The 85,348-nt window shown below is 66.4% G+C and carries 74 protein-coding genes, 3 tRNA genes, 3 other RNA genes, 2 pseudogenes and 1 riboswitch; of the genes and pseudogenes, 28 read left to right on the forward strand and 54 right to left on the reverse strand.

Annotation, left to right across the window (positions count from 1 at the left end; all coding sequences use genetic code 11):
* The 11 genes and pseudogenes from C936_RS14360 to bluB form a co-directional block, all read right to left on the reverse strand.
* A pseudogene (locus C936_RS14360) lies at positions 1-346 on the reverse strand (flagellin); the annotation flags it as partial.
* A gap of 138 nt (positions 347-484) precedes the next feature.
* Positions 485-2,029: a sulfotransferase gene (locus C936_RS0113120; protein ID WP_231362960.1), complete on the reverse strand. Its 1,545-nt coding sequence runs from the start codon at positions 2,027-2,029 to the stop codon at positions 485-487.
* A gap of 80 nt (positions 2,030-2,109) precedes the next feature.
* Positions 2,110-2,739: a YIP1 family protein gene (locus C936_RS0113125; RefSeq protein ID WP_018648908.1), complete on the reverse strand. Its 630-nt coding sequence runs from the start codon at positions 2,737-2,739 to the stop codon at positions 2,110-2,112.
* Between the two features lie 74 nt (positions 2,740-2,813).
* A complete protein-coding gene (gene cobS, locus C936_RS0113130) occupies positions 2,814-3,584 on the reverse strand; it encodes an adenosylcobinamide-GDP ribazoletransferase (protein ID WP_018173938.1) in 771 nt (256 codons plus the stop codon).
* 109 nt (positions 3,585-3,693) lie between these two features.
* On the reverse strand, positions 3,694-4,266 hold the full coding sequence (locus tag C936_RS0113135) for a histidine phosphatase family protein (protein WP_018173939.1): 573 nt from the start codon (positions 4,264-4,266) through the stop codon (positions 3,694-3,696).
* Positions 4,263-5,324, reverse strand: a complete 1,062-nt coding sequence (gene cobT, locus C936_RS0113140) for a nicotinate-nucleotide--dimethylbenzimidazole phosphoribosyltransferase (RefSeq protein ID WP_018173940.1) — start codon at positions 5,322-5,324, stop codon at positions 4,263-4,265. The genes C936_RS0113135 and cobT overlap by 4 nt, the downstream gene beginning before the upstream one ends.
* Before the next feature lie 156 nt (positions 5,325-5,480).
* Positions 5,481-6,005, reverse strand: coding sequence for a bifunctional adenosylcobinamide kinase/adenosylcobinamide-phosphate guanylyltransferase (cobU, locus tag C936_RS0113145; RefSeq protein ID WP_018173941.1), 525 nt, complete (start codon positions 6,003-6,005; stop codon positions 5,481-5,483).
* Complete coding sequence (locus tag C936_RS0113150) at positions 6,002-7,489, reverse strand: cobyric acid synthase (RefSeq protein ID WP_018173942.1); 1,488 nt, start codon at positions 7,487-7,489, stop codon at positions 6,002-6,004. The genes cobU and C936_RS0113150 overlap by 4 nt, the downstream gene beginning before the upstream one ends.
* A complete protein-coding gene (gene cobD, locus C936_RS0113155) occupies positions 7,486-8,448 on the reverse strand; it encodes a threonine-phosphate decarboxylase CobD (protein WP_018139653.1) in 963 nt (320 codons plus the stop codon). Before cobD ends, C936_RS0113150 begins: the two co-directional genes overlap by 4 nt.
* 88 nt (positions 8,449-8,536) lie before the next feature.
* A complete protein-coding gene (gene cbiB, locus C936_RS0113160) occupies positions 8,537-9,439 on the reverse strand; it encodes an adenosylcobinamide-phosphate synthase CbiB (protein ID WP_018173943.1) in 903 nt (300 codons plus the stop codon).
* 4 nt (positions 9,440-9,443) lie between these two features.
* On the reverse strand, positions 9,444-10,154 hold the full coding sequence (bluB, locus tag C936_RS0113165; protein ID WP_018173944.1) for a 5,6-dimethylbenzimidazole synthase: 711 nt from the start codon (positions 10,152-10,154) through the stop codon (positions 9,444-9,446).
* Positions 10,155-10,248: 94 nt separating this feature from the next.
* Positions 10,249-10,451: riboswitch (cobalamin riboswitch) on the reverse strand.
* A 146-nt stretch (positions 10,452-10,597) separates the two neighbouring features.
* Between bluB and C936_RS0113170 the strand changes: the two genes are divergently transcribed.
* From C936_RS0113170 to C936_RS0113190, 5 genes are all read left to right on the forward strand, one after another.
* Positions 10,598-11,500, forward strand: coding sequence for a cobalamin-binding protein (locus tag C936_RS0113170; protein ID WP_018648909.1), 903 nt, complete (start codon positions 10,598-10,600; stop codon positions 11,498-11,500).
* Positions 11,501-11,506: 6 nt separating this feature from the next.
* Positions 11,507-12,478, forward strand: coding sequence for an iron ABC transporter permease (locus tag C936_RS0113175; protein ID WP_018648910.1), 972 nt, complete (start codon positions 11,507-11,509; stop codon positions 12,476-12,478).
* Positions 12,478-13,332, forward strand: coding sequence for an ABC transporter ATP-binding protein (locus tag C936_RS0113180; protein WP_018648911.1), 855 nt, complete (start codon positions 12,478-12,480; stop codon positions 13,330-13,332). The genes C936_RS0113175 and C936_RS0113180 overlap by 1 nt, the downstream gene beginning before the upstream one ends.
* Positions 13,333-13,344: 12 nt before the next feature.
* A complete protein-coding gene (locus C936_RS0113185; RefSeq protein WP_018648912.1) occupies positions 13,345-13,734 on the forward strand; it encodes a hypothetical protein in 390 nt (129 codons plus the stop codon).
* A 343-nt stretch (positions 13,735-14,077) separates the two neighbouring features.
* Positions 14,078-14,926, forward strand: a complete 849-nt coding sequence (locus C936_RS0113190) for a pirin family protein (RefSeq protein WP_018139646.1) — start codon at positions 14,078-14,080, stop codon at positions 14,924-14,926.
* Between the two features lie 168 nt (positions 14,927-15,094).
* Here C936_RS0113190 and glpK read toward each other — a convergent pair whose 3' ends face one another.
* The 17 genes from glpK to rnhB form a co-directional block, all read right to left on the reverse strand.
* Positions 15,095-16,612 (reverse strand): glycerol kinase GlpK, encoded by a 1,518-nt coding sequence (gene glpK / locus C936_RS0113195; protein WP_018648913.1) that lies wholly within the window; start codon positions 16,610-16,612, stop codon positions 15,095-15,097.
* 49 nt (positions 16,613-16,661) lie between these two features.
* On the reverse strand, positions 16,662-17,048 hold the full coding sequence (locus C936_RS0113200) for a VOC family protein (RefSeq protein ID WP_026278845.1): 387 nt from the start codon (positions 17,046-17,048) through the stop codon (positions 16,662-16,664).
* Positions 17,045-17,545, reverse strand: coding sequence for a 2-C-methyl-D-erythritol 2,4-cyclodiphosphate synthase (gene ispF, locus C936_RS0113205; RefSeq protein WP_018862913.1), 501 nt, complete (start codon positions 17,543-17,545; stop codon positions 17,045-17,047). The genes C936_RS0113200 and ispF overlap by 4 nt, the downstream gene beginning before the upstream one ends.
* Positions 17,542-18,291 (reverse strand): 2-C-methyl-D-erythritol 4-phosphate cytidylyltransferase, encoded by a 750-nt coding sequence (gene ispD, locus C936_RS0113210; RefSeq protein ID WP_018648916.1) that lies wholly within the window; start codon positions 18,289-18,291, stop codon positions 17,542-17,544. Before ispD ends, ispF begins: the two co-directional genes overlap by 4 nt.
* On the reverse strand, positions 18,284-18,691 hold the full coding sequence (gene ftsB, locus C936_RS0113215; protein ID WP_018139641.1) for a cell division protein FtsB: 408 nt from the start codon (positions 18,689-18,691) through the stop codon (positions 18,284-18,286). Before ftsB ends, ispD begins: the two co-directional genes overlap by 8 nt.
* A 149-nt stretch (positions 18,692-18,840) precedes the next feature.
* Positions 18,841-20,118, reverse strand: coding sequence for a phosphopyruvate hydratase (eno, locus tag C936_RS0113220; RefSeq protein WP_018139640.1), 1,278 nt, complete (start codon positions 20,116-20,118; stop codon positions 18,841-18,843).
* 83 nt (positions 20,119-20,201) lie between these two features.
* A complete protein-coding gene (gene kdsA / locus C936_RS0113225; RefSeq protein WP_018139639.1) occupies positions 20,202-21,044 on the reverse strand; it encodes a 3-deoxy-8-phosphooctulonate synthase in 843 nt (280 codons plus the stop codon).
* 75 nt (positions 21,045-21,119) lie between these two features.
* The gene (locus C936_RS0113230; protein WP_018648917.1) at positions 21,120-22,787 is read right to left on the reverse strand and encodes a CTP synthase; all 1,668 of its coding nucleotides are present in this window, start codon (positions 22,785-22,787) and stop codon (positions 21,120-21,122) included.
* A gap of 95 nt (positions 22,788-22,882) precedes the next feature.
* Complete coding sequence (locus C936_RS0113235; RefSeq protein ID WP_018648918.1) at positions 22,883-24,559, reverse strand: PP2C family protein-serine/threonine phosphatase; 1,677 nt, start codon at positions 24,557-24,559, stop codon at positions 22,883-22,885.
* Entirely contained in the window at positions 24,556-25,428 is an 873-nt protein-coding gene (locus C936_RS0113240; RefSeq protein ID WP_051068182.1) for a GGDEF domain-containing protein, read from the reverse strand. Before C936_RS0113240 ends, C936_RS0113235 begins: the two co-directional genes overlap by 4 nt.
* Complete coding sequence (locus C936_RS0113245; protein ID WP_018648919.1) at positions 25,425-25,817, reverse strand: DUF1987 domain-containing protein; 393 nt, start codon at positions 25,815-25,817, stop codon at positions 25,425-25,427. The genes C936_RS0113240 and C936_RS0113245 overlap by 4 nt, the downstream gene beginning before the upstream one ends.
* Positions 25,817-26,410 (reverse strand): SiaB family protein kinase, encoded by a 594-nt coding sequence (locus C936_RS0113250; protein ID WP_018139634.1) that lies wholly within the window; start codon positions 26,408-26,410, stop codon positions 25,817-25,819. Before C936_RS0113250 ends, C936_RS0113245 begins: the two co-directional genes overlap by 1 nt.
* On the reverse strand, positions 26,403-27,098 hold the full coding sequence (locus C936_RS0113255; RefSeq protein WP_018862960.1) for an ABC transporter substrate-binding protein: 696 nt from the start codon (positions 27,096-27,098) through the stop codon (positions 26,403-26,405). The genes C936_RS0113250 and C936_RS0113255 overlap by 8 nt, the downstream gene beginning before the upstream one ends.
* A 184-nt stretch (positions 27,099-27,282) precedes the next feature.
* Entirely contained in the window at positions 27,283-28,539 is a 1,257-nt protein-coding gene (gene tilS / locus C936_RS0113260; RefSeq protein ID WP_018648921.1) for a tRNA lysidine(34) synthetase TilS, read from the reverse strand.
* Between the two features lie 13 nt (positions 28,540-28,552).
* Positions 28,553-29,518 (reverse strand): acetyl-CoA carboxylase carboxyltransferase subunit alpha, encoded by a 966-nt coding sequence (locus C936_RS0113265; protein ID WP_018139631.1) that lies wholly within the window; start codon positions 29,516-29,518, stop codon positions 28,553-28,555.
* A gap of 160 nt (positions 29,519-29,678) precedes the next feature.
* The gene (gene dnaE, locus C936_RS0113270; protein WP_018648922.1) at positions 29,679-33,158 is read right to left on the reverse strand and encodes a DNA polymerase III subunit alpha; all 3,480 of its coding nucleotides are present in this window, start codon (positions 33,156-33,158) and stop codon (positions 29,679-29,681) included.
* Positions 33,155-33,760, reverse strand: coding sequence for a ribonuclease HII (gene rnhB, locus C936_RS0113275; protein ID WP_018648923.1), 606 nt, complete (start codon positions 33,758-33,760; stop codon positions 33,155-33,157). Before rnhB ends, dnaE begins: the two co-directional genes overlap by 4 nt.
* A gap of 155 nt (positions 33,761-33,915) precedes the next feature.
* Between rnhB and C936_RS0113280 the strand changes: the two genes are divergently transcribed.
* From C936_RS0113280 to lpxB, 3 genes are read left to right on the forward strand one after another with little or no spacing between them, the layout of a single operon-like run.
* Positions 33,916-34,929 carry a Gfo/Idh/MocA family protein gene (locus C936_RS0113280; RefSeq protein ID WP_018139628.1) on the forward strand — a complete coding sequence of 338 codons (1,014 nt, stop codon included), beginning with the start codon at positions 33,916-33,918 and terminating at the stop codon, positions 34,927-34,929.
* Positions 34,926-36,023, forward strand: coding sequence for a DegT/DnrJ/EryC1/StrS aminotransferase family protein (locus C936_RS0113285; protein WP_018173959.1), 1,098 nt, complete (start codon positions 34,926-34,928; stop codon positions 36,021-36,023). Before C936_RS0113280 ends, C936_RS0113285 begins: the two co-directional genes overlap by 4 nt.
* A 22-nt stretch (positions 36,024-36,045) precedes the next feature.
* Positions 36,046-37,200 (forward strand): lipid-A-disaccharide synthase, encoded by a 1,155-nt coding sequence (gene lpxB, locus C936_RS0113290; RefSeq protein WP_018648924.1) that lies wholly within the window; start codon positions 36,046-36,048, stop codon positions 37,198-37,200.
* A gap of 58 nt (positions 37,201-37,258) precedes the next feature.
* On the opposite strand, the gene lpxA is transcribed toward lpxB, so the two are convergent.
* From lpxA to rpsB, 13 genes are all read right to left on the reverse strand, one after another.
* Entirely contained in the window at positions 37,259-38,041 is a 783-nt protein-coding gene (gene lpxA / locus C936_RS0113295) for an acyl-ACP--UDP-N-acetylglucosamine O-acyltransferase (RefSeq protein ID WP_017926286.1), read from the reverse strand.
* Positions 38,038-38,496, reverse strand: coding sequence for a 3-hydroxyacyl-ACP dehydratase FabZ (fabZ, locus tag C936_RS0113300; RefSeq protein WP_018139625.1), 459 nt, complete (start codon positions 38,494-38,496; stop codon positions 38,038-38,040). The genes lpxA and fabZ overlap by 4 nt, the downstream gene beginning before the upstream one ends.
* Positions 38,497-38,562: 66 nt before the next feature.
* The gene (gene lpxD, locus C936_RS0113305; RefSeq protein ID WP_018862915.1) at positions 38,563-39,564 is read right to left on the reverse strand and encodes a UDP-3-O-(3-hydroxymyristoyl)glucosamine N-acyltransferase; all 1,002 of its coding nucleotides are present in this window, start codon (positions 39,562-39,564) and stop codon (positions 38,563-38,565) included.
* A gap of 4 nt (positions 39,565-39,568) precedes the next feature.
* Positions 39,569-40,108 carry an OmpH family outer membrane protein gene (locus C936_RS0113310; protein WP_018648926.1) on the reverse strand — a complete coding sequence of 180 codons (540 nt, stop codon included), beginning with the start codon at positions 40,106-40,108 and terminating at the stop codon, positions 39,569-39,571.
* Between the two features lie 17 nt (positions 40,109-40,125).
* A complete protein-coding gene (gene bamA / locus C936_RS0113315) occupies positions 40,126-42,468 on the reverse strand; it encodes an outer membrane protein assembly factor BamA (protein WP_018139622.1) in 2,343 nt (780 codons plus the stop codon).
* A gap of 33 nt (positions 42,469-42,501) precedes the next feature.
* Positions 42,502-43,863, reverse strand: coding sequence for an RIP metalloprotease RseP (gene rseP, locus C936_RS0113320; protein WP_018648927.1), 1,362 nt, complete (start codon positions 43,861-43,863; stop codon positions 42,502-42,504).
* Positions 43,860-45,065: a 1-deoxy-D-xylulose-5-phosphate reductoisomerase gene (ispC, locus tag C936_RS0113325; RefSeq protein WP_018648928.1), complete on the reverse strand. Its 1,206-nt coding sequence runs from the start codon at positions 45,063-45,065 to the stop codon at positions 43,860-43,862. The genes rseP and ispC overlap by 4 nt, the downstream gene beginning before the upstream one ends.
* A 20-nt stretch (positions 45,066-45,085) precedes the next feature.
* Positions 45,086-45,895: a phosphatidate cytidylyltransferase gene (locus C936_RS0113330; RefSeq protein ID WP_018648929.1), complete on the reverse strand. Its 810-nt coding sequence runs from the start codon at positions 45,893-45,895 to the stop codon at positions 45,086-45,088.
* A 10-nt stretch (positions 45,896-45,905) separates the two neighbouring features.
* Positions 45,906-46,658 (reverse strand): polyprenyl diphosphate synthase, encoded by a 753-nt coding sequence (gene uppS, locus C936_RS0113335; RefSeq protein WP_018173965.1) that lies wholly within the window; start codon positions 46,656-46,658, stop codon positions 45,906-45,908.
* 14 nt (positions 46,659-46,672) lie between these two features.
* Positions 46,673-47,230 carry a ribosome recycling factor gene (gene frr, locus C936_RS0113340; RefSeq protein WP_012982883.1) on the reverse strand — a complete coding sequence of 186 codons (558 nt, stop codon included), beginning with the start codon at positions 47,228-47,230 and terminating at the stop codon, positions 46,673-46,675.
* Complete coding sequence (gene pyrH, locus C936_RS0113345) at positions 47,223-47,960, reverse strand: UMP kinase (protein ID WP_018139617.1); 738 nt, start codon at positions 47,958-47,960, stop codon at positions 47,223-47,225. Before pyrH ends, frr begins: the two co-directional genes overlap by 8 nt.
* A 122-nt stretch (positions 47,961-48,082) precedes the next feature.
* The gene (gene tsf, locus C936_RS0113350; protein WP_018139616.1) at positions 48,083-48,952 is read right to left on the reverse strand and encodes a translation elongation factor Ts; all 870 of its coding nucleotides are present in this window, start codon (positions 48,950-48,952) and stop codon (positions 48,083-48,085) included.
* A gap of 113 nt (positions 48,953-49,065) precedes the next feature.
* Positions 49,066-49,848, reverse strand: coding sequence for a 30S ribosomal protein S2 (rpsB, locus tag C936_RS0113355; RefSeq protein ID WP_018139615.1), 783 nt, complete (start codon positions 49,846-49,848; stop codon positions 49,066-49,068).
* A gap of 292 nt (positions 49,849-50,140) precedes the next feature.
* On the opposite strand from rpsB, the gene map reads away from it, so the two are divergent.
* The gene (map, locus tag C936_RS0113360) at positions 50,141-50,926 is read left to right on the forward strand and encodes a type I methionyl aminopeptidase (RefSeq protein WP_018648930.1); all 786 of its coding nucleotides are present in this window, start codon (positions 50,141-50,143) and stop codon (positions 50,924-50,926) included.
* A gap of 10 nt (positions 50,927-50,936) precedes the next feature.
* Entirely contained in the window at positions 50,937-53,618 is a 2,682-nt protein-coding gene (glnD, locus tag C936_RS0113365) for a [protein-PII] uridylyltransferase (protein ID WP_018139613.1), read from the forward strand.
* A 64-nt stretch (positions 53,619-53,682) separates the two neighbouring features.
* Here the strand turns inward: glnD and C936_RS0113370 are convergent, their stop codons facing one another.
* Together C936_RS0113370 and C936_RS0113375 are read right to left on the reverse strand one after the other, a co-directional pair.
* Complete coding sequence (locus tag C936_RS0113370; RefSeq protein ID WP_018139612.1) at positions 53,683-54,444, reverse strand: OmpA family protein; 762 nt, start codon at positions 54,442-54,444, stop codon at positions 53,683-53,685.
* Positions 54,441-55,544, reverse strand: a complete 1,104-nt coding sequence (locus C936_RS0113375; protein ID WP_018173968.1) for a hypothetical protein — start codon at positions 55,542-55,544, stop codon at positions 54,441-54,443. Before C936_RS0113375 ends, C936_RS0113370 begins: the two co-directional genes overlap by 4 nt.
* Before the next feature lie 235 nt (positions 55,545-55,779).
* On the opposite strand from C936_RS0113375, the gene C936_RS0113380 reads away from it, so the two are divergent.
* The 9 genes from C936_RS0113380 to hpnC all read left to right on the forward strand — a co-directional run bounded on the left by C936_RS0113380 (position 55,780) and on the right by hpnC (position 65,945).
* Positions 55,780-56,637: a phosphate/phosphite/phosphonate ABC transporter substrate-binding protein gene (locus C936_RS0113380; protein ID WP_018173969.1), complete on the forward strand. Its 858-nt coding sequence runs from the start codon at positions 55,780-55,782 to the stop codon at positions 56,635-56,637.
* Between the two features lie 75 nt (positions 56,638-56,712).
* The gene (locus tag C936_RS0113385; RefSeq protein WP_018173970.1) at positions 56,713-57,105 is read left to right on the forward strand and encodes a DoxX family protein; all 393 of its coding nucleotides are present in this window, start codon (positions 56,713-56,715) and stop codon (positions 57,103-57,105) included.
* Positions 57,106-57,360: 255 nt separating this feature from the next.
* Positions 57,361-60,159 carry an EAL domain-containing protein gene (locus C936_RS0113390; protein WP_018173971.1) on the forward strand — a complete coding sequence of 933 codons (2,799 nt, stop codon included), beginning with the start codon at positions 57,361-57,363 and terminating at the stop codon, positions 60,157-60,159.
* Positions 60,160-60,258: 99 nt separating this feature from the next.
* The gene (gene wrbA, locus C936_RS0113395; protein ID WP_018173972.1) at positions 60,259-60,879 is read left to right on the forward strand and encodes an NAD(P)H:quinone oxidoreductase; all 621 of its coding nucleotides are present in this window, start codon (positions 60,259-60,261) and stop codon (positions 60,877-60,879) included.
* Positions 60,880-60,963: 84 nt separating this feature from the next.
* Positions 60,964-62,301 carry a TRZ/ATZ family hydrolase gene (locus C936_RS0113400; protein WP_018139606.1) on the forward strand — a complete coding sequence of 446 codons (1,338 nt, stop codon included), beginning with the start codon at positions 60,964-60,966 and terminating at the stop codon, positions 62,299-62,301.
* An 11-nt stretch (positions 62,302-62,312) separates the two neighbouring features.
* The gene (ubiG, locus tag C936_RS0113405; RefSeq protein WP_018173973.1) at positions 62,313-63,056 is read left to right on the forward strand and encodes a bifunctional 2-polyprenyl-6-hydroxyphenol methylase/3-demethylubiquinol 3-O-methyltransferase UbiG; all 744 of its coding nucleotides are present in this window, start codon (positions 62,313-62,315) and stop codon (positions 63,054-63,056) included.
* Positions 63,053-63,739: a phosphoglycolate phosphatase gene (gph, locus tag C936_RS0113410; RefSeq protein ID WP_018139604.1), complete on the forward strand. Its 687-nt coding sequence runs from the start codon at positions 63,053-63,055 to the stop codon at positions 63,737-63,739. Before ubiG ends, gph begins: the two co-directional genes overlap by 4 nt.
* Entirely contained in the window at positions 63,724-65,061 is a 1,338-nt protein-coding gene (gene rmuC / locus C936_RS0113415) for a DNA recombination protein RmuC (protein WP_018173975.1), read from the forward strand. The genes gph and rmuC overlap by 16 nt, the downstream gene beginning before the upstream one ends.
* A 5-nt stretch (positions 65,062-65,066) precedes the next feature.
* Entirely contained in the window at positions 65,067-65,945 is an 879-nt protein-coding gene (gene hpnC / locus C936_RS0113420; RefSeq protein WP_018173976.1) for a squalene synthase HpnC, read from the forward strand.
* On the opposite strand, the gene hemN is transcribed toward hpnC, so the two are convergent.
* Entirely contained in the window at positions 65,942-67,330 is a 1,389-nt protein-coding gene (gene hemN, locus C936_RS0113425) for an oxygen-independent coproporphyrinogen III oxidase (RefSeq protein WP_018173977.1), read from the reverse strand. The genes hpnC and hemN overlap by 4 nt on opposite strands.
* A gap of 181 nt (positions 67,331-67,511) precedes the next feature.
* Here hemN and hpnD point away from each other — a divergent pair, with 181 nt between their 5' ends.
* Genes hpnD through C936_RS0113440 form a run of 3 tightly spaced genes read left to right on the forward strand, consistent with a single transcriptional unit; the run spans position 67,512 to position 70,523 of the window.
* Complete coding sequence (gene hpnD / locus C936_RS0113430) at positions 67,512-68,369, forward strand: presqualene diphosphate synthase HpnD (protein ID WP_018139600.1); 858 nt, start codon at positions 67,512-67,514, stop codon at positions 68,367-68,369.
* 13 nt (positions 68,370-68,382) lie between these two features.
* A complete protein-coding gene (hpnE, locus tag C936_RS0113435; protein WP_018173978.1) occupies positions 68,383-69,717 on the forward strand; it encodes a hydroxysqualene dehydroxylase HpnE in 1,335 nt (444 codons plus the stop codon).
* A complete protein-coding gene (locus C936_RS0113440; protein ID WP_018173979.1) occupies positions 69,714-70,523 on the forward strand; it encodes an SDR family NAD(P)-dependent oxidoreductase in 810 nt (269 codons plus the stop codon). Before hpnE ends, C936_RS0113440 begins: the two co-directional genes overlap by 4 nt.
* 366 nt (positions 70,524-70,889) lie before the next feature.
* Here the strand turns inward: C936_RS0113440 and C936_RS0113445 are convergent, their stop codons facing one another.
* The 4 genes from C936_RS0113445 to C936_RS0113460 form a co-directional block, all read right to left on the reverse strand.
* A complete protein-coding gene (locus C936_RS0113445) occupies positions 70,890-73,166 on the reverse strand; it encodes a YgiQ family radical SAM protein (RefSeq protein WP_018173980.1) in 2,277 nt (758 codons plus the stop codon).
* 121 nt (positions 73,167-73,287) lie between these two features.
* A complete protein-coding gene (locus C936_RS0113450) occupies positions 73,288-73,686 on the reverse strand; it encodes a globin (protein ID WP_018173981.1) in 399 nt (132 codons plus the stop codon).
* A gap of 66 nt (positions 73,687-73,752) precedes the next feature.
* The gene (locus tag C936_RS0113455) at positions 73,753-74,181 is read right to left on the reverse strand and encodes a hypothetical protein (RefSeq protein WP_018173982.1); all 429 of its coding nucleotides are present in this window, start codon (positions 74,179-74,181) and stop codon (positions 73,753-73,755) included.
* A gap of 100 nt (positions 74,182-74,281) precedes the next feature.
* Complete coding sequence (locus C936_RS0113460) at positions 74,282-75,838, reverse strand: glutamate synthase-related protein (RefSeq protein WP_018173983.1); 1,557 nt, start codon at positions 75,836-75,838, stop codon at positions 74,282-74,284.
* Between the two features lie 129 nt (positions 75,839-75,967).
* On the opposite strand from C936_RS0113460, the gene pdxH reads away from it, so the two are divergent.
* The 4 genes from pdxH (at position 75,968) to C936_RS14835 (ending at position 77,332) form a co-directional block, all read left to right on the forward strand.
* Positions 75,968-76,612, forward strand: coding sequence for a pyridoxamine 5'-phosphate oxidase (pdxH, locus tag C936_RS0113465; RefSeq protein ID WP_018173984.1), 645 nt, complete (start codon positions 75,968-75,970; stop codon positions 76,610-76,612).
* Positions 76,613-76,690: 78 nt separating this feature from the next.
* Positions 76,691-76,780: transfer RNA gene (locus C936_RS0113470), tRNA-Ser, on the forward strand.
* Between the two features lie 53 nt (positions 76,781-76,833).
* A non-coding RNA gene (locus C936_RS14830) (RtT sRNA) lies at positions 76,834-76,964 on the forward strand.
* Between the two features lie 237 nt (positions 76,965-77,201).
* A non-coding RNA gene (locus tag C936_RS14835) (RtT sRNA) lies at positions 77,202-77,332 on the forward strand.
* A 183-nt stretch (positions 77,333-77,515) separates the two neighbouring features.
* On the opposite strand, the gene C936_RS0113475 is transcribed toward C936_RS14835, so the two are convergent.
* The 6 genes from C936_RS0113475 to glgC form a co-directional block, all read right to left on the reverse strand.
* Positions 77,516-77,590: transfer RNA gene (locus C936_RS0113475), tRNA-Val, on the reverse strand.
* Between the two features lie 223 nt (positions 77,591-77,813).
* A non-coding RNA gene (locus C936_RS14840) (RtT sRNA) lies at positions 77,814-77,955 on the reverse strand.
* 31 nt (positions 77,956-77,986) lie between these two features.
* A tRNA-Ser gene (locus tag C936_RS0113480) sits at positions 77,987-78,076 on the reverse strand.
* A gap of 56 nt (positions 78,077-78,132) precedes the next feature.
* Positions 78,133-79,602 carry a 4-alpha-glucanotransferase gene (gene malQ, locus C936_RS0113485; protein ID WP_018173985.1) on the reverse strand — a complete coding sequence of 490 codons (1,470 nt, stop codon included), beginning with the start codon at positions 79,600-79,602 and terminating at the stop codon, positions 78,133-78,135.
* Positions 79,602-81,281, reverse strand: a complete 1,680-nt coding sequence (locus tag C936_RS0113490) for a glycoside hydrolase family 57 protein (protein WP_018648931.1) — start codon at positions 81,279-81,281, stop codon at positions 79,602-79,604. The genes malQ and C936_RS0113490 overlap by 1 nt, the downstream gene beginning before the upstream one ends.
* Positions 81,282-81,333: 52 nt before the next feature.
* Complete coding sequence (glgC, locus tag C936_RS0113495) at positions 81,334-82,599, reverse strand: glucose-1-phosphate adenylyltransferase (protein ID WP_018139590.1); 1,266 nt, start codon at positions 82,597-82,599, stop codon at positions 81,334-81,336.
* A 68-nt stretch (positions 82,600-82,667) separates the two neighbouring features.
* Between glgC and glgB the strand changes: the two genes are divergently transcribed.
* Positions 82,668-84,878 (forward strand): 1,4-alpha-glucan branching protein GlgB, encoded by a 2,211-nt coding sequence (glgB, locus tag C936_RS0113500; protein ID WP_018862958.1) that lies wholly within the window; start codon positions 82,668-82,670, stop codon positions 84,876-84,878.
* A gap of 278 nt (positions 84,879-85,156) precedes the next feature.
* Positions 85,157-85,348: pseudogene (locus C936_RS0113505) on the forward strand (IS110 family transposase); the annotation flags it as partial.

Consider the following 85,348-nt stretch of genomic DNA (forward strand, 5'->3'; position numbering starts at 1 on the left):
CCTCGTCGTTCAGCGCCTGACGGTCCGAGGCCGAGTTGGAATCGTTCGCCGCCTGCACCGCCAGCTCGCGCGCACGCTGCAGCGCATCACCCACGGTGCCCAGAGCGCCCTCGGCCGTCTGCGCGAACGAAATCCCGTCATTGGAGTTACGCACCGCCTGGTTCAGACCGCGAATCTGGGTGCTGAAACGCTCGGAAATGGCCAGACCGGCCGCATCGTCCTTGGCGCTGTTGATCCGCAGGCCCGAGGACAGACGCTCCAGACTCTGGGCCAGGGCCCCCTGGGAGTTCCCGAGGTTGCGTTGCGCGTTCAGCGAAAGAACGTTGGTGTTAATCACTTGAGACATGGTCGCTCTCCTGTAGAGTCGTACTCGCCGCCTCGGGCGATTCAGTCGACGGTCCTAGCCCGCCTTCAGCACCGTTAACGACACCTGACCACCATTCTTTAGCCCCAGATCGAAAAAATTTCCGATACCCCTTATTGGTCAGTCGCTGCCAGGAAAGACCTTTGCCCGCGCGGAGGCCACCGCCTCCTCGAACGCAGGCCTATAGGCCGCATACTGCTCACCGATACTCGCGAACGCCGGGTTCACGCGGCTGCGTCTGCCGAGGCTGCCGGTTAGCCCAAGCAGGGCCGGGTCGGCGATCTCCCCATGCGCGTCCGCGCATACCGCCTCCCATTCCAAGTCGTGCGCGGCCAGCACCCGGGCCACATGGGCATCGGGGTCTTCCAGCATCTCTTCGTACTGCACCCGTTGCACGCGATCGGGAAATAAACTCTCCCAGTGACCCGCCATCCGGCGATATAGCATCACGAACTCGGCGATGGTGTCGATCGCCCACGCGTACGGCAGGCGCTGCGCAAACCAGCGCATGTAAATGGCCATCGCGTTGTCCACCGGGTCCCGCTCGCAGAAGACTACGCGGGTACCCGGGTATAGGCTCATGAACGTCCCGACATGGAAGACGTTTCCAGGATTGGTGACCAGGTGGGTTCGGACCGATTCGTCCTTCGCCTCGCCCCACATGGAGTCGACCCGCGCCCGCAACTGCGCAATGCCTTCCGGTTCCAGCTCCCGCATGATCAGTGGATAGCGCTTGCGCACCTCCTTCGGGAGCTGGGAAAGGACCTCCTGGAGAACCGCCAGCTCGCCGTAATGGCGGATTCGCGAGTGTCCGGACAGCTGACCCTCCAGCAGCGACTTCCCGGAACGGGGCGGGCCTAGCACCAGCGTCAGCGGCCTTGGAGACTGGCTCGGGTCATCAAGCCCCCTCGCCCAATCCGCGCAGAAGATCTTTTCGGTGGCGGCGACATTCTTGCGTATGGCCCCCTGCCGCACCTGCTCGACCTGGCGCTGGATCGCCTCCGCCTGGCGCGCGTTCCCGAGCTCGAAGGCCGAGAACGCCTGGTCAAGATCGCCCGCATCCTGGTGCAGCTTCGCCAGCGCGAAATACAAACGGCCCTGGTCGCGAAGGTCGAACTTCCCCTTGCGGATGATCTTTTCCAGTTCCTTTCTGGGCGAGCCGTCCGCGGGAAAATGGCGCGAATGCGCAAACGAGAACCAGAGCTTGGCACTGTTGCGATCAGACTCCACCAGGGATGCCAGAATCTCGGTCGCCTCGTCCCAACGCCCCTCGGCCTGGAGAACGCGCGCGTAGTTGTCGAGTGCCAGGCGCATATTGGGGTCCAGTCGCAACGCCTCGCGCAACGCGGCCCCGGCAGCTTCGAAGCGGTCGCGCAGGATCAGCACACCGGCCAGCGCGTTGTAGCTGGCCGCATCCTCTGGACACATCTGGACCAGTTTCGAGGCATACAGGGTCGCTGTGCTGTATTGATGCCGGTCAAAAGCACCCTGAATCAGAAGCCTGAGGGCATCTGTACTATTGGGCTCAATACCAAGAACTTGCCCACACAAGGCCTCAAGCTCTTCGAAGGCGCCATCATCCAGCGCCTTCTTTGCCTTCTTGAGCAACCCCGCGACTTTCGAGGGCTTCGCTTTTCTCTTGCCACCTGCCTTCCCTGCCGCCATACCAGTCCCGGTTGTTCGTTCGTTTCCGCGCCAGTATACCGACCCAATAACCAGTACACGCCAACAACGAATGGGCCACGCTAGATCAGCCAGGTGGTGCCGATGCGGGTCTCGGGGGTGGCGCCGGGGATCAGGTCCATCAGCAGCCAGCCGAAGATGAGGGTGATGAAGGCGCCGCAGAAGACGGTGGCCACGAACAGGCCGATGCGGTTCCCGCGGCGCAGGCCGAGGATGCCGCGCAGCGACCAGTACAGCAGCCACAGGCTGTAGAGGATCAGTAGCAGGCCGACCGTGTTGCCCCAGGGCCAGGGAAAGGCGGCGGCGACCTTGCCCGCCCAGGCGGGCAGCAGGCCGATGGTCACCGCCAGCATCGCCCGATCCGGGTGGGAGTAGCCCTGGAACAGTTCGGTCAGATAGTGCGCGGACCAGGCCAGACCCAGTACGCCGATGCTCATCGCCAGCACGCTGTAGACGCCGAAGCCCCAGGCCCCCGGCATCGCCTCCGGCGGCAGCCCGGTCGGGATGACCTGGTACAGCCACTGGCTGGCGATCACGCTGACCAGCAGCACGGGGAACGCCAGGCGCAGAAAGGTCTGCCACCAGGGCGGGGCCGTCTCCAGTTCGGCCACCTCGAGTACCGCCCGCAGGGGGCTCGTCAGCGTGCGCAGGACCAGAAGTCCCGGATTCAGACGGGAGGGAAATGAGCTCATCCGGTCAGTATGTGGCAATCCCGTGACGCTTTCGTGACAACGTCTGCCTTGAAACGAGCCTGATCGACCCGGCTTTAGCCCGCGAGTGCCAGCACCAGAATCACGAGTGTCAGGGTCTCCACCAGCTCCAGCGTCGCACCGGCCGTGTCGCCAGTGAAGCCTCCCAGCCAGTGTCTCAGTACGCGCGTTGCCACCCACAGCGTCAGCCCGGCGGCGAGCAACGCCGGTATCACCCCCCAAAGGCCGGAGAGCAGGCCGAGCACCAGCACCACGGCAGCCGAGACTGCCACAACGCCGATGGCGGCGCTGCGTGGAAGGTGCCTGGCCATGTCCGCGCCCAATCCGACGGGGTTCACGTAGGGCGTGGTCAGAAACAGCACCGGCGGCACCACGCGCCCCAGCAGCACCGCCAGCAGCAGCGCGACCCAGGCGCCGGTCTCGACCACCGCCACTAGCGCCGTACCTTTCAGCAACAGGATCAGGATCAGCGCCGCGACCGCCATCGGGCCACAGGCCGGGTCCTTCATGATGGCCTGGGCCCGCTCCGGGTGCCGCTGGCCGCCCACCCAGGCGTCCACCGTGTCCGCCAGCCCATCCAGGTGCAGCGCGCCGGTCAGCGCGACCCAGAATGTCAGCACCAGCGCCGCGACCAGCAACACCGGCGCCCCGGGGATCGCGGACAGACCGATCCCCACCAGCACCAGAACCAGACCCAGGATCAGCCCCACCAGCGGATAGGCCAGGACCGAACGGCCGAGGTCCTCGGGCCGTGGCTCCTGTGCCGGCGTCGGCACGCGGGTCAGGAACTGCAGGGCCAGCCAGAAGGGGGCAAATACGGAGTTCATTGCGCCCCCTCTTCCATTCCTGCTGTAGGAGGCCAGCCCCCTGGCCGATGGGGCGTTGGCATATTCCCGATCGGCCAGAGGGCTGGCCTCCTACATTTGTTTTGCTTGATCACGAGGGCATCTCCTCGCGCTGGCCCGGCTCGACAACGTGCAAAGAGGCCAACGGCACTTCGATCGACAATAGCTTCTCCAACGGCCAGCCCTCCAGTTGTGCGCGCAGCAGGCGAATCACCCCGCCGTGGGTAACGACGAGGACACGACCGCCCGGCGCCACTACGCTCTGTTCCCAGCCGGCCAGCACCCGGTCGCGGAAGCTGCCGAGGTCTTCGCCGTTGGGTGGAGGGTAGCCGAACGGGTCTTCCCAGAACCGACCCAGCGCCTCGGCGTCCGTCTGCATCAGGGCCTCGGCCGTTTGCCCCTCCCAGTCCCCAAAATGTAGCTCCTGCAGGCGGGGATCACACTGGACGGGGAGCCCGGCCGCGCGGGCGAAGCCCTCGGCCGGAAGCCGGCAGCGCTGCAGTGGCGAGCACACGACGCGATCCCACTCGCCGGAGGACTCGAACGCCGCGCGCATCGCCCGCTCGCCATCCGGGGTCAGCGGATCATCGCAGCCGCGCCCGCGAAAGCCGGCACCCGTCGTCTCGCCGTGGCGCAGCAGACCGATACGGACCGATGTGTTCATGGGGTATCGCCCGACACGCCAGCCTCGGCGAAGGTCGCCATGCCGGCGTGCAGCTCGCAGGCCAGGCGCAGCAGGGGCACGGCGGTGGCCGCCCCACTGCCCTCGCCCAGGCGCATGCCGAGATCCAGCAGCGGCTCGGCCGCCAGCGATTCCAGCAGTCGCCGGTGCCCCGGCTCCGCCGAGCTGTGGGCGTAGAAGAACCAGTCTGCCGTGCCCGGGCACAGCCGTTCGGCCACCAACGCCGCCGAGGTGCTGATGAAACCATCCACCAGCACCGGCAGCCCGATCTGCGCCGCGGCGATGTAAGCGCCGGCCAGCCCCGCAATCTCGAAGCCCCCCAGACAACGCAGGCTACCCAGTGCCTCGCCGCGCACCGCGGCGTGGGTGCGCAGGGCCTGCTCGATCACCTCGGCCTTGTGGCGCACGCCATTCGCATCCAGACCCGTGCCAGGCCCGGCCAGGTCCACCGGCGGCAGACCCAGCAGCGAACAGGCGACTGCGGCGGCAGCCGTCGTGTTGCCGATGCCCATCTCGCCACCGATGAACAGTTGTGTGCCGCCCCGCCGCGCGCGCTCGGCACACTGGCGGCCGGCGTTCAGCGCGCGTTCCAGCTGCGCCGGCGTCATCGCGGGTTCGCGGGCCAGGTTTGCGGTGCCGGGGCCCAGGTTCAGCTGCTGCACACCGGCGACGGCCGGAGGCTGGGCCACGATACCGAGGTTGATCACCTCGATGGACGCGCCCAGGTGCCGCGCCAGCACCGAGATCGCCGCACCGCCGTTCGCGAAGTTCGCGACCATCTGCGCGGTCACGGCCTGCGGGAAACGCGAAATGCCTTCCGCCACCACACCGTGATCGCCGGCGAACACCGCGACATGAACCCGCTCCAGCGTGGGCTGGCCCACGCCCTGCATGGCGGCCAGGCGCTCGGCGATCGCCTCCAGCCGCCCGAGCGAACCCGGCGGCTTGGTCAGCTGGGCCTGCCGTTCGGCCGCCGCCTGGCGCGCCTCGGCGCTCAGGGGCGCCGGCGGCACCTGCAGCCAGTCACAGTCTTCGGTCACGTGTTCCTCCGATGTTGAAACCAACACCCTTCATCAATGACGCCCGTCATTGCGAGCAGCCGAAGGCGACGTGGCAATCCGTCAGTTCACCCCGGGCCGATTGCTTCGACGCTGCGCGCCTCGCAATGACGGTGCCTGTTTCGCGCGTTGGTCTATTCATTCCAGCGGCTCACCCTTGAGCACATGCGGAAGGCCGGCGACGGTCAGTACAACGCGGTCCATCGTGGGGGCCAGGCGCTGGTGCAGCCAGCCCGCCTCGTCGGCGAAGCGGCGGGACAGCGCGTCCATCGGGGTGATTCCCATGCCGGTCTCGTTGGAAACGAACACCAGTGTGCCCGGCAGCCGCGGCACGGTGGCGATCAGGGCCTCACGTTCGCGTTCGATCAGGGCCTCGTTCTCGGTGCACAGGAGCTGGGTCAGCCACAGCGTCAGGCAATCCACCAGTAGGCATTCATCCGGTTTCGCGGCTTCTTCAAGTGCGGCGGCCAGGCCGGTATCGGCCTCAACCAGGCCCCAGTCACCGGGCCGGTCTGCGCGGTGGCGCTCGATACGCCGTGCCATTTCGGCGTCGTCGGCACGCGCGGTAGCGACATAGGTCACGTGCAGGCCGCTGGCATCGGCCAGCTGCTCCGCCAGCCGACTCTTGCCGGAACGCACGCCGCCGAGCACCAGCGTCTTCATGTCACAGGCTCCGTCTTCCCTGTCCGCAGCAGGGCAAGGATGCGCCCCAGGTCCAGATGCGCCTCCAGGGTATCGGCCAGGCGTTCCAGGCCGCGCTCGCGTGCGGTCGCCAGGTCTTCGCCGTGCTCCTTCCCATTGCGCATGCCAGCCCAGTGCAGCAAAGCCTCGGCGGCAGCGGAGGTATCGAATACCCCGTGGACATAGGTCCCCGCCACCGCATCGTCCTCGCTGCGCGCGCCGTCCGAGCCATGCTGCAGCTCCAGCAGCGGGTGATCCAGTCCGGGGCCGGTCGTCACTCCTGCATGGATCTCGTAGCCCTCCACGCGGGCCTCCCGACCCAGCACACGGTCCCCGTGAACACGTTCCAGGCGCTTTTCCGGTGCTAGACGCGTCTCGATGTCCAGCCAGCCGAGCCCCGGCGTGGAGCCCGGCCGGCCCTCGACGCCGTCAGGATCGTGCACGGCACGACCCAGCATCTGGAAGCCGCCACAGATCCCGAGCACCTTGCCGCCATAACGCACATGGCGCTGCAGCTCGTCTTCCCAGCCCTGCTCGCGCAGCCAGGCGAGGTCGTCGCGCACGGACTTGGACCCCGGAAGGATGACCAGGTCCGCCGGCTGCAGCGACTCGCCCGGGCCGGCGAAGCGAAGGTCCACACCCGGGTGCAGGCGCAGCGGATCGAAATCGGTATGGTTGGAGATGCGCGGCAGGGCCGGCACGACGACCTTCAGGGCATCCACCGCCTTTTCCGGCACCGCCTCGCGCGGCAGGGCGTCCTCGGCATCCAGGTACAGCCCGTGGAGATACGGGATCACGCCCAGCACCGGCTTGCCGGTCTCCTGCTCCAGCCAGTCCAGTCCAGGCTGCAGGAGCGAGATATCGCCGCGAAAGCGGTTGATCACGAAGCCCTGCACCCGCGCGCGCTCCGTCGCGCTCAGCAACGCCAGCGTACCGACCAGATGCGCGAACACGCCGCCGCGGTCGATATCCGCGACCAGGATCACCGGACAGTCCACCGCCTCGGCAAACCCCATGTTGGCGATATCGCCTGCGCGCAGGTTGATCTCTGCCGGCGAGCCCGCCCCTTCCACCAGCACGTGCGCATACTGCGCGGTCAGCCGTCGATGCGAGGCCAGCACGGCCTCGCGGGCGACGGGCTTGTAGTCATGGTAGGCACGAGCATCCAGCTCGGCCGCAGGACGGCCGTGGATGATCACCTGCGCCCCCTGATCGGAACTGGGCTTGAGCAGCACCGGATTCATGTCGGTATGCGGCTCCAGGCCACAGGCGGCGGCCTGCAGGGCCTGGGCACGCCCGATCTCGCCGCCGTCCAGGGTCACTGCACTGTTCAGCGCCATGTTCTGCGGCTTGAACGGCACCACCGACAGCCCACGGCGATGCAGCACCCGCGCCAGACCGGCCACCAGCACGCTCTTGCCGGCATCCGAGGTGGTCCCCTGCACCATCAGCGTGGTCGCGCTCACAACGCCTCCAGTCCCTGTTCCAGGCGGTGCCATTGGGCCTCGTCGCCCGGCAGCCCGAAACGCAGGCTGGCGGGGTCGTCGAAACGCCGCACCAGGATCGCCTGTCGCGCCAGCGCATCCTGAACCGCGACCGCATCATCGCGGCGCCCCCAGCGAAACAGTGCGGTGCCACCTTCGGTAGCGATTCCGTACCGCCGCAGCAGCTCTTCCAACCGCGCACCCGCCGCGGTCAGGTTCGCGCGCGTCTGCTCCTGCCAGGCGCGATCCTCCAGCGCTCGGGTGGCCGCCCAGCGCGCCGGGCCAGACAGCGCCCACGGACCCAGCCGCTCCGCCAGCGCCGCCCGCAGCGCCGGCTCCGCCGCCAGGAATCCGACCCGCGCCCCGGCCAGACCGAAGAACTTGCCCAGCGACCGCAGCACCAGCAGCCCCGGGCCCAGGTCCGTGCCCGGGTCGGCCGCCAACAGGCTGTGCCGGGGGCTGGTATCCATGAAGGCCTCGTCCACCACCAGCCACCCGCCGCGTGCCGCAAGCCCCTTATGCCAGCGCAGCAGCGTCTCCACGGTCACGCGCAGTCCAGTCGGGTTGTTCGGGTTGACCAGTACCAGCACATCCAGCTGCGGCAGGCGTGCCTCGATCGCGGCCGGCGCCGCGTCGCCAAGCGCAGGAAGCGCCTCGACCCGATGCCCGGCCATGCGCCAGGCCCGCGCGTGTTCGTTGTAACTGGGCGCGAGGAGGCCAACCCGAGCAGCCGCGGGGCGAAGCTGTGGCAGCAGCTGGATGGCCGCCTGCGAGCCCGCCAGGGGCAACAGCCCTTTGCAGCCGTAGTACCGCGCCGCGGCCGCTTCCAGACCGTCGTCGGGCTCCGGCAGGCGCGCCCAGACGTCCGCCGGGGGCATGGGCAGCGGATAGCCGTGCGGGTTGATGCCGGTAGACAGGTCCAGCCATTGCTCCGGCGCCACCCCGTAATGCCTGGCAGCTGCGCGCAGTCCGCCACCATGCACCTGGGTTAGCACGGCCCCGGTCGGTGCCGGCCGCGCTCTGTTCAGCTCAGAAGATCGCAAGGCTCACCCCGATGACAAGCACGCCCATCCACAGCGCCAGCGCCCGATCCACCAGCCCCATCGCCGCACGGATGCCGGCGGCATCCGGTGCCGCGCCCATCCCCAGGCGCGGACGCCACTGACGCTCGCCGTGATACTGGCTGGCACCGCCCAGCACCAGCCCCAGTGCGCCCGCCCCAGCGGCCATTACCGGCCCAGCGTTCGGGCTCTTCCAGGCCGCGGCCTGCTCGCCCCAGCACTGCAGGGCATCGCGAGTGCGCCCGGCCAAGGCATAGGACAGCGCGGTCATGCGCGCCGGGACCCAGTTCAGCAGGTCATCCAGCCGCGCCGCGGTCCAGCCAAAGCGCGTGTAACGCGCATTGCGGTAGCCCCACATCGCATCCAGCGTGTTCACCAGGCGATACAGCACCACCCCCGGCGCACCGGCCACCAGGAACCAGAAAATGGTGCCGAACAGGGCATCGTTGCCGTTCTCCAGTACCGACTCCACCGCCGCGCCGCTGACCCCTGCCACATCCAGGGCCTCGCTGTCGCGGCTGACCAGCATCTGCACCTGCTGCCGCGCCTGGCCCAGATCGCCGGCCTCCAGCGCCCGGGCCACGCGCTCGGCGTGCTCGTCGAGGCTGCGCCAGCCCAGCGCCAACGCCAGTACCAGCAGCCCTACCAGCCAGACCGGCAGGAGCTGCTGCAACCAGACCGTCAGCAGCACAAAGGGCACCACCAGGACGGCCAGCAGCAGCGCGCCGCGGGCCCGACCATCGCGGTAGAACCGGGCCTCCAGGCGCTGCACCAGCAGCCCGAACCCGGCCAGCGGGTGCCAGCGGCGCGGATCGCCGATCAGGCGATCCAGCACCAGCGCACCAAGCAGCGTGAGGAACGCGATCAGCATCGGGTCATCCACTCGCTGAGGAACCGCCGGGTGCGTCGGTACGGCTGCCCCAGCGATTCTCGAACACCAGTTCGTCCAGCGACCGTCGCTGATCCCAGCCCTCGGTTTCCAGCATCGGCCGCTCGTAGAACGCATCCACATGACCCAGACAAAGGATCGCGATCGGCCACGCCCCTTCCGGCATCCCCAGCTCGCCGGCCAGCCAGTCCGGGTCGAACAGCGACACCCAGCCCATGCCCAGGCCCTCGGCCCGGGCCGCGAGCCACAGGTTCTGGATCGCACACGCGGCGGAGCACAGGTCCATCTCCGGGATGGTGCGCCGACCCAGCACGTAGCGCTCGCGCCCATCGGTCAACGCGACCACCAGCAGCTCGCCCGCATCGCGGATACCTTCGAGCTTCAGCCGGTGCACCTCGGCGGCACGCTCGCCGCAGGCCTCGGCCGTGCGTGTCTGCTCCGCCGCCACATGCCCGTGCAACGCATCGCGCAGCCGCGCGTCGGTCACCCGCAGAAAGCGCCAGGGCTGCATGTAGCCCACGCTGGGCGCCTGGTGCGCGGCCTCCAGCAGGCGCCGCAGGGTATCGGCGTCCACCGGGTCCGGGCGGAAATGCCGCATGTCCCGGCGCTCGCCGATCACGCGATAGACCGCTGCGCGCTCCGCCGAGGCGAACGCGTTCGGATTCTCTTCTGACTGGTTGGGAGCTGGGGCCGTCATGAGGTTCCGTCGAGGCGACGGCGCGGCGAAGACACGAAGGAACAGGCTTTTAGGAACGCACCTGCGCCCTCGACCGTTGCCCGCCGCACGGTCGCAGGATGAATCACCGCCAGGCCGGTCTCCGGGCTTGCGAGCGTCGGACGATGCCGACCGGCAGACGCCTTCCCGGGCACAGGACCCAGTGGCCAGTCTGCCGAGCGATTTACCGCTCGCTTACCGTTGCGGGGGCAGCGCCGGACTTGCACCAGCTTCCCGTTTCACCTGCCAACTGCAGGCACCTGACGAAAGCGGATTATGATACGCGCTCAGGGTGCCCCCGACCAATTTGGGCACCAAACCATCTTGCCCTTGCTGCTATGATGAGGCGCTTTCGCTGCCCGTGCGGCGCCCCGAAAACACGGTATTGTTTACGTTACGAACAATCCACAACAGTCGGATTTTTAATGACTTTCACTTCCCTCAAACGCCAGTTAACGGCCCTTGCCGCGCTATTCCTGTGCGCGGGGCCGACACTGGCCGAACCGGTCACGGTGACCGACGATGACGATCGCGAGGTCACGCTCGACCGGCCCGCCGAACGTATCGTCACCCTGGCCCCGCACATCACGGAAGTCCTGTTCGCCGTCGGCGCCGGAGAGCAGCTGGTCGGCGTCACGCAGCACAGCGACTTCCCGCCGGAGGCGGAGATGATCCCGCGAGTCGGTGGCTACAGCCGCATCGACCTGGAACGTGTGGTCGAGATGGACCCGGACCTGGTGGTCGCCTGGCGCAGTGGCAACTCCAGCTCGCAGATCGAGCGCCTGCGCGATCTGGGGCTGAACGTCTATGTCTCGGAGCCGCGCAGTTTCGAGGGCGTGGCCTCCAGCATGCGTCGCATGGCGCAGCTGGCCGGTACCGAGGAACGCGGCGAAGCGGCGGTGCAGGCCTTTCTCGACGAGATCGAGACGTTGCGGCTGGACTATTCCGACCGTGACCCGGTCCCGCTGTTCTACCAGGTCTGGGAACAGCCCCTGATGACGGTCAACGACGATCACCTGATCGGCGAGGCCATCCGCCTGTGCGGGGGCAAGAACGTGTTCGGCCACCTGGACCGCCTGGTGCCGCGCATGGACCGCGAGGCCGTGATCGAGGCCGATCCGGAGGTGATCATCGGCGGCGGCATGGGCGAAGACCGGCCGGACTGGGTAATTGCCTGGGAACAATGGGAGGACATGACCGCGGTGCAGCGCGACAACCTGTTCTTTATCCCGCCGTCGCTGCTCCAGCGTCACACCCCGCGGATTGCCGAAGGGACCCGGCTGATGTGCGAAGAGCTGGAACGGGCCCGTTCACGCCGGGACGACTGACCAGCCGTGACGCGCTCCTTCCTCCTCGCCACGGGGGTCCTGCTCCCGGCGTCGCTGCTTGCGATCCTGATCGCGCTGGCCTATGGCAGCGTCGCCATTGCTCCCGGCGACCTGCTCGCGGTGATTCAGGGCGAAGGGAGCCGCCTGCACAACACGCTGGTACTGGAACTGCGCCTGCCACGCGCCCTGGCCGCATTCGCCGCCGGCGGGCTGCTGGGCGTCGCCGGTGCCCTGATGCAGGTGTTGCTGCGCAATCCGCTGGCCGATCCCTATGTGCTGGGCCTCTCCGGCGGGGCTTCGGTGGGTGCCCTGCTGGCCATGCTCGCGGGGCTGTCGATGTTCTCGGTCTCGGTCGCCGCATTCGCAGGCGCGCTGCTGTCCACGGTGATCGTGTTCGGCCTGGCGCACGGCACCGGCAGCTGGACGCCGACCCGATTGCTGCTGACCGGCGTGGTCGTGGCGGCCGGCTGGGGCGCCGTGATCAGCTTCCTGCTCGCCGTGAGCCCGACCGCGGAGCTGCCCGGGATGCTGTACTGGCTGATGGGCGATGTCTCCCACGCCCGCAACCCCTACCCCGCCTGGGGTGTGCTGGTGCTGGTCGTGTTGCTGGCCCTGCCCCTGGGACGGACGCTCAACGTGCTGGCGCGCGGCCCGATGCAGGCGGCCGCACTGGGCGTGGCCGTGCGGCCGGTGGAATGGACGATCTACGTCGTCGCGGCACTGATCACTGCTACGGCCGTGATGCAGGTCGGCGCGGTCGGATTTGTCGGATTGATCGTGCCGCACATGCTCCGGCTGATCTTCGGCAACGACCAGCGCGTGATCCTGCCGGCCTCGGCACTCGGCGGCGGCATCCTGCTGACGCTGGCCGACACCCTCGCCCGTACGATGATTGCCCCGGAGCAGTTGCCCGTCGGCGTGATCACCGCGATGCTGGGCGTCCCCGTGTTCCTGTTCCTGCTGTACCGGAGCCGCTGATGCCTCCGCACACCGCCGATCCCCAACTCCACGGCGATCCACACGCGTCCGGCACCGAGAGCGTGCACGAGGTGCCAGGGCCGGACACCCTGCTGGCCACCCACGATCTGGTCATCGACATCCCGGAACGCGCCAGCGGTTCGCCCCTGGACCTGACCATCAACCCGGGACAGTGCTGGGGCATCCTCGGCCCGAACGGCGCGGGCAAGAGCACCCTGCTGCATACCCTGGCCGGGCTGCGCCCCGCCCGCGCAGGCGAGATCCATGTGCGCGGCCGTCCGCTCCCCGACTACTCGCGTGCGCACCTGGCGCGCGAACTGGGTCTGGTATTCCAGAAACACCACGACGGCTTCCCCGCAACGGTACTGGAGACGGCCCTGATCGGGCGCCACCCCTACCTGCGGCCCTGGGATATCGAGACCGCTGAAGACTATACCCAGGCCCGCGCCGCCCTGGCCCGTATGGATCTGGCCGCACTGGAGCACCGCCTGGTGGACACCCTGTCCGGCGGCGAGCGCCAGCGCCTGGCGATTGCCACCGTACTCACCCAGAACCCGCGGCTCCTGCTGCTGGACGAGCCCACCAGCCAGCTCGACCTGCACCACCAGGTCGCGGTGCTGGACCATATACGCGGCATCGCCCGGAATGACCGCGCCGCGATCCTGGTGCTGCACGACGTGAACCTGGCGGTACGTTACTGCGATCACCTGCTGCTGATGTTCCCCGACGGCAAGGCCTGCTGGGGCCCCACCCGAACCATGCTGGTGCCCTCCGCGCTGGAACGGCTGTACAACCAGCCACTGAGCACCGGCGAGATCGACGGCCAGCCGGTCTTCATGCCGACCATCCCGTAACGAGGAATCCCGGTGGAATTCTTTCGCACCCTGCCCCTGCAAGCTGTCGCCGATTCCCTGCAGGCCGAGCTGACCGTACCGGCCCTGCCCCGGCTTTGCCCCGCCATTGACGCCCTTGTTGAAGAGACCGGGCCCGATGCCGGCGTCGTCTACTGCCTGTGGGGCGAGTTTCGTGTCCGGCGCGAGTGCATCAATGGCGGGGTACGCTTCAGCCTGCCGGGCTGCCCGAACGCACTCGCCTGGACCCTGACGACCGGGCATCCGCCGAAGCCGGAGGCGGTCATGCTGCACCTGACCATCAACCGCCAGGAACACGACCCGGATTTCGTCGAGAGCCTTGAATTCTTTGCCGATAGCTGGCTGGGGCTGACATCGCTGCAACCGCCCCATGACGGGCGCTGAGTGCAATTTTCTTTTGTTTTCATGGTCGGTATGGTTGCAGCGTTCATTAAGGGAAACACTGATGAATGTACACACTCGCGTTGGCACCCCAGGTTCTCCGAGACAAGGCGCGGTGCGCAGCCGGTAGTGGTTCTACCGGCAAGGGCCGCAACGCAGGATCGGGGAACCTGGGGTGCCAACCCCACAAGCCATTGAATGCAAGGGCTCGGCCGCTTTTGCGCGCGCACGGCGTTGCGGCTCCCTTGTGCAGAATGACTGCACGGCGGTCACCGCGCCTTGTTCGCACGCAAAAGCGACTCGAGCGCGAGCGTGTACATTCATCAGTGTTTCCCTAGGAGAAGTCATGACCCCCACACCGCCGGACAGCGTACGCACAGCCCACCCGACCCAGGACGGCGCGGGTGTGAAGATTCGCCGCATCCATGACTTTCGCGGCGGCCTGGATCCCTTCCTGATGCTGGACGAATTGAAGGCCAGTGCGAAGGAGGACTACATCGGTGGTTTCCCCTCCCACCCGCATCGCGGGTTCGAGACGCTGACCTACCTCGTCCATGGCGGCCTGACCCACGAAGATTCGATGGGTAACCAGGGTCGTGTGGAGGCCGGCGAGGCGCAGTGGATGAGCGCCGGGCGCGGGGTCATCCACTCCGAGATGCCCCTGCTGGACTCGGACGGGCTGCACGGCTTCCAGCTATGGGTAAACCTGCCGGCACGGCGCAAGATGGACCCGCCGCGTTACCGCGACGTGCGCGCCGACGCGATGCGCCACCTGCCGGAAGACGACGGCCCACTGCACTTCAAGGCGATCGCCGGCTCCTGGCAGACCAGCGCCGGGGATACCGAAGGCCCGCTGGAACAGATCGGAGAAGGTGCGGCGATGGCGGATCTGAGCCTGCCGGCAGGCTACCGCCTGTCACTGGCCGTCCAGCTGGACGACCGGGTGCTCGCCTATGTCTATGACGGCGAGCTGACCGGGCTGAAGACGGGCGAACTGGGCACCTGGAGCGGACAGACGCAGATCCACCTGATCGCCCAGCAGGATGCGCGGGTGCTGCTGTTCAAGGGCCGCCCGCTGGGCGAACCGATCGCCCACTACGGCCCGTTTGTGATGAACACCTCCGACGAGATCGAGCAGGCGATCAGCGACTATCAATCCGGCCAGCTCGCGGCCGAACCGGCCAGCATCGACTGACCCGGCAGGGTCTGACTCTGGCAGGGGCTTTCGCGGGCAAGCCCGCTCCCACAGACTTCAGGGTAGCGCCGGGTAAACGTCATCGTTCTACCCACTGCCCCCTGTGGGAGCCGCCTTGGCGGCGAAGCCCCTGCCCACGCCAGCCAGCTCCCCCGGACCACCCGCCCACTAGTTGGGCGCCTCGTGATCTTCCTCGCGCGCCCACCCCATCGTGCGTTTTACGGCCTTCTTCCAGCCCCGGTAGTAGCGATCGCGGGTGGCCGCATCCATCTGCGGCTCGAATACCCGGTCCAGCTGGTTCTTCTGCGCCAGTTCGTCGCGCGACCAGAAACCCACGGCCAGCCCGGCCAGATAGGCAGCCCCCAGGGCAGTCGATTCCGTGACCACCGGCCGCTCGACATTCACCCCGAGCATGTCGGCCTGGAACTGCATCATCACGTTGTTGGCAACCGCACCGCCGTCGACCCGCAGACCCTTCAGCGCGATGCCGGAGTCCTGCTCCATCGCGTCGATCACGTCCTTGGTCTGGTAGGCCAGCGAGTCCAGCGTGGCGCGGGTGATGTGTTCCTTGCGCGTACCGCGCGTCAGCCCGAAGATGGCCCCGCGGGCATACATGTCCCAGTGCGGCGCCCCGAGCCCCGCGAATGCGGGGACGACATACACGCCGTCGGAGTCCTCCACCTTGCTCGCGTAGTACTCCGAGTCCTCGGCCGAGTCGATCAGCTTGAGCTCGTCGCGCAGCCACTGAATCGCGGCACCGGCGATGAAAATGGAGCCCTCCAGCGCATACTCGACCTGGCCATCGACGCTCCAGGCAACGGTCGTGAGCAGGCCCGAGTGCGAAGTGACCGGCTCGGTGCCGGTGTTCATCAGCAGAAAGCAGCCGGTGCCATAGGTGTTCTTGGCCATGCCGCGCTCGAAGCAGGTCTGCCCGAAGAGCGCCGCATGCTGGTCGCCGGCAACGCCCGCGATGGGGATCTCGTTGGCACCGAACATCTCGGTTCCCGTATGGCCCAGCACTTCGCTGGAGGCACGGACCTCGGGCAGCATGGCCCGCGGGATTCCCAGCTCATCCAACAGCGTGTCATCCCAGTCCAGTTCGTGGATGTTGAACAACTGCGTGCGCGAGGCGTTGGAGACATCCGTTACATGCCGCTCGCCGCGGGTGAGATTCCAGATCAGCCAGGTATCCATGGTGCCGAACAGCAACTCGCCGCGCTCCGCGCGCTCACGCGCACCGTCTACATGGTCGAGCAGCCAGCGCAGCTTGGTTCCGGAGAAGTAGGCATCGACCACCAGCCCGGTGCGGCTGCGGACCGTCTCCTCCAGCCCGCGCGCCTTCATCTCGTCGCAGAAACCGGCGGTGCGCCGGTCCTGCCAGACGATTGCCGGGTGGATCGGCTTGCCCGTCTCGCGGTCCCAGACCACGGTGGTCTCGCGCTGGTTGGTGATGCCGATGGCCGCGAGCTGGGCCGGCTTGATACCGCGGGTCTCCAGCACCTCGCGCGCCGCCCCGATCTGGGTGCCCCAGATCTCCATCGCGTCGTGCTCGACCCAGCCGGGCTGCGGGTAGTGCTGGGTAAACTCGCGCTGGGCTACGCCGATGATCGACGCATCACGATCGAACAGGATCGCCCGGCAGCTGGTCGTGCCCTGGTCCAGGGCCAGGATGTACTCGCCGTCCATGCTCCCTCCTCGTGCAGCGGGGGTCCCGGCGCGGCGCACCCGCGCGGTGTCAGCCCGCCTCGATCAGTTCGACGGTATTGCCGTCCGGGTCGCGGACGAACGCAGCGGGTCGCCCCGACTGGCTGCGCTCGGCCGAATGCCCGGCGTTCTCCAGGCGTTGCAGCAAAGCTTCCAGACCACACACGCGCAGCGCCAGGTGGCGATCGCGACCGCCGCGCACGCGGCGTTCGGCGGCGTCCGGGTTGGGCACACCCAGCAGGTGCAGGGTCTGCCCGCCACCCAGGTCATACCAAAGCCCCGGAAAACCGAGATCCGGACGCTCCACGGGGCGCAGCCCCAGGATCTCGCCATAGAACCGCGCGGACGCCTCCAGATCGGCGATCACGACACTGACGTGATCCAGACCCAGCACACTGGGGGATCGAGCCGCCGTCATACCTGCATCAGCCCCGAAGAAGGCTCTAGCAGCACCACCGCCTGCGCCGCAACCCCTTCTCCGCGCCCGGTGAAGCCCAGGCGCTCGGTGGTCGTCGCCTTCACATTCACGCAATCGGCCGCAAGCCCCAAGTCCGCAGCGATGTGGTCCTCCATCGCCGCGACATGCGGGGCCATTTTGGGCGCCTGTGCGATCACGGTCGCATCCACGTTCACCGGACGCCACCCGGCCTCCTGGATCCGACGCAGGGTCTCGCGCAGCAGGTCGCGGCTGTTCGCCCCGCGAAAGCGCTCGTCGGTATCAGGAAAGTGGCGGCCGATATCCCCCAGGCCCGCGGCCCCGAACAGGGCATCGCAAATCGCGTGCAGCAGGACATCGCCATCGGAATGCGCGACAAAGCCGTGATCGAAAGGGATGCGCACACCGCCCAGGATCAGATGATCGCCCGGCCCGAAGGCGTGCACGTCGAAGCCCTGCCCCACGCGCATGCGGCTCATGGCCGGAACCCCCCGTCCAGTCGCCCCTGCTGCATCAGGTACAGCTGGGCCAGCTCCAGATCCTCAGCCCGGGTGATCTTGATGTTCATCATCGAGCCCTCGATCAGACGCGGACGGGCGCCATGCCATTCGATGGCGCTGGCCTCGTCGGTCACCGGGTGACCGGCCTCGCGCGCGGCGCGATTCGCCTCCCGCAGCATGCCCAGGCGGAACATCTGTGGAGTCAGCGCGCGCCAGACGCGCGCGCGTTCCAGCGTGCGCTCGACGCGCCCATCCTGGTCACTCCACTTGACCGTATCCGTGCTGGGCGTGGCCAGCAGACCGCCCACCGGATCGTCCCGCAGCGCGTTCAGAAGGTGGTCCAGATCCGCGCGTGGCAGACAGGGGCGCGCGGCATCGTGCACCAGCACCCAGTCATCGGGGGCCGCGCGTTCCTGCAGGAAGTCGAGTCCGTTCTGGACCGAATCCGCCCGCTCGGCCCCGCCGGCCACGCGAAACAGGCGCCCGCCCGCCGTTGGAAGATCCAGCGCGTCCGGGTCCACATCCGGCCCCAGCACCAGGACCACACCGCGAATGCGCGGGTGCTCCAGAAAGATCGACAGGGTATGCGACAGGATGGTGCGTGACCCCAGCGTCAGGAACTGCTTGGGTCGATCGGAGCCCATACGTCGGCCCACGCCGGCCGCCGGGATCAGGGCCCAGTAGGCGGGTTCCGCGGAGGGGTTGTTGGTGTCGGGATCAGCCATCAAACGGATCCTCGGGTGGCAGCGTATCGGTTGCCGGCTCGCGTTCGCGGTCCGGGATCTCGGCGGGCCCCGGGGACACATCCCGCGCCGGGTCTGGCAACGGCTCCGGCACTGGACGCCGGTCGTCGTCCTCGCCGACCACAAAGAAGAAGATCTCGTCTTCGCGGATCATGCCCAGGTCGCGGCGGGCGCGTTCTTCCACCGCATCGGTACCGGTACGCAGGTCGTGTACCTCGGCCTCCAGCGCCTGATTGCGTTGCTCCAGCTCGGCGTTGGCCGCACGCTGCTCCTCTACCTGCTCGCGCAGGTCGCGTACATCGCGCCAGCTGCCCTCTCCCAGCCACAGCGGCCACTGCAACAGCAGTAGCAGCACCGCCAGACCGATCAGCAACCAGCGCATCAGCGATTCCCGCGGCCGGTCGCCACGGCCAGCCGCCAGGGAGAGAGTCGAGCTTCCATGCCCGGCATTCTACGGCCCCTTGGCCGCCGGGCACAGGAGACGCTCTGCAGGCTGAGAACCCAACCCGCGACAAACGCAACAATCGCGGATTATCGCCGGATATTGAAGGCATCCATGCCGGGATAACGCGCCCGGGATCCCAGATGCTCCTCGATCCGGATCAGCTGGTTGTACTTGGCCACGCGATCCGAGCGCGAGAGCGAACCGGTCTTGATCTGGCCAACCCCGGTGGCTACCGCCAGATCGGCGATGGTCACGTCCTCGGTCTCGCCGGAGCGATGCGAGATCACCGCCGTGTACTTCGCCTGGCGCGCCAGCTCGATGGCCTCCAGGGTCTCGGTTACGGTGCCGATCTGGTTCAGCTTGATCAGGATCGAGTTGGCCACGCCCTTGTCGATCCCTTCCTGCAGGATCTGCGTATTGGTCACGAACAGGTCGTCGCCGACCAGCTGCACGCGGTCACCGAGACGCTCGGTGAGGACCTTCCAGCCATCCCAGTCGTCCTCGCCCATGCCGTCCTCGATGGTCAGGATCGGGTACTGGTCGACCCAGTGGGCAAGGTACTCGCAGAACTCGTCGGCGGAGAAGGCCTTGCCCTCGGAGTCGAGGTGGTAGCGGCCGTCGCGATAGAACTCGGAACTGGCACAGTCCAGGCCCAGCCAGATGTCCTGCCCGGCCTTGAAGCCCGCCTTGTGGATGGCCTCGAGGATCACCTCGATCGCAGCCGAGTTGGACGGCAGATCCGGGGCAAAGCCGCCCTCGTCCCCCACGCCCGTCCCCAGGTTGCGCTGACCCAGCACCTTCTTCAGGGCATGGAACACCTCGGCGCCGTAGCGCACGGCCTCACGCACGGAGTCCGCGCCCACCGGCAGGATCATGAACTCCTGCATGTCGACGCTGTTGTCGGCGTGGGCGCCGCCGTTGATGATGTTCATCATCGGCACGGGCAGCAGGGTCGCCTGCTCGCCGCCCATGGACTCGAACAGCGGCTGCTCGCGATCCGCCGCCTGTGCATGCGCGGCCGCCATCGAGACTGCCAGCAGCGCGTTCGCGCCCAGGCGCGACTTGTTCTCGGTGCCGTCCAGCTCGAGCATGCGGCGGTCCACCGCCGTCTGGTCCAGCTCCATCCCACGCAGGGCGTCGCGGATCTCGCCATTCACATGGCCCACGGCCTTCTGCACGCCCTTGCCGCCATAGCGCGGCTCGTCATCGCGCAGCTCCAGTGCCTCGCGGGCCCCCGTGGAGGCCCCCGACGGCACCGCGGCACGACCCATCGCGCCGGAATCCAGGACAACGTCGGCCTCGACCGTCGGGTTGCCCCGCGAGTCGATGATCTCGCGGGCATGAATCTCCGCAATCTGGGACATGCTTTCTCCTTGAAAAATAAACTCATCCGCCCCAAAGGTTGGAGGCGGAATTTAAATGAAACTCTTAAATAATCCTGCGCGAATCAACCCAGCCCGTACTCGGCCTCGGCAAACGGCTGCGCCTTGGCGGCCGTATCCAGCGCCTTGAGCGTGGTCAGCAGCTCCGCCATGCGCGGCAGCGGCCAGGCGTTGGGCCCATCCGAGAGGGCGCGCTCGGGATCCGGATGGGTCTCCATGAACAGACCCGACACCCCGGAGGCGACGGCCGCCCGCGCCAGCACGGGGACATACTCGCGCTGCCCACCAGAGGTCGCGCCCTGCCCGCCCGGCTGCTGGACCGAGTGCGTGGCGTCGAACACCACCGGGCAACCGGTCTGGCGCATCTGGGCCAGACCCCGCATGTCCGAGATCAGCGTGTTGTAGCCGAAGGAGACGCCGCGTTCACAGACCATGATCTGGTCGTTGCCGGCCTCGCGCGCCTTGTCCACGACATTGCCCATATCCCAGGGCGCCAGGAACTGGCCCTTCTTGATGTTCACCGGGCGCCCCTGGCGCGCGACATTCTGGATGAAGTTCGTCTGCCGGCACAGGAACGCGGGCGTTTGCAGCACGTCCACCACGGCCGCGACCTCGTCCAGCGGGGTGTCCTCGTGGACATCGGTCAGCACCGGGACTCCCAACTGCTGCTTCACCTGTTCCAGGATGCGCAGGCCCTCTTCGATGCCCGGACCACGGAAACTCTTCGTCGACGAGCGATTGGCCTTGTCGAACGAGGACTTGTAGATAAACGGGATGCCCAGTTCGTCGGTGATCGTCTTGAGCGCACCCGCGGTCTCCAGGGCCATCGCCTCGGATTCGATCACGCAGGGGCCGGCAATCAGAAAAAATGGCCGGTCGAGGCCGACTTCAAAACCGCAAAGCTGCATGCAATGTCCTGTCTGGCGGACGCCACCCTCCGGGCACGGCCGCAAAGCGCCGTCATACGGCGCGTTAGGCAAACACTAATCCGTCAACGCCGTCGTGGTCTCCGGCTCGCGCTCGTCCTGATAGGTCCGCGCGGCGCGGATGAAACCGGTAAACAGCGGATGCCCGTCGCGCGGGGTCGAGGTGAACTCCGGATGGAACTGGCAACCGATGAACCACGGGTGGCCCGGCAGCTCCACCGCCTCGACCAGTTCGCCAGACTCGGACACACCCGAGATACGCAGGCCCGCTGCCTCCAGCCGTTCGCGATAGGCGTTGTTGAACTCGAAGCGGTGGCGATGGCGCTCGCTGACATCTTCGCGGCCATAGGCCTCCGCAATCCGCGAACCCGGGGCCAGTCGCGCGGACTGTGCCCCCAGACGCATCGTGCCGCCGAGATCGCTCTCGGCATCGCGCCGTTCGATGCGGCCCTCGCGGTCCTGCCACTCGGTAATCAGGGCAATCACCGGGTGCGGGGTATCCGGGACAAACTCCGTACTGTGGGCGCCTTCGAGGCCGGCCTGATCACGGGCGAACTCGATCACCGCAACCTGCATGCCCAGACAGATACCCAGGTAGGGCACGCCGTGCTCGCGCGCATAGCGCACGGCCGCGATCTTGCCTTCCACACCGCGCTCGCCAAAGCCACCGGGCACCAGGATCGCGTCCAGACCTTCCATCTCCCCCTGGATCTCGGCATCCGCGCCTTCGAGCTTTTCCGAATCGAGATAGCGAATACGCACCCGCGTCCCGACCTGTACGCCGGCATGGGTCAGCGCCTCGTTCACGGACTTGTAGGACTCGGTGAGATCGACGTACTTGCCGATCATGCCGACGGTCACCTCGGACTCCGGGAACTCCATGGCGTTGACCACGTGCTTCCAGTCCGACAGGTCCGCCTGCGGCGCCTCGATATGCAGCTTGCGCAGCACGATCTCGTCGAGCTTCTGCGAATGCAGCCACAGCGGGATCTTGTAGATGTTGTCCACGTCCACCGCGGAGATGACCGCCTTCTCCTCGACGTTGGTAAACAGCGCAATCTTGCGCCGCTCGCCCTCGGGAATCGCCTGGGTCGAACGGCACAGCAGGATATCCGGCTGGATACCGATCGAGCGCAGCTCCTTGACCGAGTGCTGCGTGGGCTTGGTCTTGATCTCGCCGGCGGCGGCAATAAAGGGCACCAGGGTCAGGTGCATGAACAGGGCATTCTCGTGTCCCAGCTCCACACCCATCTGGCGGATCGCCTCGAGGAATGGCAGGGACTCGATATCGCCCACCGTACCGCCGATCTCGATCAGCGCAATGTCGGCATCGCCCGCACCCTCGCGGATCGAGCGCTTGATCTCGTCGGTGATATGCGGGATCACCTGCACCGTACCGCCCAGGTAGTCGCCGCGGCGCTCCTTGCGGATCACGTTCTCGTAGATCTGCCCGGTGGTGAAATTATTGCGCCGCGAGGTGCGGATGCGCACAAAGCGCTCGTAATGCCCCAGGTCCAGGTCCGTCTCCGCGCCGTCATCGGTCACGAAGACCTCGCCGTGCTGGAACGGGCTCATGGTGCCCGGATCGACGTTGATATAGGGGTCGAGCTTGAGCAGCGTCACCTTGAGGCCGCGCGCCTCCAGGATGGCCCCCAGCGAGGCGGATGCAATGCCTTTGCCCAGAGACGAAACCACGCCTCCGGTAATGAATACATAACGCGTCATGCGGGAAACCTGGCTAGGGAATTACGGTAGCCCCGCTCATACGGCTCACGGGCGGCTCAGATCGGCCGAAATGCTACCAGAGAGCCCCTGACGGCTCAATCGGCCGCCGCACCACGCGGCATGTTTTGCGCGTCCGCCGCGAGCGGCCGGAAGGCCACCAGCGTCATGTCGTCACGCCGTGGCTCGCCGCCGCGATAGTCCTCCAGCACCCGCACCACGGAATCGATCTTGGCGGCCAGGTCACGCGGGGACTTTTCCGCCAGCACGTGGCGCAGGCGACGGCGCCCGAACAGTCGGGGCGGCTCGCCACCCACATGGTCGTGGGCTCCGTCGGTAATCAGGAAGAACTCCATGCCCGGCTCGACCGCCACCACATGATCCACCGGCTGCGCGGGCTCCAGGCTGCGATACCCCAGCCCACCGCGGACGCCGCGAATCTCTTCCACCTGTCCCGCACGATCCATGATCAGCGGCAGCCCCACGCCGGCAAAGGTCAGGGTCCGGGCATCCGGGTCATAGACGCACACCGCCGCCTCCAATCCGTCGTCGGAATCCGAGTCATGACCGTCCTGGCGCAGGCGCGAGCGCACCAGCCGATCCATCTCGCGCAGGATTGCCGACGGTTCCAGGAGCCGGTGTTCATGCAGGATGCGATCCAGCGCCGAGGCCAGCACCAGGGTAATGAATGCCCCGGGGACGCCATGCCCGGTACAGTCCGCGGCCACCAGCACGCTGCGCCCGTCGATGGCCTCCAGCCAGAAGTAGTCGCCCCCGACCAGGTGCAGCGGCTCCCAGTAGACCTGCACCTCGTCCAGGTGTCCGTCCAGGGCGTGCTTGTCCGGGAGCATCGCGGTCTGGATGCGCCGCGCATAGCGGATGCTCTCCACCACAAGGCGGTTGCTGCGCTCGAGTTCGCGGTTGGCCTCATCGACCCGCGCAAGCGCACGTTCAGTCTCCAGCTTCTCGGCCTCCAGCTCGCGGGTACGCCCGACCACGCGGCGCTCCAGGTCCTCGTTCAGGGCCTTCAGCTCGCCCCGCGCACCATCCCGCGCATCAAGGCCCTGCTGAAAGGCATTCAGGAGGCGGTCGAGCGAGCGGTCCAGGGCACCGAGCTCGTCATCCGCATGGTGGCCCATGCGGGGGCGCGGCCACTGGGCCGGATGGTCGGGATCGGTACCCGCCACGGCTCGGGAGATGCGCAGCATCGGGCGCAGCATGAGGCCGTAGAACAGCAGTACGACGACCAGCGAGACGATCACCGCCTGCACCACGCTGGTGATCACGCTATTGCGCAGACGCTCGATCAGGGCTGCAGCCAGCACATCGGGGGCGAGCTCCACACGCAGCATCCCCACTGCACCATTGGTTTCGCGCAGGTCCGGGTGGAGCAGTTCGCGCTCGTGCTGGCGATCCGCCCCGAACAGGCGTTCCCCAAGCCAGGAGGCGCCGCCACCTTCGCGTTCCACCTCGGCCAAGGTGCGCCCGAAGTCGTCGAGTATCTCGGCGCGGTGGATCTCGTCAAAGGCCTGCAGGCCCGCCACCAGTGATTCCGCCTGATCGGCATTCAGCTGATAGGCCGCCTCGGCCGCGGGAGGGGCCACCAGCCGTTGCAGCCGTTCGATCTGTTCCAGGGTGTCCGCGCGAAAGGCACGCGAGTCGGCCGCGATCACATAGGCGCTCGCCAGCAGGCTGAGCGCCAGTGCAACCAGCAGGGTCGCGAGCGCCAGCTTCGCGACCAGGCTGCGGCTGCGCGCCGGGCCGGGCTCTGTCATACCGACTCGCCGTGGAACTGGACCTCGACGCGATTACGGCCTTCGTTTTTCGCGCGGTAAAGCAGATCATCCGCCGCCGCGACCAGCGCCCCGGCATCCGGCCAGCGTTCGGTCGTCACGACGAGACCGATCGAGACCTCCAGATGCAGCGGTTCGCCCTTCCAGCGCGGGATCGTCTGCTCGACAGTGGTGCGGATGCGCTCCGCCAAGCTCATGGCCGCATCAAGCTCGAGGTCCGCGGCCACCACCAGGAACTCCTCGCCCCCCATGCGCCCGGCGTACTGATCGGCGCCGAGCTCGCCGCGGAGGATCTCGGCGAAGCTCTGCAGGGCGTAATCCCCGGCGGCATGGCCATGGGTGTCATTCAGGGCTTTGAAGTCGTCGAGGTCGAGCATCATCACAGTGAGCGAGCGGGCCTGATCGCCCACCGTTTCGGCCAGCCCCTCGACACAGTCCATTACCCGGCGCCGCGAGAACAGCCCGGTCAGGGCATCCTCCAGCGCCAGGCGCTCGAGCTCGGCCGTCAGGCGCTCGCGCTCGCGCACCTCGTCGGACAGTGCACCGTTGAGCTGCTCCAGATGGGTGGCCTGCTCGCGCAGCTGACGGTTGGCGGCCTGCAGGTCCAGCTGCATCCGATCACTCATGCGCATCATGCGGCGCTGAACGCGATAACTCTCTGAATAGGCCTTGGCGAGCATGCGCACGCCCTCGGCCACATCGTCCAGCGCCTCCAGCATCTGCTCGGAGCGCTGCATGATCTGCTTCTCCTGCTCGAACAGAGAGAAGTCGGCAAGCGCTTCCGGATCGTCGCCGTCGCGTGCGGTCGCTGGCACCGGCACTGGCTGCTTGGGGTCGTGAGAGGCGTTCATGATGTCGGGCACATGCGGTAGTCCGCGTGGGCAAAGTCCTCGGAAAAGTCCTCGCCGAATTCTTCCATCGTCTCGTCGTCTTCGTGGTAGCACCAGTTGATGCGCACGTTGATGCCGGCCTCGGCGGCGTCTTCGAGGATCTGAAAGAGGTTCATCAGCGCCTTCGCGGTCGAGCTGTTGAAGTAGATCATCTCGACGCTGAACTCCAGCGACTCGCTGGCCCCCTCCTGGACCGCCTGTCGCAGGCCCTGGGTCAGGGGTCCATAGAAGCTCGCGGCGTCTTCCGGGTAGGACTCGCCGGAAATGCGGTAATGCCCCGCCGCGAAATCGAACAGGACCTCCGGGGTGCGGTCCGTTGCCTCGTGTCGAATGGGGTCCAGTGCTGCCATCAGATGTAGGCCTTCAGTACAAAGTAGGAATACGCGTCGGAGAGGTGCTCGAAGTCGAACTGGATCGGCTCGCTGGCTCGGCGGGCGATCTCGATCAGCCCGATGCTGCCCCCCTTGCTGCCCTCGTCCGGCGGCTCGCGCAGCTTTTCCTTGTAGAAGCGCCGCAGGGCCTCGTTGTCCATCCCCTGAAGCTCGCTCAGCCGGCTGCCCAGAGTATCCGCGTCTTCGCGGGCGATGATATTGCCGCAGATCACGAAGAACCGGCCTTTTTCGGAGCCGACCGTAATCATGCCGGAGCTCAGCTCCACCGGGGGTTCCGCCGCGTGCTCGATCCGTTCGGCCGAGTAGCGAATGATGTTCTGCACCTGCTCGACGAACACCGAGAACACTCGGTTTACGGTCTTGTTGTCTGTCGACTCCAGCCGGATCTTCTGACGCAGGGCGTCGCCCAGCGCCTTCAGGATGCCTTCGGAGATATAGCCGGTGAACGAAAAGATGATGCCGCGCCGGGTCATGTTGCGCTGAAAATCCAGCACCTCCTCGGCGATCAGGCCACCGCGATCCGCTTCGCGCTGCGTGGCGAACTCAGTCATTCGCGTCTCCGTTACGTTCGAGTACTTCGCTGACGATCGCTGCGTAGCGGCCATCCTCGCGCATGGCATCCAGCGCGGCCTGGAGGCGGTCCAGCCGATCGCGATCGGTATCCGGGTGGCAGGCGAGCGACATCACCGTGTCGTTGAAGGCAAACAGCGAGCGCAGTTCGCCGATCTCTTCCAGACGCGCGTACCAGGGTGCGAGGTGCTCGCCACTGACCCAGACGTCAATCCGGTCGGCCGCGAGCTTGCGCGCGTTCAAGCGGTCATTGGGGGCGGTATCGATCTCAATCCCCCGGGCCTCGACATACAACGCAACGGCGTCGTCGCGATAACCACCCACTCGATAGTCGTGAAGGTCATCGAGCGACTCCGCTGCGACGTCGGAGCCCTCAAGGGCATAGGCATGCCACTGATTCTCCACCAGCGGGCCTACCCACTCGAAGAGCTCTTCGCGTTCCGGGGTCCGCGTCGTGGAGAACACGCAGGTATCGGGGTTCGACTGCGCCTCGGCGTAGGCACGACTCCAGGGCAGCAAACGGATCTCCGCCTCGATCCCGGTTTCCTCGAGCAGCTGGTTCATCACGCGCACAGAGATACCGTCAAGCCCGCCTTCCGGCGTCTCGAAGTTGAATGGCGGATAACTCTCGGTGGCCAGGTTGAGGGTTCCGCCCTGTGCCGTTGCCATACCCAGCAACGCGAACACACAAGCGATACCCCGGACATACGCCCTGGTCTGCCGGCTGATGGTTCTCACACCCCGGCCCCTCAAAAGTATGACGAAGTTCAAGCATTGGCTTTTCCGCTCGCCCCGTCAACTGCAAGGGGACTACAGGTTTTGAACGGATCACCATCCACCGGACCTGCCACCTTCAGGGACTCAGGTCTCCATCCGACCAGAGAATGGCCACGACGAGCCCATCCGACCGCCGCCTGACCAACGGCAGGTGCTCGCGTTCCCATGGCGGGATCCCCCGCTCCTGAAGCCGCTTTTTCAAGGGTCGGCGGCCCGCTGGCGTCACCACGGTTTCCCCACCCCGGCGAAAACCGACCTCCAGCGCCTCCTGCGCGTCCACACCCAGGGCCGCCAGCGCTGCGCGCTCCAGCATGCGACCATCCGGGAGCGTCAGGCGCGCATGCCCCGGCGGCCAGGGCATCACGTCGCCTGGCGCGGCCGACTTTGCATCCGGGGCTTCGACGCAAATCGTTCCGCGATAAACGCCCATCCAGCCATCCGCCCAGCGCAGCTCCGGATTCCGGTCCGGCGCGTGGACCTCCAGTTGCCGACAGAACTCCTCCAGCCGCGCATGGCCCGGCGGTCGCAGGCCCTGCGCGCGCAGCCAGGCCCGCAATCGCGCGCGTCGAGCGGGCCGGTCCAGCTCGGCCAGCGAGGCCAGCTCGAGCGAGGCCTCATCCGGAATGCGTTCATCCTCCAGGCTCTCCAGGCGGTCGACGGCCTCGCGCTGCCAGCGGGCGCTGCGCGCCAGGGAGGCATGAACAGGAAAGCGCTCCGCCAGACGCGGGAGGATCTCGCGGCGCAGGAAATTGCGATCGAACCGGGTGTCGTCATTGCTTGGGTCGTCGTACCAACCGAGCCCCGCCGCTTCTGCGTAGTCCGCGATGGCCTCGCCCGGGACCTCCAGCAACGGCCTCCCCAACCAGGTGTCCCCTTCGCGACGCAGTACCCGCATGCCCTGAAGGCCCTCCGGACCGCTCCCGCGCAGCGCGGCGAGCAGAAAGGTCTCGGCCTGGTCGTCGGCATGCTGGGCGGTCAGGATCAGGTCCCGCCCCCCGAGGCCCTCGCGCAGGCCCGTGTAGCGTGAACGGCGCGCTGCGGCCTCCGGCCCCTCGGAGGCATCATCAAGAACGGTCACCTTGCGTACGGTCAGCGCTACATCCAGCGCCTCGGCAATGCGTACACAGAACGCCGCCTGCGCATCGGCATCCGGTCGCAGACCGTGATTCACATGCCAGGCCTCAAGCCCTTGAGGGCGCAGTCGCGCGAGCGCGTGCAGCAATACAGAGGAGTCGCGGCCGCCGCTAAAGGCGACGCGCAAAGAAGCGAAGTCCGGGTGGTCCTGCAAAAAGGCCCGAATGGCGACCATCACCGGGTGGGTGTGATCCCCCACCCGGCCCGGTGTCTCAGGAGGTGGCTTCCTGGAAGGCACCGTAGTCCATCAGGCGGCGGTAACGCCGATCCAGCCGCTTGGCCGGGTCCAGCGCCTCCAGCCCATCAAGGGTTTCCAGCAGCGCCGAGCGCAGGTGTGCCGACATCGTCTCCGGATCGCGATGGGCCCCGCCCAGTGGCTCGGAGACGATGCGATCGACCAGCCCCAGATCGTGCAGCCGTTGCGAGGTAATGCCCAGCGCCTCCGCTGCCTCGGACGCGCGTTCGGCACTCTTCCAGAGAATGGAGGCACAGCCTTCCGGCGAGATGACCGAGTAGGTCGAGTACTGCAGCATCAGCGTGGCATCCCCGACCCCGATCGCCAGCGCGCCGCCGGAGCCGCCCTCGCCGATCACGGTCGCGATGATCGGGGTATCCAGCCGCGCCATCACCATCAGGTTGCGGGCGATCGCCTCGCTCTGGCCGCGCTCCTCGGCACCCACGCCCGGATAGGCACCCGGGGTGTCGATGAACGTAAGGACCGGCAGCCGAAAACGCTCGGCCGTCTCCATCAGCCGCAGGGCCTTGCGGTAGCCCTCCGGGCGCGGCATCCCGAAGTTGCGGTAGACCTTCTCGCGCGTCTGGCGACCTTTCTGATGGCCGATGATCATTACCGGGCGCCCGTCGAGGCGGGCCACGCCCCCCACGATGGCCGGATCATCCGCGTAGGTCCGGTCACCGTGCAGCTCCTCGAACTCGTCGAACAACTGCGGGATGTAGTCCAGCGTGTACGGGCGCTTGGGATGACGCGACATCTGCGCCACCTGCCAGGGGGTGAGCTTGGCGAAGATGCTCTCCGTCAGCGAACGGCACTTCTCCTCCAGCCGCTGGATCTCTTCCTGGATGTTGACCTCGGCATCGTCACCCACATAGCGCAGATCCCGAATCTTGGCTTCCAGTTCGGCAATGGGCTGTTCGAAGTCGAGAAAATCCGGATTCATGCAGGGTCCCGCGTCGGAAAGATGGGCGTCAGGCGCGGAATTGTAACCAATTACCCCGCACTTCGCTGCCCGTTCGAGACCGGCCGAGGCGGATGTGCAGCGACATGCGGTGGCTCAGGGCTGTTGATCACAACACCTAATTGCGTAGATGCCGACAGAATCAACGGCCGTACAGGACCTGGGCCTCGCAGCCCGGGCCCAGGCTCTGCTGCAGATTGCGCAATAGCCGCTCGTCCGGACGAATGGCCCAGGCCTCGGGCAGGCTCAGCTCGGCCTCGAAATCATCCCGCCGGTAGCACAGGTGGACTCGGCACTGACCATCGCGATATTCCTCCATCAGGCCGCGCAGGTTCTGCACCTGCTCGGCGTGCACCCCCTCCAGGCACAGGTGCAGGGCGCGCGCCCACTGCGCCCGCGCCTCGTCCAGGGTGTACACGGCCCGGGCCCGCATGCGGATGCCGCCGGCATAGTCATCCAGCGCCACCGTCCCCTCGGCCACCAGAAGGGTGTCCGGCTCCAGCCGATCGCGGTAGGTGGTGAAGTCGTCGTTGAACAGCACGATCTCGGCACGCCCGCTGCGATCATCCAGGGTCGCGATGCCCATGCGCCCATTCTGCGTGTTGCGCACCCGCACCCCCACGACCAGGCCGGCAATGCGCACGGTCTCCTGGCGCCCGCGTCGCCCCTGCTGGCCGCTGTCATCGGGCCGCTGCTCCAGCTTCGCCTCCAGATCCGCGAACGTACTGCCCGTCAACCGCTTGAGCTCGGCGCGATAGCGCTCGACCGGGTGTCCGGTCAGGTACAGGCCGAGCGTCTCTTTCTCCCCGCGCAGACGATCGTCGTCCTCCATCTCCGGGAGGGTCTCGCTCTCCGGGACCACCGCAGCCGCCGGATCGCCAAACAGGTCCACCACACCCAGGCTCGCATTGCGCTCGGTCTGTTCCGCCGCGGCCACGGCCGTGGGGATGTCGTTCAGCAGCGTCGCGCGGTTCGCACCGATCGCATCCAGCGCACCCGCGCGCACCAGCGTCTCCAGCACCCGCTTGTTGAGCTTGGACAGGTCCACGCGCTGGCACAGGTCGATCAGCCCGTGGAAGGACCCGTCCGCCGAGCGTGCCTTCAACAGCGTGTCGATCGCAGACTCACCCACGCCCTTGATCGCCCCGAGGCCATAGACCACCGTCTGCGCATCGAGGCAGGTAAAGCGGTAGTCCGACTGGTTCACGTCCGGCGGCAGGACCTTCAGGCCCATGTTCCGGCATTCCTCGATCAGGCCCACGACCTTGTCGGTGTTGTCCATATCCGCGGACAGCACCGCCGCCATGAACGGCGCCGGATAATGCGCCTTCAGCCAGGCGGTCTGATAGGCGACCAGGGCGTAGGCGGCCGAGTGCGACTTGTTGAAGCCGTAGCCGGCGAATTTCTCCATCAAGTCGAAGATGTAGGTCGCGGTCCCCTCCTCGACCCCACGCCCCAGCGCGCCCTCCATGAAGATCTGGCGCTGCTTGGCCATCTCCTCGGGCTTTTTCTTGCCCATCGCACGGCGCAGCAGGTCGGCGCCGCCCAGGGTGTAATTTGCCAATACCTGGGCGATCTGCATGACCTGCTCCTGGTACAGGATGACGCCGTAGGTCGGCTGCAGGATCGGCTCCAGGTCCGGATGCGGGTACTCCACCTGCGCGCGACCGTGCTTGCGGTCGATGAAGTCGTCCACCATCCCCGACTGCAACGGGCCCGGGCGGTACAGGGCCACCAGCGCGATGATGTCCTCGAAGCTGTCCGGCTGGAGGCGCCGAATCAGATCCTTCATCCCGCCCGACTCCAGCTGGAACACAGCAGTGGTCTGGTAGGCCTTCAGCAGCTTGAAGGTGTCGGGGTCATCCAGCGGGACCGCATCCAGGTCGATGCGGGCCTCCGGGTCCATCTTGCGCACGTTCTCGACCGCCCAGTCGATGATCGTCAGTGTGCGCAGCCCGAGAAAGTCGAACTTCACCAGGCCCACGGCCTCGACGTCGTCCTTGTCGAAGTGGGTCACCAGCGAGCCGCCATCGTCTTCGCAGTACAGCGGCGAGAAGTCGGTCAACGCAGACGGTGCAATCACCACACCGCCCGCATGCTTGCCCGCGTTGCGCGTAAGCCCCTCGAGCTTGAGCGCCAGATCGATGATCCCGCGCACCTCCTCGTCCTGATCGTACTGCGCCTTCAGGTCCTCGCTCTCGGCCAGGGCCTTGCCCAGGGTCATGCCCAGCTCGAACGGGATCAGCTTGGCGATACGGTCGACAAAGCCGTAGCCATAGCCCAGTACGCGGCCACAGTCGCGCACGACCGCCTTCGCGGCCATAGTGCCGTGGGTGATGATCTGCGAGACCTTGTCGCGGCCGTAGCGCTCGGCCACGTAGTCGATCACGTCGTCGCGTTTCTCCATGCAGAAATCGACATCGAAGTCGGGCATGGAGACGCGCTCGGGGTTAAGAAAGCGCTCAAAGAGAAGCTCATAACGCAATGGATCCAGGTCCGTAATACCCAGCACATAGGCGACCAGCGAACCCGCGCCCGAGCCACGCCCCGGGCCCACCGGGATGCCGTTGTCCTTGGCCCACTGGATAAAGTCGGCCACGATCAGGAAGTAGCCGGGGAAACCCATCTGGCAAATCACGTCCAGTTCGAGCTTCAGGCGTTCGTCGTACTCCGAACGCTCGGCGAACTGGAAACGCTCCAGCCGTGCCGCGAGCCCCTTCGCGGAGGTCTCCCGCAGGTGATCCTCGACGGTGTATCCCTCCGGCACCGGGAAATCCGGCAACACGGACTCCCCAAGCGTCAGGCTCACGCTGCAGCGCCGCGCGATTGCCACCGAGTTTGCCAGGGCCTCGGGGATATCCGAGAAGCGTTCCGCCATCTCCTCCGGGCTGGCAAGGTACTGGTTTTCCGAGTAGCGCCGCGGACGCGAGGGGTCATCCAGCGTGGTGCCGTCATGAATGCAGACACGCGCCTCGTGGGCCTCGAAATCCTCGGCCTTGAGAAAGCGCACGTCGTTGGTCGCCACCACCGGCAGATCGAACTGCTCCGCCGCTGTCAGGGCCTGCTCGATCCAGGCCTCCTCGCCCGGGCGCTCGGTGCGCGTCAGCTCCAGATAGAAGCGCCCGGGAAAACGCTTCAGCCAGGGGCCAAGCTCATCCTGGGTCAGTGCGCGCGCCACCCCGGAGCCGCTCACGAACAGACCATCGATGCCACCCGACAGGGCGATCAGGCCCTCGGCCGCACTGTCCAGCCATTCGGCGTCGATCCTGGGGATGCCCTTTTCCTGCCCTTCCTGCCAGGCACGCGAAATCAGTCGGGTGAGGTTGCGGTAGCCGGGGTCGTTCTGCGCCAGCAGGGTTATGCGCGCCACGCTCCCGTCGGCACGGGCGTCCCGCACCAGCAGATCAGCCCCGATGATCGGTTGCACACCCTGGGCAATGGCCGCCCGATAGAACTTCACCAGCCCGAACAGGTTGCAGTGATCGGTCACCGCGACGGCGGGCATGCCCTTCTCCGCGACCGCCGCGACCAGCGGCTTCAGGCGCACCAGCCCGTCGATCAGCGAATACTCGGAGTGCACCCGCAGGTGCACAAAGCCGGGGTCGTGCCATTCGCTGCTCATGCCCCTTCCCCCGTAACAGCGGCCAGCGCCCGCGCCACCGGTCCAAAGCTGCGACGGTGCTCTGCACACGGCCCGAGGCGCGCCAGCGCGTCGCGATGGTAGGCGGTCGGGTAGCCTGCATGGCGATCAAAGCCGTAGTCGGGATAGCGTTCGTGCAGGGCCGTCATCTCCGCGTCGCGCGCCACCTTGGCGATGACCGAGGCCGCGCTGATTGCTGCTACGGAGCCATCCCCGCCGACGATCGCCTCGGCGCTCCAGGGGCCCTCTGGCGTAAAGCGCCCATCGACCAGCAGGTGATCGGGCACCTGCGACAATGCGGCCACCGCGCGCTGCATCGCCAGCAGGGTCGCGCGATGGATGTTCAATGCGTCGATCTCGGCCGCCTCGGCTCGCCCCAGCGCCCAGGCCACCGCGCGTTCGCGAATCTCGACATCCAGCGCCTGCCGGCGACGCGCCGAAAGCTTCTTGGAATCCGTCAGCCCCAGTGCTTCGAAACCCTCCGGCAGGATCACCGCAGCCGCCACCACCGGCCCCGCCAGCGGGCCACGCCCCACCTCGTCGACGCCCGCGACCCAAGCGTTTGCCACCCTGTTTGCGGACATCGAACCCCCGATCGGGCCTGGACACCAAGGGAACACTGAAACCCGTGTTTCCCTGGACAATAGCGGGAATGGATCGCGGACATGCGCAGTCCGGGCGATCCGTTACAATAGCGCCGGAAATCCTAGCACACGCCCCACGAACCTCGAGCCCGCCCATGTCTCAGAATCCCCTGCGCTGCGCCGCGATCGGCGTCGGTCACCTTGGCAAATGGCATGCCGCAAAATACGCCGCCCTGCCCGAGACCGAACTGGTCGCCGTAGCCGATGCCGACGCCGCCACCGCCGAGCGTGTCGCCGCCGAACATGGCTGCGCCGCGGTCACCGATCACCGCGAACTGCTCGGCCAGGTCGATGCGGTCTCGATCGCCGCGCCGACCACCCTTCACTACGACATCGCGCGGGACTTTCTCGACGCCGGGTGCCATGTGCTGGTGGAAAAACCGATCACCGCGACGCTGGAGCAGGCCGAGGCCCTGAACCAGCTGGCCGAGGCCAAAGGGGTCGTGCTGCAGGTCGGGCACCTGGAACGCTTCAATGCCGCCCTGCGCCGACTGACCGACGATCCGCTGCATCCGCGATTTATCGAATCGCACCGTCTGGCGCCCTACAAGCCCCGCGCGACCGACGTCTCGGTCGTGCTGGATCTGATGATCCACGACATCGACATCATCCTGTCCCTGACGGACTCACCGCTAACCGAGGTCCGTGCCTCTGGCGCCCGTGTGCTCACGCAGGACATCGACATTGCCAACGCCCGCCTGGAGTTCGCCAACGGCTGTGTGGCGAACGTCACCTCCTCGCGCGTCAGCAACAAGTCCGAGCGGCGCATGCGCATCTTCCAGTCGCATGCCTATGCCTCGGTGGACTTTCAGAACCGCATCCTGTCGCTCAACCACATCGGCGCGCCCGATCCGGAGACCGGTGCCCCGGAGATCCACCGGGACGAGAGCGTCTTCGACGAGGCCGATGCCCTGCTCGCCGAGATCCGCGCCTTCGTGGCCGCCGTACGCGGCGAAGGCCCGGTCGTGGTCAGCGGCCGCGACGGCCAGCGCGCGCTGGCCACCGCCGAGCAAATCACGAAGCTCGTCTATCAGAACCTCAACGTGATGGGCCAGGCCGACGGCCCCCACAGCCACCTCGAAAACACTCGCACAGGAGTCAAGCCGTGATCCCGATGGTCGACCTGCAGCGCCAGTACCAGAGCCTGCGTCCCGAAATCGATGCCGCGCTGCAGGAGGTCCTGGCCGGGGCCCGCTACATCCTGGGCCCCAATGTCCAGGCGCTGGAAGACGAGCTGGCGCGCTATCTCGGTGTGGAACATGCGATTACCTGCGCCTCGGGGACGGATGCGCTGCATCTGGCCCTGGCCGCCGCAGGCATCGGCCCGGGCGACGAGGTGATCACCACGCCATTCACCTTCATCGCCACCGCCGAGGCAATTCGCTATGTGGGGGCCGATCCGGTGTTCGTGGACATCGATCCCGATACCTTCAACATCGACCCGGAGCGGGTCGAAGCGGCGGTCACCGAACGCACCAAGGCAATCATTCCCGTGCACCTGTTCGGACAGCCGGCCGACCTGCCACGCCTGCAGGCCATCGCCGAACGCCACAAGCTCCTGATCGTCGAGGATTGCGCCCAGTCCTTTGGCGCCGCCATCGATGGCGCGCAGACCGGGTCCGCCAATGCCTTTGGCTGCTTCTCGTTCTTCCCCTCGAAGAACCTCGGGGCCTTCGGCGACGGCGGTCTGGTCACCACCAGCTGCCCGACCTCGGCCGAGGCCCTGAAGCGACTGCGCAACCACGGGTCCAGCGAGCGCTACTACCACGACGAGGTGGGCTACAACAGCCGCCTGGACGAGATGCAGGCGGCAATCCTGCGGGTGAAACTGCCGCACATCGACGCGTACAACGCCCAGCGCCGGCGCGTCGCCGCCAGCTACCGCAAGGGCTTGGAGGGCCTGCCAGTTCAGACCCCGCACGAAGACGGTATCGGTACGCATGTCTACCACCAGTACACGCTTCTGACCGATCACCGTGACGCGATCATGCAAGCCCTGAAAGAGGCCGAGATCGCGCACGCGATCTACTACCCGGTCCCGCTGCACCAGCAAAAAGCCTTCGCGGATCTGCCGAACCTGCCTGCGAGTCTTCCGGTCACCGAATCCGTCACCGCACGCTGCCTGTCCCTTCCGGTGTTCCCCGAGCTCGAGGACGGCCAGATCGAGATGATCTGCGACACCATCCGGCGCGCCCTCGCCTAAGCGCCGAGACAGACCCGGCCCCATGCGACGCCACGTGGTCATCTGCGCCGGAGAGAGCTCCGGCGATGCCCTGGGGGCCGGGCTGGTACGCGAACTCGCGATCCTGGAGCCCGAAGTCCGATACTCCGGCATGGGCGGCGCCCAGATGCGCGACGCGGGTGTCGAGACGCTGATCGATGTCGAGGAACTCGCGGTCGTCGGGCTCGTCGACGTCCTGGTGAACTACCCGCGCCTGCGCCGACTGTTCCGGCGCATGGGTACCCACCTGGAGCACAACCGTCCGGACCTGCTGGTCCTGGTCGACTACGTCGAATTCAATCTGCGCCTGGCGGCACATGCACGACGCCTGGGTATCCCGGTCCTGTTCTATGTCAGCCCCCAGTTGTGGGCCTGGCGATCCGGGCGAATCCGCCGGATTCAGCAGTGCGTCGATGCGATGGCGGTGCTGTTTCCGTTCGAAACCGAGATTTACGAACGTGCCGGCGTCCCGGTGCGCTACGTGGGCAATCCACTGGTGGACCGGGTCCAGGAACCCACCGTACCGTTAGCGGAACGGATCGCCGTCGCCGAAGATGAACGCGTGATCGGGCTCTTGCCCGGCAGCCGCAGCGGAGAGCTCAAGCGCCACTGGCCGCTCCTGGTCGAGGCCGCGCGACGGATGCACGGGGAGGAGCCCGCACTGCGCTTCGTGGTCGCGCTGGCCCCGGGAGTGGACCCGTCGCGCCTGGACGCACTGGCGCCGCGCGACGGCCTGCCGATCTCGTTTGTCTCGGGCGAGGATGGCACGCACGCGCTGATGGCGGGTGCCGATCTGCTGTTGATTGCCTCGGGCACGGCCACGCTCGAGGCCGGACTGCTCCAGGCGCCGATGCTGGTGTTCTACCGAATGGGAGGGCTTAGCCACGCGGTCTTTTCCCGCCTGGTCCGCCTGGAGAATATCGCCCTGGTCAACATCGTCGCGGGCGAACGACTGGTCCCCGAATACCTTCAGCGCCAGGCGAACCCCGAACGCCTCGCGTCGGACGCGCTCGACCTGCTGCGACACCCGGAGCGGCTCGGCGCGATGCGGGAGTCCCTCGCCTCGATCCGTGAACGCCTGGGAGACGGCGGGGCCGACCGCCGTATCGCCGAGATGGCACGCGAACTCCTCAACGAAGGGCGCCTGAGCGACTACTGATCTCCGGATAGGCAGCCTTGTCGCCGCCTCGTGGAAGCCCTGAGTTACAGGCGTTTCCTTAGTGAGGCCGGCCTCCGCGCAGTATCCCACGCTGGCTGTTGCGCACGAACCCGATCAGGTTGCGCACTTCCGGGACCTCGGTCTCGTCGAACATCGTCTCCAGATGACGCTCGCGGCCGGCACGACCACGCATGCCGAGGATAAAGACCCGATGCAGCGCCTGGATCGCCTCGTTGGAGAAGCCATTGCGCCGCAGCCCAACCTTGTTGATCCCGATCAGCCGCGCGTAGTTGCCACTGGCCAGGCAGTAGGGCGGCAGGTCACGGTTAAGCGCCGCGCCCATGCTGGTAAAGGCAAAGGTCCCCACCCGACAGAACTGGTGTACCAGGGTAAAGCCACCCAGGGTCACGTTGTCCTGAATCTCGACGTGACCCGCCAGCGAAGTCGCGTTGGAGAAGATGATCTTGTTGCCGATGGTGCAGTCGTGCGCGATATGCACGTAGGCCATAATCAGGTTGTCGTGACCGATCACGGTCTCACCGAGCCCTTTCTCCGTTCCCCGGTGGAGCGTGACCGATTCGCGGATCACGTTGCGATCCCCAATCACCAGCCGCGTCGGCTCGCCCTTGTAGGTCGTGTCCTGGGGTTCCTCGCCGATCGAGGAGAATTGGAAGATGCGGTTCTCGCGACCGATCTCGGTCGGGCCGCGGATCACCACATGCGGACCCACGCGGGTACCGGCCCCGATTCGCACATTCGGACCGATCACGCTGAAAGGCCCGACCTCGACCGAGGAGTCCAGCTCCGCGCTCGGGTGTACGTCAGCCCGAGGGTCGATCACGAGGGGATTTCCTGCCCGGAACACATCAGCTGCGCCGTGGCACAGACGTCGTCGCCCACACGGGCGACCGCGTCAAAGCGCCAGATGCCGCGCATGGTGCGCTTGAGATCCACACGCAGGTGGAGCTGGTCGCCGGGTACCACCTGGCGGCGAAAACGTGCCTCGTCGATGCCGACAAACAGGTACAGCTGCTGCTTGTCCTGATTCTCGTTGCGCGCCTCTTCGGTTTTGAACGCCAGGAGACCCGTGGCCTGCGCCAGCGCCTCGAGGATCAGGACACCGGGCATCACCGGCTTGATCGGGAAATGCCCCTGAAAATAGGGCTCGTTGATGCTGACGTTCTTGATCCCGGTCAGGTAGACGCCGGCCTCCCACTCCAGCACCCGGTCGACCATGAGAAACGGATATCGATGCGGCAGATAGCGCATGATCTCCTGGACATTGAAGTCATCCACGCGGCATTCCTTTTTTGCTGATTCTGATGAGCCGAGACCAACGGACGACTCCAACACAAGCGGGTTTCATGCATCCCGTGTCCGGGCGAGCCGACGCAGCCGTGCCAGCATGCGATTCCACAACCGGGCCTCCTGGTGAGGGACACCGGACGCATACTCCCCTGGTTGATCAATCGAGCGCGTGACGAGCGTCATCGCGTGCAGTGTCACCCGATCGGCTATCGCCAGGTGGCCGAGAATCCCGACCCCGCCCCCAATGGCGCAATGCGCCCCGATGCGTGCGCTGCCCGCAATCCCCACACAACCCGCAATGGCCGTATGGTCGCCAATCTGAACGTTATGGGCAACATGGACGAGGTTGTCGATCTTGACCCCGTTGCCAATCCGCGTGGACTCCAGCGATCCGCGATCGATAGTGGAGTTGGCACCAATCTCCACATCATCGCCCACGCGCACATCCCCCAACTGCTCGATCTTCTCCCAGGTGGAATCCGGACCGCTTGCGAATCCAAACCCATCGGCACCCAGTACCGCGCCACTATGGATGATGGCACGTCTGCCGATTTGCACTCCGTTCAGCAGGCTGACCCGAGGATGGAGATAGCTCTCCTCCCCTACCTCAACTCGCGCGCCCAGAACGCTGTGTGCGCCAATCACCACACCGGCACCAATACGGCAACCGGCGCCAATCACCACGCCCGGTCCAACCTCCGCATCAGCGGCCAGGCGTGCGTCAGGGTGCACTCGCGCGCTTGGGTCAACACCGGGAATACCGCATCGGCGCCCGGCACCAAACCAGCGGGACGCCTGCCCATAGGCGCGGTAGGGATCATCGACGGCAATCCAGGCACGCGCTGTCGTGCTCACCGACTTGGCACCCAACCTGGGGACCAACACACAGCCCGCTTCGGTAGAGTCCAGGGCATCGCGATAGCGATCGGGATTCGTAACAAAAGACACATCCGCCGGCCCGGCCTGGGCAAGCGTCGCCAGCCCTCGCAACGGGATCTCGGCCGGCCCGGTGAGCTCGCCGCCCAGATGTACGGCGAGGTCTCCGGCGGTGATCACCCGCTCAGTCGTCGCGCTGCATTGCGGCAAGGATATCGTCCGTGATGTCGACCCGGTCGCTGGCGTAGAGCACGTTGCGTTCGGTCAGGATGACGTCGATCTCGCGTTCGCGCGCCAGTTCCACAATCGCATCGTTGATCCGCCGCTGCAGTCGGGACAGCTCTTCGTTACGGCGCACGTTCAGGTCCTCGCTGAAGCTCTCCTGGGCCCGGCGGAACTCGCGCGAGCGCTGGGAGAACTCCCGCTCCAGATTGGCCCGTTCGGACGGGTTCATCATGTCGCCGTCGCGCTCCAGCCGGTCGCGCATGCGCTGGAGCTCTTCGCGCTCGGCCACCAGTTCGGCGTCACGCGGCGAGAACTCGCGCTCCAGCTCGCGCATGGCCTGCTCGGCCTGCGGCGAGTCCTCCAGGATGCGGTTCATCGTCACGAATGCCACGTTCTGAGCCCCGGCCTGGGCCGGGAGGGCCAGCCAGCCCGCCAACAACAGCACGGCGGACAGCGCCAGGGAGACGCCGCCCTTCATGGTCCCACTGCGCTGACTCATGTTCTTGCTCCTCGCGCTCAGAAGGACGCCCCCAGCAGGAACTGGAAGCGCTGAATATCGTCTTCCGGCTGGTCGTTCAGCGGCTCGGCCACGCTAAAGCTCAGCGGCCCCACCGGCGAGAACCAGGTTATCGCGAAGCCAGCGGACGCCCGCAACTCGCCGACGTCCCAGTCGCCCGGATCGTTGAACACATTACCGGCATCGACAAAGGTGCTCATCCGCACCGCGTCGTTATCGGCGGCGAACGGCAGCGGGTAGAACAACTCCCCTGAGATCGTGGTACGGAAGCGGCCACCATACGGGTCGTCATTGGAGTCGCGCGTCGCAGGAACATTCTCGTCCCGGAATTCGCGCAGCTCGCGCTGATCCCCGAGGCGGTTGTCCTCGTAACCACGCACCGAACGAATACCGCCGGCAAACAGCCGTTCATAGAACGGCAGCTCGGAGCCGCCATAGCCATCCGCGTAGGCAATCCCACCCGAGATACTGAAGGAATAACGATCCGACAGGCGGAAGATCTCCTCGCCCGAATAGGTCAGCTTGTAGAACTCCCGATCACTGCCGGGCACGGCCAGTTCCAGACCAATGCGGTGGCGTCGCCCCTGGGTGGCGAAGGTCGTGCGATCGCGCGTGTCGTGGATATAACTCGTCTCGATCTTGTAGAAATTTGCCGAACTACCGAACTCGTCGACCTCGTCAAAGATCTCGTCCGGGCTGCCCCGCCGGCCGTCACGTTCGACCGTGTCGATATCAATGTGTTCGAATCCGGGTACGATGCGAACACGGTCGAACTCCGACAGCGGGATCCCGTAGCTCACGTCAAACCCATAGCGGTTCGAGGAATAGCGCGAGATGTTCGCCTCTTCGGCGTCGATCTTGCGGTAGAAGACAGAGAACCCACGGCTGGCCCCGGCGGGGGTGTAGTGCGGGTTGGTCACGCTCATGCGGAAGATCTGGTTCACTCGGCTGGTACTGACCTCCGCATTAAAGCGGTTACCCGTACCCAGGAAGTTGTCCTGCTGCAACCCCGCGGTCAACAACAACCCCTGGTTCTGCGAGAAGCCCGCCCCAAGCGTCAACGCGCCGGATTGCTGCTCGGTCACCGTGATGTTCAGATCCACCTCGTCGTCAGTACCGGGGACTCGCTGCGTCTCCACGTTCACGCTCTGCACGAATGGCAGACGCTGCAGCCGCACGCGGGAACGCTCGATCAGAGCCCCGTTGTACCAGGAGCTCTCCATCTGCCGCAGCTCGCGGCGATAGACGCGCTCCTCCGTATTCTCGTTACCAGTGATCTGGATGCGCCGGACGTATACACGCGGGCCTGGGTCGATAAAGAAGGTGATATCGACCTCGCGGCTGTCCTCATCGACATCCGGCACGGGATTCACGTTGGCGAATGCATAGCCGTCCTGCATCAGGCGATTGGTGATCCGCTCGGCGGATTGCGTCACCTGGCTGCGCGAGAAGGGTTCGCCCACATCAATCTCGACCAGCTCTTCCAACTCGTCCCGCGACACCACGAAATCACCCGCCAGGTCGAATCCGGTGACGGTATAGCGCTCACCCTCATCCACGTTAATCGTGATGAACAGATCGCGGCGGTCCGGCGTCAGGGTCACCTGGGTGGAATCGATATCGAACTCGAGAAAGCCCTCATCCAGGTAGTGCGAACGCAACTGCTCAAGGTCGCCCGACAGCTTCTCGCGGGAATAGTGGTCCCGCCGACTGAAGAAGGCCCACCAGCGGGGTACGCCCGAATCAAACCGGCGGGTCAGTTCGCGGTCGGTGAAGGTCTCGTTGCCCACCACATTGACCTGCTGGATACGCGCCACAGGGCCTTCGGCGATATCGATCTCGATATCCACGCGGTTGCGCGGGAGGTCGATAATCTCGACATCCACCTCGACGTTGTAGCGGCCGCGAGCGAAGTACTGCTGTCGCAGTTCGCTCTCGATCCGGTCGAGCATCGTGCGGTTGAACACGCGACCGCTGCGCAGGCCGGCCGCTTGAAGGGCCTCGCGCAGGCCATCGTCCGGGATGTCACGATTCCCGGAAAAATTGATCTCGTTGATCGCCGGACGCTCGGAGACAATCACCACCAGCACATTCCCGCGCCGGGCAATCTCCACGTCGTCGAAAAACCCCGTCTGGAACATCTCGCGGATGATGTCCGGGCTCTGGCTTTCGTCGAAGGTGTCGCCCACTTCGACTGGCAGATAGCTGAGCGCCGTACCCGCGGTAATCCGTTCCAGCCCCTCGATCTCGATATCTTCGATCTGGTAGGTCTGTCCCCAGGCCGTACCTGCCAGACCCAGGAGACCGACCAGGGCTATTGCTCTCAAGCTGTTTCGCGACATGCTTTCCGCCAATTCAGAAGGGCTGTTTCGGGGTTACCCGAACAGACGTGTCAAATCGTTGTAGAGGGCCAGCAACATCAACCCGGCGATCGCGAGGATGCCGAACTGCTGCCCGATGATCTGGGCGCGCTCGGACACCGGACTCCCTTTAACCGCCTCCACCGCGTAATACAGCAGGTGGCCACCATCCAGCAGCGGGATCGGCAACAGATTGATGATCCCCAGCGACACACTCACCAGCGCCAGGAACCCGAGGAAGGCCGAGATCCCGATCACCGCTGTGGTGCCCGCAAACTCGGCTATGGTAACCGGTCCGCTGATGTTTTTGACCGAGGCCTCGCCGGTGACCATGCGCCAGAGGATGCCGACCGTCAGTATCGAGACATCCCAGGTACGGGCCGCCCCGGAAACCAGCGCCTCCACGGGGCCCTGGCGCACCAGTACCGCCATCTCGCGCGCCGCGGGCTGGTCCGGATCCACCCCGGCACCGATGCGCCCGATGGTCTCGCCATTGGCGGCGATTGCCTCCGGCGTAACCCTCAGCTCGACCGTTTGGTCACCACGTTCCACCTGCACGACCTGTTCACGCTCCGGGCTCGCCTGAATGCGGCGGACCCAGTCGTTCCAGTCGTCGATCGCATCACCGTCCACGGCAAGAACACGGTCGCCAGGCTCAAGCCCGGCCGCCGCCGCGGGACTGCCCGACTCGACCTGGCCGATGCGCGGCACCAGTGCCGGGCGATAAGGCGCGAGCCCCACCTGCTCCAGGAATTGCCCCTCGCCCAGGATCGCCTGACGATCGCGCAGATCCAGCGTGCGCTCCACCTCGCGGCCATCGCGGTCGCGCACGAGAACCGGCACCGTATCACCCCGTACGGCGTGGTCAAGGAGCCGAAGGTTCGTTTGCTCCCAGTCCCGTACGGCCCGCCCGTCCACCGCAAGAATCTCTTCGCCACGCTCCAGGCCCGCGACCGCCGCCGGGCTGTCCGCGGTGATGTCGCCCACCACCGGTCGCACCCCGCCAACGCCAATCATGAACATCGCACCATAAGCGACGATCGCGAACAGGAAATTCGCGAGCGGGCCGGCGGACACGATGAACGTGCGCGCCTTCAGACCCTTGTTGTTGAAGGCCCGATCCAGTTCTTCAGGCGCGACATCGCCCTCGCGCTCGTCGAGCATCTTCACGTACCCGCCAAGCGGCAGAGCCGCCACGACGAATTCCGTCCGATCCCGCCCGATCCGGCGGCTCAGCAACGGCCGCCCAAACCCGACCGAGAACCGCAGTACCTTGACCCCCATCGCGCGCGCCGCGAGGTAGTGCCCGTACTCGTGCACCGTCACCAGCACACCGATGGCCACGGCAAACGCCAGCAGACTGGTCAACAGCGTCATGACACCGCCCGGCGTTGCAGACGCCCGATCTCGCTACCGGCATGAGCGCGCGCCTCGGCATCCGCCGCCAGCACACGCTCCAGGGAATCGGCGGCCTGCGTCGGCAGAGCGTCCAGCGTCCGCTCGATAACCACCGCGATGTCGCTGAAGGCCAGGCCACCCGAGAGGAACGCCTCCACCGCGACCTCGTTCGCCGCGTTCAGCACGGCGGTAGCGGTACCGCCCTGCTCCATGGCCCGATAGGCCAGCCCCAAAGCCGGGAACCGCTGGGCCTCCGGCTCGCGAAACTCCAGCGGCCCCACACCCAGAAGATCCAGTGGCGCCACTCCGGACGCCACCCGATCGGGCCAGGCCAGCGCATGCGCGATCGGCGTACGCATATCGGGATTGCCCATCTGGGCAAGCACCGAGCCGTCGTTGTACGCCACCATCGAGTGCACGATGCTTTGCGGGTGCAGAACGACCTGGATGGCCGAGGGCTTCACCGCGAACAGCCAGCAGGCCTCGATCACCTCCAGGCCCTTGTTCATCATCGTCGCGGAATCGACCGAAATCTTGCGCCCCATGTCCCAGTTCGGGTGGGCACAGGCCTCGTCCGGCGAGATGTCGCCAAAGGTATCGAGAGGCCGGTCGCGGAACGGGCCACCCGAGGCGGTCAGCCAGATGCGCTCGACGCCATGCGGCGCCACCTCGTCCGCGCAGACGTACCCCGTCGGCAGACACTGGAAAATGGCGTTGTGTTCGCTGTCGATCGGCAACAGGCAGGCCCCGGAACGACGCACGGCATCAATCAATAGCGCCCCGGACATGACCAGTGCCTCCTTGTTGGCCAGGAGCACACGCTTGCCGGCCTCGGCCGCCGCCAGAGTCGGCAGGAGCCCGGCCGCGCCAACAATGGCGGCCATCACGGCATCCACCTCCGGCGCCTCCGCCACCTCGGCCAGCGCTTGCGGCCCCGCTCGCACCTCCGTGGGACAACCGGCCGCCTCCAGCTCGCGCTGAAGCGCGTGCGCGGCCGCATCCTCCGCAACAACGGCCACGCGCGGTCGCGCCTGCAGACATTGCGCCTTCAGACGCTCGACATTGCGATGCGCGGTCAGCGCATAGACGTGAAAGCGATCCGGCTGGCGCGACACCACATCCAGCGTGCTGACGCCGATACTGCCGGTGGAACCGAGAATGGTGATCCGCGTGGGGCTCATAACGTGTTACCTGCGAATTCTCATGCCCCGGGGACGGGCAACAAGGCCAGCCAGAGCAAGCCGGCCAGAAAGATCGGGGCCGCCGCGATCAGGCTGTCGATGCGATCCAGAATACCCCCGTGACCGGGTAGCAAGGAACCGCTGTCCTTGGCTCCCGCCTGGCGCTTGAGGATGCTCTCGAACAGATCGCCCACCACCGACACCAGCGCAATCAGGATCGACAGCAGCACGAACACCAGCGCATCCATGGGCGCCAGCCCCCAGACACCGGCCACCACTACGGCCAGAGCGAACACCGCGCCCAGACCGCCGAGCAGCCCTTCGCGGGTCTTCCCCGGACTGATATGCGGAGCCAGTGCGGTACGCCCGAAGGCCTTTCCGGCGAAATAGGCACCGGTATCGGCAAAGCCCACCAGAACGATCAGGTACACCACGAGCCAGGGCGCCAGCGCATGCAGCCAGACGACGGCCATCCCCGCGGGCACCAGCGTCAACACCGCCGCGACGGTGAGCAGCTTGGGGCGCGGACCACGCCCATCGATCCCCGAGCGGTAAAACGGTAGCGCCAGCACAATCAGCAGCCACCAGACAACCGCAAACAGTAGAACCAATAAATGCACGGGCTGCGCCAGCGTCAGCCCCAGGGCCACCAGTGGCACCAGCACCAGCAGCACCAGCACCGCACGTTCCCAGGCGACGTGCAGCCCGGTCAGCTCGCCCCACTCCCAGGTGGCCAGCCCAATTCCCAATGCCATCAACGCCAGCACCGCCCAGTTGGGCCCGAACGCGATCAGTGCCAGCGCGGGCAGCCCGATTACCGCGGCGGTCATTACACGGGTTCTAAGCACCGGGGACCTCGGTCGCTGAATAGGCCCCGGCCGACACTCGCCCAAAACGCCGCTGGCGCTGGGCATACCAGGCCAGGCTGCGCTCGAAATCCTTCTCGCCAACATCCGGCCAGTAGGTCTCGATGAACAGTATTTCGGCGTAGGCCGCCTGCCACAGGAGGAAGTTGCTGATGCGTTGTTCGCCACCGGTGCGGATCAGCAGGTCCACGTCGGCCAGACCGGTCGTACTCAACTCAGCCGCAAAGGCGGACTCGGCATCACCATCGGCCTCCGAGCCCCCCTTGGACACCCACTTCCTGGCCGCCTGCAGGATGTCCCAGCGGCCGCCATACCCCAGCGCAACCACCAGGCACATCCCCTCATTGCCGGCCGTGGCCTCTTCGGCCTCGCACATGCGGGTTTGTAGCGTTGGGGGAAAAGTGGCGCGATCGCCGATGAATCTCAGGCGAATGCCGCGCTCGACCAGCTCGGGGAGCTCTCCCTCGATGGCCGTGACGAAGAGTTCAAAGAGCGCCTCGACCTCGGAACGGGGGCGGCCCCAGTTCTCACTGCTGAAGGCAAACACCGTGAGGGACTGAATGCCGTGTTCGGCGTAGAAACGCACGGCCCGGCGAGTCGCCTCCAGACCCTCGCGGTGGCCTTCGGAGCGCTCCAGCCCACGGGCCTGGGCCCAGCGCCCGTTGCCATCCATGATGATGGCAACGTGGCCGGGCAGCGCGGGGTCGGTGGCGGAGGAAACCGGCATACAGGGGTGGCCGGTCAGACTTCCATCAACTCGGCTTCCTTGTCTTCGAGCAATGCATCGATCTTGGCGATGTGGTCGTCGGTGAGCTTTTGCACCTGTTCCTGTGCCTTGCGCTCTTCGTCTTCCGAGACCTCCTTGTCCTTCACCGCCTGCTTGAAGGTATTGTTGGCGTCGCGCCGGATATTGCGCACTGCAACACGCGCATTTTCGGCCTCCGCCCTGACCACCTTGACCAGGTCCCGGCGGCGTTCTTCCGTCAGCGCCGGCAGTGGCACCCGGATCACGGTGCCCATGCTCGCCGGGTTCAGCCCCAGATCCGAGGTCATGATCGCCTTCTCTACCTTCGCGACCATGTCCTTTTCGTACGGCACCACGGCCAGGGTGCGCGAGTCCTCGGCGTTGATGTTCGCGACCTGATTGATCGGCACTTCCATGCCGTAGTAGTCGACATGCACATGCTCGAGCAGACTGGGGTGCGCGCGACCCGTGCGAATCTTGGCCAGCTCGTTGCGCAGGGCCTCGATGCTCTTGTCCATGCGCTGGCGCGCGTCCTTGATCGTGGCGTCAGTCATCTCGGGATCCCTCGACCAGGGTTCCCACCGGCTCGCCCATCACCAGCCGGCGGAGGTCCCCTTTTGCAAACATGTTCATCACGCGGATTGGCAGGCCGTTGTCACGACACATCACCAGCGCGGTCGTATCCATTACACCCAGACGGCGTTCCAGCGCCTCGTCGAACGTCAGCCGTTCATAACGGCGGGCATCCTTGCTCTTCATCGGGTCCGAATCATAGACCCCGTCCACCTTGGTGGCCTTGATCATCAACTCGGCATTGATCTCGATGGCGCGCAGCGAGGCGGCGGAGTCGGTGGTAAAGAATGGGTTGCCGGTTCCCGCGGCGAACACCACGATCCGGCCCTTTTCCAGATGCCGCACAGCGCGGCGGCGAATGTAGTCTTCGCAGACCTGATTGATGCGGATGGCCGACATCACGCGGGAGAAGCGGCCTGCGCGTTCGATCGCATCCTGAATGGCCAGGGCATTGATGACCGTTGCCAGCATGCCCATGTGGTCGCCCGTAACCCGGTCCATGCCACCCTGGGCGAGACCGGCGCCACGAAAGATGTTGCCCCCTCCGATCACGATGCCGACCTCGACACCCATGCTCGAAAGCTCCGACACCTCTTCGGCGACCTGCGCCAGGACATCCGGGTCCACCCCATAGGATTGCTGGCCCATCAGGGCCTCCCCACTCAACTTCAGAAGGATGCGCCTGTACGCGGGCTGCCTGTCCTGACTCATTGGGCTCCTTTATCGGGCTCGGGTCCTGCACCTGTCATCAATGGCCGTGAATGCCGGCCGGCGAGCGATGCGGGCGCGTCCTGCGCCCGCATCGGGAGTCTACGCCAAAGCGATTCGGCGAATCAGGCCCCGCGGGCCTGGGCCATCACTTCTTCGGCGAAGTTCTCTTTTTTCTTCTCGATCCCTTCACCCACCTCGTAGCGCAGGAAACCGGTGACCGAGGCGCCCTTCGCTTCCAGCAGCTGGGCAACGGTCTGATCCGGGTCCTTCACAAACGGCTGACCCACCAGGGTGATCTCGGCGAGGTACTTGCGAATGCGGCCTTCGATCATCTTCTCGATGATGTTCTCCGGCTTGCCGGACTCCTCGGCCTGCGCCTTGAAGATCGCGCGCTCCTTGTCGAGCAGCTCCTGCGGCACGCCGGACTCGTCCACGCATACCGGCTTCGAAGCCGCGATATGCATGGCAACGTCCTTCGCGAGGGCCTCGTCGCCCCCCTTCAGGCTGACCACCACGCCAATACGCGTGCCGTGCTGGTAGAAACCCAGCGCGTCTTCGGCCTGCAGGCGATCGAAGCGGCGGACCTGCACGTTCTCGCCAACCTTCGCGATCAGCTGGGTGCGTTGCTCCTCGAGGGTCTGGCCATCGACGGTCTCGGCCATCAGGCCTTCCACGTCGCCCGCGCCGGAGCTCAGGGCAATCTGGGCGCACTGCGCGGAAAAGGCACGGAAGTTGTCGTCGTTACCAACAAAGTCAGTCTCGCAGTTGATCTCGACCAGCACGGCCTTGTTGCCCTCGCTGACGATCTCGACGCGACCTTCGGCCGCCACACGACCGGCCTTCTTGTCGGCCTTGGCCATGCCGGACTTGCGCATGGCCTCCACGGCGGCTTCCAGGTCGCCCCCGGTCTCGGTCAGTGCCTTCTTGCACTCCATCATGCCGGCGCCAGTGCGCTCGCGCAGTTCTTTCACTTGGGCAGCAGTAATCTGCATCGGGAAGTACTCCTGAAAATTTCGTCAATCGAGCCGGCCACGCAACAAACCGGGGCCGGCTCTTTGGTTCAAGTGGCCCGGGCGCGGTATCGCGCACCGGGCCCGATGCCGACTCAGGCCGGGTTGGCCGGGGCCGCCTCGCTGGATTCGGCACTGCCACCAGCAGCGGCGTCTGCACCCGCGAACTCGTCCTCGGACACGCCGCCCGTGGTCACCGCGCCCTTGGCCTCGATGATCGTGTCGGCGATCGCAGCCACGTAGAGCTGGATCGCACGCATCGCGTCATCGTTGCCCGGGATCACGTAGTCCACGCCTTCCGGCGAGTGGTTGGAATCGACCACCGCCACGACCGGAATACCGCGCTTCTTGGCCTCGGCCACCGCGATCTTCTCGTAGCCGACATCGATCACGAACATCGCGTCGGGCATGCGGTTCATGTCCTTGATGCCACCCAGACTGCGCTCGAGCTTGTCCTTCTCGCGGCGGCGGGTCAGCGCTTCGCGCTTGTTCAGCACCTCGAAGCTGCCATCGGCGTCCATGGTCTCCAGATCCTTCAGGCGCTTGATCGACTGCTTGACCGTGCTGAAGTTGGTCAGCATGCCGCCCAGCCAGCGATGGGACACGAACGGCATGCCGCAACGGCGCGCCTCTTCACCCACCACTTCACGCGCCGAGCGCTTGGTGCCCACGAACATGATCTTGCCGCCGTCCGCGGCAATCTTGCCGAGGAAGTTCAACGCGTCGTTGAACATCGGCAGGGACTTTTCGAGGTTGATGATATGAATCTTGTTGCGTTCCCCGAAGATGTACGGGGCCATTTTGGGATGCCAGTAACGCGTCTGGTGGCCGAAATGCACACCGGCTTCCAGCATCTGTCGCATAGTCACGAGGGACATGAGGTTTCTCCTGTAACGGGTTGAGCCTCCACGCATCCCGATCTGAAACCCGAGCACGAGACCGTAGCCTCCTGGCGGGCACCCGACAGACCGTGTCGATGCGTGTGTGGATTTAAGTTCGCGAGACCGCCGGCTGTTGGCCGCCTCCCGGCCCCGCCGAATTGCCAGCGAGGCGCGCGCTTTATAGCATAGGACGCTGACTTGAACCAACTATCCGGGCCCTGATTGGCGCCGTGTCGCGGGCTCCCGAAACCCGTCGCGCGAGCTATCACAGGTCTCGACCGGAGCCCCCATGTCCGTAACCATCAAGACCCCCGAAGAGATCGAACACATGCGCGTCGCCGGCCGCCTGGCCGCCGAGGTCCTGGAGATGATCGAGCCGCATGTGCAGGCCGGGGTCACCACCGGCGAGCTGGACCGCATCTGCCACGACTACATCGTGAAGACCCAGGACGCGATCCCCGCGCCGCTCAACTACCGCGGCTTCCCCAAGTCGATCTGCACCTCGGTCAACCATCAGGTGTGCCACGGCATCCCGGGCGATCGCAAGCTGAAGAACGGCGACATCCTCAATATCGACATCACCGTGATCAAGAACGGCTTTCACGGCGACACCAGCCGCATGTTCATGATCGGCAAGCCCAGCATCCAGGCCCAGCGCGTGATCGACGTCGCGCGCACCAGCATGTATCTCGGCATCCAGCAGGTACGCCCCGGCGCGACCCTCGGCGACATCGGGCACGCGATTCAGCAGTACGCCGAGGGTCAGCGCTGCTCGGTGGTGCGCGAATTCTGCGGCCACGGCATCGGGCGGGGCTTCCACGAAGACCCGCAGGTGCTCCACTACGGCAAGCCGGGTACCGGCCTCAAGCTCGAGGAAGGCATGTGCTTCACCATCGAGCCGATGATCAATGCCGGGCGCCGGCATACCCGGATCCTCGCCGACGGCTGGACCGCCGTCACCAAGGACCACAGTCCGTCCGCACAGTGGGAGCACACCCTGCTGGTCACGGCCGACGGCTACGAGATCCTGACCCTGCGCAAGGACGAGACACCGCCCCAGGAACTCGCGGCCTGAGGAGGTGCCCATGAGCACCCTGCCCGCCGGCGGCACGCCCAGCGAGGCCGACGCGCCCGCGTTCTCGCCCGACTGGGGCGAGGACTACCAGCGTCTGAGCCGCAATCCCGGGAATATCGCCCTGTTCCGCGACCGTCGGCATGCGATCCTCGAACAGCAATACCAGGGCTTTCGCGACGGCATGCCGATCGAGGACCTGATCCTCGGTCACGCCCGGCGCATCGACGAAATGCTCAAGCTGATCTGGGCCCAGCAGGGCCTGGCCGACGACGACCGCCTGTGCCTGGTCGCGGTGGGCGGCTACGGGCGCGGCGAGCTGCACCCGGCCTCCGACATCGACCTCCAGATCGTGATCGATGGCACGGCGGACCGAGAGGTGTTCGACCGGATCAGCGCGTTCGTTACCTTCCTCTGGGATATCGGGATCGAGGTCGGGCACAGCGTGCGCAGCATCGAGGACTGCACCCGCGAGGCCCGCGACGACATCACGGTCGCGACGAACCTGATCGAGTCGCGCTATTTAAGTGGCAATTTAAGTCTTTTCAACGATTTTCGATCCGCGATCGACTCCGATCGCATCTGGGACTCGCGTAGCTTCTACGCGGCCAAGCTCGCGGAACAACAGGCCCGGCACCGCCGCTTCGGCGAGACCGGGTACCGCCTGGAACCCAACGTGAAGGAAGGCCCCGGCGGGCTGCGCGACATCCAGATGATCGGCTGGGTGACCAAGCGCCACTACGGCGCGGAACGTATCGAGGAGCTGGTCTCGCTGGGCTTCCTTCGCGAGGGCGAGCTTCACGAGATGCTGGAGGGCCAGAGCTTTCTCTGGCGCGTGCGCTTCGCCCTGCACATGCTCGCCGGGCGCCGCGAGGATCGGTTGCTGTTCGACCTCCAGCGCCAGCTGGCCAACACATTTGGCTTCGTGGACCAGAACCACAATCGCGCGGTCGAGCAGTTCATGCAGCGCTATTTCCGCACGATCAGCGATCTGGAGCGGCTCAACGAACTCCTGCTGCAGCACTTCAACGAGGCCATCCTCGACGACCCGGAGGCCCTGCAGGATCCAGTGCGCATCCATCAGCGCTTCCAGGTTCGCGGCGGTTATCTGGAAGTGGCACACGACCAGGTCTTCATGATCTACCCGCCGGCCCTGCTGGAGGTCTTTCGCCTGTTGCAGGAGCACCCGGAGATCCAGGGCATCCGCGCCTCGACCATCCGCCTGATCCGCGCCCACCGCCATCTGATCGACGGCCACTTCCGCCGCAACCCCGTCTGCCGCACCCTGTTCATGGATATCCTGCGCGCGCCCCGCGGCATTACCAGCCAGCTGCGCCGCATGAACCGCTACGGCGTGCTGGGCAACTACCTGCCGGCCTTCGGACGCATCATCGGGCGCATGCAGTACGACCTGTTCCATGCCTACACGGTCGACGAGCACACCCTCAACGTCGTGCGCAACGCGCGCCGGCTGGCCCTGCCCGAATTCGCCCACGAACAGCCGCTCGCTCACCGCATCTACACCGAGCTGGAACGTCCGGAACGGCTCGTACTGGGGGCCCTGTTCCATGACATCGCCAAGGGTCGCGGCGGCGACCACTCGGAGCTGGGCGCCCACGATGCCCTGCACTTCTGCCAGCAGCACGGCCTGTCGGACGAAGACGCCGGCCTGGTGGCCTGGCTGGTGCGCTCCCACCTGCTGATGTCGCTGACCGCCCAGCGCAAGGACATCTCCGATCCCGATGTCGTGCTGGCCTTCACCCGCGAGGTGCGCACCCGCGAACGCCTCGACTTCCTGTACCTGCTGACCATCGCCGATATCCGCGGCACCAACCCGGAGCTATGGAACAGCTGGAAGGACTCGCTGCTGCAGACGCTCTATCACGCCACGCGCAACCTCCTCGAACGCGGGCTCGACGCGGCCCCGAATATGGACACACAGATCCGCGAGACTCGCGGCGAGGCCCTGCAGTTGCTCCAGGGGCGCGGCTTTGGGGCCCACGACGCCGAGGCCCTGTGGGACGAACTCGACGACGAGTACTTCCTGCGCCACTCCGCCGACGAGGTCGCCTGGCACGGACAGGCCCTGCTGCCACTGAAGGCTGACGAACTGCCGCTGATTCTCGTGAGGCCCAAGACCTCGCGTGGCAGCACCGAGATCTTCGTCTATGCGGAAGACCACCCCTACCTGTTCGCCCGCATCACCAGCGCGTTGACCCAGCTGGGTCTCGACATCGTCGATGCCCGCATCATCACCACCGCGGGGGGGCGTACGCTGGACACCTTCATGGTGCTGGAGAGCGGCGGCGGCCAGACTGTGGATGCCGGCTACCGCAGCGACGAGATTCGCCAGTACCTTGCCAACGAACTCACCCGCACCGATGGCGAAAAGTCCCCGGTAAGCCGCCAGTTACCACGCCGCCTGAAGCACTTCGATGTCGATACGCGAATCGAATTCGAACCCGCCTCCGGTGGGCAGGCGACACGCATGCGGCTGCGCGCGCTCGACCGCCCCGGACTCCTGTCGACCATCGGCCACATCCTGGCTGAGCACGCCATCGACGTACGCACGGCCCGAATCGCCACAGCCGGCGAGCAGGTGGAAGACAGCTTTCTGCTGGAATGCAACGCCGGCGGCCCCCTCACGGAAGACCAGCAGGACCGCCTGCGCGATGCCCTGTTGGAACGCATCTAAGGAAGCGCCGAACAATCAGCGTTTCCCTAACGGCCACCGGCGTCACAAGTCCGCAGTGCATCGATCAGGGTGAACGCGCCTCCAACGGTTCCGGTGACGGGCGGGCCTCGGCGTTGCCCAGCAGCCGCGCCTCGAAGTCCGTCAGTACGCTGAACTCCACTCGCCGCGAGGCCTCGCGGTCCTCTTGCCCATCGGCATCCAGCACCCGCCGCGACGAGGACAAGCCGACCGCAGCCACGCGCGAGCGGAACCAGTCGTCCTCCTGCAGGGGCTCAAGCCGGTAGGCATGCTCCAGCACTGCTCGGGTGCGGCGCTGGCTCAGGTCCATGTTGCCAAAATAGGCATCGATCGCATCGTCGCTTCCGGCCCACTCGCTGGAGGTATGCCCCTCGATACGCACCTCGCGTATCACGTCCGCAAACGGGCGCAGCTGCTCGGCGTAACGCGGCATGAAATCGTCCAGAATTGCCTCAAAGCGCGGGCGGATGCTCGCGGAACTCCGCTCGAACAGGACCTCCGGCTCGCGAAAGCGCAGCGTCAGGGTGTCGCGGTCGAGTTCCGCATTCCAGCGGGGCAGATCCTCGCGAAACTCCTCCTCCAGCACCGAGTAGATTGCCGCCCGCAACGCGGCGGCCTCGTTACGCACCTCGACATGCGCCGCGCTCGAGCGTTCGACCTGGACCATATGCAAGAGCGCCAGGAACAGGAAGATCATCATCAACGCGGCCATGAGGTCCGCCACTGCCAGCCAGTGCGACCCCTGATCCGCCTCGTGCGCTGCGCCGCCGGTGCGTGCACGGCGTCGCAGCAACCAGCGCAGGATCACGACCGCGCTCCCAGGGTATCCGCCGGCGTCGCAACCCCCACTGCGAACGCGTCACCCCGCCAGCGCGACTCGGCCGCGCGCCCGGACTGCACGGCGTTCTCGATGCTCTCCAGCATCGCCTCGAGCCGCGCATCCATGGCCGGGAAGGCCTCGGTGGCTCGATCACGCAGCGCGGCGATCGCACTTAGCAGGGCTTCCAGCTCCACCGTCTCCCGGCGCAGACTGGCCAGCGTCGCATCCTGCTCCTCGACATGCCGCGTAATCTTCAGCGCCTGCCCGGTCAGACGCTCCAGCGCACCCTCGCTCTGCTCGACACCCTCGCGTGCCTGATCGAACGCCCGGTGCAGGGTATCCATCTGCTCGCGATAGCGATCCTGCCAGTCCACCAGCCGCGCCACCGAGTCATCCAGCCGACGAAAGTTCTCGCCAAACTGCTCGCCCAGGCGATCATTGAAGTCGCGAATGACCTGTTCCAGCGCGGCGACCAGATGCCCGCTGCTGAGCTCGCTCATGCGATCCGCCAGCCCCTCCAGGCTCTGCTTCAGTTCGTGGTGCTGGGTCTCGAGACGCTGGTCCAGGCGACGGTCCATCTGCTGCACCGCCTGCAGCAGGGCTCGCGTCGCATCACGCTGCTCGGCCAGCACGCGCTCGGGATCACCGCTGACCTGGGGATCGCCCCCGTCATCCGTTGCCATCACCGGCGCCGGCATCATCACCTGCAGTACGCGCAATACCGACGCCAGCAGGATGCCGACGATGCTGGTCACGAACGCGAGCTTCAGCCCCTCCAGCAACGCCGGAATGCTCGCCTCTACCCGCGCCGCATCGAAGTCGATCAGGCCGATCGCCACCCCGAGGAACGTACCCAGAACCCCGAGCGTGGTCAGCAGCGCCGGCGCGGCACCCTGAAACGCGTTCGCCCGGCGAAGCGTCAGCGCCATCAGGGCCACCAGAAAGAGCGCGAACAGCAACAGCGAAAAGGCCCCGATAACGGTGAGCGGTGTCAGCCCCTGCAAAGTGGCGAGCAACGCCTCGGCTACCCGGTCGAAAATGGTCATCTTGATTCCTCCGGCCGCGCCCGTCGACGCGGTCATCTGCATGCGAGACCGCTTCATGCAAATTCGACGCCAGCTCCCTCGCAACCCGCCCAATGAGACGCGCACGAGCGGATTCAACGGATTCCCGACAGCAGCACGAACGGAACGTCCGGCTGCGGCGCCGATTTATTGACGCATGGACACACCGAGTGCGGTTGACTATAGACACCTGTAAGCCCTGCCGCCGGGATCCCACCCGATGGACCAAGCCAGTGCCGGAGCGCCCCCTCCAGCCGCCATGAGTCGCCGGCCGCACCGATGGACGCCGGGACTGATACTGGCTCTCGCCCTACTCACCGGGCATGCGCTCGCGGACGACACCTGGGAGCTTGGGCTGCAGCCATTCGCGAGCCCTCACGACCTCTTTCAGCGATACGCACCACTACGCGACTGGTTCGCGGAGGTACGGCAAGCGCCCGTTCGTCTGGAGGCCTCACGGGACTTCCTGCATTTTCTCGAACGCCTGCAGACTGAGCGCTACGACGTGGCGATTGTCGCCCCGCATGTCGTGCCCGCGCTTGGAGAGAACAGCCCGTACCGTCCGCTCGTACGCTCACGCGACGAACTGGCCATGATCATCGTGGTGCCCATGGACACCTCCCCCCGGCAACTGGCGGACCTGGAGGACACGACGCTGGCAACCCCCGCCCGTCACAGTCTGGGCACCCGGCTGGCTCGAGAGCGAGTCGGCGCGGTGTTCGACAGCGAAGATCCACCCGTCCGATTCCTCGAGTTCCCGCACCACAATGCCGCCGTGTCGGCCATGCAGCGGGGGCTTGCCGAAGCCGCCGTGCTCGTGATCGATGCCCGCGCCCTCGACCCTCCTCGCCCGCCCCGGGACGAACCCCGCACCATCGCTCTTGCCGATGGCAGCCTGGCCCGCATCCTGGCCCAGTCGGACCCCTTCCCCGGCATGACCATCGTGTTGCACGAACGCGTGCAGAGGGATGTTCTAGAATTGGAGACGCTGTTCCTGCAGCTCTCCGACACCACTCAGGGGCAACAACGGCTCAGAACCTTTGGCCACCCCCGTGGCTTTGAACCGGCGAGCCCCGAGGACTATCAGGCCTTCAAGAGTCTTATGGACGACCTATGAATGTGATCGCTCGACAGGTTGGCCACACCGATCAACTACACCCTCCCCTTGACCAGGGAACCAGGAGAAAACGATATGGATAACATGCTGGACGACACCGGGAAGCTGATCCTGCGACTGGCGCTGGGCGTCATGATCCTGCTGCACGGGATCGACAAGATCTCCGGAGGCGTGGGACATATCGAGGGGATGCTGGCCGGGGCCGGGCTACCCGGCGTGCTGGCCTATGGCGCGTATATCGGGGAGGTCCTGGCACCCGTCCTGTTGATCATTGGCCTGTATGCAAGGATTGGCGCCGTACTCATCGCGGTCAACATGCTGTTCGCCATTGGCCTGGCGCATGCCGACGAGGTCGTCCAGCTGACCCAGCACGGCGGCTGGGCCATCGAGCTGCAGGCCATGTTCCTGTTCTCGGCGATCGCTCTCGCCCTTACCGGCCCGGGTCGCCTCGCGATCAACCGCTATTAGAGTCGCCAAGGCTCGTGCCGACCTTGCGGCACGACCCCACTGCGGTGCGGCGATTGAGGCGCTCGACCTTAAGCGTGTCCGCCGTCTCGCATTGAAGAAACCAACCCCCCGTTAAGGTAGAGTAGCAAGACTTTTTTACGATGATCCCGCTCGGCGCGGGTTGCCCCGGACGCCAATGTTTCGTCTCTTGCTCGCATCAAAGCCGCACCGCGTCCCGCCGTTCCTTGCCCGCTCTGGCCGGCCTGTGGCGCTTTCATGCGCCTGAACGTCGCCTGGCAGATCATCATCGGCACCGTCGCGATTCAGGTCGTGATGGTCGCGGCGCTGCTCTTTAGCGGGATCACCCAGGTCCAGCAGAACCAACAGGAGGTTCTGGAGCGCACAGCCGAACAACAAAGCCGGCTGCTGGGCTCCGCCCTGACGCCCGGCCTGGCCTACGCCGACCCCGCGATGCTCCAGGATCTCCTCGACCTGCTGGGGGACGACTCCAACGTCCTGTACGCGGTCGTACTCGACGCTAGCGAGCGCCCCCTGGCCTCGGTCGGTGTCGCCCCGGACACCCTCCCGGCCGCCGAAGCGGGCGTGCGCAGTGAATCCGGCCAGGTCGAGATTGCCCGGCAGATCGAGCTTTCCGGTCAATCCCTGGGGACCGTCGCCGTTGGCTACTCGACCGATGCCATCGACCAGCTCTCGACCAACCTGCTGGAACGCAATGTCTTGCTGGCCCTGGGCGTGCTGGGGCTCTCGATCCTCGCGGCCATTTTGTTCGCCCTGATGACGACCCGCCGCCTGCGTCTGCTCCTGCAAGGGGGCAGGGCCCTGGAGGCCGGGCAGCTCGACCATCGGGTACGCATCGATTCCCGCGACGAGTTCGGCGACCTGGCGCGGACCTTCAACGACATGGCGGCCCACCTGGGCACCACACAGTCCACACTGCTCCAGCAAAACCTGCAGTTGAATCGCTCCGTCGCCCGCCTGGAGTCCATGTTGGGCGGGGCCAATGCCATCCTTTGGGAGGCGAACCCCGAAAACCACGAATGGGAGTTCGTCGCCGGAGACACCCGCAAGCTACTGGGCTTCCCCTCGCGCAACCTGGGGCGGGGGGAACTGCGTGCCCGGCATATTCACCCGGACGATCTGCCCCGTGTACGCGATGCTGCGCGCGAGCCCGGCAACGAACCCAAGGTCGTCGACTACCGCTTCGCGCACCGCAACGGGCAGTGGATCTGGCTACGCGACATCCTTTCCTGGGCCGAGGGCACGGGCAGCCCTCGCAGCCTGCGCGGCCTGACCCTCGACGTCACCGCCCACCGACGGGCCACCGCGGCCCTGAAGGAGAGCGAGAACCGCTACCAGGATGTCGTCAACCACATTTCCGAGGTGATCTTCCGCACCGATGCCGAGGGCCGCTGGACGCTGCTCAATCCAGCCTGGGAGAGCCTGACAGGATTCCCGGTCGAAGAGACCCTCGGCAAACCGATGTGTGCCTTCGTGGATCCCGAGGACCAAGACGACGCACAGAACTTCTGTGACACCCTGCTAGAAGGGGGCACCCACGCGCAGTCCGAGGAAATCCGCCTGCGCACGCACGACGGCAGTCATCGCTGGGTCAGCATCTACGCCAGTGCGCGCTTTGATGAAGACGGCCAGATCATGGCGACCTTCGGCACCATGATGGACATCTCCGACCGCAAGGAAGCCGAAGAGGAAATCCGTCGCCTGGCCTTCTTCGATGGCCTGACCGGGCTGCCCAATCGCACGCTCCTGCACGACCGTCTGGGTCAGGCCCTCGCCAACACGGCGCGCTCGCGCCACCACGGCGCGGTCCTGTTCATCGATCTGGACAACTTCAAGGACATCAATGACACCCTGGGACACGCGGTTGGAGATGATCTGCTGCGCCAGGTCGCCCGCCGCATGGAGGACTCCGTGCGCGAGGCCGATACGCTCGCCCGCCTGGGCGGCGATGAGTTCGTGGTCATCCTCAACGACCTCCACCCGGATCCGGCCCGCGCTGCCACCGAGGCCGAGGCGGTAGGACGCAAGCTGATCAATCTATTGCGCGAGCCCTTCGAGCTGGCCGGCCAGAACCGCCACGTCACCCCCAGTATTGGTGCAACCCTGTTCAGCGGCCACAGCCTCGGCGTGGAAGAGGTGCTGAAGCAGGCTGACCTCGCCATGTATCGGGCCAAGAACGCCGGGCGCAATACCGTGCGTTTCTACGACCCCGGGCTGCATCGCGCGGTGGAGGCCCGCTTCGAACTCGAAAACGAGCTGCGCCACGCCCTGGACGAGGATCGATTTACCATCGTCTATCAACCCCAGGTCGAAGCCGACGGCCGAGTCATCGGCGCCGAGCTGTTGTTGCGCTGGCCGCATCCGCAGCGCGGCGCGATCTCCCCCGGCGAGTTCATCCCCATCGCCGAGCAGACCGGCCTGATCGTGCCCATCGGGCGCAAGGTGCTGCGCACCGCCTGCGCCCAGCTCGCTGCCTGGCAGCACATCGCCGCCTTCCGGGAACTGACCCTCTCGGTCAATATCAGCGCCCGGCAGTTCCGCAACAAGCACTTCGTCCAGCAGCTGCGCGAGATCCTCCAGGAGACCGGCGCCCCGGGCGACCGGCTGAAACTCGAGCTGACCGAGAGCATGCTGCTCGAGGAGATCGACACCGTCGTCGCCCACATCGACGAACTGCGCACACTGGGCGTGGAATTCGCCCTGGATGACTTCGGCACCGGCTACTCGTCCCTCGCCTACCTGAAACAGCTCCCACTGGCACAGCTGAAGATCGACCAGTCCTTCGTGCGCGATGTGCTGGACGACCCCAACGACGCCGCGATTGCGCAGATGGTCGTCAATCTGGCCCACACGCTGGACCTGGACGTGATTGCCGAAGGGGTCGAAACGGCCGAGCAGCGGGCCTTCCTGTTCGGACTGGGCTGCCGCCACTTCCAGGGCTTCCTGTACGGCTACCCGGGTGACTTGTCGGACCTGGAAAGGGTGGTACTCGGGACATCACCCGCGCAACAAAGCGCCGCGCAGTCACCCCATTAACGGTTCTATTTAATCGAACAATAAAGCCATTAAAAGGCCATTTTTGTTCGGTTTAATGCGAATTAAGCTGGACCTCGATTAAACCCGGAGGTCCTTCCCATGAGCACCAAAGTCCTGATCCTGTACTACTCCACCTGGGGCCATATCGAGCAGATGGCCGAGGCGGTCGCCCGTGGCGCCCGCGAGATCCCCGGCACCGAGGTCACGATCAAGCGCGTACCGGAACTGATGCCCGACGATGTCGCCCAGCAGGCCGGGGCCAAGCTGGACCAGGCCGCGCCCGTCGCCAGACCGGAAGAACTGGCGGACTATGACGCGATTATCATCGGCACCCCGACCCGCTTCGGCCGCATGTCCGCGCAGATGGCGAATTTCCTCGATCAGACCGGCGCGCTGTGGTTTGGCGACAAGCTGGTCGGCAAGATCGGCTCCGTATTCGGCTCCACCGCCTCGCAGCATGGCGGCCAGGAGACCACGCTGGTCTCGACCATCGTCAACCTGATGCACTACGGCATGACCATTGTCGGGCTGCCCTACACCGAGAAGCGGCTGCTGGATATGAGCGAGATCAGCGGCGGCACACCCTACGGTGCCACCACCCTGGCCGACGGCGACGGCTCGCGTCAGCCGAGCGAGAACGAACTTGCGATGGCCGCCTCCCAGGGCCGACATGTCGCCGAGGTCACACGCGCCCAGGTCCTGGGACGCCAGGCCAGCTAACCGGTATCGGCCTGCCCAAAGGGGCGGCCTTCGCCGCCCCTTTGCGGTACCATGCGCGGCCGAATTCCCTCGGTCTGGCCTCCCATGTCGACAACCCGAACTCTGGTTCTCAGTGCCTCGCAGATTCTGCCGGTGATCCCGCGCGACACGGTGCTCGTCGATCACGCACTGGTGATTCGCGACGGCATCATCGAGACCCTGCTGCCGCGCGAAGAAGCCCTCGCGCAGTACCCCGATGCCGAACATCTGCACCGCGAGGGCCATGCCCTGACCCCCGGCCTGGTCAACGTACATACCCACTCCGGCATGAGCCTGCTGCGCGGTGTAGGCAGCGACCGCCCGCTGATGGACTGGCTCAAGCGCTACATCTGGCCGGCCGAAGGGCGCCTGTTGTCACCCGAGTTCGTACGCGCGGGCACGCGCCTCTCGGTCGCCGAGATGCTGCGCGGCGGCACTACCTGCTTCAGTGACATGTACCTGTTCGTCGACAATGCCGCGCGCGTGGTCGACGAATCCGGCATCCGTGCCGCACTGGGGCTGACCGTGTTCGACTTCCCCACGCCCTGGGCCCAGACCACGGACGAGTACTTCCAGCGGGGCGCCGAGGTCGTGGAGAACTGGCAGCACCACGACCGCATCCACTACACCGTGGCACCGCATGCGCCCTACACCGTCGGGGACGAGAGCCTGCAGCGCGTGGCGGAGCGTGCCCGCGAGCTGGCCGTCCCCATCCACATGCATGTGCACGAGACCGCCGGCGAGATCGCCGATGCCGAACGTGACCACGGGGAGCGGCCGCTGGCCCGGCTGGCACGCCTGGGACTCCTGGACCAGCCGTTCATCGCCGTGCATATGACCCAGGTCAGCGCACAGGACCGCGAGTTGTTGCAAGGGCGTCCGGTGTCGGTCGCACACTGCCCGGAATCCAATCTCAAGCTCGCCTCGGGCTTCTGTCCGGTCGCGGAACTGCTGGGCGCCGGCGTGACCGTGGGGCTGGGCACCGATGGTACCGCCTCCAACAACGATCTCGACATGATCGGGGAGATGCGCACGGCCGCGCTGCTGGCCAAGGGCGTCAGTGGCGACGCCTCGGCCCTGCCCGCCACCGCCGCGCTGGAGATGGCCACGCTGGGCAGCGCCCGTGCGCTGGGCCTGGCTGACCGCATCGGCAGCCTGGAACCGGGCAAGCAGGCCGACGTGGTCAGCATCGATCTTAGCGCCATCGAGCTGCAACCCATGCACGAGCCCGCCGCCCAGATCGTCTACGCCGCCACCCGCGAGGCGGTAACCGACGTCCATGTCGCAGGACGGCCATTGCTCAGGGACCGGGAACTGCTTACGCTGGACCTGGACGAGCTCCAGGCCGAGGCCCGCGAATGGGGCGCGCGCGTGCTGGAAATCCAGCGCGAACTGGCCGCGTAATCGAGATAACCATGACCCGCGAATCCCAAAGCAGCACTGGCGACAACGTCGATCACGCCGAACTGCACAAGTTCACGCATCGGGCACACGAGTGGTGGGACCCGAACGGTGCCTTTGCCACCCTCCACGCGATCAACCCCCTGCGTCTGGAATGGATCGACCAGCACGCCGATCTGGCCGGCAAGAAGGTGCTGGATGTCGGCTGTGGCGCGGGCATCCTGTCCGAGGCGATGGCGGTGCGCGGTGCACAGGTGACCGCACTGGATGCCGGGGCCGAACACCTGGAGGTCGCGCGCGAGCACGCACACGACTCCGGGCTGGAGATTCACTACCTGCACACCACCGCCGAGGCCCATGCCGAGCATCATGCAGGCGACTACGACGTGGTCACCTGCCTGGAGATGCTGGAGCACGTGCCCGATCCCGAGGCGGTCATCGACGCCCTGGTCAAGCTGGTATGCCCGGGTGGCTGGCTGTTCCTCTCGACCATCAACCGCACCCCCCGCGCGTTCGCCGAGGCGATCGTCGGCGCCGAATACGTACTGCGCCTGCTGCCCACCGGCACGCACGAGTTCAGCCGCTTTATCCGCCCCTCGGAGCTGGGCGCGGTCCTGCGCAAGCACCGCTTCGAAGTCATCGACATGACCGGGCTCACCTACTCGCCGCTGTCCGGCCGCTATCGGCTGGTCCCGCGCACGGACGTCAACTACCTGATGGCCGCGCGCCGCCCGGACAGCGACAGCGAGACCCCATGAGCCGCGAAATCCGCGGGGTCCTGTTCGACCTGGACGGGACCCTGCTCGACACGGCCCCGGACATGCACGCCGCGCTCACCGTGCTGCTGGCCGAGAACGACCGCCCGCCGCTGCCCTTCAACGCCGTGCGCAATCACGTCTCGCACGGGTCCCAGGCCCTTGTGCAGCTGGGCTTTCCGGATGTCGAGGGTGCGCGCCGCGAGGCCCTCAAGCAGCGCTACCTCGAGATCTACGCCCGCGACCTGTGCATCGACACCAGCCTCTTCCCCGGGCTGGACCAGGTGCTGGACGCCTGCGAGCAGCGCGGCTGGCCGCTAGGTGTGGTGACCAACAAGCCCGCCTGGCTGACCGAACCGCTCCTGGAGGCCCTGGGCCTGACGCCCCGGCTGGCCGCGATCGTCAGCGGCGACACCCTCCCGCAACGCAAACCGGCCCCCGAGCCCATGTGGCTGGCCGCACGCCAGACGGGGCTCCCGCCCGAACAACATTGCTACTGGGGTGACGCCGAACGCGATATCGCGGCCGGTCGCGCCGCCGGCATGGCCACGCTGATCGCGCGCTGGGGCTACATCGACGCCACCCAGGACCCGGACCGCTGGGGCGCCGATGGCGCCCTCGATCAACCGGGCGACTTCTGGGACTGGCACCAGGCCAAGGCAGGCCCGCAATGGCTGGCGAGCTGACCGCACTCCCCCTCACCGCCTGGACCGCGCTCGGGGCGACCCTCCTGGTCGGCCTCGTGCTCGGCTATGCCCTGGCCGGACTGCGCCTGAATCGCCGCGTAGGCGATCTTCAGACGCGCAATGCCCGCCTGGAGGCCGAGCTCGAAGCCGCGGAACAGCGCCGCGAGGACCTGCGCCAGAGCTTCGAGACCGCGCGCCAGGAACTCGACCGCTCCTTCTCGGCGCTCGCCAGCGAGGCGCTGGAGGCCAACTCCAACCAGTTCCTGCGCCTGGCCCAGTCAATCCTGTCGCAGAAGCTCAGCGAAGGTCAGAACGAGATCGAGCGCTCGGAGAACAAGGTCGAGGCGATGCTCAAGCCCATCCGCGAGACGCTGGGCAAGACCGAGGCCGAGATCAACGCAATGGAGCGCTCGCGGGCACAGGCCTTCGCCGCACTGAATGAACAGATCCAGCGCCTGAGCTCGGACAACGCCACGCTCCAGCGTGAGGCGCACAACCTGGTGCAGGCCCTGTCACGTCCCGGCGTGCGTGGGCGCTGGGGCGAGCTGACCCTCAAGCGGGCAGTGGAACTCGCCGGCCTCTCGGCGCACTGTGACTTCACCGAACAGCCAGCGCTGGACGGCGACGGCGGCCGCCAGCGCCCGGACCTGCTGGTCCACATGCCCGGCAACCGCGCCCTGGTCGTGGACGCCAAGACCCCCCTGGATGCCTATCTCGACGCCGTCGCCGCGGCCGACCCGGAACCGCGCGCAGCGGCCTTCAAGCGTCATGCCCAGCACTTGCGCTCGCGCGTTACCGAGCTCTCCAGCAAACAGTACTGGGCCAGCGTAGAACAGTCGCCCGAATTCGCCGTACTGTTCCTGCCCGGCGACCCGTTCCTGGCCGCCGCGCTGGAACACGAACCCGGTCTCCTGGAATACGCCCTGGAACGCCAGGTTTTGCTCGCGACCCCGAGCACGCTGATCGCCCTGCTGCGCACGGTCGAGTACGGCTGGCAACAGGCGCAGCTCACCGAGCACGCGCTGGAGATTCGTGATCTCGGGGCGGAGCTCTCCCACCGACTGGGCACCATGACCGAACACCTGGCGCGCCTCGGCAAGGCGCTGGACCAGAGCACCGACGCCTTCAACAAAACCATAGGCAGCCTGGAGCGCCAGGTCATGCCGAGCGCCCGACGGTTCCAGGAGCTGGGTATCCGCGCGCGCAAGAACCCGGAGGCGCCGGATACCCTGAACAATCGCGCCCGCCAGCCCGTCGACGCGAACCTCCCGGACGACAACCCGGACGGCGACACCGCTCCGGACACGGGCTCGCGGGACTGAGCCGCATGGCGGGCCGCCCCGACATCCGCGCCGCGTACCGCCACTGCCAGCGCCGTGCGGCGGCGCACTACGAGAACTTTCCGGTCGCCTCCTGGCTGTTGCCCGCGCGCCTGCGCGGGCCGGTCGCCGCGATCTACTGCTTCGCCCGCGACGCCGACGACCTCGCCGATGAGGATCAGCGCACCGTCGACGAGCGGCGGGCCGACCTGATCGCCATGCAGGAACGCGTGCAGATCCTCGAAGACCCGGCCGCGGAATCCGAGCCGGAATGGATCGCGCTGGCCGATGCGCGGCAGCGTTTCAGCCTGCCCGCCGCCCCGTTCGTCGATCTGGTCGACGCCTTCATCCAGGACCTGGAACAGAAGCGCTACGCGACCTTTGGCGAGGTCATGGAGTACTGCCGCCGCTCCGCCAACCCGGTCGGGCGGCTGATGCTGTACCTCGACGGCAACCCGACCGAGGAGATGATTGGCTACTCCGACGCGGTCTGCTCGGCCCTGCAACTGATCAACTTTTATCAGGATCTGCACCAGGACATCACCGAGAACAACCGGATCTACCTGCCGCAGAACGAGATGGCACAGTACGGCGTCAGCGAGGAGATGATCGCGGCGGGCCAGACGACCTTTCAGTTACGAAACCTGATGCAGTTCCAGTACGCACGCGCCGATCGCCTGCTGCGCGCGGGGGCACCGCTCGGCGGCATGCTGCGCGGACGCATGGGCCTGGAGATCCGCGCAATCATCAACGGCGGCGCCCGCGTACTCTGGCGCCTGCGCCAGCAGGACGACGTATTCGCCCGCCCACGCCTGCGCACCCGCGACGCCTGGATCATCCTCGCCCACAGCCTGCGCCCCCGCCGCCGCAGGCGTAACACGAGCTAGACGACCTTGGAGTAGCGGCGCTGCGCTTCGCGGTTCAGGTAGGCGTCGAAGGCCATGGCAACGTTGCGGAGCAGGAGCCGGCCGCGTGGCTGGACCTCCAGGCAGTCGCTGCCGATGGTGACGAGGCCGTCGGCCTCCATCTCGGCCAGACGGTCCAGGGCATCGCCAAAGGTCTCCCGGAAGTCGATGCCGAATGCGGCCTCGATGCCGCCGAAGTCGACCCTCGAGTGACACATCAACTCGCTGATCACGGCGCGCCGCAGGCGGTCATCCGCGCTCAGCTCCAGGCCGCGGAACACGGGCAGCCGGCCGGATGCCAGCCGTTCCTGATAGGCATCGACCTCGCGCAGGTTCTGGCTGTAGCTGTCCCCGACCTTGCCAATGGCGGTCGGCCCCAGTGCCACGAGGTCGTACTCCGCGCGCGTCGAGTAGCCCTGGAAGTTTCGCTGCAGCGTGCCCGCGCGCTGGGCGATCGCGAGTTCGTCATCGGGCAGCGCAAAGTGATCCATGCCGATGTACACATACCCCGCGTCGGTCAGTCGCTGGATGGTCATCTCAAGGATCGCGAGCCGCTCCGTGGCCGGCGGGAGGTCGCCGTCGCGGATCTGGCGCTGCGTCTTGAACAGCTCCGGCAGGTGCGCGTAGTTGTACACGGCCAGCCGTTCCGGGCGCAGTTCCAGCACGCGGTCCAGTGTCGCGGAGAACGTGTCGACCGTCTGCAGGGGCAGCCCGTAGATCAGGTCCAGGTTGGTGGAGGTAAAGCCTTGCTCGCGCGCCTGGCGTACCGCCTGCTCGGTGACCTCGAACGGCTGGATGCGGTTGACGGCCTTCTGCACGGCCGGATCGACATCCTGCACCCCGACACTGATGCGGTTGAAGCCCAGCGACGCCAGGAGCGGCAGGGTGCCGGGGCGCACGGCACGCGGATCAATCTCGATAGAGAATTCCCGCTCCGGACCGGTCTCCAGCGTGAAATGCCGGCCCAGGGCCTTCATGACCCGGGTCAGGTCCTCGTCGGACAGATACGTCGGCGTCCCGCCCCCGAAGTGCAGCTGGCGTACCGGCCGATCGCGATCGAACAGCCCGCCCTGCAGGGCGATCTCCTGCTCCAGCGAGTCGAGATAGCTCGTCGCGCGCCGATAATTGCCGGTAATCACCTTGTTGCAGGCACAGTAGAAACACACCGTGTCGCAGAAGGGCACGTGGACGTAGAGCGACAACGGGCGCGCTGCACCTTCGGCATTCGTCGCCCGCGCCACCCGCGCATAGGCCTGCGCGTCAAACCCCTCATGGAACTGCGGAGCCGTTGGGTAGGACGTATAACGAGGCCCGCTCACGTCATAGCGACGCAGCACCTCGGGATCGAATACCAGACGTTGTTCCATACGACTCTCCGCAACGGGAGGGCGGGCCCTTGCGCCACCCTGACACCCCCACCCTACGCGGCCTCCAGCCGGGTACGGTTGATGTATGTCAAACGTGGCTTCGATCACCGCCGCCATCCGCATCCCGGCCCCGCTGTGCTAGCCTTGCCGTCCCAAGACGGAACCCCGATCCCGAGCGCGTATGTCCCCCGACGAATATTGCGAGGAGAAGGCCGCGAAGAGCGGCTCCAGCTTCTACTACGCATTCCGGTTCCTGGAGCCCGACCGGCGCCGTGCGATCACCGCGCTGTACGCGTTCTGCCGCGAGGTGGACGACATCGTCGACGAGGTCAGCGAGGAGAGCGTGGCGCGCACCAAGCTCCAGTGGTGGCGCGAGGAGATCGAGCGTCTGTTCGACCATCAGCCGCGCCACCCGATCACCCAGGCCCTGCAACCGCATCTGGCGCCGTTCGATCTCAGCCGCGAGTATTTCGACGAGATTATCGACGGCATGCAGATGGATCTCGACTACGACAGCTATCCCGACTTCACCACGCTGTCGCTGTACTGCTACCGCGCGGCCAGTGTGGTCGGGATCCTGTCCGCCCATATCTTCGGCTTCTCGGACCGGCGCACGCTGAAATACGCGCATGACCTGGGGATGGCCCTGCAGCTGACCAACATCCTGCGCGACGTCCACGAAGACGCGATGCGCGGCCGGGTCTACATCCCGCTGGACGAGCTGAAAAAGCACGGCGTAAAGCCCGAGGAATTCCAGCTTAACGTTACAGACGACCGCCACCGCGCCCTGTTCGCCGAGCAGGCCGAACGGGCCCGCCGCTACTATCAGCGCGCGGAGGAGCACCTGCCCGCCGAGGACCGCTACGCCCAGCGCCCGGGCCTGATCATGGCCGCGATCTACCGCACCCTGCTCGACGAGATCCAGGACGATGGCTATCGCGTGCTGGAGCACCGCGTGCGGCTGACCCCGATCCGCAAGCTCTGGATCGCCTGGCGCACTGCGCGCCGACTGAAGCGCGACTACCGCCGCGCGGGCTGACCGCGCCCGCGCCATGGCTGCCGTTCCCGCATCGCATCCGGTCGTCGTGCTCGGCGCCGGCTGGGCCGGTCTGACCGCCGCGCTGACCCTGGCCCGGGCCGGCATCGCGGTCCACCTGATCGAGGCCGCCGCCACCGGCGGCGGTCGCGCCCGCAGCCTGAACCGCGATGGCGCCGAACTGGACAACGGCCAGCACGTGCTGGTCGGCGCCTGTCACGCCACCCTGGAACAACTGCGCTCGGTCGGCACCGACCCGGAGCGCGCCTTTGCGGCGCTGCCGTTCGGCCTGCGCATGCATGCACCGGGCCGCCCTCATCCGGCCTTTGCCCTGGAGCCCCGGTCGCCACGCCTGCCGGCCCTCGCCAGGGGCCTGTGGCAAAGCCTCGCGGGCACCCCGCTGCACAGGCGCCTCCCTGCCCTTTTGGGGGCAGCCTCGATCCTGCATCGGCCGCTGGACGAGGACCTCGACGTACTCGAATGGCTGCAGGCCCGCCATCAGCCGGACACGCTGATCCGCCAGCTCTGGGAACCGCTGTGCCTCGCGGTCATGAACACGCCGATCCGCAGCGCCTCGGCACAGATCTTCCAGAACGTGCTGCGTCTAGCCCTCAACCACGGGCCGGACGACGCCCGACTGCTTATCCCGACCCGGCCGCTGGGATCGCTGTATCCGGAACCGGCCCTGCGCGAACTGCGCGAGCGCGGCGCCACGGTCGAGACCGGACGGCGCATTGTGGCCATCGAATCCGGGGGCACGGAAGCCCGCTACCAGCTCCGTGACCGCAACCACCGCGTCACCCATGCCAACGCGGTGATCCTCGCCACCGCGCCCAGCGCGGCCGCTCGGCTCCTGCCCGAGGCCCCCGAGCTGCAACCCCACCATCGGGCCTTGAGGGCCATGGGCGAACGCAGCATCTGTACGGTCTACCTGCACTACCCCGGCCCGGTCCTGGAACGCCCGCCGCTACAGGGACTCATCAACCAGCACGGACAATGGCTCATTCCCCGCCGGGTGGCCGCCGAGCCGCACTGGCTGGCCGTCGTGATCTCCACCGCGGACGACCTGCCGGCGATGACGGCGGAGGAGCGCTGGCGTCGCGTCGCGGAAGAACTGGAACGGACCTTCCCCGAACTGGGAATCCCCCAGACCGGTCATGTCGTGTGCGAGAGACGCGCCACGATCGATGCCCGCGTCGATCTGGACGCACTGCGCCCGGTGGCCGGCACCCCCTGGCCCGGACTGTTCCTGGCCGGCGACTATGTGACGCCGGGCCTGCCCTCGACCCTCGAAGCCGCCGTGCGGTCTGGATTAGAATCAGCCCACAAGCTACTGGAGACGCTGCCTTGACCGATCTCGACATCCCCGCCCTGCTGGACTATCGCCCGGAAGCGGGTGCCTTCAACGACCGCGTGGTCCTGGTGACCGGCGCGGCCGCGGGCATCGGACGTGCGATCGCGCAGGCCTGCGCGGCGGCGGGCGCGATCGTCGTGCTGCTGGACAAGGACATCAAGGGGCTGGAGAAGACCTACGACCTGATCGAGCAGGAAGGCCACCCGCAGCCCGCCATCTATCCGCTCAATCTGGAGGGCGCCACGGTCAAGGACTACGGCGACCTCGCCGAGAACATCCGCGACTCCCTCGGGCGCCTGGACGGGCTGGTGCTGCACGCCGGCTGGGCCGGGACGCTGACGCCGATGAAGGGATACGACCCCGAGCTGTGGTTCAAGGTCATCAACAGCAACCTGCACGGCCCGTTCTTCCTCTCTCAGGCCGTGCTCCCGCTGCTGGAAGACAGCCCGCACGGCAGCCTGGTCGTTTCCACCCAGGACTGCCGCAAGGCCTTCTGGGGTGCGTTCGGCATGGCCAAGGCCGCGCAGGACGCGATGATCGACATCCTCGCGCGCGAGCACCGCAACGAGAAGCACTTCATCCATGTGAACGGCATCGATACCGGCCCCGTGCGCTCGCGCTTCCGCGCCGGCCACTACCCGGCCGAGAACGCCGAGAAACTGCCACGCCCGGAAGACGTCGTCGGCCCGTACCTCTACCTGCTGGACACCACCGACCCGGAACACACCGGCCTGCACCTGTCGCTGGAAGGCCACGTACCCGAGCCGGCGCCCCGCCCGCACCGCCAGCCCCAGGAGGGCTGACCACCGCCCCTGACAACCCGGGGCGCCCCCCTGTAGGAGGCCAGCGCTCTGGCCGATTGGATGCCGGACAGACCCCATCGGCCAGAGGGCTGGCCTCCTACAAGACATTGCTTCTCCCGGCGCCCCAACAACCGTGCAGCGGCTATCCGGGATGCCAGGGAGGCAGAGCAACACGATGACTAGGACCGCGGGTCATGGCGGCAGGATGGCAAGGGTGGACACCCCCAACGGCCAGAATAAGCGCATTTCCCCGGCCCGGCCCTCACCCCCTGTAGGAGGCCAGCCCCCTGGCCGATCGGGTGTCGGACATGCCCCATCGGCCAGAGGGCTGGCCTCCTACGCAATTCAGGTAGCGGAGGTGGAGCTCTACGGACGCTGCGGTCGGCGCTTGCCCGGGCGGGATTTGGCCCGGGGCGGGCCCTTCTTCGGCCCGGGCCCGACCGGGCGGGCGGCGGTCTCCACGCCCTTGTGCTGGGTCTGGAAGGTCTGGCCGCGTTTCTGCAGGGCCTTGCCGCCGCGGGTCACACGGCCGCCGGTGGCCGCCCTCGCACCACCGGTGCCCTTGCCGGTGCCGGCGGGCTGCCAGGTGGGGATCAGGTGTTGCTTGCCATTGCCGATCAGGTCTGCGCGGCCCATGCGCTTGAGCGCATCGCGCAGTAGCGGCCAGTTGTTCGGATCGTGATAGCGCAGGAACGCCTTGTGCAGACGCCGCGCCCGTGCGCCGCGCGCGACCGGCACCCGGTCCCCCGCCTTGCGCTTGATGCCGCGCAACGGGTCCCGCCCGGAGTGCCACATCGCGGTCGCGAGCGCCATCGGGCTGGGCAGGAAGGCCTGCACCTGGTCGGCGCGGAAGTTGTGCCGCTTGAGCCACAGTGCGAGGTTCAGCATGTCCTCGTCCGACGTGCCCGGGTGCGCGGCGATGAAATACGGGATCAGGTACTGCTCCTTGCCCGCTTGTTTCGAGTACTTCTCGAACATCGCCTTGAAGCGGTCGTAGGCGCCCATGCCCGGCTTCATCATGCGAGAAAGCGGCCCGGATTCCGTATGTTCCGGGGCAATCTTCAGGTAGCCTCCCACGTGGTGGGTAACCAGTTCCTTCACGTACTCCGGTGATTCCACGGCCAGGTCGTAGCGCAGGCCCGAGGCAATCAGGATCTTCTTGATCCCGGGCAGCGCCCGTGCCTTGCGGTAGAGGTTCACCAGCGGCGTGTGGTCGGTATCGAGGTTCTTGCAGATCCCGGGATAGACACAGGACAGCCGGCGGCAGTTGCGCTCGATCTCCGGGTCCTTGCAGGCCAGACGGTACATGTTCGCGGTCGGCCCGCCGAGATCGGAGACCACGCCAGTAAAACCGTCGACCTTGTCGCGGATCTCCTCGATCTCCTTGAGCACGCTCTCCTCGGAGCGGCTCTGGATGATGCGGCCCTCGTGCTCGGTGATCGAGCAGAACGTACAGCCGCCAAAGCAGCCCCGCATGATGTTCACCGAGAAGCGGATCATCTCCCAGGCCGGGATACGCGCATCGCCATAGGAGGGATGCGGCGCACGCGCATACGGCAGGTCGAACACCGCATCCATCTCCGCGGTGGTCAGCGGGATCGGCGGCGGGTTCAGCCAGACCTCCTTGTCGCCATGGCGCTGGACGATCGCGCGGGCATTGCCCGGGTTGGTCTCCAGATGCAGCACGCGGGAGGCATGGGCGTACAGCACGGAATCGCCCTTGACCTGTTCAAAGGCCGGGATGCGGATGACCGTCTGGTCTCGCGGGGTCCCGCGCGGGATGTCGCGGTGGAAGCGAACGACCTGAGCGCCCCCCTCCTCGGCGGCACCTTTCGATTCCTGCTTCGTGTCGGCCTCGGCACAGGTCGACGGCGAGACCATCGCGTACGGGTCGGGGTTGGCATCCACCGGGCCCGGCGTATCCACTTCGCTGGAGTCCAGCTCCACATAGCCGCCCGGCACCGCATCGCGCAGGAACGCCGTACCCCGCAGGTCGGTGATCTCCCGCGGGTGCTCGCCGGCGGCCACGCGATGGGCCAGCTCGACCAGGGCGCGCTCGGCATTGCCGAACAGCAGGATGTCGGCACGCGCATCCAGCAGCACCGAGCGCCGCACCTTGTCCTGCCAGTAGTCGTAGTGGGCGATGCGGCGCAGGCTCGCCTCGATGCCGCCGGCGACCACCGGCACGTCCTTGTACGCCTCGCGGGCGCGCTGGGCGTAGACAATCACGGCACGGTCCGGCCGGTGGCCGTGTACATCCCCGGGGGTATAGGCGTCGTTGGAGCGGATCTTCCGGTCAGCCGTGTAGTGGTTGACCATCGAGTCCATGTTGCCGGCAGTGACGCCGAAGAACAGATTGGGGCGGCCCAGCGCGCGAAACGGCTCGGCGGAGGTCCAGTCCGGCTGCGCGATGATGCCGACGCGAAAGCCCTGTGCCTCCAGCAGCCGCCCGATGATCGCCATGCCGAAGCTCGGGTGGTCAACATAAGCGTCCCCCGTGACCAGCACGATGTCGCAGCTGTCCCAGCCGAGGTCGTCCATCTCCTCGCGGGTGGTCGGCAGAAACGGGGCCGTACCGAAGCGCTTGGCCCAGTAGGGCTTGTGCGCAAACAGCGAAGGCGGGAAATCAGGGACAGCGGACATGGGCTCGGGCTCCCGGCGCGGGGCCGGTGGATTCAAACCCGCGCATTACACGCCGGAAACGCCGCCAAATCAAACGGCCCCGGCGCTTGCGGGGCCGAAATCTCATCGCGTACGGCCAGCCTCAGTAAAGCTTTACAAACAGATCAATCGCCGGCTGCATCGCACCGCGCCAGCGCTCTTCCAGATCCGGCTCCCAGCGCGGATCGATCTCGGCAGCCGTGCGCACCATGCAGTCCAGCCAGATCGGGTACAGATCCGGCTCCACGGGTACACGCCCTTCGCGGGAATGGACCTGGCCCATGCGCTCCATGGTGGAAGCCACGAAGCTCTCGCCCTCGGCATAGCTGATTGCCGTCGAGACGGCCTGCCCGAGTGCACGTTTCTGCTGCGAGAGATCCGTCGAGCCAAACGCGGCCTTCACCCGTGGGTCGGCCTGGAGGAAGTGTTCGTAGAAACGCGTAACGAAGTCGCCCGCCCGGCGGCATCGCCCGTAGCTCTGGTGCACGTCGGAGAAATTCATGACTATCCCTGCGCCGTAAGAAGACGCAAGGATAGAGCCTCTCGGAGACCGAGCGATTGAGCCAGATCAAGCTTCCCTGGCAGCCGTCGCGTCCACCCAGTGCAACTGGGCAAACAGATCCACCGTCGGCGCCGTCGCCGCGCGCCAGCGCGAGGCCAGTTCGTCTTGCCACTCGGGGTCGGTATCCCGTGCGGCCTCGATCAGGGCCTCGACCCAACAATCGTTCAGCGCGGGCGCGACGGGCACACGGCCATGTGCGCCGTGCACCATGGCCATGGTGTGCACCGGAGCCCGACCATCGCTGCGACGCTCGGCAAAATCCAGCGCCGCCAGCACCGACTCGTTGAGGATATGCTCCTGGCGCGTGGGTTCGCTGTCGCCAAATACTTCGGGGATCCGCGGGTCCGCCGCCATCAACAACAGCCGGAAATGGCGCAGGAAGGCATCGGTTCGCATGCAGCGATCATGGCTCGCGCGAACATCGGGGAAGAACATACGGAACTCCGTTCCAAAACCCGCGATGCTACGCAGCCTGCCGATGCCCCGCGATAACGCATGCTAACGCGGCCCATCGTGCCAGCCGGGGTGCTCCCTGTCAGGACTTCGGATACACCCCCGCATACTGAATGCCGGCCAGTTCCGCCAGCTCGCGGTCGAACGTCGTCAGGTCGTTCGGGCCGAAGTCCTCCAGACGGTTGTGGCCGCAAGCCCGCGCCAGTACGCACATCAGCTCGCTCGAGGCCTGCAGGAAGCGGCCCAGCCGCTCCCCAGCCTCCTGGGGATCCAGCCGCGCACGCAGCTTCGGGTCCTGTGTCGCCACACCGGACGGGCAGCGATTCGTGTGGCAGATCCGCGCACCCACGCAGCCCACCGCCTGGATCGCGGCATTCGCCAGCGCAATACCGTCCGCCCCCAGCGCCAGGGCCTTCACGAAGTCCGCGGGCGTGCGCAGCCCGCCTGTCACCAGCAGCGTGACCCGGCCACTGGCGCCATTGGCGTCCAGGAATCGCCGCGCGCGGCCCAGGGCGGGGATCGTGGGCACACTGATGTGGTCGCGCAGCAGCGCAGGCGAGGCCCCGGTCCCGCCACCACGACCATCCAGGATCACGTAGTCCGCCCCCGCCTCCAGGGCAAAGGCCAGATCCGCCTCGATATGATTGGCCGACAGCTTGAAGCCGACGGGGATGCCCCCGGTCTTCTCCCGTACCTCATCGGCAAAACGGCGATAATCCGCAGGCGTCTCGAACCCGTCCAGGCTGGCTGGCGAGATGGCGTCCTGCCCCGCGTCGATCCCCCGCACCCGGGCGATCTCGTCACTCACCTTCGCCCCGGGCAGCACGCCACCCACACCGGTCTTGGCCGCCTGGCCGGCCTTGAAATGAAAGGCCTGCACCTTCTCCAAGACCTCGTCGGAATAGCCAAACCGCGCCGGCCCCAGCTCGAACAGATAGCGCGAGTTCTCCGCCTGTTCGGCATCCAGCATCCCGCCCTCGCCGGAACAGATTCCCGTCCCGGCCTGCTCGGCCCCGCGTGCCAGCGCAATCTTCGCCTCGCGCGAAAGCGCGCCAAAGCTCATGTCCGATACCAGCATCGGGATATCCAGCTGCAGCGGCCGCTTCGCCTCCGGTCCGATCACCAGCCCCGTCTCGACCGGAGCGCCATCCGGCAACGGCCGACTCGCCAACTGCGCCGCCAGCAACTGCAGGTCGTCCCAGATCGGGAGCCGGCTGCGCGGCACACCCATCGCCACTGTCGGCCCGTAGTGGCCCACCTCGTCCAGACCCGAACGGGCCATGCGATGGATCAGTTCGACATGCGGCTCGGTCTCCGTGTTACGCGGGTCCGGTGCACCGTCACTATCATCCTCGCTGGAACCCTTGCCCGCCTCCGGCTCCGTGCCGATATCGTCCTCGTCGAACTGCTGGTGCGTCCCATCGCAGTACGGCAGATCACCCGACTGCTTGCACTGGCAGAGAAACGCCTCGCCGTCTTCCTCGGGAGTAAAGGCGATGGGCTCCAGCCCCGTACCCTCGTGCGAGCCGTCGCAAAATGGCTGGTCCTTGGATCGCCCGCAGCGGCAGAAGTAGTACTCCTCCCCCTTCTTGAGCTCGACACCCTTGGGCTCCACTGCCGCGATCTTCGCTCCAGCCATCATCCGCTCCTTGCTGTATGGGGCACACAGGTCGTGTACTGTCCCTGTGACAACAAAGCCACCGCAAATTTCCCGTGCCGTTCGCGATAGCAGCCTTTATTATGGACACAAAGGCCTCCGGGAGACCCGATGAGCACCACCGACCACCGCCACACCCGCCGCGACTACACCCAGGGCGAGCTCCACCGCCGCGACCTGCTCGACAACCCCCTGACCCTGCTGGACCGCTGGCTGGTAGACGCGCGCGAAGCCGGAAACCCGGACCCCACCGCGATGATCCTCGCCACGGCCGACGCCGACGGCCAGCCCTCCGCGCGCACGGTTCTGCTCAAGCACGTGGAGGGCGAAGACCTCTGCTGGTACACCGACTCCCGCAGCCGCAAGGGTCAGGACCTCACCGAGAATCCGCGCGCCGCACTCCTGTTCTACTGGCCCGAGACCGAGCGCCAGATCCGCGTCGAAGGCAGCGTAACCGCCCTGCCCGGCGAGGCCGCGGACGAATACTTCGCCCAGCGGCCGCGCGCCAGCCAGCTGGCTGCAGCGGCCTCCATCCAGAGCCAGCCCATCGGCACGCGCGCCGAGCTCGAGGCCCGTGTCCAGGCGCTGGAAACGCAGTACCCCGAAGGCGCGATCCCCCGCGATCCCGCCTGGATCGGCTACCGCCTGCAGCCCGAGTTGTTCGAATTCTGGCAGGGGCGCGCCGGCCGCCTGCACGACCGCTTCCAGTACCACCGCGCGGACAACGGCTGGCACATCACTCGCCTGATGCCCTGACGCGCTACCGCTACAGCCTCCGAATCTGCTAGGATTCGCTCCGCCGTCGCGGCTCGACCCCGCACGGTGCAACAATTCGGAGAGGTGCCGGAGTGGTCGAACGGGGCGGTCTCGAAAACCGTTGTACTCTCGCGAGTACCGAGGGTTCGAATCCCTCCCTCTCCGCCAGATTCAAGCAAGGGGGCCCAAGTGGCCCCTTTCGCATGTCTGTCCCCTAAGGTGTCGAGATTCGAACCCGAGGGATAGAAAATGATGGTTCGACGGGTGACGCGAAGCGGCACCCGAACGTCGCCTCAGGCGACGGCCCGCAGGGCGAGGCACATCGTGCCGAGTAATCCCTCCCTCTCCGCCAGATTCAGCATGGGGGCCTGCGTGGCCCCTTTTGCATTTCTAGCCCCAGCGTTCCGGGATTCGAACCCGAGGAATCCGAAACGATGGTTCGACCGATGGCGCATCGCGACATCGGAACGCCGCAGCGCAGCGGAGGCGGCCCGTAGGGCGGCGACAACGTCGCCGTAATCCCTCCCTCTCCGCCAGATTCAAGCAAAGGGGCCCAAGTGGCCCCTTTCGCACGTCTGGCCCCCGACATATCGGGATTCGAACCCGAGGAATTAGAGGCTATGGTTCGACTGGCAGCGCGAAGCGATGCCAGAACGTCACCGCAGGTGACGACCCGAAGGGCGAGGCACATCGTGCCGAGTAATCCCTCCCTCTCCGCCAGATTCAAGCAAAGGGGCCCAGTGGCCCCTTTCGAATGTCTGGCCCCAGCCTTCTGGAATTCGAAACCGAAGCCTGTGGGAAGTATCTTGAGGGGGACTTGTGGGAGCGGGCTTGCCCGCGAAGCCCCTGCGCACAAAAAAGGCGACCCCGGAATCCGTGGGTCGCCTTTTTTGCGTCATTTTCTGGTGGGCGGTACTAGGTTCGAACTAGTGACCCCTGCCGTGTGAAGGCAGTGCTCTACCGCTGAGCTAACCGCCCAGAACGGCGGCAAGATTACGTCCAGCGGGGTTCCGCGTCAAGGGAGAACAGTTACCAAGAGAGTAAACCCGCCGCAGCACCGTAGGATGCGATGAACATAGCGAATCGCATCGGGGTTTCGCTCGGCGCAGGGGATGGTGCGTTTCGCGGTGCTCAACCGCACCCTACGAGTGTCGCACTCGATCCCGCGACGCGCTGGCGCGTGCGTGAATAACCAAGGAAATGGCGGAGGGGGTGGGATTACTCGGCACGATGTGCCTCGCCCTTCGGGCCGTCGCCTGCGGCGACGTTCCGGTGTCGCGATGCGCCACCGGTCGAACCATCTTGTCGATCTCGTGGGTTCAAATCCCCTGGGACCTGAGAGTACGTGCTCACAGACACGAAGAGCTAGAGAAATGGCGGAGGGGGTGGGATTTGAACCCACGAGGGACGTGAATCCCTGCCGGTTTTCAAGACCGGTGCATTCAACCGCTCTGCCACCCCTCCGGTGGTCGGCATTCTCCGGGATGTGGGGCGGGCTGGCAATGGCGGGCGGGAAGTCGCTACTGGCGGTCCGTTTCGCGCGCCAGGGCCTGCAGTTCGGCGGCGCGGTCCTCGGGCACCTGCTTCCAGGAGAAGCGCCAGCGCCAGTTGCCGTCATCCATGGTGCCGGGTCGGTTCATGCGGGCCCGGTTGTCCAGGCCGAGTGCGTCCTGCATCGGCAGGATGGCCAGCTGTGCTACGGAGCGGTAGGCGGCGCGGATCAACGGCCACGGGATCTCCTCGGCCCCGCCCTCGTTCAGGGTGTTGATCACGTGCTCCTGCATCTCGGGGGCGAGCGATTGAAACCAGCCCAGCGTGGTGTCGTTATCGTGCGTGCCGGTGTAGACGGCGCTGGCCTCGTTGTGGTTGTTCGGCAGGTACGGGTTGTCCTCGCCACCCTCGAAGGCGAACTGCAGGATACGCATACCCGGCAGGTCGAAGTGTTCGCGCAGCGCGGTGACTTCAGGCGTGATCACCCCGAGATCCTCGGCCAGCAGCGGCAGCGTGCCCAGCTCGTCTTCCAGGCGGCGAAAGAACGGCTCGCCCGGGCCCGGCACCCAGCGGCCATTGGTCGCGTCCGGTTCCTCGGCCGGGATCCCCCAGCTCGCCTCGAAGCCACGGAAATGGTCGATGCGGACGGCATCCAGGGTTTCCAATGCCCAGCGCATGCGATCGACCCACCAGCGGTAACCGGTGGCCTCCAGCCGGTCCCAGTGGTACTGGGGGTTGCCCCAGCGCTGCCCGGTCTCGGAGAAGTAGTCCGGAGGAACACCGGCGACGGTGACCGGATGGCCCGTCTCGTCCAGGGCGAACAGGTCGCGATGAGCCCAGACATCGGCCGAGTCGTGCGCCACGAAGATCGGCATATCGCCCAGGATGAGGATATCCAGATCCTTCGCCTGACGACGCAGGTCCTGCCACTGGTCAAAGAACACGAACTGGGCGAAGCGCACCCGCTCCAGCTCGTCGCGCGCCTCGTCCTCGATCCGCTCCATCGCGTCCGGGTCGCGGTCGCGCAGCACCGGGTCCCACTCCCACCAGGGCCGATCCTGCTCGCGTGCGCGGATCACCACGAAGCGGGCGTAGTCGTCCAGCCAGACCGGCCCCTGCTCCTGACAGAACCGCTGATAGGCCTCTCGCCAGACGGCCGGGGTGTCATTCAATCGGGCATGCGCCCGGGCCAGCATGGCCTCCCCGGTGCCGCTGTCCGCCGACAGCCCAACCCGCTCGGCCAGCAACCGGGGATCGATCAGGCGCGCATCACCCGCAAAGGCGGAGATGCACGCGTAGGGCGAGCCATCCTCATGCGGGGGGTGTAGCGGCAGGATCTGCCACAGCGTGAAGCCTGCCCGACGAGCCCAGTCGAGAAAGGCGTAGGCCTCGCCGCCGAGCGTCCCGACCGGCTCGCTGCCGGGCAGGGAGGTGGGATGAAGCAGTACGCCCGCCCGCCGGCGCTGCATCAGCGGGTTAGCATGGCCCTCGCCGACCATCAGTCGCCCTGCCCCTTGCGCATCGTGCCGCCCGCGGACGGATCACCCCCGCCGACCGAGAGCACCTCGCCCAGCGATTCGGGGACCGTGAGGTTGGCAAGCTGATAAAGCCGCGCCAGATGTCGACGATAAAGCTGCTCGAAGTCACTGACCGAACCGGCCGGGTTATACGCCCCGAACCACCAGCACCAGTCCGACCCTTCGCAGATGGCCAGTTGCTCGCGCAGTTCCGGTGTATCCAGCGAGGGATCCTCGGCCACGGCCTGGTCTACCGCCTTGCGGGCCGCGATCAGGCTGTCCCAGCCCCGGTTCTTGTCGGGGTCGCCGATCCAGGTGGAGAACGTCCCGTATACCCAACTGCCCGCGACCAGCCCAGGCAGCTCGCCGCGATCGCGATCCTTGCCGCTGCGCCGGCAGACGTCGGCAAAGGTGCAAAGATTCAGTGTGGCGTGCTGCGCCAGGCGCTCGTACAGCGCATTGAGGAAGTGATAACCGTTCTCGGGGTAGTACTCCCAGGCGTTCTCGCCATCCAGGATCACCGAGACCACCCCACCCTGGGGCGAAACGGCGGCGATGTTCTCCAGGTGGTGGATGAAGTCCCCCACCGCGTCGTCCGCATGCCAGTCGGCATAGCGAAACCCGATCGCATCGGACAGCCCGTCGTCACGGAAAAACAGTTCGATGTCACTGCCCTGCAGTTGATAGGGGCGGTGCAGCCAGCCTTCCTCTTCGGCGGAGCCGGTGTTGGACTCGGCCGTCTCGCCCGCCGCCGCCAGGCTGTTGGCGAGCACCGTCTGGCCGCTGGCCGTCCAGCACAGCTTGTATTCGTCCAGCAGGCGTATGGTCGCCTCGCTCAGGCTGCCCTCGGAGGGCCAGCACCCGCGCGGGCGGAAGCCAAAATGCTTCTCGAAGACCTCGATCCCCCGATCGATGTGCCAGCGCACCCGGGCCTCCCCATCCGGATAGGCGGGGGCCTTGGGCAGCTCCACCTCCGGCATCGCCTCGCGGGCAGAGGCCAGGTCAATCATCAGCGGCATGATCGGGTGGGCATACGGGGTAAACGACAACTCGACCCGACCACTCTCCGCCAATTCCCGATAGCGCGGCAGGATGCCCTTGACCTCGTCGCGGATCAGCGTCAGCAGACGCTGACGCATGCCAGGGTCGAAGTTCGTATCCGCCTTCAGCCAGCCGCGCACCTCGGGATAGGCCCAGCGAATGGTCTCGCCCAGCCAGGCCAGGTGGTAACAGGTAGCCAGATCCTGGAAAAAGCGGTCATCCAGATGCCCCAGCAGCAGCGGCTCCTCCATCGCCTTGCGCGCGATATCGGCGAGGCGCTGGAACAGCGGGAACGGCTCGATCATGCGCGGGGCATGCGCCCGCAGGCATACCCGCAGGATCTCCTCGCGCTGCGCAGAGTCCGTCGGCACCGCATCCATGTGCAACAGGTCGAGCACCGGGTCGCCAACAAGCTGGCGCTCGCGCACGCAGGCGTCCAGGCGCTCGCCATAGTCCGCCAGTTGCTCCAGCAGGATCGGCGCAAAATTGACCACCGCGCGCGCCTTCGGGCAGGCCTCCAGGTGGGCGGCCATGTCCGTGTAGTCCTTCAGCGCATGGAGGTACGTCCAGGGCAGCGCGTATTCACCCGCGCCGCTCTCGAAGTACTGTGGCTGGTGCATGTGCCAGCACAGCACCACATCGAGTTTGGGTGGGATCGGCACCAGTGCAGTACTAGCGCACATGATGCGTGGCCTGTCCGAGCATCTCGGGGGTTACCACCCGTACACCTTCGGGCGATATGTAGTAGTCGCGGGCATCCGCCTCGTCGTCCACACCAATCTGGGTCCCGTCGGGCACCCTGCAGCCCTTGTCGATCACCGCCTTCTGGATTACGCAGTCCTCGCCCACCTTCACGCTGGGCAGGATCACCGAGTCTTCCACCGTCGAACCGGCGTTCACCTGGACGTTGGAGAACAGCAGCGAGTGGCGGATCGTGCTGCCCGAGATGATGCAACCCCCCGACACCATGGAGTCGATCGCCATGCCGCGGCGATCGTCGTCGTCAAACACGAACTTCGCCGGCGGCAGCTGCTCCTGATACGTCCAGATCGGCCAGTCGGAGTCGTACAGATTCAGTTCGGGGGTCACCCCGATCAGTTCCAGGTTCGCCTGCCAGTAGGAGTCGATCGTGCCGACATCACGCCAGTAGCCCTGGCGCACGCCCTGCTCGTCGCGGAACGGGTAGGCCATCACCTGATAGCGATCGATGATGCCGGGGATGATGTCCTTGCCGAAATCGTGCGTGGAGAAGGTGTCATCCGCGTCCTTGATCAGCTGCTCGAACAGGAACTGCGTGTTGATCACGTAGATCCCCATCGAGGCCAGCGAGTGGGTGCTCTTGCCCGGGATGCTCGCCGGGTCGTCCGGCTTCTCCGCAAACGAGGTAATGCGGCTCGCGGCATCGACGCCCATCACCCCGAAGGCCTTGGCACGTTCACGCTCCACCTCCAGGCAGCCCACCGTCATGTCCGCCCCGCTCTCCACGTGGAAGGCGATCATCTGGCCGTAGTCCATCTTGTAGATGTGGTCCCCGGCCAGGATTAGCACGTAACTTGGCGCGTGCTGACGGATGATGTCGATGTTCTGGTACACCGCGTCCGCCGTACCCTGGTACCAGGACGTCTCGATGCGCTGCTGCGCCGGCAACAGCTCGATAAACTCGCCGAACTCCCCGCGCAGGAAGCTCCAGCCTCGCTGGATATGCTGGATCAGCGAATGCGCCTTGTACTGCGTCAGCACCGCCACCTGACGGATGCCCGAGTTGATACAGTTGGACAGTGGAAAGTCGATGATGCGGAACTTGCCGCCGAACGGTACGGCCGGCTTGGCCCGCCAGAGCGTCAGCTGCTTCAGCCGCGATCCGCGCCCCCCGGCGAGGATCAGAGCCAGGGTCTCGCGGGTCAGACGACTAACAAAACGTTGCGGTTGCGGATTCATGCACCCATCCTTGCCATTAAACCTCTCCGGGGCTGTGACCCCGATCAAACACCGAGCGTGATTCGAGTATGACAACAGCCTCCAGCAAATGCATCACACCCGTTGCCGAAACCCTCGCGCGTTTGCCGGAGGCGCGCCTCCATGATCCACACAGCGTCCTGGGCCTTCATGCGCTGGATCAAGAGACTGCCTGCTACCGTGGCTGGCTGCCGCACGCCAGCGAGGCCTCGATCACACTTTCGGGCGGATCCGACGAACCGCTCACACCCAGTACCAAAATCCCGGGGCTCTTCACCTGGCAGGGCAAGGGCAATGCCCTCCCCGCGCACCCCGAACTCCGCTGGAAGCCCGAGGGTGGCACGCAGACATTACAAACCGTTGACCCGTGGAGCTTCTCTCCGGACATCCCCGAGTTCGACCGCCACCTGTTCGCCGAAGGCCGGCACTGGCACGCCCACCGCATGCTCGGCGCGCACCCGGAGACCCGCGACGGGATCGACGGCGTGCGCTTCGCCGTCTGGGCCCCGAACGCCGAGCGCGCCTCCGTCGTCGGCGACTTCAACCGCTGGGATGGCCGTTGCCACCCGATGACCGTGCACCCGGGCAGCGGCATCTGGGAGCTGTTCATCCCGGGGCTGGATCGCGACACCCTGTACAAATTCGAGATCCGCAACCGCGACCACGGCACCATCCACGTCCGCACCGACCCCTACGCCCGCGCCTACCAGCTGCGCCCGGAGACGGCCGCGCGCATCCAGCCGCAGAGCGACTACACCTGGGGCGATGACGACTGGCTGCAGAACCGAGATCCCGAGGGCTGGAAGCACCGCCCGATGAGCATCTACGAAGTGCATCTCGGCTCCTGGCAGCGCAGCCCCGAGGGCCAGTGGCCCAACTACCGCGAGCTGGCGGAGCGCCTCGTGCCTTATGCCCGCGACATGGGCTTCACCCATCTCGAGTTGCTGCCGATCACCGAGCACCCGTTCGACGGCTCGTGGGGCTATCAGAGCACCGGCTTCTTCGCCCCCACCTCGCGCTTTGGCGACCCGGACGATTTCCGCTACTTCGTCGACCAGGCCCACCAGGCCGGGCTCGGCGTATTGCTCGACTGGGTGCCCGGCCACTTCCCGCGCGACGAATTCGCCCTCGCCCGCTTCGACGGCACCGCACTGTACGAACACGAAGATCCGCGCATCGGCGAACACCGCGGCTGGGGCACGCTGATCTTCAACTACTCTCGTCCTGAGGTGCGCAACTTCCTCCTCTCCAGCGCGCTGTGCTGGGTCGAGGACTTCCACCTCGACGGCCTGCGCGTGGACGCGGTCGCCTCCATGCTCTATCGCGACTACGACCGCGAGCCGCACGACTGGCTGCCCAACATCCACGGCGGCAACGAAAACCTGGAGGCGATCGACTTCCTGCGCCACCTGAACGAGACCGTGCAGACCGCGCACCCCGGCGTGGTGATGATCGCCGAGGAATCCACCGCCTGGCCGGGCGTCAGCCGCCCACCGTCCATGGGCGGACTCGGCTTCACCATGAAATGGAACATGGGCTGGATGCACGACACCCTGACCTACTTCGGCATGGACCCGATCTACCGCCACTACCACCACAACCAGCTCACCTTCGGCCAGATCTACGCCTACAGCGAGAACTTCGTCCTGCCCTTCTCCCACGACGAAGTCGTGCACGGCAAGCGCAGCCTGCGCGGCCGCATGCCCGGCAACGAATGGGAACAGCACGCCAACCTGCGCCTGCTCTATGCCTGGCAGTGGCTCTACCCCGGCAAGAAGCTCCTGTTCATGGGCCAGGAATTCGGCCAGGGCCCGGAGTGGTCCGAGGACCGCGAACTGGACTGGTACGTCCTGCAATACCCGCTGCACCAGGGCCTGCAGCAGCTCGTGCGCGACCTTAACCAGGTCTACCGCGACCACGCCGCCCTGCACGGCCGCGAATTCGAACCCGACGGCTTCTCCTGGCTGGACTGCGACGACGCCTCGCACTCCACCCTCAGCTTCCTGCGCCGCGACATCCACGGCCAGGAACGCATCGTCGTGCTCAACCTCACCCCCATCGAACGCGGTGCGCACCCGGTCCCCGCACCGCACCCCGGCCCCTGGCGCGTCGTCCTCAACACCGACGCCCAGGCCTACGGCGGCGACTCCCGCGGCCCCGCCCACGCCCACGCCGAACCCATCGAGCGCAACGGCCACCCCGCCACGCTCTACCTCCACCTGCCTCCCCTCACCGCCCTCCTCCTGGAGCCTGCCGGTTAACTACCGGACAAGCCCCAATCGGCCAGAGGGCTGGCCTCCTTGTGTGTCGTTGCAGATGGGTCGCTACCACCTGTGGCGCTGTACTCGGGGCAACCCGTTGGCCTCCTGAGGCTTTGAGCCTGATCCGTAGATCGGTACCCGAGTCCTTTTTCATCTCGAAGTTTGAACGGTATCCAAGCCCCCCGTCAGGGACGGGTGAGGCTGTACGGACAAGGCGAGAGGACGAGATGGCTCACATTGGCATTGATGTCAGCAAGAACAAGCTCGACTGCATGTGAGTGCGGGACTTGGGGGCGGGCAAGATCAAGCCCAAGGTGTTCCCGAACCGCCGGGACCAGTACCCGGAGCTGCTCCACTGGCTCGAGCGCAACACGGGGGAGTCGCCCCAGGCACTGCACGTGTATCTGGAGGCCACCAGTCCCTATCACGAACCCCTGGCGTACTGGCTGCATGAGCAAGGCGTTCGGGTC

It is taken from the genome of Thioalkalivibrio sp. ALJ4 (genome assembly GCF_000377225.1).
GTDB lineage: Bacteria > Pseudomonadota > Gammaproteobacteria > Ectothiorhodospirales > Ectothiorhodospiraceae > Thioalkalivibrio.

Bases quoted from the DNA above. Each gene is read 5' to 3' on its own strand.
- wrbA (WP_018173972.1), top strand. From the start codon at position 60,259: ATGAGCACCAAAGTCCTGATCCTGTACTACTCCACCTGGGGCCATATC.
- glgB (WP_018862958.1), top strand. From the start codon at position 82,668: ATGACAACAGCCTCCAGCAAATGCATCACACCCGTTGCCGAAACCCTC.
- dnaE (WP_018648922.1), bottom strand. From the start codon at position 33,158: ATGAGCAGCGAATGGCACGACCCCGGCTTTGTGCACCTGCGGGTGCAC.
- rmuC (WP_018173975.1), top strand. From the start codon at position 63,724: ATGGCTGGCGAGCTGACCGCACTCCCCCTCACCGCCTGGACCGCGCTC.
- C936_RS0113385 (WP_018173970.1), top strand. From the start codon at position 56,713: ATGGATAACATGCTGGACGACACCGGGAAGCTGATCCTGCGACTGGCG.
- C936_RS0113235 (WP_018648918.1), bottom strand. From the start codon at position 24,559: ATGACAGAGCCCGGCCCGGCGCGCAGCCGCAGCCTGGTCGCGAAGCTG.
- C936_RS0113455 (WP_018173982.1), bottom strand. From the start codon at position 74,181: ATGTTCTTCCCCGATGTTCGCGCGAGCCATGATCGCTGCATGCGAACC.
- lpxB (WP_018648924.1), top strand. From the start codon at position 36,046: ATGCGACGCCACGTGGTCATCTGCGCCGGAGAGAGCTCCGGCGATGCC.
- glpK (WP_018648913.1), bottom strand. From the start codon at position 16,612: ATGGACGGCGAGTACATCCTGGCCCTGGACCAGGGCACGACCAGCTGC.
- ubiG (WP_018173973.1), top strand. From the start codon at position 62,313: ATGACCCGCGAATCCCAAAGCAGCACTGGCGACAACGTCGATCACGCC.
- C936_RS0113450 (WP_018173981.1), bottom strand. From the start codon at position 73,686: ATGAATTTCTCCGACGTGCACCAGAGCTACGGGCGATGCCGCCGGGCG.
- C936_RS0113200 (WP_026278845.1), bottom strand. From the start codon at position 17,048: ATGACGGCGGCTCGATCCCCCAGTGTGCTGGGTCTGGATCACGTCAGT.
- map (WP_018648930.1), top strand. From the start codon at position 50,141: ATGTCCGTAACCATCAAGACCCCCGAAGAGATCGAACACATGCGCGTC.
- cobS (WP_018173938.1), bottom strand. From the start codon at position 3,584: ATGAACTCCGTATTTGCCCCCTTCTGGCTGGCCCTGCAGTTCCTGACC.
- pyrH (WP_018139617.1), bottom strand. From the start codon at position 47,960: ATGAGTCAGGACAGGCAGCCCGCGTACAGGCGCATCCTTCTGAAGTTG.
- C936_RS0113375 (WP_018173968.1), bottom strand. From the start codon at position 55,544: ATGCAGATGACCGCGTCGACGGGCGCGGCCGGAGGAATCAAGATGACC.
- cobU (WP_018173941.1), bottom strand. From the start codon at position 6,005: ATGAAGACGCTGGTGCTCGGCGGCGTGCGTTCCGGCAAGAGTCGGCTG.
- eno (WP_018139640.1), bottom strand. From the start codon at position 20,118: ATGTCCCAGATTGCGGAGATTCATGCCCGCGAGATCATCGACTCGCGG.
- gph (WP_018139604.1), top strand. From the start codon at position 63,053: ATGAGCCGCGAAATCCGCGGGGTCCTGTTCGACCTGGACGGGACCCTG.
- tsf (WP_018139616.1), bottom strand. From the start codon at position 48,952: ATGCAGATTACTGCTGCCCAAGTGAAAGAACTGCGCGAGCGCACTGGC.
- pdxH (WP_018173984.1), top strand. From the start codon at position 75,968: ATGAGCACCACCGACCACCGCCACACCCGCCGCGACTACACCCAGGGC.
- C936_RS0113265 (WP_018139631.1), bottom strand. From the start codon at position 29,518: ATGAATCCGGATTTTCTCGACTTCGAACAGCCCATTGCCGAACTGGAA.
- C936_RS0113120 (WP_231362960.1), bottom strand. From the start codon at position 2,029: ATGGCGGCAGGGAAGGCAGGTGGCAAGAGAAAAGCGAAGCCCTCGAAA.
- C936_RS0113380 (WP_018173969.1), top strand. From the start codon at position 55,780: ATGAGTCGCCGGCCGCACCGATGGACGCCGGGACTGATACTGGCTCTC.
- C936_RS0113310 (WP_018648926.1), bottom strand. From the start codon at position 40,108: ATGAGTCAGCGCAGTGGGACCATGAAGGGCGGCGTCTCCCTGGCGCTG.
- bamA (WP_018139622.1), bottom strand. From the start codon at position 42,468: ATGTCGCGAAACAGCTTGAGAGCAATAGCCCTGGTCGGTCTCCTGGGT.
- hpnC (WP_018173976.1), top strand. From the start codon at position 65,067: ATGGCGGGCCGCCCCGACATCCGCGCCGCGTACCGCCACTGCCAGCGC.
- C936_RS0113230 (WP_018648917.1), bottom strand. From the start codon at position 22,787: ATGACGCGTTATGTATTCATTACCGGAGGCGTGGTTTCGTCTCTGGGC.
- C936_RS0113190 (WP_018139646.1), top strand. From the start codon at position 14,078: ATGACCCCCACACCGCCGGACAGCGTACGCACAGCCCACCCGACCCAG.
- kdsA (WP_018139639.1), bottom strand. From the start codon at position 21,044: ATGCAGCTTTGCGGTTTTGAAGTCGGCCTCGACCGGCCATTTTTTCTG.
- ispF (WP_018862913.1), bottom strand. From the start codon at position 17,545: ATGAGCCGCATGCGCGTGGGGCAGGGCTTCGACGTGCACGCCTTCGGG.
- hpnE (WP_018173978.1), top strand. From the start codon at position 68,383: ATGGCTGCCGTTCCCGCATCGCATCCGGTCGTCGTGCTCGGCGCCGGC.
- cbiB (WP_018173943.1), bottom strand. From the start codon at position 9,439: ATGCTGATCGCGTTCCTCACGCTGCTTGGTGCGCTGGTGCTGGATCGC.
- glnD (WP_018139613.1), top strand. From the start codon at position 50,937: ATGAGCACCCTGCCCGCCGGCGGCACGCCCAGCGAGGCCGACGCGCCC.
- C936_RS0113255 (WP_018862960.1), bottom strand. From the start codon at position 27,098: ATGGCAACGGCACAGGGCGGAACCCTCAACCTGGCCACCGAGAGTTAT.
- rpsB (WP_018139615.1), bottom strand. From the start codon at position 49,848: ATGTCCCTCGTGACTATGCGACAGATGCTGGAAGCCGGTGTGCATTTC.
- C936_RS0113170 (WP_018648909.1), top strand. From the start codon at position 10,598: ATGACTTTCACTTCCCTCAAACGCCAGTTAACGGCCCTTGCCGCGCTA.
- uppS (WP_018173965.1), bottom strand. From the start codon at position 46,658: ATGCCGGTTTCCTCCGCCACCGACCCCGCGCTGCCCGGCCACGTTGCC.
- C936_RS0113240 (WP_051068182.1), bottom strand. From the start codon at position 25,428: ATGAACGCCTCTCACGACCCCAAGCAGCCAGTGCCGGTGCCAGCGACC.
- C936_RS0113135 (WP_018173939.1), bottom strand. From the start codon at position 4,266: ATGAACACATCGGTCCGTATCGGTCTGCTGCGCCACGGCGAGACGACG.
- malQ (WP_018173985.1), bottom strand. From the start codon at position 79,602: ATGGTCGGCGAGGGCCATGCTAACCCGCTGATGCAGCGCCGGCGGGCG.
- C936_RS0113390 (WP_018173971.1), top strand. From the start codon at position 57,361: ATGCGCCTGAACGTCGCCTGGCAGATCATCATCGGCACCGTCGCGATT.
- C936_RS0113125 (WP_018648908.1), bottom strand. From the start codon at position 2,739: ATGAGCTCATTTCCCTCCCGTCTGAATCCGGGACTTCTGGTCCTGCGC.
- rseP (WP_018648927.1), bottom strand. From the start codon at position 43,863: ATGACGCTGTTGACCAGTCTGCTGGCGTTTGCCGTGGCCATCGGTGTG.
- glgC (WP_018139590.1), bottom strand. From the start codon at position 82,599: ATGAATCCGCAACCGCAACGTTTTGTTAGTCGTCTGACCCGCGAGACC.
- ftsB (WP_018139641.1), bottom strand. From the start codon at position 18,691: ATGCGCTGGTTGCTGATCGGTCTGGCGGTGCTGCTACTGCTGTTGCAG.
- frr (WP_012982883.1), bottom strand. From the start codon at position 47,230: ATGACTGACGCCACGATCAAGGACGCGCGCCAGCGCATGGACAAGAGC.
- C936_RS0113400 (WP_018139606.1), top strand. From the start codon at position 60,964: ATGTCGACAACCCGAACTCTGGTTCTCAGTGCCTCGCAGATTCTGCCG.
- bluB (WP_018173944.1), bottom strand. From the start codon at position 10,154: ATGACGGCCCCAGCTCCCAACCAGTCAGAAGAGAATCCGAACGCGTTC.
- C936_RS0113245 (WP_018648919.1), bottom strand. From the start codon at position 25,817: ATGGCAGCACTGGACCCCATTCGACACGAGGCAACGGACCGCACCCCG.
- C936_RS0113280 (WP_018139628.1), top strand. From the start codon at position 33,916: ATGTCTCAGAATCCCCTGCGCTGCGCCGCGATCGGCGTCGGTCACCTT.
- C936_RS0113330 (WP_018648929.1), bottom strand. From the start codon at position 45,895: ATGACCGCCGCGGTAATCGGGCTGCCCGCGCTGGCACTGATCGCGTTC.
- C936_RS0113250 (WP_018139634.1), bottom strand. From the start codon at position 26,410: ATGACTGAGTTCGCCACGCAGCGCGAAGCGGATCGCGGTGGCCTGATC.
- C936_RS0113180 (WP_018648911.1), top strand. From the start codon at position 12,478: ATGCCTCCGCACACCGCCGATCCCCAACTCCACGGCGATCCACACGCG.
- ispC (WP_018648928.1), bottom strand. From the start codon at position 45,065: ATGAGCCCCACGCGGATCACCATTCTCGGTTCCACCGGCAGTATCGGC.
- C936_RS0113445 (WP_018173980.1), bottom strand. From the start codon at position 73,166: ATGTCCGCTGTCCCTGATTTCCCGCCTTCGCTGTTTGCGCACAAGCCC.
- hemN (WP_018173977.1), bottom strand. From the start codon at position 67,330: ATGGAACAACGTCTGGTATTCGATCCCGAGGTGCTGCGTCGCTATGAC.
- rnhB (WP_018648923.1), bottom strand. From the start codon at position 33,760: ATGTCCGCAAACAGGGTGGCAAACGCTTGGGTCGCGGGCGTCGACGAG.
- C936_RS0113490 (WP_018648931.1), bottom strand. From the start codon at position 81,281: ATGCACCAGCCACAGTACTTCGAGAGCGGCGCGGGTGAATACGCGCTG.
- ispD (WP_018648916.1), bottom strand. From the start codon at position 18,291: ATGGCTGATCCCGACACCAACAACCCCTCCGCGGAACCCGCCTACTGG.
- hpnD (WP_018139600.1), top strand. From the start codon at position 67,512: ATGTCCCCCGACGAATATTGCGAGGAGAAGGCCGCGAAGAGCGGCTCC.
- C936_RS0113460 (WP_018173983.1), bottom strand. From the start codon at position 75,838: ATGGCTGGAGCGAAGATCGCGGCAGTGGAGCCCAAGGGTGTCGAGCTC.